The organism is Kitasatospora sp. NPDC091276, assembly GCF_040684355.1.
In the GTDB taxonomy this organism is placed as follows: Bacteria; Actinomycetota; Actinomycetes; order Streptomycetales; family Streptomycetaceae; genus Kitasatospora.
The window spans coordinates 1-113,089 of the sequence record NZ_JBFBFU010000005.1 but is presented as its reverse complement, the minus strand read 5'-3'; the positions used below and the strand labels follow the sequence as shown (position 1 = coordinate 113,089).

Below are 113,089 nucleotides of genomic sequence, written 5' to 3'. Positions count from 1 at the left end.
CGCGTCCCCTCGCCCCCGGACACGGGGGCTGGTCGGGCGGGAGGGGGACTTCCTCGGCACCGAGGAGGAGGCGGCACGCGTGGGCCTTCGTCAGGCATGGCGCAGGGCCGCGAGCACGCGGAGCCGCTCGTAGTGCTCAGCTGTTGTCCACCGGGTGTCCGGTGCGGGCCGCCAGCGCTCGGAACTCGGCCCAGGACTGCGCATCCAGGTCGTCGAGGATGCCGTCGTCGAGTTCGACGACGGGCTCCGGCGACAGGTGGGCGCGCCAGTTGCCGCGCTTCACCATCAGCATGCCGAAGTCGAGGAAGCCGTTGGCGAACGAGAAACCGGCGCCGCCGCGCTCGTAGACCCGGATCAGTGGCTCGAAGGGATCGGGCAGCGGATGCAGCACCGGCCCGGGGGCGTCACCCAGGGCGGCCCACTGGACGGCGGCCGCCGAGCACTCGATCGCGTGCCACGAACCGGAGGCGTCCTCCACGAAATCCTCGATGTCGGAGACCACCGCCGGGTCGGCCCGCACGGACGGCGCCACGATCGCCGCGAGATCGAAGAAAGGCCATTCTTCGGTTTCCCCGTAGGCATCGAGCCAGAGCGCGGCCCGTCGGAAGTACTCCTTCATGAGCGCCGCGCGAGAAAAGGCCTTCCGTTCCCCCTCCCGATAGGCCGTCCACTGGATGGCTTTGAGGCGGTCGACCATCAACTGAACATTTTCCGTGCTCACTTGAGATCATAACCTTTCTCGCGGAGTTGGGATTTAATGGCATCGACTACGATATCAAGGTTCGAGAGGTCTTCGGCTACAGCCCCGGTGGGCGCCTTGAGCCCGTAGAGCTTCCAGTGGTCGAGTGATCCGTCCGCCGACACTTCTCCCTCGTGGTAGCTCCGCGGTGCCAGATTGTGTGCGCCGAAATGCTCGGGGTGGACAATTGGCGCGCCCTCCGAGTTCCATGCGTCCGGATGGCTGGAAAGATAGGGGAGGCCGGCTTCGAGAAGCTTGGCCTCGACATACTCGTGGGCGAGCGTTCCACGCAGCGGTGGAATGCTGCCCGGTTTTATGAATCCGTTGACGGCGGCGTTCCAGGGTGTGGAGACCGCCGGGTCCGGTTCGAAATGGACGTTCTTCAGGACATTGTGTGCGCCTGGTCCCACCGGGACGTCATGCCGGTTGATCATGAGGTTGTCCTTGGCGACCTGGACGATCCGCGGATCGACACCGGTTTCCTTGGCGACCTCGATCACATCGTCCGTCCTGGTGCGGTAGTCCTCGTAGCGTTGCACGGCCCTCTTGTTCGGTGTACCGGTCGGGTCGATCGCGTACGGGGTTCCCGACTCGGAGAGCCAGGGCTCTGGGCGGGCGCCAAGTCCGCCCTCCCAGCCGTTCGCGTCGGCCCCGGTGAAACCGGGGCGGCGCTTCGGGGTGCTGCTCCCGGGAGCCGCCGCGCTGCCGATGGCGCCGAGGATGAGGTCGAGGGGCATGACCGGGCCGGTTTTGAAGGTGGCGTCGTAGCCGTAGGTGAGGCCGGCGCCGGTGAGCATGCGGCCGGGGAGGGTGTCGGCGGCGCCCGCGGCCTTGGCGAGGCCGGCGAGGGCGACGGAGGCGTTCTCGGCGCCCTCGGCGGTGTTGGCGACGACGCGGCCGCCGGCGCCGAGGCCGCCTCCGGCGCCGCCCATCACGCCGCCGGTCTCGGCGGAGTCGACGGCCTCCTGGAGGCTGTAGCCGCCGTCGTCGAAGAACTCGACGCGGATCGGCTGGGCGACGGCGAGGTCGACGGCGATGGCCTCGACGGCGCCGAAGACGACGCCGGTGAGGATGGTGGCGGCGATGGTGGCGATGGCTTCGGAGACGGCGACGCCGAGGCTCGCGGCGGTGGCGATGATGCCCGCGGCGGCGGTGCCGGCGGCGGCTTCGGAGATGCCGGCGGTGAAGATGGCGAGGGCGGTGCCGGCGACCAGGGTCGCGCCGACGATCGCGGCCTCCTCCTTCAGCTTCTTGAGCGCCTTGTCGACCTCGTCGGCGAAGGCGCGCAGGGCCTTGGCGAGGTTGCGGCAGGCGGCGGCGACATCGGGGAGCCAGCCCTTGCCCTTGCCTCCGTAGTACTGGCCCCAGAACTTGCCGAAGGCGTCGATGGCGGGGCCGTGGTTGTTGGCGACGATGGCGGCGGCGGCCTGGTGGGTGGGCGCGGTGACGTTGTCGATGGCGGTGGCCATCGTGTCCCAGGCGGCGGCGACCGTGCGGAGCTGGTCCGGGTCGGCGTCGGGCCACCACAGGCCGGTGACCTTGCGGACGATCTTCTCGGCCGCGGACTCACCCACGCGCCGGCTCCCTCCGCGGTGGGCGGCCGATCACGGCGTCAGGTCCTTGCGGACGTGGTTGTCGGCGTCGGTGTGGTTGTCGGCGTGGGCGTTCAGCCCGTCGTGAATGCTGGTGAGGCCTTTGACCAGGGTGTCCAGCGCGGAGAGCACGTGGTCGTGCGGGCCGTTGTAGGCCTGGGCGAACTCCTTGCCCTGCTTGTCGTCGCCCCACGGGCCGCCGGCGTCGGCGAGGCTGTGCCTGAGCGTGTCGAGGGCGTCCTTGAGTGCCTTGCTCTGAGCCTGGAAGGTCGGCGCGGCCGCCTTCAGGTCCCCCGGCCGGATCTTGAACTCCGGGCCGCCGGCTTTCGCCCCGTCATCCGCCATGGCGTCATCCCCCGTACTGTCCGTGTGTCATGAGCAGCGAGGAGTGAGATGCCCGTTCGGAGCGACAGGGTTGCCGATACTTCGTGTGACGGGCGTCACGCCGTGGCGGGCTGGTCGGCTCGGCCGCGCGTCACCGGACGGTGATCACGTCGCCGGGCTTGAGCCGGGCGGAACTCTGTTCCAGGCCCCCGCCGGGGACCTCGTCGGCCAACTCGGCCCTGTGTGCCCTGGCCGAACCTGGCGGTCATCGTCCGAATGCCTTCCGTGCCGTCCCGACTCCTTCCGCCGGCGCGTGCCGGGTCGTCGGTCAGAGGAACAGGGCGAGCGCGGTGAAGACGAGACCGACCGCGAGGAGGACCAGGCCCTGGGGTTGCTTCCGGTCCTCGTCGCGAACGAGCGAGCCGAAGGCCGCCAACCCGGCGAGGGGATAGGGGATCGCGACCATCAGGGCCAAGCCGAGACGGTTCTGGACGAGCAGGAAGCACAGGAGCCAGGGCACCGAGACCGCCGTCGCCGCCGCGGTGAGCGGCAGCCCGTCGAGTCGGCGCATGCGCTCGCGCCACGGTCCGGCCGGGCGCGGGTCCCGGGGCGGCTTGCTGCTGTCGTAGGCGAACCACAGCAGGAACAGGGCGATGACCGCGTTGATTCCGATCGCGCTCCACAGGGATGCCGGGGAATCGGCCTCCCCGGGCAGCTTGGGGGCGACCCGGCCGGCCGGGTCCATCCGGACGGTGACGTGGTCGCCGGGGTTGAAGCGCCGACTGTCCGGCTCCAGGGGTCCGCCGGGGACCTTCTCGCCCTGCGTGGAGAGGTCGTACGTCCGCTTCGTGCCGTGGATCGACTTGTCGACGTGCTCGGCGATGACCACCGCCTTGACGTCCCGCCCCGAACCCAGCAGCTGGTTGTGCCAGGCGTCGGCGCCCGCACCGGTGGCGATGAGGACGGCGAAGAAGACGAGGACCAGCCCGGCGCTGACGTCCTTGCCATCGGGGTCGTTCCCCGGTCCTCCGAGCTTCGCCAGTCCGACGCCCGTCGCGACCATGTAGAGCGCACCCAGGCCGAAAGCCAGGAGGGTGCCGACGTACACGAACGCGAGGACGGTGCCGACGGACAGGCAGGTCAGGACGGCGACCAGGACGGCGCCACGGCGGAGCCAGCGCGCCTTGCTTCCCGTCTCCGGGGCGGACTGGGCGAGTGTCACCCGAAGGCCTTTCGGATGGTGTCCCGCCGCTCCGGCGACAGGGCGTTCTGTGCTTCGTCGAGTGGAGGGTGGAAGGAGATCCCACTGATGGCGGCGCCCACCAGGACCGACCACCCGTCCCAGTAGTCCAGGTGCTGGGTGGTGAAGACGACGGCGAGCACGTGAGGGCTCCACGGATGAGGGAACAGGGCTTCCAGCTGGCGGACGGTGACGACGCCCGATCCCGGCAGGCCGTAGACCGCCCCGGACACGGGTACGGCCAGGTCGCGGACGGTCACGGTGGCACGGCCGAGCCGGAAGTCGAGGACGTCGACGTCGGCGTCCGGCCAGGCGGCCGCGAGCTCCTCGGCGACGCGCTGGGGGTAGGTGCCCGGGGCGCCTTGCTCCTGCTCGCGGAGGAACAGGCTGAACATGCCCTGGACGATCGTGCCTTCCTCGGTCTGTACCAGGCAGTTGGAGACGTGGACCGCACCCTCGCGCAGCTGCGCCTGGAGGGCGAGCTCGGCGGAGACAGTGATACCGAGCTTCTGTTCCGGACCGGCATCGGTGAGCGCGTCGAGTCCGTCCACGATCCGACTCATGCGGTCGCCCGGATCCTCGGACAGGTCGATGCTCGTGAACCCTTCGGGCAGGGAGAGCCAGAACGACGGGGCGGTCGTGTCAGCCATGGCCGACTCCCCACACACCGGTGACGATCGCACTGCCGCCACCGAGCAGTCCGGCTACGATCCGGCTCTTGCCGCTGCCGCCGATGGCGGATCCGGCACCGTTGAGCGCCGTCCCGCCTCCGGTGGTGTAGTTCACCGCGGCGCTCAGCCCCGGGCTCGGGTTGTCCTGGGTGAGGCCCCAGGCGGTAGGGGCCGTCAGCGCGACGCCACTGGCTGCCTGCACGCCGTCGGAGACGTTCATCGCAGCGGCCTTGGATAGCCCGAGTTTGACGGCGGGCTTCTCGATCGCCGTCGTGAAGATCGGGCTGGCCGGGTCCATCGCCCTGGCGGCGGTGCGGATCTCGGTGGCGCCGGCGCTCACGGCCTTGACCCCGGTGCCGGCCGCGCGGGCACCCCTGAACGCGGTGATTCCGCCTTTGAGGAGGGCTCCTCCGGGGAGCGCCCCGAGGAGATCACCGGCCAGGGTGAGGTCGTTGCCGAGGTTCGCCATGCTGGTCGGCATCAGTCCCTTGATGCCGTACTGCTTCACGTGAGCGCCTGCCGCGGCGGCGCTCAGCAGGAGGGCCGGCAGCGCGAAGGCGGGGAAGAAGATCGCCGCGACGCCGCAGATGCCGGCTGCGACGGTGAGCATGTCGGCGCCGTGGTTCTTGAGCCAGTTGCCGACCTTGCTGAGCCAGCCGGGTTCCGGCGGGGCCTTGCTGTCGGCGGCCTTGCGGATGGCGGCCGCGGTCTTGTGGGCGTCGGACTTGTGGCCCCCGGCGAGTTCGTGGGCCTGCTTCTGGAGCTGGGTGAGGTCGTTGGCGGCGCTGCTGACGAGCGCGGCGGCCGCGTCCAGGTGGTCCTTCGCCTTGGTGTAGCGCTGTTCGGCGGCGGCGAGGCCGGCGTCGTCGGGGAAGGTCTGGCCGGCGAGCTTGAGGTCGGGGGCGGCGGCCGCGGCGGTGTGTGCCTGTTCGGCCTGCTCCTTCTGCTGCTTGGCGGCGACCGCGGAGCGGGCCAACTCGGCTGCCTTGGGCTGGTGTTCGGTCAGCGCCTGGTACCAGACGTCGAGGGCCTGGTAGGCGGCGGTGATCGAGTCGGCGGCGTCCTGGAGGTACGCGGGGAGCTTGCCGAACTGGCCGGCGAAGGCCTTGGCGGCCTCGCCGGTCCACTGGCCCTGGTTGGCGGAGAGCTGCGAGAGCGTGGTGTGGACGTCGGTCAGGTGCTGGCCCACCCGGCGCAGGCTTCCGCTGAGGCCGGTGACGGCGGTGGCGTCGCCGGGGGTCGGGTTGAAGCCGAGGCCGGACCAGTCCGGCGTGGGGGCGGTCATGAGCGCCCCTGGGGGGTGAGGGCCTTGGTGGTGTCCTGTTCGGTGCTGTCGTAGCCCTGCTGCACCTTCTCCAGGCCGTCGTCAAGGATCTTGACGCATTCCCGGACCTTCTTCAGCCCGTACTCCCACGTGCCCTGGAAGTGTCCGCAGGCCTCGTCGAGGAAGTCGTAGCCCAGTCCGCTGCGACTCGCTTCCTTGAGCGCCTTGAGTCCCTGGTCGAGTTCGTCGCCGCAGCCTTTGAGGTCCTTGGCCAGCTTGGCGAGGAACTCGGTGCTGACCGTGAAGTCGGCCACTGCTCCCCCGATGTGTCGATGGCGTGACCGGCCGAGCATAGCCGCAGCCGGTGCGCGGGCGATCCGTTGTGACGGGTGCTTCGCGGTGCGATGACGGGACCTTGACGATGCGTCGGCGCGCGGCCGCGTCGGGGTCAGCGGCGCCAGAAACCGCGCTTCTTCGGGGTGACGAGCTTCGCCACCGCGGCGACGAACAGCTCGGCGACGGGGGAGGGGCCCTCGCCGTGGTTGAGGTGGCCTTCGGACGACCACTCGCCGAGGACGGTGCCGGGGCTGCCGTCGAAGGGGTTGAGCGCGTGCTCCAGGGTCACGTAGCGGACGGTCTTGGTGCCCTGGGGGTGGACGGCGGCGACGAAGTGGGCCTCGGTGGCGCTGGTCGGGGTGGGGAGGGTGACGAGCAGCAGGGGGTGGCCGTCGGCCCGCAGGTGCTGGCAGTCCAGACCGTGGCTGGGCAGCCGGTCCTCGGGCGGGAGGGTCTGGCCGAGGTTGTCCCAGATGCCGGTGAGGACGGGCAGGAGGCTGCCGCCGGCGTCCGGTACGGTCAGCCGCGGGCCGAATTCGAGGACCTGGCGGGCGAGCTCGCGGTGGACGAAGCGGTAGTGGTGGGGTCGTGGGTCGCTCATGGGGCCCACGGTAGCGAACCACTCGGAGCGGGCGGTCGGCACATCCGACTTCCCGCTCCGAAAGGGTAGTTGACCAGCCCCGCAGGCCGGGGGCGGCCCGTCAGTGACTGTTCTTGAGGTTGAGCACGACCACTCCGACGATCACCAGGGCGATCCCCAGCCACTGGAGGCGTCCCAGCGATTCGCCGAAGGCGACCACGCCTATTCCGGCGACCGCCGCCGTCCCGGCCCCGGACCAGACGGCGTAGGCGACCGAGACCGGGATGTGCTTGAGCGCGCGCCCGAGCAGCACGAAGGACAGCACGTAGCCGACCGCCACCCCCACGCTCGGCCAGAGACGGGTGAACCCCTCGGTGAGCTTGAGGCAGCTGGTCGCGCAGACCTCGCTCAGGATGGCGAGGGAGAGCAGGAGATAGGGCATGCCGGTCAAACGGCCCGGGCGGCGCCGAGCTTCCCCAGCAGGGCGAGGTCGGCCTGTTCCAGGCTGGCGAGCAGGGTGATCCGGCCGCCGTCGGGCATCGGCGTCGCGGTGGACGGCACGGCGAGCACGGCGCAGCCGGCCGCGGCGGCGGAGGCGACTCCGGTCGGGGTGTCCTCGACGGCGACGCAGGTGGCCGGGTCCAGGCCGAGCCGTTCGGCGGCGGCGAGGTAAGGGTCCGGTGCGGGCTTGGTGCGCGGGGTGTCCTCGGCGGCCAGGGTGACGGCGAACCAGTCCCGGCCGATGGCGGCGAGGACCAGGTCGACGACCTGGCGCGGGGAGGCGGAGACCAGCGCGGTGGGCACCCGCGCGTCCCGCAGGGAGGCCAGCAGGGCGAGCGCGCCGGGGCGCGGGACGGTCTCGGCGGCGACCTTGGCGGCGAAGGACTCGCCGAGCCGGGCGGCGAGTTCGGCCTCGGTGAGGGTGGTGCCGCTGACCCTGTGCAGGTGGGCGGCGGTGTGCTCGACGGCCTGGCCGAGCACTTCGGGGGCGTCCTGGTCGGTGAGCGCGTGGTGGAGCTCGTCGGCGAGTTCGGCGGCGGCCTGCCACCAGAGCTGCTCGGTGTCGACCAGGGTGCCGTCCATGTCGAACAGGACGGCGGCGGGGCGGGGGGCCTCGGTCGTCGAGGGGCCGGGCGTCGGGGCGCCGGGCGTCAGGGAGGAGGGCGTCGGGGCTTCAGGCATGGCGGTACCTTCGGTGGTTCATCAGATGGTGCTACGCAGATGGGGTTCGAGGCTCTCAGACGGTGCGGCGGTCCACCAGCACCGGACGCTCCGGCAGCAGGAGTTCGGCGCGCGAGCCGGCCGGCAGCGCGGCGGCGGCCTCGGTCGGCAGGTCGGCCTTGACCTCGGTGCCGTCGTCGAGGCGGACGGTGAGCCGGGTGACGGCGCCCAGGAAGGACGCGGTGATCACCAGGGCCGGGCCGGCCTCGGACGGGGTCAGGGTGACGTTCTCCGGGCGGACCAGCACCTGGAGCTCGCCGTCGGCGGGCAGGTCGCCGTCCACCGCGTGCCGGCGGCCGAGCACCTCGACGCCGTCGGACGTGCGGGTGCACGGGATGCGGCTCATGGTGCCGACGAACTCGGCGACGAACGCGGTGGCCGGGCGGCCGTACAGCTCGGACGGGGTGGCGCACTGCTCCAGCCGGCCCGCGCGCAGCACCGCGACCCGGTCGGCCATCGACAGCGCCTCCTCCTGGTCGTGGGTGACGAACAGGGTAGTGATCCCCAGTTCCTGCTGGAGCCGGCGGATCTCCTCGCGCAGCTGGAGGCGGACCTTGGCGTCCAGCGCGGACAGCGGCTCGTCGAGCAGCAGCACGCGCGGCTGCAGGGCGAGCGCCCGGGCGAGCGCGATGCGCTGCTGCTGGCCGCCGGACATCTGGTGCGGGTAGTGCTCGGCGCGGTGCGGCAGGCCGACCAGCTCCAGCAGTTCCTGGGCGCGCTTGCGGCGCTCGGCCTTGCCGGCGCCGCGCATCCGCAGCCCGAAGGCGACGTTGTCCAGCGCGGTCAGGTGCGGGAAGAGGCTGTACGACTGGAACACCATGCCCGCGTCGCGCTTGTGGGCGGGGATCGCGGTGATGTCCTGCCCGTCGACCAGGACCTCGCCGGAGTCGTGCTGCTCGAAGCCGGCCAGGATGCGCAGCGCGGTGGTCTTGCCGCAGCCGGACGGGCCGAGCAGGGCGAGCAGTTCGCCCGGGTGGACGGTCAGGTCCAGGCCGTCGAGGGCGGTGGTGGCGCCGAACGAGCGGCGCAGCGAGCGGAACTCGACGGTGGCGCCGCCGGGGGCGAGCGCGACACCGGTGACGGGGGCGGAAACCGTGGTCATGGCTGGTAACTCCTGGAAAGCGTGGGGTGGTTCAGGACCGTGCGGCCGGAGCGCGGGATGGCCGTGCGGCGGGGCGCCTCAGGCCCGCGCGGCCTTGCGGCCGCGGCCGGCGGCGGACATCAGCAGCAGGACGAGCCAGACGATCAGCAGGCTGAGCATCGAGACGGCGACGGACATCTGGCCGTCGCTCTTGCCGTTGGAGTTGATCCACACCGAGAAGGGGGCGAAGCCGAGGATGGAGGCGGTGGTGAACTCGCCGAGCACCAGGGCGACGGTGAGGACGGCCGCGTTCAGCAGCGCGCTGCGCAGGTTCGGCAGGACGACGGTGAACACCGCGCGCAGCCAGCCGGCCCCGCAGTTGCGGGCGGCCTCGACCAGGGTGGCGACGTCCACGCCGCGCAGCCCGGCGTCCAGCGCCCGGTAGGCGAACGGCAGCGCCATCAGCACGTAGGCGATGACCAGGACGATCGGGAACTTCGGGTCCTGGATGGCCACGATGGTCTGGAACAGCGGGGTGTCCTGGAGGTAGTCCGGGCCCCAGCGCAGCACGCCGATGATGCCGGTGGTGAGCGCGACCACGGGGACGACCAGCGGCATCGAGCACATCACCTCGATCACCGGGCGCAGCTTCGGCGCACCGAGCCGGGCGGCGAGCATCGCCGGGACCAGCAGGAGCAGCAGCACCGCCACCGTGACGCCGGCCAGCTCCAGGCTCAGCACCAGGCTGTCCAGGAAGCCGGGCGCGTTCAGCAGCTCGGTGTAGGCCCGGAAGGTGGTGCCGCCCTTGTTGTCGTCGACGCTGAAGATCACCGAGGAGGCCAGCGGTACGGCGAAGTAGACGCCGCAGAGCAGCAGGACGAGGCCGCGGCCGAAACGGATGCGATTGATCAGGCGAGCCACTTGGCACTCCGGCGCTGAAGGGGCAGGTACACGGCCATCACCAGGCAGGCGACCACGATCATGTCGAGGCCGAGGGCGAGGGCGAGGTTGCCCTGGCCGACCAGGACGTTGCCGGACAGCGCGTCGCCGATCTGCATCGAGATGAGCGGCACCGAACTGCCCACCATGGCCTCGGCGGTGGCGTACGCGGCGAAGGAGGCGCCGAACAGCAGCACGAAGCCGCCGAGCAGCGAGGGCACCAGGACCGGCAGGGCCACGTGCCGCCAGTACTGCACGACGGTGGCGCCGTTGTTGTACGCGGCCTCGCGCCACTGGGTGCGCAGGCCCTCCAGGGCCGGGGTGATGGTGATGACCATCAGCGGCACCAGGAAGTACAGGTAGACCACGGAGAGGCCGGTGAAGGTGTAGAGGTTCCAGCCGTGGCTGGTGAGGCCGAACTTCTTGGTGACCTCGCCGGCGTTGCCGAGGGTGGCGACGAACATGAAGGCGAGCGGCACGCCGCCGAAGTTGGCGAGCACGCCGGAGGCGGAGAGCACCGCCTCGCGGAACACCCGGAACCGGGAGGTGGCCACGGCCTGGGCCAGCGGCAGGCCGACCACGGCGGCGATCAGCGCGGTCAGCAGGGAGAGCTTGACGCTGCCCCACAGGGCGGTCCAGTAGGCGCCCTGCAGCGAGCCGGTGAGGTTGTCGGTGGTGAAGGTGCCGCCGCCGTCGGGGGCGTCGGGCGAGGTGGTGAACGCGCCGATGGCGATCGCGACGGCGGGCAGGCCGAAGCCGACCAGGAAGAACAGGAGCAGGGGAAGGGCGGCCATCCAGGCGCGACCGCGGCCGGCCCGGGGCTTGCCGGGGCGGGGGGCCCTGGCGGTCTCGGTGCTCTTGGCCGCGGCGGTCTCGGCCGCGGTGTCGGTGGCCTCGGCCGTGGTGGCGTCGGCGGTGGCGGGGGTGGTTGCTGCGGGGCCGGGGGCGCCCCCGCCGCTCTGGGCGGCGGAGGCGGGGGCCGGCACCGGGGTGGGAGCCGTGGTCATCGTCAGGTCAGCCCGCGATCGCCTTGGCCCAGTTCTCGGTCACGGTCTTCTTGGCCGTGTCCGTCTGCTCCTGGGTCGGGAAGGTGGTGAAGGGCTTCTCGACCGGGGGGAGCTTCGCGGCGCCCGCGGCGTCCAGGGTGCCGGCCGTCTTCATGGCGTCGAACAGGGCCGGGGTGGCGTAGCCGCCCAGGAAGCCGTTCTGGCCCTCGGCGCTGTACAGGTACTCCTCCCACAGGCGGGCGGCGGCCGGGTGCGGCGCGTCCTTGTTGATCGCCTGGTTGTAGTACTGCGCGTAGGAGCCGTCCGAGGGGATGGCCACCTGCCAGTCGATGCCCTTGCTCCTGAACTTGTCGGCGTAGCCGGCGTTCAGGTACGACCAGTCGATGCTGATCGGGGTCTCGCCCTTCTCGATGGTCGCCGGGGTGACCTCGACCGGGTTGAAGTTGCCGGCCTGCTTGACCTTGGCGAAGAAGTCGATGCCGGGCTGGATGTTGTCCAGCGAGCCGCCGTTGGCGAGCGCCGCCGCGTAGACGGCGCCGAACGCGGCACCGGCCTTGGTCGGGTTGCCGTTCAGGGCGACCATGCCCTTGTACTCGGGCTTCAGCAGGTCGGCGAAGGTCTTCGGGCAGGCGGACACCTTCTTGGCGTCGCACGCGATCGACATGTAGCCGCCGTAGTCGTTGTAGTGCAGGCCGTCGGCGTTCTTCATGGTGGCCGGGATCTTGTCGAAGTCGGTGACCTTGTACGGGGCCAGCAGGCCCTGCTTGGCGGCGCTGAGCGCGAAGGCCGAGCCGAGGTCGACGACGTCGGGGGCGCGGTCCTGGCCCTTGCGGGAGGTGATCGCGTTGATCTCGTCCTGGCTGGCGCCGTCGGGGTTCTCGTCCTCGATCTCGATGCCGTACTTCGCCTTGAAGTCGTCCATCAGCTTGCCGTAGTTCGCCCAGTCGCGAGGCAGCGTGATGACGTGCAGCTTCCCCTCCTTCTTGGCGGCGGCGATCAGGCCGTCCATCCCGCCGAAGTCGGCGACCGAGGTGGCGGTCTTGGCGCTCTTGCCGCCCGCGGCGTCGCCGGACTTCGCGGTGGAGGAGCCGGCGGAGCCGCAGGCGGTGAGGGACAGCGCGGCGGCGGTCAGGACCGCTGCGAAGGCGGCGGAACGGGCGCGGTGCACGGACACGGGTCAGTCTCCTGATCGGGTGTACTGCAAGGGGGTGAGCTGCGGTGGGGTTGTCTGATCGGGGGATCGTGCGAGTGGCCGTTCGGAGCCGTTCTGAGGTGCCCGGTGCCGTTCGGAGCCGCCCGGAGCCGTTCGAGGCCGTCCGAGTTGACTAGCCAACTTCGCTGACGGAGGTAAGTACGCCGGAGTCCGATGACGGGAAGGTGAACGGACGGCCCAGAACCGGGGTCGGCTGCGGGAACGGTCGAATCCGGCCATCGGAGCGTGATCCGTTCGGTGCGATGCTTCAAAGGCGCAGCGGGATAAGGTCGGGCTGTCCGTGCCGGTACGGCTGCGCAGGACACCGCCCCAGGAGGGACATTGACTGACGTGGCACTTGAGCCCGGGCGCCCCGCCGAGCGCGCTCCCGGCGCCCTGTACCGGAAGGTCGCCGCCGACCTGCGCGAGGCCATCACCACCGGCGCGTACGGCGAGGCCGGCCGGCTGCCCGCCGAGGGCGCGCTCGCCGAGCAGTACGGCGTCTCCCGGGGCACCGTCCGCCAGGCGCTCGCCGTCCTCCGCTCCGACGGGCTGGTCACCTCCCGCCGCGGCACCCGGCGCGTCGTGCTCGGGGGCGCCCGGGTGCAGAGCTTCTCCGAACTGCTCAGCTTCACGCACTGGGCGTACTCGATGGGCGAGGAGCCCGGCGGCATCCTGGACTCGCTGGTCCGCCGCCCCGCCGACACCGCCGAACGCGAGCAACTGCGCCTGGAGCCGGGCGCCGAGGTGTACGTGACCGTCCGGCTGCGCACCCTCTCCGGCGCGCCCGTGATGGTCGAGCGGACCGTCTACCCGCCGCGGGTCGGCGAGATCGTCGCCGAGCTGCCGGCGGACGTCGTCTCGCACACCGAAGTCCTGCGCGAGCACGGCATCCTGTTCACCGACGCCGACCACACCATCGACATCGTGGCGGCCAACGCCGAGGACGCCCGGCTCCTCGGCTGCCGCCGCGGCGGCCCGCTGCTGCGCGAACGGCGGCGCACGACGGACCCGACCGGCACTCCGGTGGAGTGGTCCCAGGACCGCTACCTGCCCGGGACGGTGGCGTTCAGCATCCACAACTCGCTGGCCGCGTCGGCGCTTTCGCGGCACGCCCGGGAGGGGGACTGAGCCCGTTCCGCCTCCCGGGCGCCGCCGGTCACTTCATCAGTGCGGTGAGCAGCGGGCGGTAGTGCTCGAAGCCGGGTGTCGGCGCCCCGGCCGTCTTCGCCTGCTCGTCCCAGCGGCGGACGGCCACCGCGTCGGCGGCGCCAGGGAGTTCGGCGAACGCGGCGGCCTGCCGCTCGTCCATCGGGCCGCCCTGGACGGTGAGGGTGTACTCCGAGGCCTCGGACAGTCGCTGCCGGTAGTCCGGCTCCACCGCGCACAGGTAGCGCTTGGCGGCCACGTGCAGCCGGACCGGCTCGGTCACCTCCGGGCCGAACCACCGTGCCAGCCAGTCGGCGCCGGTGTCGCCGTGCCGATTGTCCTGACCCTCCATCAAGTCCCTTCCGTGCAGCGCTCCCTGGAAGTGGCCGACGTCGTGCAGCAGCGCGGCGGCGACGAGGTGGTCCGGCGCCCCGGCCGCCTCGGCGGCAGCGGCGGCCTGGAGCATGTGCTCGGCCATGGTGACCTCCTCGCCCAGGTACTCCCCGGCGCCCTCGCCCGCGAACAGCCCGGCGACCGCGTCCAGCGCGGCGGCGCGCCGGTGCAGCACGGCGAGGGTGCTGCCCAGCGTGTCCAGGTCGGCGTAGCAGCCCTGGAGGTGGCGGTGGCCGTCCTGCTGGAAGGCCGTACGGGCGTGCAGCAGCCGGGTGTTGTCGAAGATCAGGCAGTCGCCGCGGTCGAGGCGGAAGGTGAGCTGCAGCTCGGGGCGCAGGGTGATCGCGGCGAAGCGGCGGTACGCGGCGTAGAAGGCCGTCAGTTCGGCGGAACTCCCGCGCAGGGTGCCGATCGAGCGGTTGTTGAACCGCACCTCGCGGATCCGGCCCAGGGCGTCCACCTCGATCAGCGGGCGGTCGGCGCGCAGTTCGGTGCGGCGGTCGCGGAAGACGAACGGGACGGGCGTGCGGGTGAGCGTCTCGAAGTCCGCCGGCGCCTCCTCCCGGAGGACCGCCGCCGCCCGGAACCCGTCCACCAGGCCGGAGTCGCCGCCGGTCGCGGAGTTCTCCAGGCAGTGCAGGAGCTGGAGCGTCGGCACCGGGTCCCGGTACGGGTTGTCGGTGTGCGGCGCGATCGCGACGCTGGTGAACGCCAGGTTGTTCGGATCCGGCTCGACCCGGACGTCGAACAGCTCCCCGTAGTTGGTGACCCGGACGTAGCCGAAGCTCTCGGCCACCGCGAGGACCTGCCGCTCCACCGCCGGCACCCCGCGCAGCACCGCGAAGCCGCTTCTGCGCACGGCGGTGAGGACGGCGGCCTGCTCGGCGGGGTCGGACAGGTACGCCTCCCACCGTGCCTCGGGGATCCCGCGCGCGAAGTCCGCCGCCACCCAGAGCCGCTTGCCCTCCTCCGTCCGCCCGTCGCCGTCCCGCTCGGCGCCCAGCCACTCCAGCGGGTACCGCGAGCGGTGCCCGTCCGACCAGAGCACCTCCAGGCCCCCGTCGGTCTCGGTGCTCGCGGCGACCGCCAGGTCCTGCGGCAGGTCGTCGATCTGGAACAGTTTCTGCCCGTTCCGGGGGTCCCGGCACTCGGCGCACGGGCAGTTGTCGCGCAGCCAGTACGGCGGCAGCTCGGTCACGGTGGTCTCCTCCTCGGCGGCGTCTCGGGTGAAGTTGTATAGCCAACTTCACCCCTGGCCGGAGCCTGCCGGTCCCCGGTGAGATCGGCGTGCCGCGCAGATGAACGCTGCGGGAACTGTGCCGGGAGCCCGTGGCCGAAACCCGCCGTGCCGTGCGCGGCCAGGCCCTGTCCGGGGGAGGGACGGAGCGGCCCCCGGGACCGAGTGTCCCGGGGGCCGCTCCGCGTGCTCGGGCCTTGACGGCGCCGTGGTGTCAGTCCTGGACAGTGGCCGTCCAGGCGGCTTCGGCGGCGGCCAGGGCCGGGGCCGGGTCCGTGTCCGTCGCGGTGGCGAGGGCGGTGAGGCAGGCGTGGACGGTGGGCAGGGCGGCGGCGGGGCCGTAGTGGTTGACGCGGAGCATCGAGGCGGCGAGGGGGCCGCCGCCGGGCTGGACGGGGAGGGCGGGGTCGAGGCGGGCGGCGAGCTCGGCCGCGTGCACGCCGGCCGGGGTGCGCAGGGTGGTGGCGACCGGGGCGGCGTGGGCGTCCTCGGTGACGAACGGGGCGAGGGTGCCGAGCGCGCGGGCGCCCGCGCGGGTGGCGGCGGAGGCGGCGCGGTGGCGGGCGATGACGGCGGGCAGGCCGTCGGCGCCGATCCGGTCGAGGCAGGCGCCGAGGGCCAGCATCTCCAACTGGGCGGGGGCGTGCGGGAGCACGGTGCGCCCGGCGTCCGTCCAGCGCTCCTTCCAGTCGAGCAGGGACAGGTAGGAGCGGCGCGGGGCGGCCGGGTTGGCGGCGATCCGTTCCCAGGCGCGCTGGGAGACGGAGACGGCGGAGACCCCGGCAGGGCCGCCCATGGCCTTCTGGCCCCCGATGACGCACAGGTCGACGCCCCACTCGTCGGTGAGCAGCGGCTCGGCGGCGACGGAGGCGACCGCGTCGAGCATCAGCAGGGCGCCGTGCTCGCGGACGGCGGCGGCGATCCCGGCGACGGGGTTGGTGTTGCCGGTGGCGGCCTCGGCGTGGACGAGGGAGACGAAGTCGACGGCCGGACGGGCGGCGAGGGCGTCGGCGACCTGCTGCGCGCTGACCGCGCTGTCGAAGGGGACGGCCAGGTCCACGACCTCGACCCCGCAGGATCGCAGCCAGTTGCCGAAGGTCTGCCCGTACGGGCCGGTGACGACGTTGAGCGCGGTGGAGCCGGGGTGCGCGGCGCCGCGGATCGCGGCCTCCAGCGGCAGCAGCGCCTCACCCTGGGTGACGATGACGTCCGCGGTGGTGTGCAGCAGTGCGGCCACCTGGTCCTCGATCGCCGCGAACTCGGCGGCGCTGAGCGGGGGGAGGTCGAGGAAGGGACTCACGGTAGCGGCCTTTCGGGCGTGGGGTGGTGGGTGCCGGAACGAGTCTGCCGCATCTTTGCTGCTTACAGGGAACACCCCCGTCGGTAGAGTGCGGGCCATGAGCGATGGCGCGGTGCTGCACGTCCGGGGTCGGGTGCTGGTCGGTCCGGAGGACGTCCGGGACGAACTCTGGGTCGTGGACGGCCGGGTGAGCTTCACCCGCCCGCCCGGCGCCGAGGACGTCCGGACGGTGACCGGCTGGGTGCTGCCCGGCCTGGTGGACGCGCACTGCCACGTCGGCCTGGACGCGCACGGCGCCGTCGATGCGGAGACCAGCGAGAAGCAGGCGCTCACCGACCGTGACGCCGGCACCCTGCTGATCCGCGACGCCGGCTCGGCCGCCGACACCCGGTGGATCGACGAGCGCGAGGACCTGCCCCGGATCATCCGCGCCGGGCGGCACATCGCCCGCACCCGCCGCTACATCCGCAACTACGCGCACGAGATCGAGCCCGGCGACCTCGCCGCGTACGTCCGCGCGGAGGCCCGGCGCGGCGACGGCTGGGTGAAGCTGGTCGGCGACTGGATCGACCGCGAGCGCGGCGACCTCGCCGCCTGCTGGCCCGGCGACGCGCTGGCCGAGGCGATCGCGGCGGCGCACGAGGAAGGCGCGCGGGTCACCGCGCACTGCTTCGCCGCCGAGTCGCTGCCGGACCTGCTGGCGGCCGGCATCGACTGCATCGAGCACGCCACCGGACTGACCGAGGAACTGATCCCGGCCTTCGCCGAGCGCGGCGTGGCGATCGTCCCGACGCTGGTCAACATCGCCACCTTCCCGGGCCTGGCGGCCGGCGGCGAGGGCAGGTTCCCGGCCTGGGCGGCCCACATGCGGCGGCTGCACGAGCGCCGCTACGCCACCGTCGGCGCCGCGCACGACGCCGGCATCCCGGTGTTCGTCGGCACGGACGCGGGCGGCTCGCTGGCGCACGGGCTGGTCGCGGAGGAGGTGGCGGAGCTGGTGAAGGCGGGGCTGAGCCCGGCGCAGGCGCTGTCGGCGGCCAGTTGGGGCGCGCGGGAGTGGCTGGGGCGGCCGGGGCTGGAGGAGGGGGAGTCGGCCGACTTCGTGGTGTACGGGGAGGACCCGCGGGCGGACGTCCGGGTGCTCGCCGACCCGCGGCTGGTGGTGCTGCGCGGCCGGCCGGTGGGGTGAGCGGGTGACCCGTCGTGGTCGGCCGCCGGGCCGGACGGCTCCGGGCTCGTGTGCATGATCATCCGCTGAACGCACTGTCGGTGTAGGCCGATAGGGTGGCCACCATGGCACCGCGTCCACTGAACGAGATCGTCGAGCCCGGTTGGGCCACCGCCCTGGAGCCCGTCGGCGGGCGGGTCGCCGCCATGGGCGACTTCCTGCGCGCCGAACTGGCCGCCGGCCGTACCTACCTGCCGTCCGGGCCGAACGTGCTGCGGGCCTTCCAGCAGCCCTTCGCCGACGTGCGGGTGCTGATCGTCGGCCAGGACCCGTACCCGACGCCTGGCCACGCCGTCGGGCTCAGCTTCTCGGTGGCGCCGGAGACCCGGCCGATCCCGGCCAGCCTGATCAACATCTTCCAGGAGTACGGCAGCGACCTCGGCCTGCCCCAGCCGTCCAACGGCGACCTCACCCCGTGGACGCGGCAGGGCGTCCTGCTGCTCAACCGCGCGCTGACCACCGCGCCGCGCAAGCCCGCCGCGCACCGGGGCAAGGGCTGGGAGGAGGTCACCGAGCAGGCGATCCGGGCGCTGGTGGCGCGCGGCGGCCCGCTGGTGGCGATCCTGTGGGGGCGCGACGCCCGCAACCTGAGGCCGCTGCTCGGGGACGTCCCGGCGATCGAGTCGGCGCACCCGAGCCCGTACTCGGCGAGCGGCGGCTTCTTCGGCTCGCGGCCGTTCAGCCGGGCGAACGAGCTGCTGGCGCGGCAGGGGGCGCAGCCGGTGGACTGGCGGCTGCCGTAGCAGACCGGGGTCAGTAGCAGACGTCAATCTCACTCCAACGAGTGAAATGACGTTCTGTGTGACTCCTGTGACGGACTGTTCGAGAAGACTGGCGGCTCACCGTTCGGAACGCCGGCCCCTCCCCGCCTGTCGCGGGTGACGTCTGGGCGCGCTCCGGATCAACAGCACCTGTGGGGGTACCGCCATGTCTTCTCGTTCCACCAGTTCCACCAGTTCCACCAGTTCCACCAGTTCCACCGGCTCCGCCCGTTCCGTCCGCCGAACCGCTTCCGCCGCCGCCGTGGTCGCGGCCTGCACGCTGCTCACCGTCCCGCCCGCGTACGCCGCCCCGGCGGCCACCGCGTCGCCCTCTCCGTCGTCCGCCGCCTCGCCCGGCAAGGCGCGCGCCGTCACCGCCGAACTCGCCCTGGACGTCAGCCTGTTGAACAAGGCGGTCGACGTCCCGGTGGACCTCGCGCTCAACAAGGTGGAGACGCCGGCCCAGCGCGAGGGCTCGCTCCTCACCGCCAAGGTCGACGGCGTCGACCAGCAGGGCCCGGTCACCCTGGTCAAGGCCGACATCGGCACGGCCGTGACCCGCATCGACGCCAAGGGCACCGCCGCCTCCGTCAAGCTGGTCAACGCCGACGTGCACGCCCCCGGCCTGCCCGCCACCACGCTGATCGGCCTGGAGGCGATGAGCGCCGAGGCGACCTGCCCCGTCGACGGGCAGCCGACCGCCGACGTCGTCGCGCCCGCCAGGCTGACGGTGCTCGGCAAGCCCGTCACCATCGGCCTGTACGGGCCGACCAAGGTGGACGTGCCGCTGATCGGCAGCGTGTCGGTGGAGCTCTCCAAGAAGAGCACCACCTCGACCACCGCCGCCGCCTCCGCCCTGGAGGTCCAGGTGGAGGTGAACCCGCTGAACCTGAACGTCGCCAAGGTCACCGGCAAGATCACCGTGGCCTCGGTGAGCTGTGAGAAGCCCTCCGCGCCGGCTGCCGTCGCGACCCCGACCCAGGCCCCGACGTCGCCCGCGCCGACCGGCACCGCCGCCACCGCCCAGCCGGTCGCGGACACCACCACCCGCGCCGTCGTCCCGCAGGCCGCCACCGAGAAGCCCGGCCCGTCGGAGAAGCCGGCCGCCGGCCTCGCCGCGACCGGCGGCAGCAGCGCCACCGGCCCGCTGGCCGCCGGGGCCGCCGCCCTCGTCGCCGGCGGGGCCGGCGCCCTGTGGGCCACCCGGCGCCGCCGGGCCGCGCACGCCCGCCGGCACTGAGCCCCGGCCCCTCGCGGTGCGGGAGCGCCACCCGGGGTGCCACCTCGGCACCCCGGGTGCCACCCCGCCACTCCGGGTGTCGCCCTGGCACTCCCGCACCGTCACCGTGCCATCACGGAGGGTTGGTTCACATCCGCGTTACACGAGAGGAACAACCGGGAAACGGCGGCTTGCGACGCTACGCGGGCACCCACCACCCAGCAATGCGAGGTACACCGCCGTGGCAATCAAGGCCGAGTACATCTGGATCGACGGCACCAAGCCGACCGCGAAGCTCCGTTCCAAGACTCGGGTCCTGCCCAACGCGGACAAGATCCCGACCTGGGGTTTCGACGGCTCCTCGACCAACCAGGCGGAGGGCCACGCCTCGGACCGCGTGCTGGACCCGGTGAAGGTCGTGCCGGACCCGATCCGCGGCGGTGACAACATCCTCGTCCTGTGCGAGGTGCTGGAGACCGACGGCACCCCGCACAAGTCCAACACCCGCGCCCTGCTGCGCGAGGTCGACGAGAAGTACGCGGCCCAGGAGTCGATCTTCGGCATCGAGCAGGAGTACACCTTCTTCAAGGGCTCCCGCCCGCTCGGCTTCCCGGAGGGCGGCTTCCCGGCCCCGCAGGGCGGCTACTACTGCGGCATCGGCGCCGAGGAGGTCTTCGGCCGCGAGATCGTCGAGCTGCACCTGGACCGCTGCATCGACGCCGGCCTGGCGATCTGCGGCATCAACGCCGAGGTCATGCCCGGCCAGTGGGAGTTCCAGATCGGCCCGGTCTCCTCGCTGACCGTCTCGGACGACCTGTGGATCGCCCGCTACCTGCTGTACCGCACCGCCGAGGAGTTCGGCATCGACGCCACCCTGGACGCCAAGCCGGTCAGGGGCGACTGGAACGGCGCGGGTGCGCACACCAACTTCTCCACCAAGGCGATGCGCGAGGGCTACGACGCCATCATCACCGCCTGCGAGTCCCTCGGCGCCTCCCAGGACAAGGTGCTGGAGCACGTCAGCCAGTACGGCGACGACATCCAGTCCCGCCTGACCGGCAAGCACGAGACCGCCCCGTGGAACGTCTACAGCTACGGCGTCTCCAACCGCGGCGCCTCGGTCCGCATCCCGTGGCAGGTCGAGGTGGAGCAGAAGGGCTACATCGAGGACCGTCGCCCGAACGCCAACATCGACCCGTACGTCGTCACCCGCCTCATGATCAACACCTGCTGCGAGGCCCTGGAGAAGGCCGGCCAGGTCTGATCCGCCCCCGCTCCGCACCGGCCGCCGGTCCTCCCGTACGAGGGAGGGCCGGCGGCCGTCGTCGTCGGGCATAATCGCTCGCATGACCGCTTCCGCCCGCCGTGTCCTCGTGCGACGTCTGCACGTGGACCTGGTGCGGGTGTGCGCGGCCGCGTGTTGCCGGTGAGTGTCTCCGTCCTCATCCCGCAGGCAACCCGGCGTAGGAGTGTGTCCGTTCATGTCGCTCGTGTTCCACTGGTTCCTTCCCACCAACGGTGACAGCCGGCAGATCGTCGGGGGTGGTCACGGGTCCACGCCGGGGGTGGCGGGGGCGGACCGGCCGCCGAGCCTGGGGTACCTGGGGCAGGTCGCCCGCAGCGCGGAGCAGTTGGGGTTCGAGGGGGTGCTGACGCCGACCGGGGCGTGGTGCGAGGACGCCTGGCTGACGACGGCGATGCTGACGCAGGTGACGGAGCGGCTGAAGTACCTGGTGGCGTTCCGGCCCGGGCAGATCAGCCCGACGCTGGCCGCGCAGATGGCCGCGACGTACCAACGACAGTCCGGCGGAAGGCTGCTGCTGAACGTGGTGACCGGCGGGGAGTCCGCCGAGCAGCGCGCCTACGGGGACTTCCTGGACAAGGACGCCCGGTACGCGCGGACCGGGGAGTTCCTGGACATCGTCCGGCGGCTGTGGGCGGGCGGGACGGTCGACCACCACGGGCCCCATCTGCGGGTCGAGCGGGCCCGGCTGAACCGGCTGCCGGAGCCGGTGCCGACGGTGTACTTCGGCGGCTCGTCCCCGGCGGCCGGCGAGGTCGCGGCGCAGTCCGCGGACGTCTACCTGACCTGGGGCGAACCGCCCGCCCAGGTGCGGGAGAAGGTCCGCTGGATCCGCGAACTCGCCGCCGCCCGCGGGCGGGTGGTGCGGTTCGGGATCCGGCTGCACGTGATCACCCGGGACACCGCCGCGCAGGCCTGGGCGGAGACCGAGCGGCTGCTCGCCGGAATGGATCCGGGGCACGTGCGCCGGACCCAGCGGGCGCTCGCCGAGAGCGAGTCGGAGGGCCAGCGGCGGATGCTCGCGCTGCACGGCGGATCGGCCGAGCGGCTGGAGGTGTACCCGGGGCTGTGGGCCGGGATCGGCCTGCTGCGCGGCGGCGCCGGGACGGCCCTGGTGGGCAGCCACCGGGAGGTCGCGGACCTGATCACCGAGTACCACGAGCTGGGGATCGACGAGTTCGTGCTGTCGGGCATGCCGCACCTGGAGGAGGCGTACTGGTTCGGCGAGGGCGTGCTGCCGCTGCTGGCCGCCCGCAACCTGTGGCACCGGCCGTGAACCCGCAAACCGCTGGTCAATCCGCCGGGGCGGCCGGAGAATTCACGGCATGACGCTGCCCCTGCTCCTCCTCGACGTGGACGGACCGCTCAACCCCTACGCCGCGCCGACGACCCGGCGGCCGGAGGGGTACGACACCCACCGCCTGCTCCCGACCTGGTGGGCGGACCGGCAGGCGCACTACTCCCACGCGCGGGCGAAGCCGCTGCGGGTGTGGCTGAACCCGGCGCACGGGCCGGAACTGCTCGGCCTGCCGTACGAACTGGTGTGGGCCACCGGCTGGATGGGCGAGGCGAACACCCACATCGGCCCGAACCTCGGACTGCCCGAACTCCCCTACATCCAGTGGACGGACCTGTTCGGGGAGGACCCGGACGGCCTGCACTGGAAGACCCGGGACGTGGTCGCCTGGGCGGACGGCCGCCCGTTCGCCTGGGTGGACGACGAACTGGGCCCGCAGGACACCGCCTGGATAGCCGCCCACCACCCCGCCCCGGCACTCACGTTCCACGTCAACCCCCGAATCGGCCTGCTGGCCGCCGACTTCGCGGCCCTGCGCGAATGGGCGGTCGCGGCATGAGGATCGGGACGGTCGAACGGCTGCGGCGCTACCCGGTGAAGTCGCTGCTGGGGGAGGAGCTGGCGGCGGTCGGGGTGGACGGGCGCGGCCTGGAGCGGGACCGCGGCCGCGCGCTGCTCGACCTCGACACCGGGAAGGTCGCCAGCGCCAAGAACCCGCGGCTGTGGGCGGGCCTGCTCGGTTACACGGCGGCGACCACGGCGGGCGGCGTGGTGATCACCGGACCGGACGGGCGGTGCGTGGACGAGGAGGAGCTGTCGGCGGCGCTCGGCCGCAAGGTCGCCCTGATCGCCGAGCGCCCGCCCGGGGCGACGATCGAGCGGGCCGTGCCGGAGGAGGTGCTGGCGCACGGAATCGAGGCCGAAGTCGACGTCACCGTCAACGAGTTGGGCCGGGCCGCGCCGGACGGCGGCTTCTTCGACTTCGCCCCGCTGCACCTGGTCACCACCTCGACGCTGGCCGCGACCGGCGCCGAGGCGGAGCGCTACCGGCCGAACCTGGTGATCCGCACCGAGGGCGAGGGGTACGTCGAGAACGCCTGGGTGGGGCGGGAGTTGGCGATCGGGCCGGTGCTGCGGCTGCGCGTCGTGGTGCCCACGCCGCGCTGCGCCGTCCCGACCCTGCGGCACGGCCCGCTGCCCCGGAGCACGTCCGCCCTGCGCGTCCCGGCCGAGCGGAACCGCCTGGTCCCGTTGGAGGGCATGCCCGCGCTGCCCTGCGCGGGGGTGTACGCGCAGGTGCTGGTGCCCGGCCGGGTCGCGGTGGGGGATGCGATCAGGCTGGACTGAGGAGGGGTCGGGGCGGCGGTCAGGCGGGGTCGGGGCGGTGGCGGGGGTCAGGCTGGGCCGAGGACGGCGGCGAGGGCGTCCAGGAAGCGGTCGGTGGTGGCCTCGTCCCGGACGGCGATCCGCAGCCACTCCTCGCCCAGCCCCGGGAAGGTGTCCCCGCGCCGGACGGCGAAGCCCCGCCCGCGCAGCCGCTCCCGGACGGCCGCCGCCTGCGGCAGCCGTACCAGGACGAAGGACGCGGCCGGCTCGCCGTACACCCGAAGAGTCGGGAAGGCGGCCAGGCCCTTCAACAAGTACGTCCGCCACAAGGCCAGTTCGGCGGCGGCTGCCTCCGCCTCGGCCAGCGCGGCCGGGCCGCTGCACGCCTCGGCGGCGGCCAGCGCGGGGGTGGAGACCGGCCAGAGCGGCTGGGCGGCGCCGAGTGCGGCGATCAGTGGTGCGGGCCCGAGGACGTAGCCGATTCGCAGCCCGGCCAGGCCCCAGGTCTTGGTGAGGCTGCGCAGGACGACGACCTGGCCGGGCAGGTCCCGGACCGGGGCGAGGGACTCGCGTTCGCCGGGCACGGTGTCCATGAACGCCTCGTCGACCACCAGGGTGCGTCCGGGGCGGGCGAGTGCGGCGACGGCGTCGGCGGGGTGCAGGACGGAGGTCGGGTTGGTGGGGTTGCCGAGGACGACCAGGTCGGCCTCCTCCGGGACGGCCCCCAGCCGGAACCCGTCCTCGGGGGACAGCAGCACCCGGTGCACCTGGTGTCCGGCGTCCCGCAGGGCCGCCTCCGGTTCGGTGAACTGTGGGTGCACGACGACGATGTGACGTGCCGTCAGGACGCGGGCCAGCAGGACGAAGGCCTCCGCCGCCCCCGAGGTGAGCAGCACCTCGTCGGCCGGCCGCCGGTGCCGGGCGGCCACCGCGGCGCGGGCGGCGCCCTGGTCGGGGTAGGCGGCGAGGTCGCCGAGGGTGGCCGCGAGCCGGTCGCGCAGCCAGGCCGGGGGTGTGCCGGTGCGGACGTTGACGGCGAGGTCGACCAGGCCGGACCCGTCGGCGCGCACCTCGGCGTCGCCGTGGTGGCGCAGGTCGGGTTCGGGGGCGGTCACGCGGGGTCTCCTTGCGGGTGGGCGGGCACATCGGGGGCGAGCGGATGCAGGGGCAGCCCCGGGACGCGGTGGATGTCGTACGGGCCCGGCGGCACGCTCAGCGCCGCGCCGTCGCCGAGGGCGACCAGTGCGACGGCGTGCCCGTGCGCGGCCAGGTCGACAGCCAGGTCAACGGCCGCGTCGGCGGCCAGGTCAACAGCCGGGTCAACGGCCGCCCCGGCGCCGTCGTCCGTCGCGATCCGCCTGGTCCCGGGCCGCAGCAGCTCGGCGACCGCCTCGACCGCGCCCGGCGCGCCCACGACCGCCGACGCGCGCCGCAGTTCCGCCAGCGCGCGCGGTACCAGCAGGTCGTGCGCGCCGGGCCCGAGCCCGACGACGGCGAGGCGTCCGCGGACCGCCGCCCGGGCGATCGCGACCGTCGCCGCGGCGGACTTCCGTTTGGTGGCGACGAGTTCGCCGCCCGGGGCGCTCGCCAGGGCGGCCGCCTCGGCGACGCTCGCGGTGCCGACGGCGGCGCCGACCAGGTCCGACGGGTTCGGCACCGCCACCGCGGCCAGGGCCGCCGCCGGGTGCTCGTCCACCGGCACCCCGCCGAGGCAGAACGCGGCCCAGCGCACCTCCGGGTGGTCCGCCTTGCCGGCCACCGTCGCCAGCCGGGCGATCGAGGCCCGGGCCAGGCCGTGTTCGGCCAGGGTGTCCGTGATCAGCCGCATCAGCTCGGAGTCCGTGGCGCCGCCGCCCGCGCCGACCCCGACGACCAGGGTGCGCGGGTGCACGAGGAGCACGTCCTCGGCGGGGTGGGTGCGGTCGGTGACCCGCAGGACGGGGGCGTCGGCGGGCGCGTCGGGACGGGCGGAGGGCGGCAGGGCGGGCAGCGGGTACGCCAGGTCGCTCTCCAGCCGGACCGGTCGGCCCTCGGCGAGCGCCTGCGCGGCCGCCGAGCCGCGCGGCCCGCGGGTGGACGTCGACGCGTGCCCGGCCAGGTGCGCGAAGGGCGGGGCGGTGGCCGGGGGAGGGCCGCTGGCCAGGACGGCCCGGACACCGAGCAGGGCGGCGAGTTCCTCGGCCAGCTCGTCGGCGCCGCTGTCGCGCCCGGTCAGCGGGACGGCGTAGCGCAGGTTCAGGTCCAGGCTGACCAGGCCGGGCCCGCCGGGGCGCAGGTGCGAGCCGTCGATCAACAGCCGCACGGTGGCCGCGACCGGCGCGAGGCAGACCACCAGGTCGTCCCGGCCGAGGGCGTAGTCCAGGGCCTCGGTCGGACCGAAGCAGGCACTGACCACCGCGGTGTGGACGCGGGTGGTCTCGGGCCAGGCGGCGTGGATCTCGTCGGCCAGCAGGCGGCCCGTCCCGTTGAGGGCGACCAGTCCGATCACGTCCCGCTCCTTCACCCAAAGCCCCGCGATCCCCGCGCACGAGCATCCGCGATCCCGCCACAAGGGCCCCCGTGATCCCACCACGCCCGGTCGGAACGGGTCAATCGGGGCGGTTGTGACGTGGACCGCCGACGGGCGGCAGCTGTTCGTCTGTTCTTCACTTGTCTTGTGCGGTACACGACACGGCGCGATCCTACTGTTCTCGGCGCTCCAACCAGGCAGCCCCGACGCACGGAGGACCCGATGGCCTTCGCACGACTCCGCACCCCCGGAACCACGTCCCCCCGCCGCCCCTCCCGCCGCCCGCTCCGCCGGCCCCTCACCGCCCTCGCCGCCGGGCTCGGCCTCGTCGGCGGCTCGCTCGGCCTGTGGGCCGCCGGCGGCAGCGCGGCCGCCGACACCGCCGCCGGGCTGCCCTCGCCCGACCACGTGATCGTCGTGATGATGGAGAACCACGCCTACTCGCAGGTCATCGGCAGCAGCTCCAGCGCGCCGTACATCAACAACACGCTGGTCGCCGGCGGTGCCGTGCTCACCCAGTCCTTCGCGCTCACCCACCCCAGCCAGCCCAACTACTACATGCTGTTCTCCGGCAGCGCGCAGGGCGTCACCGACGACAGCTGCGTCGACGTCGGCGCCCTCCAGCAGCCCAACCTGGGCTCCGAACTGCTCGCCGCCGGCCGGACCTGGGCCAGCTACAACGAGGGCCTGCCCGCCCAGGGCGCCACCGACTGCCGCGTCGACAACTACGCGCAGAAGCACAACCCGTGGTTCGGCTTCGGCAACGTGCCCGCCTCCAGCGCCTACGGCATGGACGCCTTCCCGACCGACTACACCACCCTGCCCAAGGTCTCCTTCGTCATCCCGGACCTGTGCAACGACATGCACGACTGTTCCGTCGGCACCGGTGACACCTGGCTGCAGACCAATCTCGCCGCCTACGCGGACTGGGCCAAGAGCCACAACAGCCTGCTCGTGGTCACCTTCGACGAGGACAACCGCCTCGCCGGCAACCGCATCCCGACCGTCGTCTACGGCGCCCACGTCACCCCCGGCAGCAGCACCGGCACCACCTACAACCACTACAACGTGCTGCGCACCCTGGAGGACCTCGCCGGGCTGACCACCCACGCGGGCAACGCCGCCAACGCCACCGACATCACCGGCATCTGGAACTGACGCCCGTGTACGTCGCGGACTCCCGCAGCTCCAAGGCCCCCGCCGCCCCGGCCTCCGCAACGGAGCCGCCGGGGCGGCGGGGCGCCGCCCTGCGCGCCGTACCCGGGACGGTGCTCGCCCTCGGCGCCGTCAGCCTGGTCACCGACATCTCCTCCGAGATGGTCACCGCCGTCCTGCCGCTCTACCTGCTCACCGGCCTCGGCCTCTCCCCGCTCGGGTTCGGGCTGCTGGACGGCATCCAGAACGGGTTCAGCGCGCTCGTGCGCCTCGCCGGGGGCCACCTCGCCGACCGCCGCGGCCGTGACGGCGCCGCCCGCCACAAGGCCGTCGCGGCCGTCGGCTACGGCCTGTCCGCGCTCTGCAAACCGCTGCTGCTGCTCGTCCACACCGTGCCGCTGATCGGCGCCGTGATCGCCGTCGACCGCACCGGCAAGGGCCTGCGCACCGCGCCCCGGGACGCGATGATCTCGCTCTCCACCGAACCCGCCCACCGCGGACGGGCGTTCGGCGTGCACCGGGCGATGGACACCGCCGGGGCCCTGCTCGGCCCGCTCACCGCCTTCCTCGTGCTGCGCCTGGCGGGCGGGCCGATGCTCGCCGACGGGGGAGAACGGCACGGCTACAACGCGGTGTTCACGGTCAGTGCGTGCGTCGCCGCCCTCGGCGTGCTGGTCCTGCTGCTGTTCGTGCCGAACCGGCCGTCGACTGACGAACCGTCAACTACTGCTCCCGCGCTGCGCGACAGCCTCACCCTGCTGCGGCTGCCCGGGCTGCGACGGCTCACGCTCTGCGCCGTCCTGCTCGGACTCACCACCGTCAGCGACTCCTTCCTCTACCTCCTCGTCCAGCGCCGGCTCGGCCTCTCCGTCGACCTGTTCCCGCTGCTGCCGCTGGGCACCGCCGCCGCCTTCCTGCTGCTCGCCGTCCCGCTCGGCGCCCTCGCCGACCGGATCGGCCGCCGCCGGCTCTTCCTCGGCGGGCACGTGCTGCTGCTGCTCGCGTACGGGCTGCTGCTCTCGCCGGCCGGCGGCCCGGCGGTGGCCGTCTGCGTCCTCGTGCTGCACGGCGCCTTCTACGCGGCCACCGACGGCGTGCTCGCCGCCGCCGCCGCCGACGCCGTCCCGGCCGGGCAGCGCGGCGCCGGGCTGGCCCTGGTCGGTACCGGGCAGGCGCTCGCCCGGTTCGCCTGCTCGCTGCTGTTCGGCGCGCTGTGGAGCGCGGTCGGCGGCACCGGCGCGCTGGGCTGGTCGGCGGGGGCGCTCGCGCTGTGCGTGCTCGGCGCGGCCGCCGTCCTGCGTGAAACCGCCACCACCACCGTCGAGGAGAGCCCGTGAACCGACTCCAGAACCGGACCAGGGTGATCATCCTCCTGGTCGCCGTCCTGCTGCTCGGCGCCGTCGGCACCGGGGCCGTCCTCCACGCCGCCGACCGCACCGCCCGGCGCGACCAGGCCCAGCCCGGCGGCCCCGCCGTCACCGAGGGCGCCGTCACCCTGCAGAAGCCCTCCGAGGGGCGGAAGCTGGTCTTCCGCAACATGGCCTGGGGCCCGCACCGCGACGAACTCACCGCCGTCCCCGCCGACCGCCCGGACGGTCCGCGCACCGCCTCCGGCGTCCAGTGCCTGCGCTTCTACGCCGCCGCCGGCACCGGCATCTGCCTCCAGGCCCAGCACGGCGCCCTGGAGGACACCTACCGCGCCGTCGTCCTCGACGACCACCTGCGCGAACGGCGCTCCTACCCGGCGGCCGGCATCCCCACCCGCTCCCGGGTCTCCCCGTCCGGGCACCTCGCCGCCTGGACGGTCTTCGTCAGCGGCGACTCCTACGCGGGCACCGACTTCTCCACCCGCACCTCCATCGTCGACGTCCGCGACTGGAACCTCCGGGACAACCTGGAGACCTTCGACGTGATCAAGGACGGCCACCCCTACCAGGCCCACGACATCAACATCTGGGGCGTGACCTTCGCCGACGACAACACCTTCTACGCGACCCTCGCCACCGGCGGCCACACCCACCTCGTCCGCGGCGACCTCGCCGCCCACACCCTCACCACCCTGCACGAGAACGTCGAGTGCCCCTCGCTCTCCCCGGACGGCACCCGCATCGCGTACAAGAAGCGCGTCCCGGGCCTGTCCCCCGACGCCCCCTGGCGCCTGTACGTCCTCGACCTCGCCACCATGACCGAGACGGCCACCGCCGAACAGCGCAACATCGACGACCAGGCCGTCTGGTCGGACCGCGGTACCCTCCTCTACGCTCTGCCCGGCGACTACGGCGCCGACCTGTGGACCGTCCCCGCCGACGGCGGCGGCGCCCCCCGGCGGGTCACCCAGGCCGCGGTCGCCCCCGCCTACCTGGGCTGAGGAACTCTCGGCTACGGTCCCTCGTCGAGCACAATGACGTCCTGATCGAACGGGGGAACGACAATCGTGGACGGCATCCCGCCCGAGCGCGCGGTCACCGACTCCTGGCCGGCCCTGCACGGCCGACCCGTCCTGCGGCGCACCGTCGCCGTCGGACTGGTCCTCTGCGTGTCCGTCGCGGCCGCCCTCGTGGTGCGCGGCGTCAACTCGCTCACCGCCGGCCGCGTCGGCCGCGAGACCGACCGCGACCGCGCCGAACTCCTCGCCGGCCTCCACCCCTCCCAGCACCCCGGCGTCGGCCGCTCCTACGTCCCCGTCGGCGCCGTCTACACCCGCACCCCCGACGGCGCCCCCATCGCCTACCTGCACTACCGCGTCGCGGGCAAGGACGTCGGCCTCGGCGACTTCCTCCGCGCCTACGACCTCCCGGCCCCCGGCCCCACCGCACCCCTCCCGGCCGACCTCACCGCCGCCCTCGGCGGCGACGGCCCGGCCGAGGCCCCCGAACTCCTCCCGGACCCTGAGCCCACCCCCACCCCGTCACCCACCCCCGACGCCACCACCGCGGACCCGGCGCCCCCGGCACCCGCGGCACCCCCTGGCCTCCAGGCCGCCGACCCCGACGCCGAACCGGACGCCGACGCCGACCCCACCCCGGACCTCGACGACGAAACCCCCGAGCCCACCCCCTCCGTCACCCTCCCCCCGACCCCGACCCCGACCCCCACGCCCACCCCGACCCCGACCCCCTCCCTCACCCCCACCCCGCCCCCCGGCCACCCCCAGACCACCCGCCGCATCTACGTCGCCACCATCCCCGGCGCCGCCCCCGGCGCCGCCGACATCTACATCCGCGCCACCGGCTGAGCGCGCGCCCGGCGTCTGCGCCTGAACCGCCGCGCGGTCCGGCGCTTCGGCGTACGTTGGGGGGCCGGGGCGGCCCCGCGGTGACGGTCGGTACGGACGTGCGCGGGCGGCAGCGGCAGACGGCCGTAGTGGTCGGGCAGTTCGCGTGTCCGTGGCCTCCCCGGTGGCGTTAACCCGGCGGGAACCGCACCGGAGGAGGAGCCCATGAAGGACAAGACCCCCAGGGACATCGCCGTCGACGACCAGCTGCGGGCGGCAGGGGCGGAGGGCGCCCAGTGGCTCAGTGCCGCCGGGTGGGGGCCGCCGGTGACGGTCCCGGTGCAGAAGGCCGCCAGGTGGCAGCAGGAGACCAGGGCCCGGATGCTGGCGGCGCAGGCGGACGAGTCCTGCACGTGGTGCGTCCACCTGCTCAACGGCGGCCCCCAGCCCGTGGTCGTCCACGCCGAGCACCCGACCCACCTGGTCTGCCGCGCCTGCTCCATCGCCGCCCGCCCCCGCCGCGCCTGCCTGGACTGCGGCGGGCCGGCCGCCTCCGCCTCCCCGGCGGACGGCCGCGAGGACGTCTTCATGGGCCCGGTGGCGATCTACACCCGCCTCCGCTGCGCCACCTGCCACCGCGCCGACCGCCCCGACCGCCCCGACCCCCTGACCGGCACCTTCGGCAACGGCCCGTCCTGAGACGGGCAGGGCCCGAGGGGGGTCACGGTGACGCGGGGTTCCCGGGGGTCGCCTGGTAGGTGGCTGCGGCGGAGGTGAAGGAGGTGGCCAGGGACGGGGCTCCGGCCCAGTGCAGGTGCAGGTAGGAGGCGTGGACGTGGCTGCCCGCGAAGCCCTCGGTGCGGGAGCCGGCGGGCAGGCGCCAGCCCCAGGCGGGGTGTTCGCCCGCGCCCGGTTCGCAGACCGTCCGGTGGAACTCGTGGCCGCGCACCCGGGTGCCGGTCCGGGCGAGCGGGGAGTCGTGCAGGGCGACGGCCTCCCGGTAGCCGAGGGTGAGCCGTTCGGTCATCCGGGCGCCGGTGTCCAGCACGCCGCACATCGGCAGGCCGTCCAACTCGCGCCCCAGGTAGAGGAGTCCGGCGCATTCGGCGGCGATCGGGCCGCCGCCGGCGGCGAACGCCGCGATGGCCCCGCGCAGCGCCGTGTTGCCGCTCAGCTCCCGGACGTACAGTTCGGGGAAGCCGCCGCCGATCACCAGGCCGGCCGTGCCGTCGGGCAGCGCCGAGGCGTGCAGCGGGTCGAAGGGGACGACCTCGGCGCCCGCGGCGGTGAGGAGTTCGGCGTTCTCGGCGTACGAGAAGGAGAACGCGGCGCCGCCCGCCACCGCGATCCGCGGTGTGCCGGCCACCGGGTCGACCTCGGCCGACGGGTTCCACGGTTCGGCGGTCAACTCCGGGGCCGTCCGGGCGAGTTCGAGCAGGGCGTCCAAGTCGACCGAGGCGGCGACGAGTTCACCCATGTCGGCGACGGCGCGCAGGGCCTCCGCCGAGCGCTCCACGGCCGGGATCAGCCCGAGGTGGCGGGACGGCGTGGCGACCGCCGTGGAGCGGCGCAGCGCGCCCAGCACAGGCACGCCCGAGCCCTCCTCCAGGGCCTCGCGCAGGAGGTGCTCGTGCCGGTCGGAGGCGACCCGGTTGAGGATCACCCCGGCGAGGCGCACCTCCGGGTCCCAGGAGGCGAAGCCGTGCACCAGCGCGGCCACCGACCGGGACTGCGAGGAGCCGTCCACCACCAGGACCACGGGCGCCCGCAGCAGCTTGGCGACGTGCGCGGTGGAGGCCAGCTCCCCCCGCCCGGAGGCCCCGTCGAACAGGCCCATGACCCCCTCGACCACCGCGACGTCCGCCCCCGCCGCGCCGTGCAGGAAGAGCGGGGCGATCCGCTCCGGGCCGCACAGGAAGGCGTCCAGGTTGCGGCCCGGGCGCCCGGCGGCGAGCGCGTGGTAGCCCGGGTCGATGTAGTCGGGGCCGACCTTGTGCGGGGACACCGCCAGCCCGCGCGCGGTGAGCGCCGCGATCAGGCCGGTGGCGACGGTGGTCTTGCCGGCGCCCGAGGAGGGCGCGGCGATGACGAGGCGGGGGATGGCGGCCAACGGCCTGCCGGCAGTGCTCAACGGTCTACCACTCGATACCGCGCTGGCCCTTGCGGCCGGCGTCCATGGGGTGCTTGACCTTGGTCATCTCGGTGACCAGGTCGGCGAATTCGGTCAGCGGCTCGGGCGCGTACCGGCCGGTGACGACGACGTGCTGGCTGCCCGGGCGGTCCTTGAGCACCGACACGACCTCCTCCGGGTCGACCCAGCCCCAGTGCATCGGGTAGGTGAACTCGTCCAGCACGTAGAAGCGGTAGGTCTCGGCCGCCAGGTCGCGCTTGACCTGTTCCCAGCCCTCCTTGGCGGCGGCCTCGCTGTCCATCTCCATCTCGCTGGAGCGCTGGATCCACGACCAGCCGGAGCCCATCTTGTGCCAGTCGACCGTCCCGCCCTCGCCGGAGGCGCCTAGCACGCGCAGCGCGTTCTCCTCGCCGACCTTCCACTTGGCGGACTTCACGAACTGGAACACCCCGACGGGCCAGCCCTGGTTCCAGGCCCGCAGCGCCATGCCGAACGCGGCCGTGGACTTGCCCTTGCCGGGGCCGGTGTGCACGGCGGTGATCGGCTGCGTGCGGCGCTGACGGGTCGTCAGGCCGTCGTCGGGGACGCTCTCGGGGACACCCTTGGGCATGTCGGCTCAGGCCGCCTTTCGCATGGTGGTGGCACGGTTCTCGCGACGGTTCTCGCGACGGTTCTCGCGCCGGCTGTCCTGCCGGTTCTCGCGGACGAGCGAGGCGACGCCCTCGGGGCGCAGCTCGTCCAGGCTGACGGCGGTGCCGCCGAGCAGCCCGGCCAGGGTGCGGGCGAGGCCGAGCCGGACGGGGCCGGACTCGCAGTCCAGCACCACGCTGGCGGTGCCCTGCGCGGCGAACAGCGCGGCCGCGCGCTGCGACCGGGCGAGCGCGTCCCGCCCGCCGGTGGCCCGGCCGTCGGTCACCACGACCAGCAGCGGGCGGCGGCTCGGGTCGCGCAGCCGCTCCACCCGCAGCACCTCGTGCGCGCGCAGCAGGCCGGCGGCCAGCGGGGTGCGACCGCCGGTGGGCAGCGACTCCAGCCGGGCCGCGCCGACCTCCACGGACGACGTCGGCGGCAGCGCCAGTTCGGCGTCCGCGCCCCGGAAGGTGATCATGCCGATCTTGTCGCGCCGCTGGTAGGCGTCCATCAGCAGGGACAGCACGGCGCCCTTGACGGCGGTCATCCGCTGCCGGGCGGCCATCGAGCCGGAGGCGTCGACGACGAACAGCACCAGGTTGGACTCCCGCCCCTGGCGGACCTGTTCGCGGAAGTCGTCCTTGCGCAGCACCAGCGCCCGGCCGGTCCGCCCGCGTGCCGCCTGGTGCGGTGCGGCGGCCTGCAAGGTGGCGGTCAGGTGCAGCCGGCTGAGCGCACCCTGGGGGCGCCGGGCGCGCACGGTGTGCCCGCCGGTGGTCTCGGCGGGGGAGCGGCGGCCCTGGGCGCCGCGGCCGGTGCCCTGCACGGTGAACAGCTTGGTCCGGTACGGGTCGCCGGCCGCGACCGGCGCCGACTCCCGTGCGGGGGCGGGGTGTTGGGCCGGTACGGGCTGCTGGAGCGGCTCGTCAGGCTCGGCGGCCGATGCCTCCGGACCAGAGGCGGGCTCGGGGGCCCCGCCGCCGTCCGGGCCGCCGCCGGGGCCGCCGTCCGGGCCCGGACCGTCGTCCTCGGGGCCGTCGCCCTCGCCGTCGCCCTCAGCCTCTCCCGAGCCCCCGGGCTCCTCGGGCTCCGATGGCTCCGACGACTCCGAGGTCTCCTGCGGCTGCGCGTGCTCCTCCAGCGTCCGGTCGAGCTGTTCCTCGTCCAGCCCCGGCGCGTCGAAGGGGTTGCGGCGGCGCCGGTGCGGCAGCGCCAGCTGGGCGGCCTTGCGGACGTCCTCCTCCAGCACCTCGGTCCGCCCGTCCCAGGCGGCGAGCGCGACGGCGGTGCGGGCCATCACGATGTCGGCGCGCAGCCCGTCCACCTCGAACGCGGCGCACACGGCGGTGATCTGACGCAGTGCCACATCCGTCAGCTCCACCTTGGGCAGCAACTCCCGCGCGGCGGTAATGCGTTCGGCGAGCGCCTGCTCGTCCGCGGCGAACCGCGCGGCGAAGCCGGCCGGGTCGGCGTCGTAGCCGAGCCGGCGGCGGACCACCTCGGCGCGCTCGGCCGGGTCCCGGGTGGCGGCGATCTCGACGGTCAGGCCGAACCGGTCGAGCAGCTGCGGCCGGAGCTCGCCCTCCTCCGGGTTCATCGTGCCGACCAGCAGGAAGCGGGCGGCGTGCCGCACCGACACGCCCTCGCGCTCGACGTACGAGCGGCCCATCGCGGCGGCGTCCAGCAGCAGGTCCACGACGTGGTCCTGGAGCAGGTTCACCTCGTCGATGTAGAGCACGCCGCGGTGCGCCTTGGCGAGCAGCCCCGGCTCGTACGCCTTGACGCCCTCGGCGAGCGCCCGTTCCAGGTCGAGCGAGCCGACGATCCGGTCCTCGGCCACGCCGACCGGCAACTCGACCAGCTGGGCGGGGCGTTCGGACGCCGAAGGGCGGTCGTGCGGCCCGTCCGGGCACTGCGGGTCCGGAGCGGCCGGGTCGCAGGCGAACCGGCAGCCGTCGACGGCCGCGAGGGTCGGCAGCAGGCCGGCCAGCGCGCGCACCATGGTCGACTTCGCGGTGCCCTTCTCGCCGCGCACCAGCACGCCGCCCACGGCCGGCGAGACCGCGTTGAGCAGTAGTCCGAGCCGCAGGTCGGGCATGCCGACGATCGCGGTGAACGGATAGCGGACGTCACTCATGCATACTCCCCAGGTGCCCCGGGCGCCAGGAACGGCAGCGATCCGGCCGCCGGCACCCCGCCCTCGATCAGCTTCCACAGCGCGTCGGTGTCCGCGTGCTCCTCGATCAGGTCGCCCAGCCGGTCCAGCCGGGCCTCGCGCGCCTCGGCGAACGAGGTGTCCGGCGCCGGCACGAACGCCCGGCCCGCCAGCGCGGCGACCTCGCGCAGGAGTTCACGGCGGAAGCCGTCGTTCTCCAGCGCGCCGTGCCAGGTGGTGCCCCACACCGGGCCGACCCGGCAGCCGTCCAGGCCGTGCCCGTCGTCATCGGAGAAGAACGGCTCGCCCCCCTCCACGGCCACCACCCCGTGGTGGATCTCGTACCCCTCGACCCGCTGCCCGTACGCCGTGCCGACCGGCCGCGCCAGCACCTTCTCGGCGCCGAACCGCACGTGCGTCGGCAGCAGGCCCAGGCCCTCGACCGAGCCGGCCCCGGACTCCACCTCGTCCTCGATCCCGCGCGCCAGCATCTGGTAGCCGCCGCACACCCCGAGGACCGGCAGCCCGGCCGCCGCCCGCGCCTTCAGCGCCGGCTCCAGGCCGCGTTCGCGCAGCCAGGCCAGGTCGGCCACGGTGGCCCGGGTGCCGGGTAGCACCACCAGGTCGGCGTCGGCCAGTTCCTCCGGCCGGGTCACCCAGCGCACCAGCACGCCGGGCTCCTGCGCCAGCGCGTCCAGGTCGGTGAAGTTCGACAGCCGGGGGAAGCGCACCACGGCCACCCGCAGCACGTCCGCCCCGAGCGGGCCGCGGCCGTCCACCCGGTCCACCACCGTGGACAGGTCCAGCGAGTCCTCGGCGTCCAGCCACAGGCCCGGCAGCATCGGCAGGGTGCCCAGCACCGGACGGCCGGTCAGCCCGTGCAGCATGTCCAGGCCGGGCGCCAGCAGCCGCGCGTCGCCGCGGAACTTGTTGACGAACCAGCCCGCCACGTGCCGCTGGTCCTCCGCCGACAGCAGTGCCAGCGTCCCGTACATCGCCGCGAAGACGCCGCCGCGGTCGATGTCCCCGACCACCACCACCGGCAGCCCGGCGGCCGTCGCCAGGCCCATGTTGGCGATGTCCCGGTCCCGCAGGTTGATCTCGGCGGGCGAACCGGCGCCCTCGCAGACCACCACCTCGTAGCGGCGGCGCAGATCCGCCAGGCACTCCAGCGACCGTTCCAGCAGGACGGGCTTGCGTTCGCGGTAGTCCAGCGCGCCCACCTCGGCGACCGGCCGGCCCAGCAGCACCACCTGGCTGCGGCCGTCCGCCCCCGGCTTCAGCAGCACCGGGTTCATCGCCGCCTCCGGCTCCACCCTGGCCGCCTGCGCCTGCATCGCCTGCGCCCGGCCGATCTCGGCGCCGTCGGCGGTGACGAAGGAGTTCAGCGACATGTTCTGCGCCTTGAACGGCGCGACCCGCACCCCCTGCCGGGCCAGCCAGCGGCAGATGCCCGCGGTCACCACGCTCTTGCCCGCGTCCGAGGTCGTCCCGGCGACCAGCAGTGCGTTGCTCATGCCCTTCCCCTCCACCGTGTCGTCAGCAAGCGCAGCGCGACGTGCCCCGCGACCGTCGTACCCAGGGCCAGCGCGCCCACCCGCCGGGAGAGCACGCAGGCCCGCTCGATGTCGTCCACCGTCACCGGCCGCAACTCCGCGCCCAGCACCGGCCGGTGTTCCACCCGCTCCCCGTACTGGAGGGTCCCGCCCAGCCGGACGCCCACCGCGCCGGCGAAGGCCGCCTCCGCCTGGCCCGCGTTCGGGCTCGGGTGCGCCGAACCGTCCCGCCGCCAGACCCGCCAGGCCGTTTTCGGCTGCGGCGCGGCGGCCACCGTGAGCAGAGCCGTCAGCCGGGCGCCCGGCCAGCCCGCCACGTCGTCCAGCCGCGCCGAGGCCCAGCCGAACCGGGCGTACCGCGGCGAGCGGTGGCCGACCATCGCGTCCAGCGTGTTCACCGCGCGGAACGCCAGCAGTCCCGGGGTGCCCGCCAGCGTGCCCCAGACCAGCGCGTTCACCACGGCGTCCGCCGTGTTCTCGGCCACCGACTCGACCACCGCGCGGGCGATCTGAGGCCCGTCCAGCGCGCTCGGGTCCCGCCCGCACAGGTGCGGCAGCCGCTCCCGCGCGGCCGCCAGGTCGCCCGTGGCCAGCGACCGGCCGATGGTGCGCGCCTCCCGGGTCAGCGAGGTGCCGCCCAGCACCGTCCAGGTCGCGGCGGCCGCCAGCGCGGCCCGGCCCAGCGGACGCCGGCCCACCGTACGCTCCAGGGCCACCGCGCCGGCCGCGACCGCGCCCACGCACAGCGCCGTGTATCCGGCGCCGGCCACCCGGTCGTCCTGCCACACCCGCCGCTCCAGCCGGGTCGCCGCACCGCCGAAGACGGCCACCGGGTGGCCGCGCCGGGGGTCGGCGAAGCGGGCGTCCGCGGCGAAGCCCGCGGCGGCGCCGAGCGCGAACGCGGCGGCGCGGGTCAGCGGGCGCACGGCGGGTTCGGCGGAAGGCCGCGTGGGGTCCGGCGGGGCGGGGCAGCCTGCATCGCGTGCGTGTCCTCACTCAGGGTCCGCGCCCTGGATCGACGTACCGGGGGCGAGAGTCTCCTGGCTTCCGGGTCGGACGCACCCCCGGGCCTTCCAGCGGCTTCTGACGGTCCGCCGTGGCAATGTTCCGAGCGTGCTCCCCGGTGACAGTGGCGGGACCGCGCCGGACTCGCACCGGCTTCCTCTGCATGCCTCCGTTTGGCCCCAGGATCCCATCACGCGGCCGAACCGGGAGTCAACCGAGGTCACGGAGGGGTTGGTCACACCTCGGAGCCCCGTCGCCACCTCCGATCCGCCCGCCCCGCCCTGCCTGACGCCCGCCCAGCCCGAGGCCCCGCCGTGCCCCGGACGGCCCAGCCCGGTGGCCGCCCGCGCGGCCCCCCGGTGAACTGGTGCCCGGACACCGCCCGGACACCGTCCGGTCCAAGACCAGCAGAGCGGGGAGCGATATGCGTTGGGGAACCGCGGCCGTCGTGGCGGCCGCCGTCGTCGGCGCCGGGGCCGCCGGGGCCGCCGTCCTGGTGATCGGCCGCCGGGCCTCCGAACGGCTGGTCCACCCGGCGAGCGCCGCCCGGGAGTCCGGCCCCGTCCTGGTGCGGAGCCTCGCCGCGGGCCGGATCACCTTCAACCGCCGCCCCGAGAGCCTGCGCCCCGGCCGCTGGGCCGTGGAATGGGACGACCACGGCCACGCCGTCGTCGAGGACGTCCTGCACAGCGACGAGAACGGCGTCACCCGCCGCCTCGTCCGCGCGGACCGGGGCACCCTCACCCCCGGCACCGAGGTCCGCTTCACCCCCCGCGTCCACCTCGGCGACCCCACCGAGGCGCTCGGCCTCCCCTTCACCGACACCGCCGCCGACGGCGAACTCGGCGCCCTCCCCGCCTGGCGCCTCGACGGCAAACGCGGCACCTGGGTGATCCTCGTCCACGGCCCCGGCGCCGACCGGCAGCAGACCCTCCCGGTCCTCCCCGTCCTCGACCGCCTCGCCCTGCCCGCCCTCGCCGTCACCTACCGCGGTGACCAGGGCGCCCCGGCCTCGCCGGACGGGCTCGGCCACTTCGGCGAGACCGAGTGGCGCGACGTCGAGTCGGCGGTACGGCTCGCCCTCGACAGCGGCGCCGGCCGGGTCATCCTGTACGGCTGGTCCCTCGGAGCCACCATGGCCCTCCAGACGGCCTCCCGCTCCGCCTGGGCCCATGCCATCAGCGGCCTCGTCCTGGACTCGCCGGTCCTCGACCTGCCCGCCACCGCCCGCCGCGGCGCCGCCCGGGCCGGCTACACCGGCGCCGCCGCCGAGCTCGGCGCCCTCGCCGCCGAGGGCCGCACCGGCGTCGACCTCGCCGACTTCAGCCGCATCGCCGAGGGCGCCGACCTGCGCGTCCCCACCCTCGTCCTGCACAGCCCCGACGACCAGGTCGCCCCCTTCCGCGCCGCCGAGCGCCTCGCCGCCGCCCGCCCCGGTGTGGTCAGCCTCCGCCCTTTCCCGGGCGCCGACCACGCCACCCTCTGGAACTCCGCCCCCACCCACTACACCGAACTCCTCCGCCGCTGGCTCACCCCCCTTCTCTGAACCCAGCCCCCCCCGCGCGAGAAGTCACACCCGCGGGGCCTCCGTACGGAACCCGGACCTCACCTGTCGGCCACGGAGTGTGACCGGCCGGGCGGGTAGCGCGACCGCCGCCGCAAGGGTCGAGCCGTGATGGCATGACCCCGCCACCTGTTTCCGGCCAGGCGGTTTGCGTCTGTTGCCCGATTGTTGCCCGATCTTGGGGAGGTGCCGTCGACGGCCGCCCGTCCGTACAGCCAACCGGATGTGACAGAAGGCCGGTACAAGGGGAAGACTGCTCGACGTGACGTCTCGGAATCCGCGCGACCGTGATGCCCCGCTCCCTCCGACGATCGGTACTGGTGCGACGGTGACCCGTCTCCCCGGTACGGCCCACCGGCCCGCCGCCGGCAAGCCGGGCGGGGCCGGGGTACCCCGCCGACGAGGGCCCGCTGCGGCGCCCGGTCGGGGGAGGGTTCCCGTACCGGAGGGCTTCCCCGCGCCGGCCGAGCTGGCGCCGCTGGCCCGCCGGATGCTGGTGGACGCCGTCCGGATCGCCCGCTGGGCGGGGGACCTGGAAGAGGTCGACAAGCGGGGCGAGCTGCTGCCCGATGACGCCCGTGCGGCGGGTCGGGCGCTGGCCATGACGGTCGGCGCCGCCGCCAAGGCGTGGGGGCAGGCGCTGCTGGTCGGCCTGGTGGAGGCCAGGGACGGCGGTGCGGTCCCGGGTTGGCGCCTGCACGCCTGGGAGCACGACGACGAGGCGGTCGTCCGCGGCTGGTCGGCGCTGTTCGACGCCTGGACGCTGCTCGCCCCGGTGCCGCCCGCCGCCCTGCGGGGCGTGTTCGCGGTGCTGGCCGGCCAGGCGGTGGACCAGGCGCCGCAGCTGCTGTCGTTCCTGCACCTGGTGGCCGGTCCGGTGTCGGACGGCGAACTGCTGGAGCTGCTGCGCCGGGGGCTGGACGAGCGCCGGGTGGGTGGCACGGACGGTTCGGGCCTGTCGCCCGTGCCACACGCCGCCTCGGCGGTCTCGGCGGTCCGCGGCACGTGCCGGGAGCCGCAGATCGACACCCCGCCGTCGCCGGCGGACGTGGCCGCGGTCCTGGACTGGATGCTGGACGGCCTGGCGGCCGTCGGGGCCGTGGTCCGCAGGGACGAGGCCGCCGAGCTGTCGCCGCTGGGCCACTGGGCGGTGCGGGCGAAGCTGGAGGAGATCTGCACGGTCGCGCAGACCGCGGCCGGGCACATCGAGCAGAGCGCCTTCGAGCTGCTGAACGCCTGCGCGGACTACTCGCCGGGCCCGGCGCGGGCCGAGTTCCGCGCCTGGGTGGCGGCCCGTCCGGCCGATCGGGCGGTGGCGGAGCTGCTGGACGCGGCGCAGGGGGACGACGCGCTGGTGCGCGGGCTGGCCTTCGAGGCGCTGCGGGTGGCCGGCGGCCCGGCCGAGCAGGCGGTGCGGGCCTCGGTGGACGAGCCGGTGCTGCGCCCGTACGCGCTGTTGTGGCTGGCGGAACGCTCGGACGAGGGCGTTTCGCCGGCGGACGTGCTGGGGGCGGAGGACGCGGCCTGGCTGTGGGTGGACACGGCTGCGGCGGTGCTGGACCACGGCGAGACGGAGCTGCTGGTGGGCCACGTCGAGGGCGCCGCGGCGGGCGACCCGGTGCGGTTGTTCGCCCGGGCCCGGCAGTCGGGGCACCCGCGGGCGGCCTCGGTGCTGACGGCGGTCTCGGGCGTGCACCCGGATCCGGGCGTGGCGCGGGCGGCCCGCCGCTCGGCGTTCAGCGTGCACACCGGCGGCGCGTAGCAGCGCCCGTCGAAGAACGAGCGCGACGAGGAGAAGAGCGGGCACGACGAAGAGGGGCCCGGATCCGACTGGATCCGGGCCCCTCTCGCGTACGGGAACGACTCAGCCGAGGCGGGACTCCGCCCGCCTGGCGCGGACGTCGCCGACCTTCTGTCCGACCTTGCGCCGGATGACCAGCAGCGGGGCCATCGCGGCGAGCGTGATCTGGGCGAAGGCGCCGACGTGCATCAGGGCGTCGCCGCCGGGCAGGCCGGTCGCCCAGGCCGCGAGGCAGCCGATCGAGACGACGATCCAGCACAGCGTGGCGGTGGCCAGCAGCCCCTGGGGCTTGGGGTACTCGATCCGGCTGACCATGAGGTACGCGGCGCCGAAGATGGCGAGCAGACCGGGCAGGAACGGCGGGTCGAGCAGCACGATGGCGATGACCGTCATCGCGCCCATCGGGCAGGGCATGCCCTGGAACACCCCGGGCCGCATCTTGACGGCGGAGAAGCGGGCGAGCCGCAGGACGACCGCGAGCAGGACGGTGATCGCGATGAGCGCCGAGAGCTTGCTGTTGGAGCCCTGCGAGACCATGCCCCAGACGGCGACGAAGTAGGCCGGCGCGATGCCGAAGCTGATCAGGTCGGCCAGGTTGTCCAGTTCCGCTCCGAGGGCGGAGGAGCGGAGCTTGCGCGCCACCAGCCCGTCGAAGAGGTCGCACATGGAGCCGATGAGCAGCAGCGTGACCGCGGTGGCGGCGCTGTGCCGGTCGGGTGCGGCGTCCGGGTTGGTGATGTGCGGGACCAGGACCCCGGTGGTGATCGAGTAGATCGCCAGGAAGCCGCAGACGGCGTTCCCCAGGGTCAGGAAGTCGGCGGTGGACAGGTGCTGGGGAGAGCGCGGGGCGCGCAGCTCGCGGTCGCGGGCCCAGCGGCGACGGCGCAGGGCCGTCTCCTCGTCGTCCAGGCCGACGATTGTCTCAGGATCAGTCACGGTCAAGGCGCGTCACCCCGGCTGTGGTCTTCTGGCCGACCTCGACGCCGACCTCGACGCCGGCCGGCAGGTAGGTGTCGACCCGGGAGCCGAACCGGATCAGACCGATCCGGTCGCCCTGCTCGACCTTGGTACCGGCGGCGACGTACGGCACGATGCGACGGGCCACGGCCCCCGCGATCTGCACCATCTCGATGTCGCCGAGCTCGGTGTCGAAGTGCCAGACGACCCGCTCGTTCTGGTCGCTGTCCTTGTTGAACGCGGGGACGAAGCCGCCCGCGACGTGCTCGACCGACGTCACCGTGCCGGGCAGGGGCGCACGGTTGACGTGGACGTTGAGCGGGCTCATGAAGATCGCGACCCGGGTGCGGCCGTCCGGCCAGGCGTCGATGCTTTGCACCACGCCGTCGGCGGGGGAGATCACTCTGCCCGCGCCGATCTCACGCTCGGGGTCGCGGAAGAACCACAGCATGCCCGCGCCGAGCGCACAGGCGGGTACCGCTGCCAGGGCCCACTTGCCGCTGCGCCGGGTGAGGGCGGTGGTCACGGCGGCCGTGGCGAGGGTGGGGACGAACCAGGGGGTGGCTCCGCGCGCGATGGTCACGCGGGGTCGCCGACCGGCCGTCGTGGCTGCGAGGGCATCGCGGTCCGTGACGGAGGTGTGAGGGGACGGGCTGATGGGCATCGAAGACCTTTGTCGCGGGGGATCATGGCCGCTGGACGGGGGCCACCGCGGGATCGGGTAATAGAGGGACGGCTTGCTGTCCCGGTGGATGCTATCGGGAGCACACGGTGGGTGGGCAACCCGCCTGCTCGTTCACGTGTCCGGTGGAAGCGCGTGTGCGCGTCCCACCTCTACGACCGTAGCTCGCCCCGGTCCGGTTCCCAAGGGACCGGACGGGGCTGGTGACACTTGTCTCAACAGGCCTGTCGGCGGAACCCGGTGGGCGGAACGGGCCGTTCGCGGTCCGCCGGGGTGCGGGACACGGCCCGTCGAGGGTGTGCGGAAGCGGCCGCGGGGCGTGTCGCCGCAGCTGTACGCCCTGCGGCCGCTTCCGGAGGGCCGTGCCGGACCCAGGCGGACCAGGCCGGGGCCGTGATGGCACGGCGGGTGGCCGGGACGGGCCCGCACGCCCGTCGACCGGCGGTTCGGAAGGGGTCGTCCAGCCGGCCCGGAGCGCCCCGGGGGCCGCTCGTCGAGCCGGGGTGACCCGGTGCTCACTCCGCGATCCGGTACTCCTCCAGGAGCCGGCGTCCGACGATCATCTTCTGGATCTCCGCAGTTCCTTCACCGATGAGCAGCATCGGGGCCTCGCGGTAGAGCCGCTCGATCTCGTACTCCTTGGAGAAGCCGTAGCCGCCGTGGATGCGGAACGCGTCCTCGACGACCTCCTTGCAGTACTCGGAGGCGAGGTACTTGGCCATGCCGGCCTCGAGGTCGTTGCGCTCGCCGCCGTCCTTCTTGCGGGCGGCCATGACCATCATCTGGTGGGCGGCCTCGACCTTGGTGGCCATCTCGGCGAGCTTGAACTGGATGGCCTGGTGCTCGGCGATCTTCTTGCCGAAGGTGGAGCGCTGCTGGGCGTAGGAGATGCCGAGTTCGAAGGCGCGGCGGGCGACGCCGCAGCCTCGGGCGGCGACGTTGACGCGGCCGACCTCGACGCCGTCCATCATCTGGTAGAAGCCGCGCCCGGGGACGCCGCCGAGGACGCGGTCGGCCGGGATCCGGACGTCCTGGAGGACCAGTTCGGTGGTGTCGACGCCCTTGTAGCCCATCTTCTCGATCTTCCCGGGCACGGTGAGGCCGGGGACGGTCGGGTTCGGGCCGAATCCGGGGGTCTTCTCGATCAGGAAGGTGGTCATGTTCTTGTACGGGGTGCTGCCGCCCTCGTCGGTCTTGCACAGGACCGCGACGAGGGTGGAGGTGCCGCCGTTGGTGAGCCACATCTTCTGGCCGTTGAGGACGTAGGACTCCCCGTCCTTGACGCCCTTGGTGGAGATGGCCGAAACGTCGGAGCCGAGGCCGGGCTCGGACATCGAGAACGCGCCGCGGATTTCCCCGGCGGCCATCCTCGGCAGGAAGTGGTCCTTCTGCTCCTGGGTGCCGTGGGCGTTGATCATGTGCGCCACGATGAAGTGGGTGTTGACGATGCCGGACACGCTCATCCAGCCGCGGGCGATCTCCTCGACCACCAGGGCGTAGGTGAGCAGCGACTCGCCGAGGCCGCCGTACTCCTCGGGGATGGTGAGGCCGAAGAGGCCGAGCTGCTTCATCCCCTCGACGATGGCGGTCGGGTACTCGTCCTGGTGTTCCAGCTCGGTCGCGACCGGAATGATCTCCTTGTCGACGAAATCCCGCACGGTGGCGAGGATGTCCCGCTGGATCTCGGTGAGGCCGTCGGTCTGTGCCAGGCGTCCCATCGTGCGGCTCCGAAAGGTTTAAGGGGGCGGGGGGGGGGGGATTGCCGGGGCCCTGCCGGCGTGGCTGCGGCGGCAGGGCCCCCGTTCCGGGTGGGGGCCGGCCGATGACGGCGGCCGGCCCCTCCGGGGTCTCAGGGGATTCGGGGCCCCTAGGAGAGGGGAGTCGGGCGGCCGGGCTGCTCGCCGCCGCGCTCCTTGACGTACGTCTCGGTCGGCACCATCACCTTGCGGCGGAAGATGCAGACGACCGTGCCGTCCTGCTTGTACCCCTTGGTCTCGACGTACACGATGCCGCGGTCGTCCCTGGACTTGGACGGCCACTTGTCGAGGACGGTGGTCTCGCCGTAGAGGGTGTCGCCGTGGAAGGTCGGCGCGACGTGCCGCAGCGACTCGATCTCCAGGTTGGCGATGGCCTTGCCGGAGACGTCCGGGACGGACATGCCCAGCAGCAGCGAGTAGACGTAGTTGCCCACCACCACGTTCCTGCCGAAGTCCGTCGTCCGCTCGGCGTAGTTGGTGTCCAGGTGGAGCGGGTGGTGGTTCATGGTGAGCAGGCAGAAGAGGTGGTCGTCGTACTCGGTGACGGTCTTGCCGGGCCAGTGCTTGTAGACCGCGCCGACCTCGAACTCCTCGTAGGTGCGTCCGAACTGCATCGTGTCGGCCTCAGCTTTCCGGGATCTCGAACTTGGCGGTGCGCTCCAGGCCGGCGGCCCGGCCCTTACCGGCGATGACCAGGGCCATCTTGCGGCTGGCCTCGTCGATCATCTCGTCGCCGAGCATCGCGGAGCCCTTGGCGCCGCCCGCCTCGGAGGTGCACCAGTCGTAGGCGTCGAGGATCAGCTCGGCGTGGTCGTAGTCCTCCTGGGAGGGCGAGAAGATCTCGTTCGCGGCGCCGACCTGGTCGGGGTGGAGCACCCACTTGCCGTCGAAGCCGAGGGCTGCGGCGCGCCGGGCGACCTCGCGGTAGCCCTCCTGGTTGCGGATCTGCAGGTACGGGCCGTCGATCGCCTGGAGGTCGTTGGCGCGGGCGGCCATCAGGATGCGCATCAGGATGTAGTGGTAGGCGTCGGCCGGGTAGCCGGCCGGCTGCTCGCCGACCACCAGGGACTTCATGTTGATGGAGGCCATGAAGTCGGCGGGGCCGAAGATGATGGTCTCCAGCCGGGGCGAGGCCTCGGCGATGGCGTCGACGTTGACCAGGCCCTTGGCGTTCTCGATCTGCGCCTCGATGCCGATCCGGCCGACCTCGAAGCCCATGGTCTTCTCGATCTGGGTGAGCAGCAGGTCGAGCGCCTTGACCTGTTCGGCGTCCTGGACCTTGGGCAGCATGATGCAGTCGAGGTTGGGGCCGGCGCCCTCGACGACGGTGATCACGTCGCGGTAGGTCCAGTGGGTGGTCCAGTCGTTGACCCGGACGACGCGGGTCTTGCCGCCCCAGTCGCCGTTGTTGAGCGCGTCGACGATGTGGTGGCGGGCGCTCTCCTTGACGAGGGGGGCGCAGGCGTCCTCCAGGTCGAGGAAGACCTGGTCGGCGGGGAGGCCCTGGGCCTTCTCCAGGAAGCGCGGATTGCTGCCGGGCACGGCGAGGCAGGAGCGGCGCGGGCGCAGACGGTTGAAGGTGGCGGCGGGCGACGGGTGGGCAGACATGAGGGTGGGTCGGTTCCTTCCCAGTGGTCAGCTGGTGGGCGCGGGTGCGGGCGTCCAGGGCTGGAGCTTGTTGGCGAGCCGGATCTCGTCCACGATCCGGCCGATGATGGTGGTGATGCCGAAGTCCTTCGGGGTGAACACGGCGGCGACGCCGGCGGCCTTGAGGGCCTCGCCGTCCGCTGCCGGGATGATGCCACCCACGATCACCGGGACATCCTGCACCCCGGCCCGGCGCAGCCGGCGCAGGACGTCGGGCACCAGCTCGCAGTGGGCGCCGGAGAGGATCGACAGGCCCACGCAGTGCACGTCCTCCGCGACGGCGGCGGAGACGATCTGCTCGGGGGTCAGCCGGATGCCCTGGTAGACCACCTCGAACCCGGCGTCGCGGGCCCGGACGGCGATCTGCTCGGCGCCGTTGGAGTGCCCGTCCAGGCCGGGCTTGCCGACCAGCAGGCGCAGCTTGCCGGAGCCCAGCTCCTCGGCGGTGGCGGCGACGGCGGCGCGCACCGCGGCCAGTTCCCCGCCGGGTTCGGCGGCCACCGCGACCGGGGCGCCGCCGACGCCGGTGGGCGCGCGGTACTCGCCGAAGACCTCGCGCAGGGCGAAGGCCCACTCGCCGGTGGTGACGCCGGCCCGGGCGCAGGCGAGCGTGGCCGGCACCAGGTTGGCGTCGGTGGCCGCGGTGGCCTTGAGCTCGGCCAGCGCGGTCTGGACGGCGGCCTCGTCGCGCTGTCCGCGCCAGGCCTCCAGGGCGGCGAGCACGGACTGCTCGGAGGCCGGGTCGACGACCATGATGGCGGTGTCGAGGTCGGCCGTGAGCGGGCTCTCCTCGGTGGTGTCGAAGCAGTTGACGCCGACGATCCTGTCCTCGCCGGACTCGATCCGGGCCCGCCGGGCGGCGTGCGAGGAGACCAGGTTGGACTTCAGGTAGCCGGACTCCACGGCCGGAATCACCCCGCCCATGGCCAGCACCTTGGCGATCTCCGCCTCGGCGCCGGCCAGCAGGTCGGCGGTCTTGGCCTCGACCACCTCGGAGCCGTTGAAGAGGTCGCCGTACTCCAGCAGGTCCGACTCGTAGGCCAGCACCTGCTGGATCCGCAGCGACCACTGCTGGTCCCAGGGCCGGGGCAGGCCCAGCGCCTCGTTCCAGGCGGGCAGTTGGACGGCGCGGGCGCGGGCGTCCTTGGAGAGGGTGACGGCCAGCATCTCCAGGACGATCCGCTGGACGTTGTTCTCCGGCTGGGCCTCGGTCAGGCCGAGCGAGTTGACCTGGACGCCGTAGCGGAAGCGGCGCTGCTTCGGGTCCTGGACGCCGTAGCGCTCCAGCGTGACCTTCTCCCACAGCTGGGCGAAGGCGCGCATCTTGCACATCTCCTCGACGAAGCGCACGCCGGCGTTGACGAAGAAGGAGATCCGGGCGACCACCTCGCCCATCCGCTCGGCCGGCACCTGGCCGGAGTCGCGGACGGCGTCGAGCACCGAGATGGCGGTGCACATCGCGTAGGCGATCTCCTGGACGGGCGTGGCCCCGGCCTCCTGCAGGTGGTAGCTGCAGATGTTGATCGGGTTCCACTTGGGGATGCGGCCGACGGTGTAGGCGATCATGTCGGTGATCAGGCGCACCGAGGGGCCGGGCGGGAAGACGTGCGTCCCGCGCGAGAGGTACTCCTTGACGATGTCGTTCTGGGTGGTGCCGGTGAGCTTGGCGATGTCGGCGCCCTGCTCCTCGGCGACCACCTGGTAGAGCGCCAGCAGCCACATCGCGGTGGCGTTGATCGTCATGGAGGTGTTGGTCTGTTCGAGCGGGATGCCGTCGAACAGGGTGCGCATGTCGCCGACGTGGCCGACCGGGACGCCGACCCGGCCCACCTCGCCGCGGGCGAGGAGGTGGTCGGAGTCGTAGCCGGTCTGGGTCGGCAGGTCGAAGGCGACGGAGAGGCCCGTCTGGCCCTTCGCCAGGTTCCGCCGGTAGAGCGCGTTGGAGTCGCTCGCGGTGGAGTGCCCGGCGTAGGTGCGCATCAGCCAGGGGCGGTCGCGCTTGTGCTGATCGGTCATCGGGTCGGCCTCAGACGTTCCGGAAGCGGTTGATCGCCGGCAGGTGCTGCTCGCGCAGCGCGTGGTCGCGCACGCCCAGGCCCTCCTCCGGCGCCAGGCAGAGCACGCCGACCTTGCCCTGGTGCTTGTTGTGGTGCACGTCGAGGGCGGCCTGACCGGTCTCCTCCAGGGAGTAGACCTTGGACAGGGTCGGGTGGATCCGGCCCTTGGCGACCAGGCGGTTGGCCTCGAAGGCCTCGCGGTAGTTGGCGAAGTGCGAGCCGACGATGCGCTTGAGCGACATCCACAGGTAGCGGTTGTCGTACTGGTGCATGAAGCCGGAGGTGGAGGCGCAGGTGACGATGGTGCCGCCCTTGCGGGTGACGTACACCGAGGCGCCGAAGGTCTCCCGGCCCGGGTGCTCGAAGACGATGTCGACGTCCTCGCCGCCGGTGAACTCGCGGATCTTCGCGCCCAGGCGCTTCCACTCGCGCGGGTCCTGGGTGTGCTCGTCCTTCCAGAACCGGTAGCCCTCGGCGGAGCGGTCGATGATCGCCTCGGCGCCCATGGCGCGGCAGATGGCGGCCTTCTGGTCGTTGGAGACCACGCAGATCGGGGTGGCGCCGCCGGCCAGCGCGTACTGGGTGGCGTACGAGCCGAGGCCGCCGCTGGCTCCCCAGATCAGCACGTTGTCGCCCTGCTTCATGCCGGCGCCGTTGCGCGAGACCAGCTGGCGGTACGCGGTGGAGTTGACCAGACCGGGGGAGGCGGCCTCCTCCCAGGTGAGGTGCTTGGGCTTGGGCAGCAGCTGGTTGGTCTTCACCAGGGCGATCTGGGCCAGCCCGCCGAAGTTGGTCTCGAAGCCCCAGATGCGCTGCTCCGGGTCCATCATCGTGTCGTTGTGGCCGTCCGGGGACTCCAGCTCGACGGAGAGGCAGTGCGCGACGACCTCGTCGCCGGGCTTCCAGGCGTTGACGCCGGCGCCGGTGCGCAGCACCACGCCCGCGAGGTCGGAGCCGAGGACGTGGTACGGCAGGTCGTGGCGCTTGGTGAGCGGCGACAGCCGGCCGTAGCGCTCCAGGAAGGAGAAGGTGGAGACCGGCTCGAAGATCGAGCTCCAGACGGTGTTGTAGTTCACCGCGCTGGCCATGACGGCGACCAGCGCCTCGCCGGGGCCCAGCTCGGGCAGGGCGACCTCGTCGAGGTGAAGGGACTTGCGGGGGTCCTTGTCGCGGCTGTCGAGGCCCGCGAACAGCTGCTCCTCGTCCTTGTGGAGCGTCACCGCTCGGTAGGACTCGGGAAGCTTGACGGCGGCGAAGTCCTCCGACGTGGCGTCGTTGCTGAGGATCGCGTCGAGGATTTCCTGCATGGCTGCCTCCGAAGGCGTACCTGTGTGAGGGCACAGGGCGTCTGGGGTAGCCGGGAGCGGACACCGGCTTCGCTGAGGTGGGTGGTGGGTGGTCGGGCTGGGCGCCCGGGGTGGACCGGGCCGAACGCGCACTGCTCCCGGGGTGTGGGAACGCCGGACGACGGCGCGCCGAGGTGGGGAGCCGCGGCGCCGCGACTGGTGAGTAACAAGGTAGTGGCACCCTGTGCCACTCGTAAAGACACCGGGTGTCACGAATTCCGGCGCGCTGGAGCGGCCCCTGAACGCGCTGCGGCGGATGTCGAAAGGGCCCGCATCGACTGCTCGACGCGGGCCCTCGATATCGCTCTGACCTGGCTAGATGATGGGCTCAGGACTCCCTGGCGCCACTCAGCGCGGCCCGGATGCTGTCCACCACCACGTCCAGCGGAGCGTCCGTCCGGGCGACTGTGATGAGCACCTCACCTCCAGGACTGGCACTCAGTGCGCTCTCGGCCAGCACGTCACCGGGAGCCCCATTGGCACCCGGTGTCACCAGGGAGCCGCGGCGTCTGGCACCCGGCGTGCTGGAGGCCCAGAAGGTCCGCCGGATCACCTCGAAGGAGTGGTCCAGCTGCGCCTCCACGTCCCCGCGCCCGCCGGCCCGCAGCCAGCGCCGCAGCACGTGGTTGTGCGCCGCGACGACCGCCGCCGCCGACACCTCGGCCAGCATCGAGTCGTCCTCGCCGCCGCGCTGCCAGCCCGACGGGATGGACTCCCCGGTGTCGAAGCGGCCCAGCAGGTACCGGGTGAACAGCCGCTCGTACCGGGCCACCACGGCGATCTCCCGCTCGCGCAGCGCCGGGACCTGACGGATCAGCTGGTACCGCGCGACCGACACCCCCGGCGTCGAGGCGTACATCCGCAGCACCTCCTTGATGCCGCGGCAGACCACGTCCAGCGGGTGCTCCTCCGGCTCGGCGCTGGCCAGCAGGTCGGCCACCCGGACGAGGGTGTCGTCGTGGTCCGGGAAGATCGCCTCCTCCTTCGACCGGAAGTACCGGAAGAAGGTCCGCCGGGCGACCCCGGCGGCGGCCGCGATCTGGTCGACCGTGGTCTCCTCGTAGCCCTGAGAGGAGAACAGCTCCATCGCGGCCGTGGCCAGGTCCTGACGCATCTGCTGGCGCTGCGCCGCCGCCCGGCGGCTGCCCGGCCCCCCTTCCGGCCCGGTGCCCCCGGTGGAGGAGGCCGTCCGGTCGGCGCCGCGCGGTCCGGCGGAGTGCTGCGGGGTGGCTGACTGAACCCGATCCATGTCCGGAACGCTACACGGCCCCGGCGGTTCGGCCGCGGCCCTTCCCCGACGGACCGGTGCGACCGGGCCGGTGACGGCCGGTCTGGGCCAGCGCGCGGACACCGTCCCCGGGCTCCAGCCCGGTCTGGCCGGGCCCGACCCGGTCCCGGGCGGCGCCGCCTCGCGCGCGGCGGCGCCCCCGGCAGCCGGCGTGGTCACCGGCGCGCGTGGTCGCGGAAGCCGCGGCCGGTCTTGCGGCCCAGGCAGCCGGCGGCGACCAGGTGCTCCAGCAGTGGCGCGGCGGCCAGGCCCGGTTCGCGGAACTCCTGGTGCAGCACCTGCTCGATGGTCAGCGAGACGTCCAGGCCGACCACGTCCAACAGCTCGAACGGGCCCATCGGGTAGCCGCAGCCCAGCTTCATCGCGGTGTCGATGTCGTCCACCGTCGCGTAGTGCTCCTGGAGCATCCGCACCGCGTCGTTCAGGTAGGGGAAGAGCAGCGCGTTGACGATGAAGCCGGCCCGGTCGCCGCACTCCACCGGGTGCTTGCGGACCTCGGCGGTCAGCTCCAGCACGGTCGCGGTGACGTCCGGCGCGGTCAGCACGGTGGAGACCACCTCGACCAGCTTCATGGCCGGCGCCGGGTTGAAGAAGTGCATGCCGATCACGTCCTGCGGCCGCGAGGTGGCCGTCGCGCAGCTGATCACCGGCAGCGAGGAGGTGGTGGTGGCGAGCACCGCTCCCGGCCTGACGATCTTGTCCAGGGTGGCGAACAGCTCGCGCTTGACCGCCAGGTCCTCGGCCACCGCCTCGATCACCAGGTCCACCTCGGCCAGCTCGGCGTACTGGCCGACCGGGGTGACCAGCGCCAGCGCGGCGTCCCGCGCCTGCGCGCTCAGCCGGCCCCGGTCGACCGCGCGCGCCAGCGACTTCGCCAGCTGCGCCTTGGCCCGGTCGGCCTTCTCCTGGCTGCGGGCGGCCAGCAGCACCGGGCGGCCGGCCTTGGCGAAGACCTCGGCGATGCCGGTCGCCATGGTGCCCGAGCCGCAGACGCCGACCGTGCGGACCTCCCGGCCCGCCACCGCGGCCCGCGCCGGGCCGGCCGCCGCGTCGACGGCCCTGGACGAGCCGGGCGCCTCGTAGGTGTAGAAGCCGCGGCCGGACTTGCGGCCCAGCAGCCCGGCCGCGACCAGCTGGCCGAGGATCGGGGCGGGTGCGTGCAGGCGGTCCCGGGACTGCTCGTACATCGCCTCCAGGACGGTCCGTGCGGTGTCCACGCCGATCAGGTCGAGCAGCGCCAGCGGGCCCATCGGCAGGCCGCAGCCGAGCCGCATAGCGGCGTCGATGTCCTCCCGGGAGGCGTACTTGGACTCGTACATCGCGGCGGCCTGGTTCAGGTACGCGAACAGCAGGCCGTTGACGACGAAGCCGGCCCGGTCGCCGGCCGCCACCGGCTCCTTGCCGAGGTCCCGGGCGAACGCGGCGGCGTCCTCGGCGACCTGCGGGGAGGTCAGCACCGTGCGGACCACCTCGACCAGCTTCATGCTGTGCACCGGGTTGAAGAAGTGCAGGCCCAGCACCCGCTCCGGGCGGGCGGTCGCGGCGGCGATCCGGGTCACCGAGAGCGCGGTGGTGCCGGTGGCCAGGACCGTCCCCGCCGGGCAGATCCGGTCCAGCTCGGCGAAGAGCTCCCGCTTCAGCTCCAGCTGCTCGGGCACCTCCTCGATCACCAGCTCGGCCCCGGCGGCGGCCGACAGCTCGTGGCCGACCGAGATCAGCGCCAGCAGCGCGGTGCGCTCCCCGGCGGTGATCCGCTCCCGGTCGACCGCGTGCGCGGTCGCCTCCTCGATCCGGGCCAGCGCCCGGGCGGCCGAGTCCTCGGTGGCCTCGATGCCGATCACCCGGCGGCCGCTCCTGGCGACGGCCACCGCGACACCGGCACCCATCGTGCCGAGGCCGACGACGGCGACCGTGGAAAAGGGACGCTCCATCTGTCCTGACTCCTAGTCCTGAAGGGCCCGCGCACGCTCCGGCGGCCGGGCCGCCGCGCCCGCGCGTGCGGCGGGGGCGGCCGCCGCCGGGGGAGGGTCCGCGCGCGGGGCTGGGGAGATGACGGGTTCCGGCACACCGCCGCGGCGGCCGGTCCGCTCCGGCCGAACTGAGGGGTGTGCCGTGGTGCTCAGGCGCTCAGGGGTGAAAGGAAGCGGCTCTGATACGAGGAAGGAGACCCGGCCCGCCGCGGTTCGCGGCGCCGGCCGGTGAATGACGCACCGCGCGCCCGCCGTGGACACGGCGACCGCAGGCCCCCGCCGGTGCGGCTCCCGTAGCCCGGCGGTGGTGCGTCCGGCCACTGTAGCGAAGCTACCCGCGAGTAGGAAGGGGTGCGGGCGTCACAAAAGGCATCGGGACGGCGGGGCGGGGGCCGGCGGCGGCCCGAACGGGTGAACGGACGGACGGACGTCCACGGGGACCACTCGATAGGGGAGTTACCCGGCCGCGACGGGCGGGGCAACATGGGGGCATGACCCTCGGAACCGCCGCCGGCCCCGCCGCGTCCGCCACCGGCTCCACCGGCCCGGCCGGAGGCCTCGGTGGGCACCTCGCCGCCGTCACGCTGCCCCCGTGCGCCGCGCGCGTCGAACAGGCCGAGGCCGCCGTCGACCGGCTGCGCACCGCCGCCGTCGACGCGGTGGCCGTCACCTGGGTGGACAACGCGGGCATCACCCGGGTCAAGGCCGTCCCGCTGGGCGCCCTGGTGCACGCCGCGCAGTGGGGCGTCGGCGCCGCACCCTGCTTCGACGTCTTCCTCGCCGACGACGGCATCACCACCAGCCCGAGCGCCGGCGGCCCCACCGGGGACCTGCGGCTCTACCCCGACCTCGACCGGGTCGTCCCGCTGGCCGCCCAGCCCGGCTGGGCCTGGGCCCCGGGGGACCGGCACACCCAGGCCGGCACCCCGCACCCCGGCTGCCAGCGGCTGTTCGCCCGCCGGATGGAGGCCGCCGCCGCCGAGCGCGGGCTGACCCTGCGGGCCGGCATCGAGGTCGAGTGGGTGGTCGCCCTCGCCGGCGGCCCGCAGGACGAGCCGCAGTACCCGACGCACGGCCCCGCGTACGGGATGCATCGGCTCACCGACCTCACCGACTACCTGCGGGACGTCCTGCGCGCCCTCGGCGAGCAGGGGCTGACCGTCCTGCAGATCCACCCCGAGTACGCCCCGGGCCAGTTCGAGGTCTCGGTGGCCCCCGAGGGCCCGGTCGGCGCCGCCGACACCTCCGTCCTGGTCCGGCACACCGTGCGGGCCGTCTCCGCCCGGCACGGCCTGCGGGTCTCCTTCGCCCCCGTGGTCGAGCCCGGCGCGGTCGGCAACGGCGGGCACCTGCACCTGAGTCTCTGGCGGGACGGCCACAACCTCGGCCACGGCGGCCCCGGCCCGCACGGCCTGACCGCCGAGGCCGAGGGCTTCCTCGCCGGGGTGCTAGGCGCGCTGCCCGAACTCCTGGTGCTGGGCTGCTCCAGCCCGGCCGGCTACCTGCGGCTGGTGCCCTCGCACTGGGCCGGCGCCTACCAGTGCTGGGGCCTGGAGAACCGCGAGGCCGCGCTGCGCCTGGTGACGGGCTCCACGGGGGAGCGGGCCGCCGCCGCCAACGCCGAGGTCAAGTGCTTCGACGCCAGCGCCAATCCGTACCTGGCGGTCGGCGCGGTGCTCGCCGCCGGTCTCGCCGGTCTCGACCGACACCTGTCGCTGCCGCCGGAGTTCACCGGGGACCCGGCCGCCGCCGAGCCCGGCGCGGTGCCCCGGCTGCCGACCGGCCCGGCGGAGGCGCTGGCCGCGTTCGAGCGGTCGGCGGTGCTGCGCGAGGCGCTCGGCGGGCCGCTGTACGAGGCGGTGCTGGCGGTGCGCCGGGCCGAGGGCGAGCAGTACGCCGTCGCCACCCCCGAGCAGCTGGTCGCCGCCACCCGCTGGCGGTACTGACCGGTGCCCGCCGGGGCCCTGGCGGTGCCCGCGCTGGTCGACCACCACTGCCACAGCGTGGTGGCGGCCGACCTCGCCGACGACGCCCTGGCCGGGCTGCTCACCGAGTCCGACCGGCCGCCCGCGCCCGGCTGTTCGCCCTTCGACAGCGCGCTCGGCCTGGCCGTCCGGCGCTGGTGCCCGCCCGCCCTCGGCCTGCCCGCGCACGCCCCGGCCGCCGACTACCTGGCCCGGCGGCGCGAGCTGGGCGGCGCCGAGGCCACCCGCCGGCTGCTGGCCGCCGCCGGGCTGGACACCTGCCTGGTGGACACCGGGCTGACCACCGCCGCAGGCCTTCCGCTGCTGCCGCTCGGCGAACTGGCCGCGGCCGCCGGGGCGGTGGTGCACGAGGTGGTCCGGCTGGAGTCGGTGGCCGAGGCGGTGGCGGGCCCGGCCGAGTCCTGGCCGCAGGCCGTCGGGGAGGCGCTGGCGGCGGCGGCTGCGGGTGCGGTCGCGGTCAAGTCGGTGCTCGCCTACCGGCACGGCCTGGCCGCCCCCGCCGAACGGCCCGCGCGGGCGGCCGTGGTGGCCGCGGCCGGCGCCTGGCTGCGCGGCGGGCGGGGCCGGCTGGCCGACCCGGCGCTGCTGCACCACCTGCTCTGGACGGCCGTGGACGTCTGCGCCGGGCTGGGCCTGCCGCTCCAACTCCACACCGGCTTCGGCGATCCCGACCTCACCCTGCACCGGGCCGATCCGTCGCTGCTGACCGGTTTCGTGCGCGCGGCCGAGCCGAGCGGCGTCCCGCTGGTGCTGCTGCACTGCTACCCGTACCACCGCCAGGCCGGGTGGCTGGCCCAGGCCTTCCCGACGGTGTACACCGACCTCGGGTTGACCGCCTCCTACACCGGCCCGCGGGTGGCGGCGGTGCTGGGCGAGATGCTGGAACTGGCGCCGTTCGGCAAGCTGTTGTTCTCCACCGACGCGTACGGGCTGCCCGAGTTGTACCTGGTGGGCGCCGCCCAGTTCCGGTACGGACTGGGGGCGGTGCTGGCCGACTGGCAGGCGGGTGGAGCCTGTTCGGCGGCGGACGCGCGGCGGCTGGCCCGGCTGGTCGCCGCGGACAACGCCCGCGCGCTGTACTCACTGCCCGGCGCACCGTAGCACGTCGGCGAACCGTCACTTTTTAACACTCTTCAACTCTGTTGACGTGTTGGGCCTCCGGACTCCTCGCTTCCGATGTTGGCCAACATGTGACGATTAGATGACTACCTCTTGCGCTTATCAGCGAATATTCATTAGCGTCCCGATCATTCCAGGCGCACCTGCCACACCGCAGCTGCCGCATGACGACTCGGGAGGGCCAACCCCTATGAGAGTTCCTCGGATCAGCCGGACCCGGTTCGCGGCGGTGGGCCTCGTGCTCGCCACCGCCGGCGCCCTCGCGCTCCCGGCCGGCACCGCCGTCGCGGCCCCTTCGGCGGGCTCGACGACCGGTCCGCTGCTCAGCTACGTCGTCAACACCAAGGCCAACCACGGCCAGGTGCAGAAGGTCGAGAAGGCGATCACCGCCCTCGGCGGCTCGGTGGTGTACTCGTACGAGCAGATCGGCGTCGTCATCGCCCGCTCGGACGACACCGCGTTCGCGCAGAAGCTGCGTCAGGCCAAGGGCGTCGACTCCGTCGGTGCCAGCCGCACCAAGGGCATCACCGCCGCCGACCAGGCCAAGGCCGAGGTCGCCGCCGAGCCCGCCGGCGCGCCCGCCGCCGGTCAGGAGCCGTACGAGGCCAACCAGTGGGACATGCGCCAGATCGGTGTCGACAAGGCGCACAAGCTCTCGCTCGGCAACCGCAACGTCACCGTCGGTGTGCTGGACTCCGGCATCGACGCGACGCACGAGGACCTGGCCGCCAACGTGGACGCCTCGCAGTCGGTCTCCTGCATCGACGGCGGCAAGCCGAACACCGACTGGAAGTCCTGGCAGCCCACCACCAGCGACCACGGCACCCACGTGGCCGGCACGATCGGCGCCGCCAAGAACGGCAAGGGCGTCGTCGGCATCGCCCCGAACGTGAAGCTGGCCGCGGTCAAGGTCGTCGACGACGGCGGGTTCATCTACCCGGAGTACGCGATCTGCGGCTTCGTGTGGGCCGGTGAGCACCAGTTCAAGGTGACCAACAACAGCTACTACGTCGACCCGTGGATGTTCAACTGCCCGAACGACAAGGACCAGGCCGCGATCAGCGCCGCCGTCCGCAAGGCGGTCTCGTTCTCGCAGCGCAAGGGCGTCCTCAACGTCGCCGCGGCGGGCAACGAGAACATCGACCTGGCGCACAAGACCGTTGACGTCGCCAGCCCGGACGACACCACCAAGGTGACCCGTCCGGTCACCAACGACTGCCTGTCGCTGCCGACCGAGCTGCCCGGCGTCATCGCCGTCTCCTCGGTGGGCGTCAAGGGCGACAAGGCGTACTACTCCAGCTACGGCAAGGGCGTCGTGACCGTCGCCGCGCCGGGTGGCGACGCCCGCTACCAGATCCCGGACACCCCGGACAAGAACGGCCGGATCCTCTCCACCATCCCGGGCAACAAGTACGGCTACATGCAGGGCACCTCGATGGCCACCCCGCACGTCGTCGGCGTGGTCGCGCTGCTCGCCAGCACCTTCCCGTGGGCCAACCCGGACGAGCTGACCGAGCTGCTCACCAACCAGGCGGAGTCGCACCCCTGCCCGACCGGCGAGTACAACCCGGGCGGCACCGGCGCGTACAAGGCCACCTGCGAGGGCGGCGCGGACGACAACGGCTTCTACGGCGCGGGCATCATCAACGCCGAGAAGGCGGTCCAGTGGTGGCGCTGACGCGCTGACCACGGCGACACCTGAAGACTGAGCCGGGGAGCGGGCCCATCCGGGTCCGCTCCCCGGTCGTTTCCTGCCCGGGCCCGCCCGGCCGACCTCTCCGGGCGAGCCCCGGCCCGCTCACTCGACGTGCTGGCCCCAGCCGGTCTCCACCGACGGCTTGCCGTGCAGGTCCGGGACTTCCTGGAGCCAGGCGGGCCGGCCGGCCCGGGTCCGGGCCTCCCGGCGGCGTTCGGCCTCGTGCAGCTGCTCGGGGGTGGCGAAGCCCTCCGGGAGCCACTGCGCGGAGAGCACCACCCGGGCGGCCAGGTGGGTCACGTAGGCGTGCCGGACGGCGGCCGCCGAGTCGAAGCCGGGCTCGTCGGCCAGCCACTCGTCCGGGACGAGCGCCAGCACCTCCTCCAGCAGGCCGACGGTGACCAGCGGGCCGAGTTCCTCGTCGGCCAGCCGGACGTCCGGGGCCGAGCCGCCCAGCGCGTGCGCGCTGAGGTCGTATCGCCTGCCGACCGCCGCCTCGGCGGTGGTCCAGCGGTGGTGGAAGATCAGCGCGGCGCCGTTGTCGATCAGCCAGAGCCGTCCGTGCCAGACCACCAGGTTGGGGTTGTGGACGGTGCGGTCGACGTTGCCGGTGAGGGCGTCCAGCCAGACCACCCGCCCGGCCTCGGCGGAGTCCACCGGGATCATGCCCGGCCGGTAGTCCCGCGCGCCGGGCAGCAGGTCCATCCCGAGGTTGAGACCGCCGCTGGCCTTGAGCATGTCCTGGATCTCGGTGTCGGGCTCGTCCGCGGCGACGGCCGGATCGAAGTCCACCAGCCGCAGCTCGGGGACGCGCAGGCCGAGCCGCCGGGCCAGCTCGCCGACGATCACCTCCGCGACCAGCGCCTTGCGGCCCTGCGCGGCGCCGGTGAACTTGACCACGTAGGTTCCCAGGTCGTCGGTCTCCACCACACCGGGGACGGAGCCGCCGGACCGCAGCGGGTCGACGTAGCGCACTGCTGTCACCAGATCGAGCACACCGGCCACCCTATCCCGCCGCCCCGCCACCGCGGCGGGCCGTCCGGTCGGCCTCCGCCCCCGGTGCTGTGATTGGCTTGCCGGTGAGAATCGGAAGACCACCGGACGAGGAGAGCAAGGTCATGGGACAGGTGCAGGCCACCACCGAGCGGGACTACGACGCCGCCCCCGAGCGGGTGTACGAGGCGCTGGCCGACTACCGGGTGACCCGTCCGAAGCTGCTGCCCCCGCAGTACAGCGAGTACGAGGTCCGGGTCGGCGGCACCGGCGCCGGCACCCAGGTGCACTGGAAGCTCCAGGCCACCGAGAAGCGCGTGCGGGACTGCCTGTTCACCGTCTCGGCGCCCTCGCCCGACCAACTGGTGGAGAAGGACGCCAACTCCAGCATGGTGATCACCTGGACCGTCTCGGCGGCCGGTGAGGGCCGGTCGAAGGTCGTCGTCTCGGCCACCTGGCAGGGCGCGAGCGGCATCGGCGGCTTCTTCGAGCGCACCTTCGCCCCGAAGGGCCTGAACCGGATCCACGACCAGGTGCTGGCCAACCTGGCCGCCGAGGTCCGCTGAGTTCGCGAGCTCGCTGAGTTCGCGAGCTCGCTGAGTCCGCCGAGTTCGTCGAGTTCGTCTTTCCCACGGAAATTCGCCCGGGAATTCGAGCGGCCCGCCCACCCGTACGAGCGGAAAGCCGTACGGGTGGACGGCCCGCCACCTCCGGGTGACGAGGGCCGCCCGGCACGGGGGAGCCACCCTAGGCTCGCCGCCGTGCATATGACGATCCTTCACATTTCACAGCCCGTGGACGGCGGAGTCGCCCGCGTCGTCGCCGATCTGGTCCGGGGGCAGCGCGAGGCCGGTCACCGGGTGCTGGTCGCCTGCCCGGGCGGCGGCCGGCTGGCCGAGGAAGCCGCCGCCGTGGGCGCGCTGGTCCATGACTGGCCCGCCGGGCGCTCGCCGGGCCCGGGCACCGCCGCCGAGGCGTGGCGGCTGCGCCGGATCGTCCGGGCGGCCGCGCCCGACGTGGTCCACCTGCACAGCGCCAAGGCCGGGCTGGCCGGCCGGCTGGCGGTGCGCGGCGCGGTGCCGACCGTCTTCCAGCCGCACGCCTGGTCCTTCGCCGCCGTCGAGGGCCCGCTGGCCACCGCCACCCTGCACTGGGAGCGCTTCGCCGGCCGCTGGGCGCACCGCCTGCTCTGCGTCAGCGTCCAGGAGCGGGCCGACGGCGTCGCCGCCGGGGTGAGCGCGGACTGGGCGGTGGTGCCCAACGGCGTGGACGTGCGCCACTACGCACCCGCCGACCGCCGGGCGGCCCGGATCGCGCTGGGCCTGGACCTGGACGCCCCGCTCGCGGTCTGCGTCGGCCGGCTGTGCCGCCAGAAGGGCCAGGACGTGCTGCTGGCGGCCTGGCCGGAGGTGCTGCGGGCGGTGCCGCAGGCCCGGCTGGCGCTGGTCGGCGGCGGCCCCGAGGAGAACCGGCTGGCGGACCTGGTCCGGGAGTCGGCCGAGCCGTCCCGGGTCCGGCTGGTCGGGGACGTGCCGGACCCGAGGCCGTGGCTGGCGGCGGCCGACCTGGTGGTGCTGCCCTCGCGCTGGGAGGGCATGGCGCTGGCCCCGCTGGAGGCGATGGCGGTGGCCCGTCCGGTGCTGCTGACCGACGTGCCGGGCGCCCGGGAGTGCCTGCCCCAGGCCGAGCGGGGGCGGGCGGTGGTGCCGCCCGAGGACGTGACCGCGCTCGCCACCCGAATGGCGGAAGCGCTGTCCGATTCGATCGAGTGTGAGCGACGCGGGGCGAGGCTGCGCGATCACGTGGTCGCCCGGCACGACGTCCGCACGGTGGTCGAACAGGTGGACGCGCTGTACCGCCATCTGCTGGGTGCCGGTCCGGCGGCCGGGCGGCGCCGGGCCCGTGTCCCAGAGCGGATCTGATCGTTTCACATGCCGTGAATGCCCGCCGATCCGGCGCCGTCGTATTCGCACCCTCAACCGGATAGGGACGAGGCGTCAAATCCGAAATACCTATTAATGGGCGGCTGGAATGAAACGGCAAGTCAACTTCCAGCCTACGCAGCCAGGTTATGTATTGTCGGATTTCGCCTGCTTCGTTTCGATTTCACGCCGGGAATTCGCGACTGAGCCCTTCATGGTCGCGCCCCGCGCGGCCGGGCCCGGTGCGAGAGGACCGAAAGCCGCCAGCGGTAGCAGGTGCTGTCAGGACCGCGCCCACCGGGCCGGGACGGCCGCTCCGCGCCATCCGGTGCCGGGGCGCCGTCACCCCGGGCACACAGCAGGGGAGTTCGTGCGCTGATGACTATTGACCACGACAGCGTGCCGCGATCCGGTCGGTCCCTGTCCGGCCCGCGGCGGCCCGGCACCGGGCTGCTCGACCGCCCGGCCGGATCCGCCCAGACCCGGACGGTGCCGCCGCCCCGCCGGCACCGCGGGGCGGTCCGATCCCGGCTCGCCCTGCCGCTCGCGCTGGTCCAGGTCGACGCGATCGCGCTGTGCACCGCCACCGGCCTCGCCAACCGGGCCGTCGACCCGGCCGTCCCGCTCGCGCCGCTGCTCGGTGCTGCCGCCGTCCTGCCCCTGCTGCTCGTGCTCAACCTGGTCGGCGGCCTCTACCGCACCCGGCTCACCCTCTCCGTCCTGGACGAACTGCCCGCGCTGGCCGTCCGGGCCGTCGTCGCCACCGCCTTCGCTGTCACCCTGGCCGGCTGTCTGGACGGCCGCTGGCCCGACTGCGGCCCGGCCACCCCGGCCCGGCTCACCGTCCTGCTCGGCGTCCAGCTGCTGATCGCAGCCGTCGGCCGCGCCGTGCTCTACCACCTGGTCCGGCGGATCCGCCGCAGCCGCCCCAACCCCGTCCTGGTGCTCGGCGCCGGCCGGCTCGGCCGCCGGGTCGCCGCCGCCCTCAGCGAGCGCGGCGAGTACGGGATGCGCCCGGTCGGCTTCCTCGACGCCGACCCGCCGCTGCTCGCCGGCGACACCGACCTGCCCGTCCTCGGCGGCCGCGAGGTGCTGGAGCGCGAGGTCCGCCGGCACCGGATCCACCACGTGGTCGCCACCGCCGGCGCCGCCGACGAGGCCGAGACCGCCGCCGCCCTGCGCGACGCCGCCCGGCTCGGCTGCCAGGTCTGGCTGGTGCCCGCGCTGCGCGAGCACGGCTCGCTGCCCGCCGGCCCGCTGGCCGGAGCCGACCACCTGTGGGGCTTCCCCTGCCTGCGGGTCGGCAGCCCGGCGATGCGCCGCCCCGGCTGGGCCGCCAAGCGCGCCCTGGACGTCACCGCCGCCGGGCTCGGCCTGCTGCTGCTCGCCCCCGTCCTGGTGCTCTGCGCGCTGGCCGTCCGCTTCGACACCGGCCCCGGCGTGCTCTTCCGCCAGCAGCGCACCGGGCTCGACGGCAAGGTCTTCACCGTCCTCAAGTTCCGCACCCTGCGCCCGAGCAACGAACACGAGTCGGCGACCCGCTGGAACATCTCCCAGGACCACCGGATGGGCGCCGTCGGCCGGCTGCTGCGCCGCAGCTCGCTGGACGAGCTGCCGCAGCTGTGGAACGTGCTGTGCGGAGACATGAGCCTGGTCGGCCCGCGCCCGGAACGCCCCTACTTCGTCATGCGGTTCGGCCAGGCCTACCCCGAGTACGCCGACCGCCACCGCGTCCCGGTCGGCCTGACCGGTCTCGCCCAGGTCAACGGCCTGCGCGGGGACACCTCGATCGAGGACCGGGCCCGGTTCGACAACCGCTACATCGAGAGCTGGAGCCTCTGGCAGGACGTCAAGATCCTGTGCCGCACCGCGGTCCTGATGCTCCACCCGGACGGGAGCTGACCCGCGTGGCCCTGACCCTTCCCGCCGTCCCGCGGCTCGCGTTACGCAAGGCGCTGCCCGCGCTCGCGGACCGGCCCAGCCCGCTCGCCGCGGCGACCGTCCTGCTGGTCTGCGTGCCCACCGGCGAGAAGGACGTCGCCGCCGCCGTCCACGTCACCGCCGCCGACGTGGCCTCGCTGGCCCTGGTCGCCCTCACCGCGCTCAACCTGCTGCGCGGGCGGCTGCCCGCCGTCAGCCGCGCCACCTGCGTGCTGTTCGGCGGCATCGTGGTCGCCGCCGCCGTCGCCACCGTCGGCTCGATCGACCCGGCCACCAGCCTCACCGGCTTCGTCCGGCTCACCCAGGTGTTCGTCCTGGTGCCGGCCGGGGTGCTCTGCTCGCTGCGCGACCGCGTCGACCAGCGGCTGGTCCTCGGCTCCTTCGTGCTCGCCGCGCTGATCCAGGGCGTGGTCGGCGCGCACCAGTACCTCACCCGGACCGGCGCCTCCTACACCGGCCAGCCGATCCGGGCCGTCGGCACCTTCGGCGCCCTCGACATCATGGCGATGTCCACGGTCGTCAGCTACGGCCTGCTCGCCGCCCTGGCCCTGGCGCTCGCCGAGCGCCGCCCCGGCGGCGACGTCCGGCTGCGCCGCGCCATGTTCGCGGCCGCCGCCTTCCTGGCCTTCCCGCTCGCCGTCTCGTTCAGCCGCGGCAGCTGGATCGCCACCGCCGCCGCGGCCACCGTGCTGCTGCTGCGCGCCGACGCCCGGCTCGCCGTCCGCGGCGCCGTCCTCGGCCTGGCCGCCGCGGTCGTCCTGGTCGGCGGCCTCGGCCTCGGCGCCTCCGGCGTCACCGAGCGGCTCAGCTCGATCGGCTCCGTCTCCGCCGCCCCCGACCAGTCCGTCTCCGACCGCTACGACCTGTGGTCCACCGCCGGGCGGATCTGGCAGGACCACCCCGTCCACGGCGCCGGCCCCAAGGCCTTCCAGCAACTGCGCGACAGCCACGCCCCGCTGCGGCTCTCCTCCGGCAGCGACGCCGCCGACCCCACCATCGGCTTCCAGCGCGAACCGCTGCTCTCCCCGCACAACATGTACTTCCTGGTGCTCAGCGAGCAGGGTCTGATCGGCATCGTCGCCTACGCCGCGCTCTTCCTCGGCCTGCTGCTCGGCTGCCTGCGCCACTCCCGCGGCCCGGCCCTCGCCGCCCTGGCCCTGCTCACCTGGGTGCTGGTCGACTTCCTGTACGCGGACATCGGTGGCACCACCACCGTGCTGACCTCCGTCGTCCTCGGCCTCGCGGCCCGGGCCTGCGTCGCGGAGGCCGACCCGCGATGACCACCGACCAGCCGGCCCTCGCCTCCGCCGTGCCCGCCCCGCGCGGCGCCGCCGACGGCCCGCCGTCCGGGCCCGACCCGGCCCCCCGGCGCGGCTTCCTCGCCAAGGCCTTCGGCATCACCGCCGTCCTCAGCGCCGCCGGATCCGGCCTCGGCCTGCTGCGCGACCTCCTGCTGGCCCGCTACTTCGGCGCCAACCAGGGCACCGACGCCTTCCTGGTCGCCTGGACCGTCCCGGAGACGGCCGCGCCGCTGCTGATCGAGGACGCCATGTCCTTCCTCATGGTGCCCGCCTTCGCGCTCGCCCTGGTGCTGCGCGAGGAGGATCCGGACGCCCCCGACCCGGTCCGCCAACTGGTCCGTGCCACCCTTCCCTGGCTGCTGCTCGCGCTCAGCGGGCTCGCGCTGGTCGCCGCCCTCGGCGCCCCGCAGCTGGTCGAGCTGCTCGCCCCCGGCCTGGCCAACCCCGGCCTCGCCGTCACCTGCACCCGGATCACCGCGATCACCGTGCTGCCGTTCGGCGTGGCCGGCTACCTCGCCGCCGCGCTGCGCGCCCACCACCGCTTCACCGCGCCGGCCGGCATCTACGTCGCCTACAACGTCGGCATCCTCGCCGTGCTGCTCGGCTGCCAGTCCTTCCTGGGCGTGCGCTCCGCCGCCCTGGGCGTCGCGCTCGGCAGCCTGCTGATGGCCGGGCTGCTGGTCGCCCCGTTCCTGCGCCGGCTGCGCCAGGGCGCGGGCCCGGGATCGCACCCCGGCGCGGGCCGTGCCCGCCGCTCCCGCAAGGCGCTGGTGCTGATGCCGTTCGCCCTGCTGCCGGTGGCCGCGTTCACCCTGACCCGCCAGTCGCAGGTCTTCGTCGAGCGCTACCTCGGCTCGGCGCTGCCGCCCGGTACCATCTCGCACCTCAACTACGCCGCCAAGGTCTCCCAACTGGCCATGACGGCCGGCATCCTGATCTGCACCGTCACCTTCCCGCTGGTCGCCCGGGCGCTGGCGGCCGGGGACCTCGCCGCCGCCCGGGACCGGGTCGAGAAGGACCTCGGCCAGGCCGCGGCGGTCGTCCTGGGCGGCACCGCCTTCCTGATGGCCTGCGCCCCCTCGGTGGTCTCGCTGCTCTTCCAGCGCGGCGCCTTCGGCCCGCAGGACACCGCCGCCACCGCCGCCGTCATCCGGGTCTACAGTTTCGGCCTGCCCGCCCAGGCGCTGATCGGCGTGATGATCCGCCCGTACTTCTCGCTGCGCCCGGTGGTCCGCCGGGCCGACGATCCGGGCACCGAGGACGGCGGCCGTCGGCTGCTGGACTGGTTCCCGGTCGCCGCGATGCTGCTCGGCCTCGGCGTCACCGTCGTGGTCAGCCTGCTCGCCACCCCCCGCTTCGGCGCCCTCGGGCTCGCCGCCGGGAACGCGGCCGGCATCACCGCCACCGCCGCACTGCTGCTGCACGGCCTGGTGCTGCGCGGCATCCCGCTGCGGCTGCGCCGGGTGCTCGGCGGCCACGCCCGGCTGGTGGCCGCCGCCGGCGGCGCCACCGCCCTCGGCGCCGCCGTCGCCGGGCTGGCCGCCGGCCCCCTGCTCTCCACCCTCCTCGGGGGCCTCACCGTGGCGCTGGCCTTCGCCGTCCTCGGCACCGGCCTCGGCGCGCGTGAGGTGCGCGGTCCGGTCCTCGCCGTGGCCCGGGCCCTGAACCCGCCAACCGTCGCCGATGAAGGGAAGCTTCCCCATGGACAATGAACGGGGAACCGTCCGTTCGGCCCAGGCGGGCGTCCGCCGCCAGGCCGTACCGGCCGCAGCCGCACCACGCGGCGACCTCCCGTACACCGACCCCGCCGGGCCGGAGGCGCAGCTGCCCAGGAGCCACCGCCCGCTCGGCGAACCGTCCGGCCCCGGTCCCTCCTCGCCGTGGATCCTGATGTACCACTCGGTGGCGGTCGAGAAGGAGGACCCGTACCAGCTGACCGTCAGCCCCGAGCGGTTCGCCGAGCAGGTCGCCTGGTTGCACCGGCGCGGGCGGCGCGGCGTCTCCGTGCGCGAGCTGATGCGGGCCCGGGCCGTCGGCCGGGACGACGGACTGGTCGGGCTGAGCTTCGACGACGGCTACGCGGACTTCGCGCGCCACGCCGTGCCGATCCTCCAGGCGTACGGCTTCACCGCCACCGCGTACGTGGTCGCCGACCTGCTCGGCCGGGACAACGGCTGGGACACGAAGGGGCCGCGCAAGCAGCTGCTCACCGTCCAGGAGGTCACCGAACTCGCCTCCGCCGGCTGGGAGATCGGCTCGCACGGCCTCGGCCACCAGGCGCTGCCCGGCCTGCCGGCCGATGTCCTGGCGGTGCAGACCCGGGAGAGTCGGCGCCTCCTGGAGGAGGTGGTCGGCGGCCCGGTCACCGGCTTCTGCTACCCGTACGGCGCCGTCGACCTGCCCGCCACCGAGGCCGTGCGCGACGCCGGCTACGACTACGCCTGCGCCATCGCGCACTCCCCGCTCACCGGCCGCTTCGCGCTGCCCCGCTGCTACGTCGGCGACCGCGACGGCGCCTGGCGGCTGCGCGCCAAACGCGGCCGGCAGCGGCTGCGCGACGCCGTCACCGAGCTGCGCCGAAGCCCCCTGGCCGCCCGGCGGGGGGCCCGGCCGTGAGGGTCCTGCACATCGTCACCGGCCTCGCCTCGGGCGGCGCCGAGCGCCAACTCCACCTGCTGCTGAGGCACTTGCCCGCACACCAGCAGTGCGAGGTGGTCGCACTGACCAACCCCGGCACGGTCGCCGCCGCGCTGCGCGCCGACGGGGTGACCGTCCACCACCTCGGCATGCGCGGCAACCGCGACCTGGGCGCGCTGCCCCGGCTGGTCCGGCTGGTCCGCTCCGGCCGCTACGACCTGGTGCACACCCACCTGTACCGGGCGCAGCTGTACGGCCGGCTGGCGGCCCGGCTCGCCGGGGTCCGCGCGGTGGTCTCCACCGAGCACTCGCTGCACGCCGGGGTGATCGAGGGCCGCCCGGTCACCCGCGGCGTCAAGGGCCTCTACCTGGCGGCCGAGCGACTCGGCAGCACCACCGTCGCGGTCTCCCGGCAGGTCGCCCAGACGCTGCACTCCTGGGGCGTCCCACCGGCCCGGGTCGAACTGATCCCCAACGGCATCGACACCGCCCGCTACCGCCGCCCGGCCGCAGACCGGGCCGCCACCCGCCGCCGGCTGCGGGCCGAACTCGGCCTTCCGGAGGGGAGCTGGGCGGTCGGCGGAGTCGGCCGGCTGGTCCCCGGCAAGCGCTTCGAGGTGCTGCTGGAGGCCCTCGCCGCTCTCGACCCGGCCGCCCGGCTGGTGCTGGTCGGCGCGGGCCCGGAGCGCGCCGCGCTGGAGCACCGGGCCGCCGAACTCGGCGTCCGGGAAAGGCTGGTGCTCACCGGCGAGCGCGACGACGTGCCCGACCTGCTGACCGCCCTGGACGTGCTGGCCGCCCCCTCCACCGCGGAGACCTTCGGCCTCGGCATCCTGGAGGGCCTCGCGGCCGGCCTGCCGGTGCGGCACAGCGCCTGCCCGGCGCTCGACGAACTGCCGCCCAGCGCCGCTCCGCAGGCCCGCCGGATCCCGTCCGAGGGCGCCGCGTACGCCGCCGCGCTGCGCGACCTGCGGCACCTGAACGACCACAACTCCGACCCGCTGCCGCACCCCCCGGCGGTCGGCCACTACGACATCGCCCGGGTCGCCGCAGACCTGGGCGCCCTCTACGACCGGCTGGCCCGCGCTTGACCGCCCGCCGCCGCCGGAACCGCCGTCACATACCCAAGGAGTCACACCCATGACCACACCGCGCCGAAGGGCCCGCCACCTGGTCCGCCGCTGGTGGCCGGTGGCGCTCGCGGTGCCGCTGGGCGCCGCGGCCGGCGCCGGGTACGCCGTCGTCTCGCACCCCTCGTACGCCGCCAGCGCCTACGTCCTCGTGGTGCCGCAGAACCCGGGGGAGGCCGCCACCGCGACCAACTTCGCCCAGGCGTACGGGCGGTTGGCGGGCCAGCCGCAGGTGCTCGCGGTGGCGGCCGCCGAGACCGGCCACACCCGTGCCGAGCTGGAGTCCCTGGTGCACGGGACCACCTCCCCGGACGCCCCGATGATCGAGATCACCGGCACCGGGACGCGCCCCCAGGAGGCGGCCCAGACCGCCGACGCGGTGGCCCGCTCGCTGGTCTCCTTCGCGAACACCAGCAGCAGGGACACCAGCGTCCGGCTGGTGACGCTGGCCCCGGCCGCCGAGCCGGACAAGCCGACCACCCCGTCCGCCACGCTGGACGTCGCGGTCGGTGGCGCGGCCGGGTTGCTGGTGGGGGCCCTGGTGATGATGACCCGCCGCCGGGGCGAGGCCGCCCTGCCGGAGGCCGCCGAGCCCGCCGGGGCCCCGGTGGAGCCGACGACGCCGGCCACCCCCCGCCCGCGCGGCGAGGAGCCGCCCGCCGCCGACCAGGCCGGCAAGACCGGCCAGGCGGAGGAGACCGAGAAGGCCGAGAAGGCGGAGAAGGCCGAGAAGGCGGAGAAGGCCGAGAAGGCGGAAGGGAGGCCCGGGAAGGCCGCTGCCGTGAAGAAGAGCGCCGAGGAGCCCCCGGCCAAGGAGAAGGCCGCGGCCGGGAGCGGGCGATGAGCACTGAGATCCGGCACGCCGGCCTCCCCGCCCAGCCGGCTGCGCCGGGCTGGACCACCGAGCTGCGCCGTGAGGACGACGCTCTGGACACCCTCGCCGAGGAGTGGGACGACCTGGCCGCCCGCTGCCGGACCGCCACCTTCTTCCAGGCCGCCGACTGGCAGCGCTCCTGGTGGCGCCACTACGGCAGCCCGGGCCGCCTGCTGGTGGTGCTCGTCCGCCGGGACGGCCTGCTGGTCGGCGCGGGTGCCTTCAGACGCCGCGGCGGCCCGCTCGGTGGGCTGACCGCCCTGGGCGCCGGGCTGGTCGACTACTCCGACGTGCTGCTCGACGACGACTGCGCCGACCGGGCCGCCGCCGAGTTCGCCGCCGCCCTCCCGCTCACCCGCCCGTGGCACTCCCTGGAGCTGCGCGAGGTGCACCCCGAGGCGGCGGTGCAGCGGGTGTACGAGCACTGGCACGGCCGACGCCGCCGCTACCAGGACTCGCTCTGCCAGTACCTGCCGGCCGTCCCGATGGACCGGCTGCTCAAGCGGGTGCCCGGCAAGACCGCGCAGCGCAGCCGGGTGAAGCTGCGCAAGATCGCCGAGGCCGGGGTGCAGGTCAGCTCGACGCCGGCGGCCGAGGTGCCGGCGGCGCTGGAGGGCCTGCTGCGGCTGCACTTCCTGCAGTGGCAGGAGCGCGGCGTCACCCCGGAGCACCGCACCGAGCGCTTCGCCCGCCACCTGACCGAGTCCACCGTCGGCCTGGTCGCCACCGGCAGGGCGGCCGTCCACCAGTTCCGGCTGAACGGCGAACTGGTCGCGGTGAACCTGCTGCTGCTCTGCCCCTCCTTCGGCGGCCTGTACATGTACGGCGCGCACCCGGTGCTGCGCGAGCGGCTGGACATCGCCGGGCTGCTGTTCAGCGCCGCCCTGGACGAGACGGTCGGCGCGGGCGTCCCGCTGCTCGGCCTGCTGCGCGGCCAGGAGCCGTACAAGCAGCGCTGGCGGCCGGACCAGCTGTCCAACCAGCGCCTGCTGTTCGGTCCGCCCGGGCCGGCGCCGGCGGCCGTCGCCCGGTCCGGCGCGGTGCGCGTCCGCCAGCAGGCGGCGCACGTGCTGCGGACCCGCTTCCCGAGGCTCAAGGAGGCCCTGCTGGCCCGCCGCCGCGGCTGACCGCCCCCGCCCGGGCTCAGCGCCGGGCGGGCGTCCGGGCCGCCGAGGGACTCGCGGACGGGCTCGCCGAGGGGCTCGCCGACGTGGTGGCCGAGGGGCCCGGCGACGGGCTCGCGGACGGGCCGGGCACCACGCTCGGGGCCCCGGGCACGGCCGAGGGCGCGGGCGGGCGCGGCGGGACGATCGGCGGGACGGGGGCCTGGGGCGCCGTCGGCACCACCGGCGGCGCCCCCTTCGACCCGGACATCAGCTGCTTGAACCGGGCGGCGGAGCGCGGGTTGCGGTCGCACTCGAAGAAGCCGTGCGGGCAGTAGTCGGTGACGGTCTGGTAGGCGGTGTCGTGGGTGCGCATCCACTCGACCATCCGCTGCACGAACTCCGGGTTGTCGCCGTTGCGGAACAGCCCCCACTCCGGGTAGGAGACCGGCTTGCCGCGCTTGGCGGCGAACTCCACCTGGTCCTGAAGCCCGTACGGCTCGCGCACGTAGTCGTCGAAGGTGCCCCCGGCGGGCTGGTCGTAGTTGTCCATGCCGATGATGTCGACCACGTCGTCGCCGGGGTAGCACTTGGTCCACGGGATGGCGTCCAGGCCCCGGTTCGGGGTGAAGTCGAAGCGGAACCGCTGCCCCGGCACCGAGCGCATCACGCCGACGATCCGTCGCCAGTACGCCTTCCACGCGGACGGGTCGGGCTTGCAGCGGTGCGTGTAGGTGACGCCGTTCATCTCCCAGCCGAGCGTGAGCACGGTGTCCGCGCCGCCGAGGGACACCAGCCGGTGGGCGAGCCGCAGGAAGTGCCGGTCGAAGTCCCCGCGCGCGCCCTGGGCGAGCAGCTTGGCGACCTCGCCGTCCGGCACGTTCGCCTCGTTGGGCACCAGCATCGGCACGCCGAGGACGAGCGTCCGGGACGGGTCGGCCAGCCGCCACTGCGACCACATGCCGAGCACCATCAGCTCGCCCTCGACGTCGGCCCAGCTGTTGCCCGCCAGGTAGGTGTGGCCGACTTGCAGGTTGGCGTCGCCCAGCCACTGCGCGTACCGGCCGATCTGCGGGATGTAGTCGTCCCAGGAACCGACGAAGGCGCCGAACGGCGGCTCGTGCTTGGGCCGCTGGACGGGCGGGCGGGGGGCGGCGCCGCGCGGCTCGAAGGCGTCCGAGGAGAGGGTGTGCCGTTCGGTCTGGCTGAGCGGCGACCCGGCCGGGACGCTGGCCGTGGCCATCAGCAGCAGGGCGGCGGCGGCCAGCGTCAGGCGGCCGATTCGCATGGTCTCTCCTCCGGGCGTCGCGGGGCGGGGGCGCGCTGGACGGACCGTGGCGCTCCGCTCGCCGACAGTAGGCCCGACGGGCGTCGGAAAAGCCGAATGTCACCCTAAAGTGGGCGGTATTCGAACGCCGTCTGCCGCAACGCCCGGCCGGGCCTCGCCGCGTGTATCAGCTCTGTAACGGTCCGGCCGGGCCCCGGCGCCGGGCCCCGGAGCGGGCGGCGGCCCGGCCTCGGCACCGACGGTGCAGGTGGGCGGGCGGGTGCGCGGGGAGGGCGCGCGCGGCCGGACACGCGGTCCGAGGGGTGGGGCGGGGGCGATTCCAGGCTGACTCGCGTGCCCGGTGAAAGGTACGCTCCGGCCGTGTCCTGGAAGCCGCTGCGTGTACTGACCCCCCGCTCGACCCTGCCTGCCCTGGCGGTGATGCTGGTCCTTGCGGCCGGTGCGGCGGCGCACGCCAACAAGCCGGTGCCGTTCGGCGACCGGGTGGCGGGGCCGGGCGAGGCGGAGGCCACGCCGGTCAGCACGCAGTCGCTGAGCACGGCCGACCTGGATCTGAAGGTCGGCCCCGGACTGGAGGCCTTCCACCGGCAGAGCGGCGAGCAGGCCTGGTCCTACCGCCGCGAGGGCGCCACCGCGCTGTACCTGTCGATGGCGGGGGACAACGCCATCGTGGTCTGGGACGACGGCCTGGTCACCTCGGTTCGCCCGGGCGACCACGAGGTGCGCTGGCACCGGGCGGTGCCCGGCCTGGCGGACTGGCTGCGCGGCGACGGCGAGCCCGGCGCCGACAAGCGCACCGACGCGCAGCGCAAGGAGCTGGCCCAGGAGCGGGCCGCGGCGGCCCTGCACACCGTCCCGCAGGGCGGCTCCGCCTGGGTGGCCGTGGTGACCCCGAACCTGACCATGGGCCTGCGCGACGCCGACGGTGACCTGCGCTACAACTCCAAGCCGCCCGGCAGCTGCGTCTACGACCCGCTGCGCACGGTCGGCACCGAGTACGCCGTGCTCGTCCCGCGCAGCTGCACCAACAGCGCCGGGCAGGCCGTCTCCGGCGGCATCAACGGGTACCGGCTGGACAGCACCGGCTGGCAGCTGAACACCGGCCCGAGCGCCTCGGTCAAGGCGCTGGACGGCAGCCGGGTGCTGATCACCGACGGCCCGATCGTTCCGGCCCGGGTGTTCGACACCAAGGCGGCCGCCCCCGAGGCGGCCTGCGGCAGCCCGTCCGCGCCGTTCGCGGCGGTGCGTCCGCAGGGCGGTTGCACCGACCCGGCGGCGAGCCCGGCCCAGGACGCCCCGGTGGGTCAGGACGCCCCGGTGGGTGACCAGCCGCCCATGCAGCCCGAGGCGCAGCAGCCTCAGCAGTCCCAGCAGTCCCAGCAGTAACGCCGGACCGCCGGTACCCCTGGGCGGTAGCCCCGGGGGTTCCCGCGCGGCCCGGTAGACTTGCCGTCATGGCTGACTTCTCCGGGCAATAGCGGGCGCGCGGCACCGCCCCGTGCGCTGTGCCGACCACCGACGACGCCCCTTCCCGCTGCCCGGCCCCGGGCCCCGTCCGGCCGCCCGCCCACGTCCCAGGAGTAGTTTCCGCCATGATTTCCGCCAACGCCCTTGAGCTGCGCGCCGGTGCCCGAATCCTGATCGAGTCCGCGAACTTCAAGGTCGCCGCCGGCGACCGGATCGGCCTGGTCGGGCGCAACGGCGCCGGCAAGACCACGCTGACCAAGGTGCTGGCCGGCGAGGGCATGCCGGCCTCGGGCACGGTGACCCGCTCCGGCGAGGTCGGCTACCTCCCGCAGGACCCGCGCACCGGCGACCTGGACGTCCTCGCCAAGGACCGCATCCTCTCCGCCCGCGGCCTCGACACCGTGCTCAAGAAGATGCGCGAGAACGAGGACCGGATGGCCAACGGCCAGGGCGCCACCCGGGACAACGCGATGAAGAAGTACGCGCGCCTGGAGACCGAGTTCCTCACCAAGGGCGGGTACGCCGCCGAGGCCGAGGCCGCCACCATCGCGGCCGCCCTGGGCCTGCCGGACCGCATCCTGAACCAGGAGCTGCACACCCTCTCCGGTGGTCAGCGCCGCCGCGTCGAGCTGGCCCGGATCCTGTTCTCCGACTCCGACGTGCTGCTGCTCGACGAGCCCACCAACCACCTCGACGCCGACTCGATCGTCTGGCTGCGGGACTTCCTGAAGACCTACAAGGGTGGCTTCATCGTCATCTCGCACGACGTCGAGCTGGTCGAGACGGTCGTCAACAAGGTCTTCTACCTGGACGCCAACCGCTCCGCCATCGACGTCTACAACATGGGCTGGAAGCAGTACCAGCAGCAGCGTGAGGACGACGAGAAGCGCCGCAAGCGCGAGCGGGCCAACGCCGAGAAGAAGGCCGCGACCCTCAACTCCCAGGCCGACAAGATGCGGGCCAAGGCGACCAAGACGGTGGCCGCGCAGAACATGGCCCGCCGTGCCGAGAAGCTGCTCTCCGGCCTGGAGCAGGTGCGCCAGAACGACAAGGTCGCCAAGCTGCGCTTCCCGGACCCGGCTCCCTGCGGCAAGACCCCGCTGATGGCCAGCGGGCTCTCCAAGTCCTACGGTTCGCTGGAGATCTTCACCGACGTCGGCCTGGCCATCGACCGCGGTTCGCGGGTCGTCATCCTCGGCTTCAACGGCGCGGGCAAGACCACCCTGCTGCGGATGCTCGCCGGGGTGGAGCAGCCGGACACCGGCGAGGTGATCCCGGGCCACGGCCTGAAGATCGGCTACTACGCCCAGGAGCACGAGACCCTGGACCCGGACCGCACGGTGCTGGAGAACATGCGTTCCTCCGCGCCGGACACCGACCTGGTGCAGATCCGCAAGATCCTCGGTTCCTTCCTGTTCTCCGGCGACGACGTCGACAAGCCGGCCGGGGTGCTCTCCGGCGGTGAGAAGACCCGGCTCGCGCTGGCCTCGCTGGTGGTCTCCAGCGCCAACGTGCTGCTGCTCGACGAGCCCACCAACAACCTCGACCCGGCCAGCCGCGAGGAGATCCTCGGCGCGCTGCGGGAGTTCTCCGGCGCGGTCGTGCTGGTCACCCACGACGAGGGCGCCGTCGAGGCGCTCCAGCCGGAGCGGATCATCCTGCTGCCGGACGGGGTCGAGGACCTCTGGAGCCCGGCCTACGCCGATCTGGTCTCACTGGCCTGACCGGGTGTAGACGCGATCTCCGCTTTCAGGACCAGAAAAACTAGTACTTACGGCGTGTCCGGGAATGAAGAAAGCCTGGATTCCGTTTAAGGACTTCCTGTCGGCCCGCCACTCGATCGTGGTCGGGCCGACGCTGCTGATCAGCCCTTTCTCGGCGGATGGCGGAATCCGCCCGGGGGCGCGCACTCTACGTGAGCGCCCTGCTGCGCTCGGATCACCACCGCAGGACCACGCATTCCCGACATCGACCTTGCCGAATGGGTGGCCAGGAAGCGGTGGATGGGTGATCATGGGAATCTGACCGAGCAACGCTACGAGGAGGCACGGGTGGCCGAGACTCTGAAAAAGGGCAGCCGGGTGACCGGTGCCGCGCGTGAGAAGCTCGCGGCCGATCTCAAGAAGAAGTACGACTCCGGGGCGAGCATTCGCGCTCTCGCGGAGGAGACCGGTCGTTCGTACGGCTTTGTGCACCGGATGCTGAGCGAGTCCGGAGTCATTCTCCGGGGCCGCGGTGGTGCCACGCGTGGCAAGAACAAGGCGACCGCCGGGGCCGGTTCCTGACGGTCCGTCAGCTCATGGCTGGATGGCGCGGCGGCAGGGCGCCGGCCGGGGAGACGAGAACCGATCGTCCGCCCTCGGGTCGAGTGGACCGGCCGCCGATCGTCATGTCCGGGGTGTCGTCCGCCCCCCGGTGCTCCCCTTCCGCTGATCTTTCCGGGCCGGCGCCCTGCCGGCGCGCGCCCAGGTTTGTTACTCTCCGGTAGCCAAGCCCCTCGCCACCGGAGGTCCCGCATGACCGCCCCCGTCACCGACCCGCAGGCCCCGAGCTGGGAGCAGGACGGCGTCCGCCTGGAGATCGACGGCGAGCTCGCCGTCGTCACCCTGTGTCAGCCCAAGCGGCGCAACGCCCAGTCGCCCGCCCTGTGGCGCGCCCTCGCCGCCGCGGGCCGTGACCTGCCCGGTGGCGTCCGGGTGGTCCTGCTGCGTGCGGAGGGCGTCTCCTTCTCGGCGGGCCTGGACCGGGCCATGTTCACCCCCGAGGGCATCCCCGGCGAGCCCACCTTCCTCCAGCTCGCCGGCGCCCCCGACCAGGAGCTCGACGACACCATCGCCTCCTACCAGCAGGCCTTCACCTGGTGGCGCCGCCCCGACCTGGTCTCCATCGCCGCCGTCCAGGGCCATGCCGTCGGCGCCGGCTTCCAGCTCGCCCTCGGCTGCGACCTGCGCGTCGTCGCCGACGACGTCCAGTTCGCCATGAAGGAGACCTCGCTCGGCCTCGTCCCCGACCTGGCCGGCACCAAGCCGCTCACCGAACTCGTCGGCTACGCCCGGGCGCTGGAGATCTGCGCCACCGGCCGCTGGGTCGGCGCCGAGGAGGCCGCCGCCATCGGGCTGGCCAACCTGGCCGTCCCCGGTGCGGAACTGGACGCCGCCGCCCGCGACCTCGCCGCCGCCCTGCTGGCCGCGCCGCGCAACGCCGTCATCGAGACCAAGGCCCTGCTCCAGGGCGCCGCCGGCCGCTCCTTCGACGAGCAGCGCTCGGCCGAACGGGCGGCGCAGGCCCGCCGCCTGCGGGACCTCGCCGGGATCGGCGACTAGCCAGGCTGCGTCGTGTGAACGGGCCCGGCCCGGGGTGTGCTCCCCGGGCCGGGCCCTCGGCGTTCCGGAGGCATCCCGGTGGCCCTCCCGGCGGGCGCGGAACGTGGCGAAATGCCAGAGTTATGGGGATTTGCGATATAGCTGGAGCCGTACGACGGGAGATGCGCCCCCATGCCTGACACTCCGACCCCCGCCACCATGCACAAGAACCCCGGCCACGCCGCGGCCGCCGGCTCCGCCGCCCACGCGCCGTCCTCGCCGCCCTCGGCCTCCGCCGCGACCGACGCCGGCAAGCCGACCGGCGAGCGCGGCCGCACGGCGCTGGCCGTCGGCGTGGTCGAGAAGATCGCCGGGATGGCCGCCCGCGAGGTCAACGGCATCCACGCCCTCGGCTCGGGCCTCGCCCGCACCTTCGGCGCGATGCGCGACCGGGTGCCGGGCGGCAAGTCCGGCGTCGGGCGCGGCATCAAGGCCGAGGTCGGCGAGAAGCAGACCGCCATCGACATCGCCCTGGTCGTCGAGTACGGCGTGGTCATCCCCGAACTCGCCCGGCAGGTACGGGAGAACATCATCGACGCCGTCGAGCGGATGACCGGCCTGGAAGTCGTCGAGGTCAACATCGCGGTCAACGACGTCCACCTCCCCGACGAGCCGGACGTCGAGGAGGAGGAAGAGGAGACGGTCGTCGCGGGGCAGCGGCCCAAACTCAAGTAGCGAGCCCACGAAGCGCCCGGCGGCGGGCGGCAGCGAGGACGAGGAGTAGCGGATGAACCTGGCCATCGTCGGCCTGGTGGTGGGCATGGCCCTCGGCTTCGCCGGGTACTTCGGCGGTTTCGCGGCGTTCCTGCTGGTCGCCGCACTCGGGCTGGTCGGCTTCGTGGCCGGCCGCCTGCTGGAGGGCGACATCGAGCTGGGCGACCTCGGCGACCTGCTCCGCGGCCGCGACCGGCGCCGTTGATGGCGGCTCCCACCACCAGTGCCCGCCGCGAACCCGCGGCCCGGGGCCGACTCCGGATCGCCGACCGCGTCTACGCCCGCATCGCCGCCCGGGCCGCCCGCGAGGCCCTCGCCGACGCCTGGACCGGCCGCACCGCCAAGGGCGCACCGCCCACTGTCTCGGTGGCCGTGCCCGGCAGCACCGTGACCGTCCGGGTCGCCGTCGCACTGCCCTTCCCCGCCGACCTCGCGGCGCTCGCCCGGGCCGTCCGCGAACGCGTCGCCGCGCAGGTCGCCGGGTTCACCGGGACCAGGGTGTCCGAGGTGGTCGTCGTCGTGGAGCGGCTGGTGACCGGGGGAGTGTCATGAGTGTGGGGGGCGAACCGGTGCCCGGCGAGGAGGCGACGGCGGTCGGGGACGGGCCCCCGCCGGAGAAGGTGCGGCGGCCGCGGGCGCCGCGGGCCGTCGTCGCGGCGCTCGTCGCCACCGTGCTGCTGGTGCTCGCGGGCGCGCTGCTGTACGACGTGGTCGCCGTCCGCGCCGGGTACCCGACCCGCCGGTGGCGCGCCCGGATCGCCGACGAACTGGCCACCCGTCACCTCGACGACCTGTGGGTGCTGGTGGGTGCCGGCGCCGCCGTCCTCCTCGGCGGGGTGCTGCTCTGGCTGGCCCTCGCCCCCGGTCTCGGCCGCTGGCTCCCGCTGCGCCCGCACGGCGACACCGGCGCCGCCATCGACCGGGCCGGCATCGGGCACCTGCTCGCCGACCGCGCCGCCGGACTCCAGGGCATCGACGAGCTGCGGATCCGGATCAGCCGCCGGCGCGTCCGGGTCACCCTCATCGGGGCGGCGGACCCGGTGTCGGTCCAGTGCCAACTGCGGGACGAGCTGGCACGGGTGACGCTGGCCCGGCCGCTGCGCCTCGACGTGCGGGCGGTGCCCGGGGTGGGGGCGGCGGGATGAGGCGGACGGGCGTCAACCGGCTGCTGCTGGGGGTGGTCGGGGCGGTGCTGCTGGCCGTCGGCGTGCTGGTGCTGGCCGGCGGGCTCGACCTGTACCGGCGGCTCGGCGCCGACCCGCCGGGCTGGTGGCCGCTCACCTCCCCGGACCAGCCGGTGCTCAGTGCCCGCTCGCGCACCCGCTGGGCGGATTCGACCTGGTGGTGGCCCACCGTCATCGGCGGGCTGGCCGTGGTGATCGCGGGCACCGCCTGGTGGCTGGTGGCGCAGCTGCGGCGCAGCGGCCCGGCCGGCCTCGTCGTGCCGACGCCAGGTGCCACCGGACTCCGGCTGCGGGTCCGCACCCGGGCGCTGGAAGAGGCGCTGGAGAACGGGACGGCCACGCTCCCCGAAGTCGAGCGCGCGGGCGTACGCCTGGTGCGCGCACCCGGGCATCCGCGGCTGCGGGGCGCTGTCCGGCTCACCCCCGGTGGCGATCCGGCGGCCCTGGTGGAGCACTTCGACACCGGCCCGCGAACCGACGCCCGGACCAGTCTGGGCCTCCCGGAACTCCCCGCCGACCTGCGGATCCGGGTCCTCCAGGCCGCCCAGCCCGGGTCGCGGCGGCGCCGAGGGCGGCGCAGGCCCCCGCGGGTGGAGTGAACCGGGGGCGGGCGGAGTCGGACGCCCGCCCCCGTGTGCGTCCTAGAGGGGGCGCAGGGCGCCGCCGTCGACGGGGATCATCACACCGGTCAGGTAGGAGGCGGCGGGGGAGAGCAGGAAGGCCGCGACCTTGCCGAACTCCTCGGGGGTGCCGTAGCGGCCGAGCGGGATGGTCGCGGCGGCCTGGGCGCGGGCGCCGTCCGGGTCGCCGCCCAGGGAGTCCAGCTCGCGCACCCGGTCGGTGTCGATCCGGGCCGGGAGCAGGCCCACCACCCGGATGCCGCGCGGGCCGAGTTCGTCGGCGAGGGACTTGGCGGCCATCGCCAGCCCCGGGCGCAGGCCGTTGGAGATGCCCAGGCCGGGGATCGGCTGGCGCACCGAGCCGGAGAGCACGAAGCCGATCACGCCGCCCTCGCCGAGGGCTGCGGCGGCGGCGCGGGCGAGCCGCAGCGCGCCGAGGAAGACCGACTCGAACGCGTCGCGCCAGGCCTCCTCGGGGGCGGTGGCCACCGGGCCGGCCTGGGGGCCGCCGACGCTGATCAGCACGCCGTCGAGCCGGCCGAAGTGCCCGGTCGCCTCGGCGATCAGCCGTTCGGCGGTCGCCGGGTCGGCGTTGTCGGCGGCCAGGCCGTGGGCCGTCCCGGCGCCGCCGATGGCGTCCAGCTCGGCGACGGCGGCGGCCACGGACTCCTTGCCGCGCCCGCTGACCAGCACCCGGGCTCCGTCGGCGGCCAGCTCCCGGGCGGCGGCGAAGCCGAGGCCCCGGGTGGCGCCGGTGGCCACGTACACCTTGTCCTTCAGTCCAAGATCCATGGGGCCATCCTGCCGGGTGGCGGGCGCGAGGGGGAGGGCTGGGGGCGGGGTGGCGGGGTGGCGTGGCGCCGGGGGCGGTGGAGGGGGCCGGGGTGAGGTGGGACCGCGGTGAGGTGGGGCCGGGGGCGGGCTGGCGTTGACGTCCGGGTCAAGGTCTACCGTCGGTCCCGGCGGCGTGCGGAGGCGGGCCGGGAGAGCGGGTGCGGGGATGCGGATCGGGGAGCTGGCGGAGCGGGCGGGGACGACCACCCGGGCGCTGCGGTACTACGAGCAGCTCGGCCTGCTGCCGGCCCGCCGGGCGGGCAACGGCTACCGGGCGTACGACGAGGAGGACCTGCGGCTGCTGCGGCAGATCCGGACGCTGCAGGACTTCGGGTTCGGCCTGGAGGAGACCCGCCCGTTCGTGGAGTGCCTCCAGGCGGGCCACCCCGAGGGCGACTCCTGCCCGGCCTCGCTGGAGGTGTACCGGCGCAAGCTCGCCGAACTGGACGAGTGCATCGCCCGGCTGCAGGACGTCCGGGCCCGGGTGGCCGGGCAGTTCGACCGGGCGGTACGGGCCCGGGACGGGCTGGCGGCCGAGCCCTCCGGACAGCCGCCGCGCTGTGAACTGGCGAACGAATGGGCGAAGGAGTAGACGATGGTGCAGATCCCAGGGGTGCCCGCGGTGACGGACGACACGTTCGCCGCGGAGGTGCTGGCGGCCGAAGGTCCGGTGCTGGTGGACTTCACGGCGGACTGGTGCCCGCCGTGCCGGATGATGGCGCCGGTGCTGGCGGACGTCGCCCGCGAGGAGGCGCACCGGCTGCGGGTGGTCAGCGTGGACGTGGACCGCAATCCGCGCACCCAGGCCGCGTACGGGGTGCTGTCGATGCCGACGCTGATGGTGTTCCGCGGCGGCGAGCCGGTGCGCTCGGTGGTCGGAGCCCGGGCCAAGGCGCGGCTGCTGCGCGAGCTGGAGGACGTGCTGTAGGCGGTTCTCCGGGGCGTTTGCGGGGCCGTCCTTCCGCGCCGGGGCCTCAGGCCGCCGGTACGGCCTCGACCGGCACCTCGGCCTCGGCGGCCTGCTTGGCCCGGTCCTTGGCCTCGCGGCGGGCCAGCACCCCGACCCCGACCGGGATCATCGCGGTGAACAGCCACCACTGGATCGCGTACGCCATGTGCGGGCCGATGTCGGAGTGGTTGGGCTCGGGGATCAGCTCGGGCTGGTCGGCGGGGGCCGGGGTGGTGGCGGTGAGCTCCAGGTAGCCGCCGAGCACGGTGGTGACGCCGGTCTCCTTGGCCTGCTGCTCGGTGTTGATCAGGTTGAACTGCCGGTCGGGCAGGCCGGCGCGGTCCTTGATGCCGCTGCTGCCCGTGGTCTCGTCGGCGCGCATCCGACCGGTGAGGGAGACCTCGCCGGTCGGGGCGGCCGGGACCGTCGGGTAGGCGGTGGCGCCGCCGTCGCCGGCCACCCAGCCGCGGTTGACCAGGACGCTGCCCCTGCCGTCGGAGAGCTTGAGCGGGGTGATGACGAAGTAGCCGATCGTGTCCCCGCTGGAGTCGGTCCGCTTGCGGACGACGAACTCGTGCGCCGTGTCGTACTGCCCGGTGGCCGTCACCGGGTGCCAGATGAGGTCCTTGGGCACCGCGAAGCCGGGGGCCGACGACACCGTGTCGAACGGCACCGGGGCGACGGTGAGGGCCTTGCCGATCAGGTCGTTCCGGGCCACCCGCGCCTCGTGGCGGTGCAGCTGCCAGAAGCCCAGCTCGATCGTCGCGGGGATCAGCAGCAGCGCGATCAGCATGGTGATCAGCCACTGGCGGGTCAGCAGAAAACGGTACACATGGGCACGGTACGCCGACCTCACATCCGGCTCACGCACCGGGGTGCGGCGCGACTTCGCGGAGCAGTTGGAGGAAGGCGTCCTCGCCGACCACCGGCGTGCCGACCTCGCGGGCCCGGCGGGCCTTGCCGCTCCAGCTGTTCGGCTCGTTGGTGACCAGCAGGCTGGTGAGCCGGCTCACCGAGGTGGCGATGTGCAGGCCGGCCTCGGCGGCGCGGTCCTCCAGCAGCTCCCGGTCGGTGGCGGTGTCGCCGGTGAAGGCCACCCGCATGCCCTGCACCAGCGGCTTGCCGTCCTCCCAGCGTCCGGGGTTGGGGTACGGGCAGGGCGGGCGCTTCTTGGCCTGGCGGTAGGCGGCGCCGGTCCAGGAAGCGCGGCCGGGGGTGGCGGGCTCGTCCTCGCCGAGGTCGGTGACCGCCACGCAGGCCTGCACCGGCAGCGGGACGCCGCCCTGGCGGGCCAGGTGCAGGCTGGGGCGGAACGCCTCGGCGAGTACCCGGGCGTCGTCCAGGGCGTTGTGCGCGTGCTGCTGGCGGACGCCGAAGTGGGCGGCGAGCGAGGACAGCTTGCCGTTGGGCAGCGGCAGCCGCAGGTCGCGGGAGAGCACCATGGTGCAGATCCGCTGCTCGACCGGGGCGCGCAGGCCGGCCCGGGAGAACTCGCGCGAGATCATGTTCCAGTCGAAGAGCGCGTTGTGGGCGACCAGGACCCGGCCGTTCAGCCGGTCGGCGAACTCGTCGGCGATCTGCGGGAAGGTCGGGGCGCCCGAGAGCAGCTCCGCCGTGAGGCCGTGGATCCAGACCGGGCCCGGGTCCCGCTGGGGGTTGACCAGGGTGTACCAGTGGTCGGTGACCTCGCCGTCCGGGTCCAGCTGGTAGACGCCCGCCGAGATGACGCGGTCCGAGCGGCCGAGGCCGGTGGTCTCGACGTCGACCACCGCGAAGCCCTCGGCGGGGGCGGCGGTGCGCTGGGCGGGGACCGGGACGGTCCGCGGCGCGCCGTACGTCTCGGGCTGGATCGGTTGCATGGTCCAACAGGATAAGCGCCGCCGGGCCCGTGTCCGGTCGAAATGTTCCGGCCGAGCGACCGGAATAGAGTATTCCGCAGAGGCGTCGCCTATCCGGTCGACGCCATCCACCGGCTGTCGACACCCCCCGACGGCCGACTCCGTAAGGACGAACTCCCATGCGCGCCACCGTGATCCACGGCCCCAATGACATCCGGATCGAAGAGGTCCCGGACCCGGTGATCCAGCACCCGACGGACGTCGTGGTGCGGGTGGTGAACGCCTGCATCTGCGGCAGCGACCTGTGGGCGTACCGCGGGGTGGCCCAGCGGGTGGCCGGGCAGCGGATCGGGCACGAGTTCCTGGGCGTGGTCGAGGAGGCGGGCGCCGAGGTGCGCGGCTTCGCGCCGGGCGACCTGGTGGTGGCGCCGTTCGTCTGGTCGGACGGCAGCTGCGACTTCTGCCGGGAGGGCCTGCAGACCTCCTGCCCGCACGGCGGGTTCTGGGGCCAGGTCGGCTCCGACGGCGGCCAGGGCGAGGCGGTGCGGGTGCCGTTCGCGGACGGCACGCTGGTGAAGCTGCCGAAGGAGGCCGCGGGCGACGAGAAGCTGCTGCCGGGGCTGCTGGCGCTGTCCGACGTGATGGCCACCGGGCACCACGCCGCCGTGTCGGCCCGGGTGCGCCCGGGCGTGACGGTCGCCGTGGTCGGCGACGGCGCGGTGGGCCTGTGCGGCGTGCTGGCGGCGCACCGGCTGGGCGCGGACCGCATCATCGCGCTGGGCCGGCACACCGCCCGCACCGACCTGGCCCGGCGCTTCGGCGCGACCGACGTGGTGGCCGAGCGCGGCGAGGCCGCGATCGAGGCGGTCAAGGAGCTGACCGGCGGCCAGGGCGCGCACGCCGTCCTGGAGGCCGTCGGGACCGAGGAGTCGATGCGCACGGCCGTCTCGATCGCCCGGGACGGCGGCGCGGTGGGCTACGTCGGCGTTCCGCACGGCGGCAGTGCGGGCGTCGACATCGGTCAGATGTTCGGCCGAAACGTTTCGCTCAATGGCGGCGTCGCCCCGGCCCGCGCCTACATCCCCGACCTGCTGCCGGACGTCCTCTCCGGGGCCATCGAGCCGGGTCTGGTGTTCGACCGCACGGTGGGCCTGGACGGTGTCCCGGACGGCTACCGGGCGATGGACGACCGCTCGGCGCTGAAGGTCCGGATCTCTTTCTGACAATGCGTCAGAAGGGGCGGCACTGCTGGACGGTGCCGCCCCTTCGGCATGTGGCGGCGGTGTTGTGAAGTGGCGCGAGTGGTGGTTTTCGGCCAATTGGATAGCGCGAGAGGGTGAACGACTGGCTGATCGCGGTCAACCCCTTTCGGGGCAGGCGCGGCGCTCCTAGCATTGCGCGGCGCGCACACGGATTGTGACGCCCCTCACGTCCGATCGTTCCCCGTGTGCGACCGCTACGCCGAAGGAGTGAGGAGAGACAGAGTGGATTCGCCGCCGATCACCACTACCCCTACGGAAGTCCAACTCATCGATGAGAGCGAGGAGTTCCGTACCCTGAGGCGCTCGTTCCGGAGCTTCGCCTTCCCGGTCACCATCGGCTTCGTGCTCTGGTACCTGCTCTACGTGCTGCTCTCCTGCTACGCGCCCGGCCTGATGGGTGCCAAGGTCGTCGGGCACATCAACGTGGCCCTGGTGCTGGGGCTGCTGCAGTTCGTCACCACCTTCGCCATCGCCGCCTGGTACGCCCGCTACGCCGACCGGCGGATCGACCCGACCGCCGCCGCGATCCGCGAGGCCCACGGCGCCGTCGTCCACGCTCCCCGGGAGTCCGCCGAATGAGCCTGCTCGCCAGCTCCGCCACGGAGCACCGCGGCATCACGATGACCCTCTTCGGGCTGTTCGTGCTGGCCACCCTCGCGATCACCGTCTGGGCCGGGCGGCAGACCAAGGACGCGGCCGACTTCTACGCCGGCGGCCGCGGCTTCACCGGATTCCAGAACGGCCTGGCCATCTCCGGCGACTACATGTCCGCCGCGTCCTTCCTCGGCATCGCCGGCGCCATCGCGCTGTCCGGCTACGACGGCTTCCTCTACTCGATCGGCTTCCTGGTCGCCTGGCTGGTCGCGCTGCTGCTGATCGCCGAACCGCTGCGCAACTCCGGCCGCTTCACCATGGCGGACGTCCTCGCGTTCCGGATGCGCCAGCGCCCGGTGCGCACCGCGGCGGGCGTCTCCACCATCGTGGTGTCGATCTTCTACCTGCTCGCCCAGATGGTCGGCGCCGGGACGCTGGTCGCCCTGCTGCTGGGGGTCAACGGGGACGCCGCCAAGCGCTGGACCATCGTCGCGGTCGGCGCGCTGATGGTCGTCTACGTGGTGATAGGGGGCATGAAGGGCACCACCTGGGTGCAGATCGTCAAGGCCGTGCTGCTGATCGCCGGCACCGCGCTGATGACCGTCCTGGTGCTCGCCAAGTACCACTTCAACCCCTCGGAACTGCTCGGCGCCGCCGCCAGCGCGAGCGGCAAGGGCGCGGCCTTCCTCGAACCGGGGCTGAAGTACGGGGCCAGCGACACCAGCAAACTCGACTTCATCAGCCTCGGGATCGCGCTGGTGCTCGGCACCGCCGGCCTGCCGCACATCCTGGTCCGCTTCTACACCGTGCCCACCGCCAAGGCGGCCCGGAAGTCGGTGCTCTGGGCGATCGGCATCATCGGCGTCTTCTACCTGATGACCCTGGCGCTCGGCTTCGGCGCGGCGGCGCTGGTCGGCCCCAAGGCGATCAAGGCGGCCAACGCCTCCGGCAACACGGCGGCCCCGCAGCTGGCCGAGGTGCTCGGCGGAGGCTCCGGCACCACCGGCGGCGCGATCCTGCTCGCGGTGATCTCCGCCGTCGCCTTCGCCACCATCCTGGCCGTGGTCGCCGGACTCACCCTGGCGTCCTCCGCCTCCTTCGCGCACGACCTGTACGCCAACGTGATCCGGCGCGGCAAGGCCACCGAGAAGCAGGAGGTGCTCTCGGCGAAGTGGGCCGCCGTCGCGATCGGCGCGGTGGCCATCGTGCTCAGCCTCTTCGCGGGCAAGCTCAACACCGCCGCCCTGGTCGCCCTGGCCTTCGCGGTGGCCGCCTCGGCGAACCTGCCCACCCTGCTCTACTCGCTGTTCTGGAAGCGCTTCACCACCTCCGGCGCGGTCAGCTCGGTCTACGCCGGCCTGATCAGCTCGGTCGTGCTGGTGGTCTTCTCCCCGGTGGTCTCCGGCGCGAAGACCTCGCTGTTCCCGGACACCGACTTCCACTGGTTCCCGCTGGAGAACCCGGGCCTGGTCTCCATCCCGATCGGCTTCCTGGCCGGGTGGATCGCCACCCTGCTCTCCAAGGACCGACCCGACCCGGCGAAGTACGCTGAACTGGAGGTCCGGGCGCTGACCGGGCTGGGCGCCCACTGACCGGGCGCCCACTCACCGACTGGCGATGACTATGCTGGCCCGGCCCGCCTTGACGGTGGCCGGGCCGGCCGCATTCTCGGGAAGGGACGCACGTGCTGCTCGACACCTTCGGACGCCAGGCCGTCGACCTGCGGGTATCTCTGACCGACCGGTGCAACCTCCGTTGCACCTACTGCATGCCGGAAGAGGGCCTGCGCTGGCTGGCCAAGCCCGAGCTGCTGACCGACGAGGAGATCGTCCGGCTGGTCACCCTCGCGGTGCGCGACCTGGGCGTCCGGGAGGTCCGCTTCACCGGCGGCGAGCCGCTGCTGCGCCCCGGCCTGGTCGCCATCGTCGCCGCCTGCTCGGAGCTGGAGCCGCGCCCCGAGCTGTCCCTCACCACCAACGGCATCGGGCTGGCCCGTACCGCGACGGCGCTGCGCGAGGCCGGGCTCGACCGGGTCAACGTCTCGCTGGACACCCTCGACCCCGAGGTGTTCCACACCCTCACCCGCCGCCACCGCCACCAGGACGTGCTGGCCGGGCTGGCCGCCGCCGAGGCCGCCGGACTGACGCCGGTCAAGCTGAACGCGGTGCTGATGCGCGGGGTCAACGGCCACGAGGCTCCCGACCTGCTGGCCTGGTGCCTGGAGCACGGCTACGAGCTGCGCTTCATCGAGCAGATGCCGCTGGACGCCCAGCACGGCTGGGACCGCTCCGCGATGGTCACCGCCGAGGAGATCCTCGACCTGCTCGGTGCGCGGTTCACGCTCACCCCGGAGCCGTCCGCCCGCCGGGGCGCGGCGCCCGCCGAACGCTGGCTGGTGGACGGCGGCCCGGCCCGGGTCGGCGTGATCGCCTCCGTCACCCGCCCGTTCTGCCGGGCCTGCGACCGGACCCGGCTGACCGCCGACGGGCAGGTGCGCAACTGCCTGTTCGCGACCGGGGAGACCGACCTGCGCACCGCCCTGCGCTCGGGCGCGGACGACGCCGAGCTGGGCGCGCTGTGGCGGGCGGCGATGTGGGGCAAGAAGGCCGGGGCCGGGATCGACGACCCGGAGTTCCACCAGCCCGAGCGGCCGATGTCGGCGATCGGCGGCTAGCGGGTCCCGCGAGGTCAGGGCGACTCGGACGACCCGGACGGCTAGGACGCCTCCGGGGTCCAGTCGGCGAAGGCGACGACCTCCTTGAGGAAGCCGCGCACGCCGAGGAACTGGGACAGGTGCTCGCGGTGCTCGTCGCAGGCGAGCCAGGTCTTGCGGCGGTCCGGGGTGTGCAGCTTGGGGTTGTTCCACACCAGCACCCAACGGGCGTCCGCCCGGCAGCCCTTGGCGGAGCAGATCGGCGTCTGCGGGGTGTCCATCGGGTCGTCCTCAGCGCTAGGCGGGTGGTCTGCACCGCCAGTGTTTCACGCGCTCCGCGCGGCCCGGAGGGAGCCCGCCCGGATCCGGGCATGGCGACGCCGGGCAGCCACGGGGGGAGCCGCCCGGCGTCGGTCCGTCGCTCCGACGGGGGATGCGGAGCGCGTACGCAGTATGTCACGCCAGGGGCCTCGGTTGGGGAGGTCTTGCATGATTAATCTGAGCTTCTTCTGAGCTTTCTTCGAGCCGGATTTTCTCGAAACGTCTCGAAACGGACGGTCAGTTCGGGCCCTGTGAAGGATCGGTGGCAGCGGTCTTTGCCCCGCCTGTACCGGGGGCCCCGTCCGCCCCACCCCTCCCACCCGTCCCACCGGGACCGAGCATCAGCGGGGTGTCCAGCGGGATGTCGAAGGTGCTCGGCAGCCCCGGCGCCCGCTCCCGGCCCGCGTTGGCGATCAGGACGGCGAAGTACGGCAGCAGTACGGCGCCGGCCAGCGCCGCGAACGCCAGCCACCGCTGGACGTCCCACAGCACCACGGCGAGCAGCACGCAGACCGTCCGGAGCAGCATCGAGACCACGTAGCGGCGCTGCCGCCCGCGGACGTCCTCGGTGAGGCTGCTCCGCGCTCCCGTGATCCGGTGGACCTGCCCACCGTCAGCGCTCTTGCCCATGTCCTACCGCCCTCGTCCACGCTCCCGCGCGACTCGCCGCGCGGCCTCCTCACGGTACGCCTGGGCAGCGGGGACGACGAGACCGGGTGGGGCGGACCCACCCGGTCGGGTGTGCGAGGGGACTGTCCGGCCGATCGGGACGGCCGATCGGGACGGCCGATCGGGAGGGCCGATCGGGAGGGGTAGTCGGAACGGGTAGTCGGAACGGCGGGGCGAGGGGCCTCACGACCGCCGGGAGAGGAACTGCGGCGGGACGGCGTCGGTGAGCCAGACTCCGTTGTCGCTGATCCGGAACTCGTGGCCGGCCGCCGCCATCGCGGCCGCGTTCACGGTGAGCACCACCGGGCGGCCGTGCCGGGCGCCGACCCGCACCGCGGTCTCGGTGTCCGCGGACAGGTGGACGTCCTGCCTGGCCATCGGGCGCAGGCCCTCCCGGAAGATCGACGCCAGGTGGCGGTCGGCGGTGCCGTGGTAGAGCACCGGGGGAGGCGCGGTGGCGGCCAGACCGAGGTCGACCGCCACCGTGTGGCCCTGGTTGGCGCGGATCGAGAGACCGTCCGCGGAGTAGCCGAAGCGGCGCTTGTTGTTGGTCGCCACCACGTGGTCCAGATCGGCCCTGGTCAGCCGGTTGCCCTTGGCCGCGAGGGCGGTGAGGAGCACGTCGATCCGGATCCAGCCGGACTCGTCCAGCGTGACGCCCACCCGTTCCGGCTCGTGCCGCAGGATGCGCGACAGCATCTTGCTCGTCTTGACCAGCCGCTTCTCGTCCATCATGTCTCTCGTATCCCCCCGTTGGTCAGTGGCTATGAGGCCTGGCTGACCGAACTCATGTTGAAGTCCGCGACACGCACGGGTGGCATCGCGGTGCGGGTGAAGTAGTCGCTCCACTCGCGGGGCAGGCAGCGCTCGGTGCGGCCCGCCTCGGTGATCCGGTCCAGCAGGTCCACCGGGGACTCGTTGAACCGGAAGTTGTTGACCGCGCCGACGACTTCGCCGTTCTCGACCAGGTAGACGCCGTCCCGGGTCAGGCCGGTGAGCAGCATCGTCGCCGGGTCCACCTCGCGGATGTACCAGAGGCAGGTGAGCAGCAGGCCGCGCTCGGTGCGGGCGATCATCTCGTCCAAGGTCGGCGCGCTGTCCTGGTCGGCCGTCTCCAGCACCAGGTTGTCGCCGAACGGGCGCAGCGGCAGGCCGGTGAGGCCGGCGGAGTGGCGGCTGGTGACCAGGTCGGTCAACACGCCCTCGCGGATCCACTCGGTGGCGTCGATCGGCAGGCCGTTGTCGAAGACCGAGATGTCCCCGCCGGTCGAGTGCGCGAGGACGAACGGCGCCGACTCCAGACCGGGTTCGGCCGGGTCCGTGCGCAGCGTGAGCGGCAGCCCGGCGAGCTTGTCGCCGATCCGGGTGCCGCCGCCGGGCTTGGAGAAGACGGTGCGGCCCTCGTGGGCGTCGCGGCCGACGGCGGACCAGGCGAGGCAGAGCATCAGGTCGGCGACGGCCGAGGGCGGCAGCAGCGTCTCGTACCGGCCGGCGGGCAGGTCCACCTTGCGGGCGCCCCAGCCGAGGCGCTTGGTCAGCTCGGTGTGCAGGGCGGTGACGTCCACGTCGGAGAAGTCCCGGGTGGCGGCGCCGGCCCAGGCGGAGCCGGACAGGTCGGTGGTCTTGGCGTTGATCTCGACCATGCCGGTCGGCTGGTCGTGGCGCAGCCGCAGGCCGGTGGAGGTGCCCAGGTAGCTGCTGACCACCTCGTGCCGGGCGAAGCCGTACAGCAGTTCGCCCTGCGCGGCGGCCCGGGCGAAGGCCTCGCCGAGGGCCGGGCCGAAGGAGTCGAACACCGCGATCGAGGTCTCGGCGGGTGGCCGGGTGAAGTCCGGGGAGGACGGCCGGTCGGCCACCAGCGGCTGGGCGTCCTCGGCCGGGCCGGCCGCGCGGGCGGCCTCCTCGGCGGCGCGGACCAGGCCCTCCACCTCGTCCGGGGTGACGGCCTCGCGGGAGACCACGCCGGAGGCGGTGCCCTCGGCCCCGGCCACGGTGGCGATCACGGTGAGGCGGCGGCCGCGGGTGACGCCGTTGGTGGTCAGCGAGTTGCCGGCCCAGCGCAGGTTGGCGGTGGACTCCTCGTCGGCGATCACCACGCAGCCGTCGGCGCGGGCGAGGCCGAGTGCCAGCTCGACCAGTTCGTGGGGCTGCATCGCGGTCATCAGTGACCCGCCTCCTGCTGGGTGTTGAGCACGTTGACGTTGCGGAACAGCGCCGACGGGCAGCCGTGGCTGACCGCCGCGATCTGGCCGGGCTGCGCCTTGCCGCAGTTGAAGGCGCCGCCGAGGACGTAGGTCTGCGGGCCGCCGACCGCCGTCATCGAGCCCCAGAAGTCGGTGGTGGTCGCCTGGTAGGCGAAGTCCTTGACCTGGCCGGCGAGTTCGCCGTTCCTGATGGCGTAGGCGCGCTGGCCGGTGAACTGGAAGTTGTAGCGCTGCATGTCGATCGACCAGGAGCGGTCGCCGACGATGTACAGGCCGTTCTCCACCCCGGCGAACAGGCCCTCGGTGTCCGGGCCGTCGGCGGCGGGCTGGAGCGAGACGTTGGCCATCCGCTGCACCGGCACGTGCGCCGGGGAGTCCGCGAAGGCACAGCCGTTGGAACGCTCGAAGCCCTTCAGCTCGGCCATGCCGCGGTCGAGTTGGTACCCGACCAGGGTGCCGTCCTTGACCAGGTCCCAGGACTGGGTGGCGACGCCCTCGTCGTCGTAGCCGATCGTGGACAGGCCGTGCTCGGCGGTGCGGTCGCCGGTGACGTGCATCAGCTCGGAGCCGTACCTGAGCGAGCCGAGCTGGTCGAAGGTGGCGAAGGAGGTGCCGGCGTAGGCGGCCTCGTAGCCGAGGGCGCGGTCCAGCTCGGTGGCGTGGCCGATCGACTCGTGGATGGTCAGCCAGAGGTTGGACGGGTCGATGACCAGGTCGTAGCGGCCGGCCCGGACGCTCGGCGCCTTCATCTTCTCGGCCAGCAGGGTGGGCAGTTCGGCGAGTTCGGCGTCCCAGTCCCAGCCCGTTGCGGGCAGGCCCCGGCCGTCGGGGGACGGCCCCCGGACCCCCGTGAGGTACTCGAAGCCGCGCCCGACCGGCGGGGCCAGCGTGCGCATCGAGTCGAAGGCCCCGGTGCGCTCGTCCACCGAGGTGGCCTCCAGCGTGGGGTGCAGCCGGATCCGCTGCTGGGTGGTGACGGTGCCCGCGGTGTCCGCGTAGAACTTGTTCTCCTGGACGGTCAGCAGGCTCGCCTGGACGTGCGAGACGCCCTCGGCGGCCAGCAGCCGCGAACTCCACTCGGCGAGCAGCGCGGTCTTCTCCGCGTCCGGCACCTCGAAGGGGTTCACCTCGTACGAGGAGACCCAGGTGACGTCCCGGTACACCGGCTCGTCGGCCAGCTCGACCCGCTCGGCGGAGCCGGCGGCCCGGCTGATCCCGCCGGACAGGCGGGCCACCGCGACGGCCTGCTCGGCGACCCGCGCCGCCGCGTCGGTGGTGAGGTCCACCCCGGCGGCGAAGCCCCAGGCGCCGTCCAGCAGCACCCGGACGGCGAAGCCGAGTTGCACGCTGTCGGAGGTGCCGGCCGGGCGGGCGTCGCGCAGCCGCCAGGAGGCGCTGCGGACCCGCTCCAGACGGAAGTCGGCGTGGGTGGCGCCGAGTTCGCGCGCCCGGGTGAGGGCGGCGTCGGCGAGGGTGCGCAGCGGGAAGGCGAGGAACAGCGGGTCGACGGCGCGCCCGTGCGGGGCGCCGACGCTGTCGGCCGGAGGGATCGGAGGCAATCGTGCTCCCTGGTCGCGGAGGGTGGCGGTGCGGCGCCGCACAGGGGCGCCCGCACCGCATCATGGCCGGTCCAGGGGGTTTCGGCCAGCGCATTTCGGCCGGTGCGCCGCCGTGGTGGCCGGTCGGTCAGCCGACGATCTCCCACCAGCCGTCCAGCTCCGGCGGGTTGTCCACGTCGACCCGCTCGCCGGGGCGCGGCACGGCCAGCGGGACGGCCTGCGCCTTGGCCTCGACCAGCAGCCGCTCGATCGGCTCGGCCCACGGGTGCAGGCCCAGGTTGAAGGTGCACCAGTGCACCGGCACCAGCAGGCCCGCCTGGAGGTCGCGGTGGGCGCGCACGGCGTCCTCGGGGGTCATGTGGATGTCGGCCCAGGCGGCGTCGTAGGCGCCGATCTGCACCAGCGCGGCGTCGAAGGGGCCGTGCCGGTCGCCGATCCGGGCGTAGCCCTCGAAGTAGCCGGAGTCACCGGTGTAGAAGACCTTGCGGTCGGGGCCGGCGATCACCCAGGAGCCCCACAGGGTGGTGTTGCGGGTCAGGCCGCGGCCGGAGAAGTGGTGCGCCGAGGTGAGGGTGAGCACCAGGTCGCCGAGGGTGCAGGTCTCGTCCCAGTCCAGCTCGATGATGCGGTGCTCCGGGACGCCCCAGCGGCGCAGGTGGCCGCCGATGCCCAGCGGCACCGCGAACGGCGCGGACTGGCTGCGCACCAGGCGCTTGACCGTCGCCATGTCCAGGTGGTCGTAGTGGTCGTGCGAGATCAGCACGGCGTCGACCTGCGGCAGCTCCTCCAGTTCCACCGGCACCGGGTGCAACCGCTTGGGGCCGACGTGCGCGGCGGGGGAGCAGCGCTCGCTCCAGATCGGGTCGAGCAGCACCCGGGAGCCCTCGATCTCCACCAGCGCGGAGGCGTGCCCGTACCAGGTGATCGCCACGCCCTCGGCGGCCGGGCCGGGGCCGCCGGCGGGGCGGACGGTCGGCACGGGGTGGGCGGGGACGCGGCCCTCGCGGTCGAACAGCATCCGGCGGATGGTGCCGCGGTCGATGTCCGGGGCGGTGGTGGCCCGGGCCAGGGTGGAGGGGGCGTTGTGGAAGACGCCGTCGCGGTACTGCGGCGAGTCGCGCACCCGCTCCTCGTGCTCGCCGTCCGGCCGTCGGCCGAACGCCGCCGGCAGGTCGCGCAGCGACCAGGCGGCCGCTCCCAGGCCGGCCGCGAGGGCGGTCAGGGCCAGCAGCCGTCCGTTTCGGTGGGTGCTCCTGGGCCGTGCCTTGGTCATGCGCCCTGCCTTCGTTCCTCGCGGGACCCTTCGGGGATCGGTACGGCCGGTCCCGGGTCGGCCCGCACCACGGGGGCAACGGGTGCGCGGGGCCGTGTTGTTCCCGTACGGCGGCGCCGGCTCGGCTCCGGCGGTGGTTCGGTCAGGGCGGCTGAGCAGGTGCGGGGCGCTGCGGGTACGGATTGTCGGATTGCGACAGTTCCTCCGGTGCGGCGCTGTGGGAGCCCGATGCGCCGACACCGCCGACCGCCCGATAGCGTCACACTGCGTACGCGTTCCGACGTACGTCCGCACACACGGAGAGAGGTGGATCGTTGAGCCGCTCGGTTCTCGTCACCGGAGGAAACCGGGGCATCGGCCTCGCGATCGCCCAGGCCTTCGCCGAGGCGGGTGACAAGGTCGCCATCACCAGCCGCTCGGGCGAGGTGCCCGAGGCCCTGGAGAAGTACGACGTCCTCGCGGTGCGCTGCGACATCACGGACGCCGCGCAGGTCGACGCCGCCTTCACCGAGATCGAGGAGAAGCACGGCGCGGTCCAGGTGCTGGTCGCCAACGCGGGCATCACCAACGACACCCTGCTGCTGCGCATGTCCGAGGAGGACTTCACCTCCGTCCTGGACACCAACCTGACCGGCGCCTTCCGGGTGGTCAAGCGCGCCTCGAAGCTGATGATGCGGGCCCGCAAGGGCCGCGTCGTGCTGATCTCTTCCGTGGTGGGCCTGTCCGGTTCGCCGGGCCAGTCGAACTACGCCGCGTCCAAGGCGGGCCTGGTCGGCTTCGCCCGGTCGCTGGCGCGTGAGCTGGGCCCGCGCAACATCACCGTCAACGTGGTCGCCCCCGGCTTCGTCGACACCGACATGACCGCTGTGCTCAGCGACGAGCGCCGCGCGGAGATCGTCTCGGGCGTGCCGCTGGGCCGCTACGCGTCGCCCGCCGAGGTCGCGTCCACCGTGCGGTTCCTCGGTTCGGACGAGGCCGCGTACATCACCGGAGCCGTCATTCCCGTCGACGGCGGATTGGGCATGGGTCACTGAGCATGACTGGAATCCTTGAGGGCAAGCGCATCCTGATCACGGGTGTGCTGATGGAGTCCTCCATCGCCTTCCACGCCGCCAAGCTCGCCCAGGAGCAGGGTGCGGAGATCATCCTCACCGCGTTCCCGCGCCCGAGCCTGACCGAGCGGATCGCCAAGAAGCTGCCGAAGCCGGTCACCGTGCTGCCGCTGGACGTCTCCAGCGAGGAGGAGCTGGCGGGCATCGCCGACACGGTCCGCGAGCACCTGCCGACCCTGGACGGCATCGTCCACTCGATCGGCTTCGCCCCGCAGGACGCCCTGGGCGGCAACTTCCTGGACACCCCGTGGGAGTCCGTGGCCACCGCGATGAACGTCTCGGCCTTCTCGCTGAAGTCGCTGACCATGGCGCTGCTGCCGCTGATGCAGGACGGCGGCTCGGTCGTCGGCCTCACCTTCGACGCGCAGTTCGCCTGGCCGCAGTACGACTGGATGGGCCCGGCCAAGGCCGCCCTGGAGTCGACCAACCGCTACCTGGCGCGCTACCTGGGCGAGCGGGACATCCGCTGCAACCTGATCTCGGCCGGCCCGCTCGGCTCGATGGCCGCCAAGTCCATCCCGGGCTTCGGCGACCTCGCGGACACCTGGAACCACCGCTCCCCGCTGAAGTGGGACCTGACCGACCCGGAGCCGGCCGGCCGCGGCATCGTCGCGCTGCTCTCGGACTGGTTCCCGAAGACCACCGGCGAGATCATCCACGTCGACGGTGGGCTGCACGCCATCGGCGCCTGACCGCTTCGCCGCACGCCGCTGCCCGGCACCCTCTCGTGGGGGTGCCGGGCAGCGGCGTTCCAGGACGTTCTAGGGCGCCTCAGGCGTCGGCGGGGGTGCACGCGCCGATGGCGCGGCCGGCCTCGACGGAGGCGCGCTGGGCGTCGCCGGCCCGGATGGCGTCGAGGATGGTGGCGTGGCCGATGTAGCGCTCGGGGATCAGCTCGGGGCCGACGTCGTGCCGCAGGTGGGCGCGGGTGACCTCGCCGAGGTCGGCGTAGACGGCGGCCAGCACGTCGTTGTGGGCGGCGGCGACGACGGCCTGGTGGAACGCGGCATCGGCCTGGATGAAGTCCTCGGCGTCGCCGGAGTGCCAGGCGCTCTCGCGGCGGCCCAGCGCGGCGTCCAGCAGGCCGAGGTCGCGGTCGGTGCGGCGGGCCGCGGCGAGGCCGGCCGCGGAGGTCTCCAGGGCGGCCCGCAGCTCGGCGACCTGCGCCTGGTCGGCGTCGGCGAAGCGGCGGTGCATGACCCCGGCCAGCTCGCTGGTGGCGAGCACGTAGGTGCCGGAGCCCTGGCGGATGTCGAGCAGCCCGTTGTGGGCGAGGGCACGGACGGCCTCGCGGACGGTGTTGCGGGCGACGCCGAGCTGTTCGACGAGTGCGGCCTCGGTGGGGATGCGTGAGCCGACGGGCCACTCCCCGGAGGTGATCTGGGCGCGCAGCTGCGCGATCACCTGGTCGGACAGCGGGGTGCGCCTCGGCGAGGACAGCGCCACGGGTACTCCTTGCGGCTACGGTTCGATGGACGGGGCCGGCGGGTGGGAGGGCCGGCGTCCGGTGGGGGAGCGGGTCGGCACATCATGCCAATTCGAAGGTGCGCCGATTCATCCCATCATTCTATGATGGTGCCCATGCCTCCCGCAGCAGACACCACCGCCTCCCCACGAACCGAGGCCCGGCCGCAGACCGAGCGGCCCTCCACGCCCTCCTCCGGCAAGTACCTGGGCTGGCTGTTCGCCGTCGCGATCGCCGCCGCCGCCTTCAACCTGCGCCCCGTGGTCACCAGCCTCGGGCCGCTGCTCGACCAGGTCCGCGCCGACCTCGGGATGAACCCGACGCTCGCCGGGCTGCTCACCGCCGTCCCGTCGCTCTGCTTCGGCCTGTTCGGCTTCGCCGCGCCCTCGATGGCCCGGCGGATCGGCCCGATCGCCGTGATCACCGCCGGCATGGGCGCGATCACCCTGGGCGTGCTCTCCCGCTCCTTCGCCGGCGGCACCGCGGTGTTCCTGCTGCTGACGGCGCTCGCGCTGGCCGGTGTGGCGGTCTCCAACGTGCTGATCCCGGTGGTGATCAAGCGCTACTTCCCGGACAAGGTCGGTCCGATGATCGGCCTGTACTCGATGGCGCTGTCGGCCGGCACCGCGCTGGCCGCCGCCGTCACCGTGCCGATGACCAGCGCGCTCGGCGGCGACTGGCGCTACGGCCTGGGTGTCTGGGCCGGTCTCGCCGCGCTGGCCCTGCTGCTCTGGCTCCCGGTGCTGCTGACCAAGCGCGAGCGCGGCGAGCGCGCGGGCGGGGCGGCCGCCGCCGTCAGGCTGCCGATCACCCGCAGCCGGACGGCCTGGGCGATGGCCTGCTTCTTCGGCCTCCAGGCCACCGGCGCCTACGTGGTGATGGGCTGGCTGCCGAAGATCTTCCAGGACGCCGGCGTCGACAAGGGCACCTCCGGGGTGCTGCTCGCGGTGACCATGGTGATCGGCGTGCCGGTCTCCTTCGTGCTGCCCAACCTGGCCGCCCGCCGCGGCGACCAGCGGCTGTTCGTCGTCGTGCTGGCCGCCTGCGGCATCGCCGGGTACGCCGGGCTGGCGCTGGCCCCGGCCGGCGCGTCGTGGCTCTGGGCGGTCCTGGTGGGCCTGTCCAACTGCGCCTTCCCGCTGGTGCTGACGATGATCGGGCTGCGCGCCCGCACCGCCGGCGGGGTCGCCCAGCTCTCCGCCTTCGCCCAGGGCGTCGGCTACCTGATCTCCATCCCCGGCCCGATCCTGATCGGCCGGATCTACCAGATGACCGGCGAGTGGTACGGCCCGCTGGGCTTCCTGGCGCTGCTGCTGGTGCCGCAGATGCTGTTCGGCCTGCGGGCCGCGATGGCCCGGCACATCGAGGACGAGGCGGTCCACCCCGTGGCGCAGGTCAAGGCCTGACCAAGGGACGGCCAACCCCGAGGGGTCGGTGACCGACGGGCGTGTTCGGGGTGGAAGAATCCCGGACATGCCCGTTCTCGATCCCAACCCGACCGACGGCCGCAAGCAGCTCGGCCAGATCGCCCTGGCGATCGCCGGCATCGTGGTGCTGGTGGCGATCATCGCCTCCGTCGCCGCCGCCATAGGCTGATCCGGTCCATCCCCCCCCCCGCGTAGCATCGCCGTTCACCGGCCACCCCCGTTTATCGGAAGGCCGGACGAACGGCGGATGATGACACCCGCCACCCCTGCGAGTGGCGGCATCCGGGAGCACCGCGCCCCGGAGCGGCTTTTCTGCCAAGCTTGCTGGGTATGAGCGCCGACACGTCCCGCAGGATCATCGTTCTCCGCCATGCCAAGGCCGACTGGCCCAACGGCGTGGACGACCACGAGCGGCCGCTGGCCGACCGGGGCCGTCACCAGGCCCCGGACGCCGGCCGCTGGCTGGTCGACTCCGGCATCAACCCCGAGTACGTGCTCTGCTCCACCGCGCTGCGCACCCGCGAGACGTGGAAGCTGGCGGCGCACGAGCTGCCGAAGCGGGCCCGCAGGACCGTGTACGAGGACCGCATCTACGAGGCCAGCCCCGGCGAGATCATCGCCGTCCTCCAGGAGACCCCGGAGGAGTACGCGGACGTGGTGCTGGTCGGGCACAACCCCGGCGTGCTGGGCCTGACCCAGGTGCTGGCCGGGGACGCGGGCGACCGGGACGCGCTGGAGCGGCTGCGGCTCGGCGGCTTCCCGACGGCGGCGATCGCGGTGCTCAGCTTCAGCGGCTCGTGGAAGGGCGTCGAGCCGGGCGCCGCCGCGCTGGTCTCGTACTACACGCCGCAGGACTGACCCGGTACGGAGCTCCGAGTTCCGTACGGGCTCCGGGGCTCCGGGCTTCGATGACGACGAGGGGCGGGGGGGGCCCGGGGGCGCCCCCCCCCCCCGGGGGGGGGGGGGGGGCGGGGGGGGGGGGGGGGGGGCCCCCGGGGGGGGCGCCCCCCCCGCCCCCCCCCCGCCCCTCGTGTGCGTCTTCGGGCTCTACTCGGTCAGGCTGCCGTCCACCGCGTCGGCCGCCTCGACCTCCTCCCGGGTGATGCCCAGCAGGTACAGCACGGTGTCCAGGAACGGCACGTTGACGGCGGTGTCGGCGGCCTCGCGCACCACCGGCTTGGCGTTGAACGCCACGCCCAGCCCGGCCGCGTTCAGCATGTCCAGGTCGTTGGCGCCGTCGCCGATCGCCACCGTCTGCGACAGCGGCACCTTCGCCTGCTCGGCGAACCTGGCCAGCCAGCGGGCCTTGCCCGCGCGGTCCACGATCTCGCCGACCACCCGGCCGGTGAACTTGCCGTCCACCACCTCCAGGGTGTTGGCGGCCGCGAAGTCCAGCCCCAGCTCCTCGACCAGGTGGTCGGTGACCTGGGTGAACCCGCCCGACACCACCGCGACCTGGAAGCCCAGCCGCTGGAGGGTGCGGATCAGGGTGCGCGCCCCCGGCGTGAAACGGACCTCCGCGCGCACCTTCTCGGTCACCGAGGCGTCCAGCCCGGCCAGCAGCGAGACCCGGGCCCGCAGCGACTCGGCGAAGTCCAGCTCGCCGCGCATCGCCTGCGCCGTCACCTCGGCGACCTCCTCCTCGCAGCCCGCGTGGGCCGCGAACAGCTCGATCACCTCGTCCTGGATGAGCGTGGAGTCGACGTCCATCACCACCAGGCGCTTGGCCCGGCGCTCCAGCCCGGCCGCGACCACCGCGACGTCCACCCGCTGGGTGGCCGCCTCCTGGGCCAGCTCGGCCCGCAGCTCGTCGGTGGCCACACCGGACACGGCCAGCTCGACCGCCGTCACCGGGTACTTGGCGAGCCGGAACACGCGGTCGATGTTGCCGCCCGCCGCGGTGATCCGGGAGGTGAGCGCGGAGACGGCGGCGGAGGTCAGCGGATTGCCGAGCACGGTGACGTGCGAACGGCCCTCGCGGCGCGGCCGGTTGTCGCCGATGCCGGAGAGGATCTCGGCCTGGAGCTTCTGCTCCTCCGCCCAGCGGTGCACGGTGGCCCGCAGTCCGCCCTCGGCGCCGGGAGCGGTGGGCGGGGTGACCAGTGCGCAGAGCGTGATGCGGCCACGGGTCACGACCTGTTCGATGTCGATCACGTCGACGGCGAAGCCTGCCAGGGTGGCGAAGAGGCCGGCGGTGATGCCGGGGCGGTCCTTGCCGAACACCTTGACGAGCAGGGTGCGCTCGTCCGCGGTCCGGGGCTGGGCGGCGGGGAGGGGCTCAGCGGCCAGGGGCGATGCGTTCATGGTGCCTCCCACGCTACCCGCCGGCCGGCGGGCCCAGAGCACCCGTCCCACGTCGCGGACGGGTGCCGGGTAGCAGCCTGGTCACAGTCACCCGGGGCGGCTTTTATCGGCGGTCAGCAGGCTGGAATGATTCCCCCCGTCAGTTTCGGAAACATCGCACCCCTGGTCGGGGGCACAATTCGGGGGAACCGAGAGAGCGGGGCAGGCGCGCAGTGCCGCAACTCGTCATCGATATCAACGGACAGCAGCGGACTCTGGAGCCCGGGCGGTCCTACACCATCGGGCGCAACCCGCAGTCGGACTTCCCGTTCGACGACGCCAGGGTCTCCTGGAACCACGGGACCATCACCTTCAACGGCAGCGGCTGGCAGCTGGACGACCACGGCAGCACCAACGGCACCTACACGGCCGGCGCCCGGACGACGCAGGCCCAGCTGTTCCCCGGCGCCGTCGTCAACCTCGGCAACCCGGAGAACGGACCCCGGCTCGGCTTCTCCGCGCCCGCCCACGCTGCCCCGCACGCGGCCGCCCCGCAGGCTCCCGCCTGGCACGAGGCCGCCACCAGCCGCAGCGCCGCGCCGGCGCCCCAGCCGCCGGCCCCGCAGCAGGGCTGGTCGCCGCAGGCCCCCTACCCGCCGCAGCCCGAGCAGGCCTGGGCGGGTCGGCCCCAGCCGCCGTTCCCGCAGCAGCAGCACCCGTACCAGCCCCAGCCCCAGCCCCAGCTGGGCGGCTTCCCGCAGCAGCAGGCCTTCCCGCCCGGCCCGCAGGACGGCGACGGCCCGCAGCCGACGATCATCCGCAACCTGACCGCCGCCATGCGCACCGTCCGGATCGGCCGCGCGCTCGACAACGACGTCGTGGTCTCCGACCTCCAGGTCTCCCGCCACCACGCCGAGCTGCGCCAGCTCCAGGACGGCCGCTACGAGATCGTCGACCTCGGCAGCCACAACGGGATCTTCCTCAACGGCCAGCGGGTGCAGCGCCAGCTGATGGGCCCGCAGGACCGGCTGACCGTCGGCCACTCCAGCTTCGTCCTGGTCGGCGACCAGTTGCAGGAGTTCGTCGACACCGGCGCGGTCTCCTTCTCCGCCCGCCACCTGACCGTCGAGGTCGAGCACAAGGGCGCCAAGAAGATCCTGCTCGACGACGTCAGCTTCGGCGTCCCGGAGAAGTCCCTGGTCGCCGTCATCGGCCCGTCCGGCTCCGGTAAGTCGACCCTGCTGCGCGCCCTCACCGGCTACCGCCCGGCCGACCGCGGCGAGGTCCTGTACGACGGCCGCAACCTCTACAAGCAGTTCGCCGAACTGCGCTCGCGCATCGGCCTGGTGCCGCAGTCCGAGATCCTGCACAAGGAACTCACCGTCCGCACCGGCCTCAAGTACGCGGCCCAGCTGCGCTTCCCCGGCGACACCGAGGCGCGCGAGCGCGCGGCCCGGATCGACGAGGTGCTGTACGAGCTGCGCCTGGACAAGCGCGCCGACAACAAGATCACCGCGCTCTCCGGCGGCCAGCAGAAGCGCGTCTCGGTCGCCCTGGAACTGCTCACCAAGCCGTCGCTGATCTTCCTGGACGAGCCCACCTCGGGCCTCGACCCGGGCATGGACCGCGAGGTCATGCAGATGCTGCGCGGTCTCGCCGACGACGGCCGCACCATCCTGGTCGTCACCCACTCGGTGGCCGAACTCGCGCTCTGCGACCGGCTGCTGGTGATGGCGCCGGGCGGCGCGGTGGCCTACTTCGGCCCGCCGGACGAGGCGCTGCACTTCTTCGGGTACGAGACCTGGGCGGACGTCTTCCAGGCCTTCGAGAACTACCCGGACCACGACTGGGCCGGCCGCTACCGCGGCTCGGTGCACTACCAGCAGTACTCCGCCCCCGACGTGGAGTCGGGCGAGGTGCAGCACGCCCAGGTCGCCCAGGAGGCCGTCCGGCCGCCGAAGCCGCAGAGCTGGGGCTCCCAGCTGTGGACGCTGATGCGCCGCTACATGTCGGTCCTCGCCTCGGACCGCGGCTTCCTGGCGCTGTCGGTGCTGCTGCCCGCCGTCATCGGCGCGGTCAGCGTGCTGGTCCCCAACGGGGCGGGCCTCGCGCCCAATCCGAACACGCAGCTCCACCTCAACAGCGGGGCCGCGACGATCATCATGATCCTGGCGATCGGAGCCTGCTTCTCCGGAGCGGCCAACTCGGTCCGCGAACTGATCAAGGAACGGGCCATCTACGAACGGGAACGGGCCACCGGGCTCTCCCGCTCGGCGTACATGATGTCCAAGATCATCGTGCTGGGCTTCTTCAGCGTGATCCAGGGCGCCATCGTCGCCGCGGTCGGCTTCCTGCCGCGCAAGCTCCCCGAGCACGGTCTGATCGTCAAGGACCTGCCGATCATCGAGATGACCATCGGCATGATCCTGCTCAGCTTCACCGCGATGATGTTCGGCCTGATGATCTCGGCCCTGGTCAAGACCGCCGAGAAGACCATGCCGCTGCTGGTCATGTTCGCCATCATCCAGGTCGTCTTCACCGGCTGCCTGTTCCAGCTCTTCGGCAAGCCCGGCCTGGAGCAGGCCGCCTGGCTGATGCCGGCCCGCTGGGGCACCGGCATCGTGGCCACCACACTGGACCTGTCCAAGCTCATGGGCCCCTGGAACAAGGACTTCCAGAACCCCCAGTACGACCCGCTGTGGACCGCCAGCGTCGCCCAGTGGGCGATCGACGCGGGCGCGCTGATCGCGATCTCGATCGTCATCGGCGTCATCGTCACCCGGCTCCAGCGCCGCCACGAGCCCGAGGTCATGCAGAAGGGCTGACCCCCTTCGCCCCGCCCGACGAGGGGCGGCTCTCCCATCACCCGGAGAGCCGCCCCTCCTCCATTGCGCGGGCCCCGAGACCTAGGTCCCCGGACCTGCGCCCACCCCGGCCGCGGACCGACGCGGCGGCGCCCGCGGCGGCGGTAGTTTGGCGGTATGCCCAGCACGCCCAGCGACCACCGGAGCCCGGCCGGTCCGCACCTCGACCTGCGCGGCCCGGCCCGCCCGATGCCCGGCTGCGACCCCTGCCTGGCCGGCATCGAGGCGGTCAGCCAGGCGCTGCTCGCGATGAGCCGGCACCTGGAGGTCCGCGAGGTGCTGCGCCGCATCACCGCCTCCGCCCGCGACCTGCTCGGCGCCGAGTACGCGGCTCTGGGCGTGCCCGACGACCACGGCGGCTTCGCCCAGTTCGTCGTCGACGGCGTCACCGACGAGCAGTGGCGGGCGATCGGCCCGCTGCCCCGCCAGCACGGCGTCCTCGCCAAGATGCTGCACGAGACCGGCCCCACCCGGCTCGCCGACGTCCGCAGGGCCCCGGCCTTCGGCGGCTGGCCGGCCGCCCACCCCGAGATGGACGCCTTCCTCGGCATGCCCATCCTGGACGCCGAGGCCGCCGAGGACGAACCGCAGGTCACCGGCGTCATCTTCCTCGCCAACAAGCGCGGCGGCGGCCTGTTCACCGACCACGACGAGGAACTGCTGCGGATACTCGCCGCGCACGCCGCCCTCGCCCTCTCCAACGCCCGCCTGTACGAGCGCAGCCGCGAGCTCACCCTGGCCGGCGAACGCGCCCGCATCGCCCACGACCTGCACGACGCCGTCGCGCAGAAGCTCTTCTCGCTGCGGCTCACCGCCAAGGCCGCCGCCACGCTCGTCGACCGCGACCCGGCCCGGGCCCGCGCCGAACTCGCCGAGGTCGCCCGGCTCGCCGCCGAGGCCGCCGACGAACTGCGCGCCGTCGTCGTCGAACTGCGCCCCGCCGCCCTGGAGGAGGACGGGCTGAGCGCCACCCTCGCCTCCCAGGTGCAGGTCCTCGACCGGGCCCACACCGCGGACGTCGCCTTCGCCGCCGACGGCGTCCGCGCCCTGCCGCCCGCGCAGGAGGCCGCGCTGCTGCGGGTCGCCCAGGAGGCGCTGCACAACGCGCTGCGCCACTCCGGAGCCGGCCGCGTCACCGTCACCCTGGCCGGCACGCCCGCGCGCGGCGCCGTGCTGCGGGTGCGCGACGACGGGCACGGCTTCGACCCCGAGTCCGTCCGCCGGGCCGGGCGCCACCTCGGCCTGGCCTCGATGCGCGACCGCGCGGCCGCCGTCGGCGGCACGCTCACCCTGGAGTCCGCCCCCGGCCGGGGGACGCTCGTCGAGATGGAGGTCCCCGGTGCCTGACAACCCGCCTGACAGCACGCCGTCGATCCGCGTCCTGCTGGTCGACGACCACCAGGTGGTCCGCCGCGGGCTGCGCACGTTCCTGGAGGTCCAGGACGACATCGAGGTGGTCGGGGAGGCCGCCGACGGGGCGGAGGGCGTCGAGCGCGCCCGCGAACTCGACCCCGACGTCGTCCTGATGGACCTCAAGATGCCCGGTGTCGACGGCATCGAGGCGCTGCGCACGCTCAAGGGCGAGGGCAGCCGGGCCCGGATCCTGATCGTCACCAGCTTCACCGAGCACCGCACGATGGTCCCCGCGCTGCGGGCCGGCGCCGCCGGGTACGTCTACAAGGACGTCGACCCGGAGGCGCTGGCCGGCGCGATCCGCTCGGTGCACGCCGGCCACGTCCTGCTCCAGCCCGAACTGGCCGAGGCGCTGCTCGCCGACGACGGCCCCCGCGCCCCGCAGGGCCGCGGCGGCACCCTCACCGAACGCGAGCGCGAGGTCCTCGGCCACATCGCCGACGGCCGCTCCAACCGGGAGATCGCCCGCAGCCTGCACCTGTCGGAGAAGACGGTGAAGACCCACGTCTCCAACATCCTGATGAAGCTGGACCTGGCGGACCGCACCCAGGCGGCCCTGTGGGCCGTCCGCAACGGCGAGGCGCGGGACGGCGGCCCGTCCTAGCGGTCCGCGTCCTGAGCGGGCCCCGTGTTCGGCGGGCCCCGTGCTGAGCGGGCCCCGTGTTCAGCGGTCCTCGTGCTGAGCGGCTCCCGTGCTCAGCGGTCCTCGCGCTCGTCGACCAGCGCGTTGTACGCCGCCACCTGCGCCCGCCGGGCGGTGCGCCGCAGCGGCGCCAGCACCGCCTGCCGCGCCGCCATCTCGGAGGCGCTGACCGCCGCGCCGTGCCCGCCCGAGGCGATCGCCAGCAGCGCCGACACCTGCCGGGCCGACTCCAGCACCCGCACCGCACGCGGCGGGTACCCGGGCGCCAGGAGTTCGGCGTGCCCGCGCCGGCGGTACGCCTCCAGCGCCCGCAGCGCCTCCGGTCCGGCGCCCGCCACGTCCAGTCGGGTCAGCAGGAGCGTCGCCTCGCGCAGCCCGTCGGCCAGCTCCCGTTCGGCCTCGTGCAGCGACGGGACGTCGGCCGGCGGTGTGTCGTTGGTCTCAAGGCAGCGCCACAGCACCGTCGCCGAACGGTCCCCGGCCGGGCCGAACACCTCCACCTCCGGCACCAGTCCGAGCGGGACGCCCACCGCCAGCACCGCCTCCCCGACGCCCATCGCCGCTTCGTTGAACGGTGCCGGACCGGTCAGCCCCAGCGGGTGCCCGGCGGACGGCAGAGCCAGTCGCAGGCCCTTGACCCCGAGCACCCGGAGCCGTCCCAGCGCCCAGGTGAGGCCGTGCCGTTCGCCCGGCCCGTCCCCGGGCAGCCCGGTCACCCGGTGGCTCTCGTCGTCGCCCAGCACGGCCGCCGCGGCGTTGTCCGGCGGCACCAGACCGGCCAGCAGGGCGTTGCCCCACGCGGTCAGCCGCCCCGAACGGGGTTCTTCGTACGGATTGTCGGGAGGAGTCGCGAGCATCCGGCCAGCCTACGGAATCGGCGGTCATCCGCGTGGCGTAGGTTTGCCCATGCGTGTGCGGCGCACCCACCCCGTGCCCACCGGCTGCCGGAGTAGGCTCGCCGCCCGCACCGACGGCCGAAATTCTTGTATTGGGGAAGGCGTAGGCATGAGCGACGTGCTGGAGCTGGTGGACGTATCCGTGGTCCGGGAGGGACGCGCGCTGGTCGACCAGGTCTCGTGGTCCATCTCCGAGGGGGAGCGCTGGGTCATCCTGGGCCCCAACGGCGCCGGGAAGACCACCCTGCTGCAGATCGCCGCCACCTACCTGTTCCCGACCGCGGGCAAGGTGTCGGTGCTGGGCGAGAAGCTGGGCGAGGTCGACGTCTTCGAGCTGCGCTCCCGGATCGGCCTGGCCGGCGCCGCCATGTTCGACAAGCTGCCGGCCGAGCAGACGGTGCTGCAGACCGTGCTGACCGCCGCCTACGGCATGACGGTCAGCTGGCAGGAGACCTACGAGCAGTTCGACGAGTCCCGCGCGCTCGCGCTGCTCGACCGGATGGGCATGTCCAACCTCACCGGCCGCAAGTTCGGCACCCTCTCCGAGGGCGAGCGCAAGCGCACCCTGATCGCCCGCGCCCTGATGACCGACCCCGAGCTGCTGCTGCTCGACGAGCCCGCGGCCGGCCTGGACCTCGGCGGACGCGAGGACCTCGTCCGCCGGCTCGGCGCGCTCGCCCAGGACGAGTTCGCCCCGGCCATGGCGATGGTCACCCACCACGTCGAGGAGATCGCGCCGGGCTTCACCCACGTCCTGATGATCCGCCAGGGCAAGGTGCTCACCGCCGGTCCGATCGACACCGAGCTGACCGCCCGCAACCTCTCCAAGTGCTTCGGCCTGCCGCTCACCCTGGAGCGCCACGGGGACCGCTGGTCCGCGCAGGGCCTGCCGCTGGGCTGAGCCCCCGTCCGCGCCTCGCACGCTCCGATGTCGTCGGGTTTCCGGGGACCGGTCGTACGCGCGACCGGTTTCCGCCCCTCGACCTGCGGGAACTGTCCGCCTCGAAGGCCCTTCGCTCCCTAGGATGGACACGTGGACAGCTGGATCTGGTGGCTCCTGGCCGCCGTCGGGCTCGGCATACCGCTGGTGCTGACCGCGATGCCGGAGTTCGCCATGTTCGCGGTCGGTGCGCTGGCGGCCGCCGGCGTGGCCGGGCTGGGCGGAGACGCGGTCTGGCAGACCCTGGTCTTCATCGCGGTCTCGGTCTCGCTGCTGGTCTTCGTCCGCCCGATCGCCTACCGGCAACTGCGGCAGGGCCCGCACATCAAGATGGGCATCGAGGCGCTCCAGGGCGCCACCGCGGTCGTCGCGGAAACCGTCGACGGGGAGGGCGGACGGATCAAGCTGAACGGCGAGATCTGGTCGGCCCGCGCGCTCCACCCGGACAGCGTGTACCAACCGGGGCAGCAGGTCGACGTCGTCGAAATCCAGGGCGCGACCGCCCTGGTCATCTAGGGGAGAGTCCGTGGAACCCGTCCTTATCGTTTTGGTCGTCCTGGTCGTGGTGGCCTTCATCGCGCTGATCAAGACGATCCAGGTCATCCCGCAGGCCAGCGCCGCGATCGTGGAGCGCTTCGGCCGCTACACCCGGACGCTCAACGCAGGCCTGAACATCGTCGTCCCGTTCATCGACCGGGTCCGCAACCGGATCGACCTGCGCGAGCAGGTCGTGCCGTTCCCGCCGCAGCCGGTGATCACCCAGGACAACCTGGTGGTCAACATCGACACGGTGATCTACTACCAGGTCACCGACCCGCGCGCGGCCACCTACGAGGTCGCCAGCTACATCCAGGCCATCGAGCAGCTGACCGTCACCACGCTGCGCAACATCATCGGCTCGATGGACCTCGAATCCACCCTGACCTCGCGCGAGGTCATCAACGCCGGTCTGCGCGGCGTCCTGGACGAGGCCACCGGCAAGTGGGGCATCCGGGTCAACCGCGTCGAGCTGAAGGCGATCGAGCCGCCCACCTCCATCCAGGACTCGATGGAGAAGCAGATGCGCGCCGACCGTGACAAGCGCGCCGCGATCCTCACCGCCGAGGGCCAGCGGCAGGCCCAGATCCTCAAGGCCGAGGGTGAGAAGCAGGCCGACGTGCTCCGGGCCGAAGGTGAGGCGCAGGCCGCGGTGCTGCGCGCCGACGGTGAGGCGGCCGCGATCCGGACGGTCTTCGAGGCCATCCACGACGGCGACGCCGACCAGAAGCTGCTCGCCTACCAGTACCTGCAGACCCTGCCCGAGCTGGCCAAGGGCGACTCCAACAAGCTGTGGATCATCCCCAGCGAGGTCGGCGACGCCCTCAAGGGCCTCGGCGGCGCCTTCGGCGGGCTGACCGGCAACCCCGGCGTCAACGGCGGCGCGGTCGCCGCCCCGAGCGTCCCGCAGGCGGCCCCCGCGGCCACCCAGGTGCCGCTCGACCCGGCGGCCGGCCCGCGCCCGGTGGACACCGAGAAGGGTGCCGCCCGCCCCCGGGTGGACCCGGCCCGCGAGTACCGCAAGATCGACCCGGAGTGACCGGCTGAACCGTCCGGCCCGGGGGCCCGCCACCGCACGGTGGCGGGCCCCCGGCGTGTGGCGGTCGTGGCGGTCGTGGCGTGTGGCGGTCGTGGCGTGTGGCGGTCGTGGTGGTGCGTGTCCCGAATCGTGGGCGGCCCTGGTCCGACCGGTGGGCCGTCCGGCATGATCCCCCCGGACAGGACCGAGAGGAGAGGTGACCCATGACGCTCTGGGAGGGCATCGCCGTCCTGGTGGCGGGCGTCGGTGCCGGGATGATCAACGTGATCGTCGGCTCCGGCACGCTGATCACGTTCCCGGTGCTGCTCGCCATCGGGATTCCGCCGGTCACCGCCAACGTCTCCAACACCTTCGGCCTGGTGCCCGGTTCGCTCAGCGGCGTGATCGGCTACCGCCGCGAGCTGGCCGGCCAGGGCCACCGGCTGCTGCGCCTGGGCACCGCCTCGCTGCTCGGCGGGCTGGTCGGCGCGCTGCTGCTGATCAGACTGCCGAACGGCGCCTTCGACGCGATCGTCCCGGTACTGATCCTGCTCGCCCTCGTCCTGGTGGTGATCCAGCCCAAGGTCGCCAAGGCGGTCGCCGCCCGCCGCCGCCCCGACGGGGACCCGGACGGCGGCCTGCTGCTGTTCGTCGGCGTCTTCCTCACCGGCATCTACGGCGGCTACTTCGGCGCCGCGCAGGGCGTCCTGCTGCTGGCGCTGATGGGCATGCTGCTCCAGGAGGACCTGCAGCGGATCAACGCCGTGAAGAACGCGCTGGCGATGGTCGTCAACGGCGTCGCCGCGCTGTTCTTCCTGTTCACCTCCACCGTCAACTGGGCGGCCGCCGGCCTGATCGCGGCGGGCTCGCTGGTCGGCGGCCTGCTCGGCGCCAAGGTCGGCCGCCGCCTGCCGCCGGCCGCGCTGCGCGGGATCATCGTGGTGGTCGGCCTCGCCGCGGTCACCAAACTGCTGCTGAGCTGATGAGCTGAGCATCCGTCGGGGGACGCCCGCCGGGGGGCTGCCCGTCAGCGGCTGTGTCGTCCGGTGCGGAGGGCCCCGGCTCGGTATGTTCCTCGCAGTGCACGCCTGACCGGACGACGAGACGACGAACGGAAGAGCTTCGATGAGCAGCAGGGCACGGCTGAGCGAGGACGAGATCACGGCGGCCCTGGCCGCACTGCCGCGGTGGACCAGGGAGGGTGACAGCGTCGTCCGCGTGGCCGACGCCCCCGACTTCCCGGCGGCGATCCGGGTGGTCGTCGCCGTCGCCGAACAGGCCGAGGCGCTCGGCCACCACCCCGACGTCGACATCCGCTGGCGCACCCTGCGCTTCGTCCTCTCCACCCACAGCGCGGGCGGGCTGACCGGCCTGGACTTCACCCTGGCCGCCCGCATCGACGAGGCGCTGAAGGCCGAGTCCGCGGGCTGACCTCCCCGACCCCCCGAGGCCGGGGCGGCGCGCTCGAACGGGCGTGAGATGCTGACTGCCGCATCGGCAGGCGGCTCGGGAGGGACGGGAACGGATGGCGCAGGAGCCCTTCGGAGACGCCCAGCAGCAGCCGTGGTACCCCCCGGGCCAGCAGGCCTGGCTGGGCGGCGGGCACCAGGAGCCGCAGCCGCAGGACCACCCGCAGCAGGAGTACTGGCAGACGGCGGCGGGCTACGGGCAGGGCGGGTACGGGCAGGGCTCGCCGTACGGACAGGACCCGCAGCAGGACGGGCAGGGCTCGCCGTACGGACAGGACCCGCAGTACGTCCAGACCGGCTACGTCCAGACCGGGTACGCCGAGACCGGGTACGCCGAGGGCGGCTACGTCCAGGGCGGCTACGCCGAGGGGCAGTACCAGCAGTACCAGCCGTACCCGGACCACGGGCAGCAGCAGTACGCGCCGTACGCCGTCCCGGAGCAGCCTGCGGGGGAGGGGCTGTACGTCCCGGTGGGGGCGGAGTACTCGGCCGACGGGTACGTGCACATCGAGGACGCCGAGCCCGTTCCGGTGGAGCCGTCCACGGCGCCGGAGCCCGAGCCGGACACGACGCCCGAGGCCGCGCCCGTCGCGCCGTCGCGGGCTGTCGCCCGTCGGGGCAGGTCCCCGAAGGCAGGCTCCTCGACGGCGGGCTCTTCGCTCTCGGCCAGGGCCCGCGCCGCCGCCGGGGCGGTGCTCACCGGCGAGCACGTGCCCAGCCGGCGGACCCTGCTGGTGCGCACCGGAGCCGGGGTGGCCGCGCTGGGCGTGCTGGTCGCGGCCGGTCTGATGGTCGGGGCCGAGGGCGGCGGCAGCGCGGCCGCGAGCAGCGGCGGGGAGCCCGGTTTCGCCGTCGCGCACACCAAGGTGTGGTCCGCCCAGCCCGCCGCGTCCGGGTCGTCGGGTGACGACACGCTGGTCGGCAGCTGGCTGCTGGCCGATGCGGTGGTCCGCGCCGACGCCGCCGGTGTGCGGGCCTACGACCTCGCGGCCGGCAAGCCCGTCTGGTCGGTCGAGCCACCGGCCGCCGGGGCCGTCCCGTGCGGGCTGTCGGCGGGGGTCAACCAGGCGGGGCTGGGCGCGGTGCTGTTCCGGGCCCAGGCCGACCCGAAGAGCCCGTGCACGCTGGTCGCCGCCGTGGACACCAAGACCGGCAAGACCGCGTGGACGAAGACCGTCTCGGACGCCAAGGGCGCGTACGGCGCGCGGATCGGCGTCACCGAGGACAAGGTGATCGCGGTCGGCGACGACCGGGCGGTCGCCTGGGAGTCCGCGGACGGCAAGGACGTCTGGCAGTACACCGGGCAGGGCAAGTTCTGCACCCTGTCCGGCGGCGTGACCGGCAAGACCGTGCTGGTCGCCTCCTCCTGCGCCGACTCGACCCCCGCCGACCAGGCCGTCGCGCTGAACACGGCGGACGGCAAGGTCAGTTGGTGGCGCGGCCTGAACAACCGCCCGAAGACGGTGACCGTGTTGTCCGCCGAGCCGTCCGTCGTCCTCACCACGGGCGAGAAGCCGGAGGACGACCGGGTGTTCTCCTGGGGCGCGGGCGGCGACCCGGCCGCCGAGATCCCGGTGGTCGGCGACGGCGGCCGGCTGGACGTCGGCCACGGCACGTTCTCGGCCACGCCCGAGGTGTTCTTCCAGAACCGCACGATGGTCACCACGCTCGTCCCGGCGAACGGCGGCGGACCGGCCGCGGCGGTCGGTTACGACCTCGACACCGGCAAGCAGCGCTGGAAGGCGCCGACCGCCGCCAAGGGCACCGTCCGGGCGGTCGGCGTCGACGGCGGCGCGCTCGTGCTCGCCGCCGACGAACGCCGCGACCAGCCCGCCCGCCTCAGCCGGTTCCCGCTGGCCGGCGGCCAGGAGGCGACCGGCGGCAACTTCCCGCAGGGCACCGGTTCGCTGCTGGTCTCCGGGCGGGTGCTGATCGGCGGCGGGCGGGTGGTCGTGATGCCGGAGCACTCGGCCAACTACGGCACGGCGGCGGGCTACCAGGCGAAGGGTTAGCCCGGGCCCCGTAGGGCGCGGCTCGCGGCGGCGCTCACGCGGCCGGGACGGCTGTCGGAGCGGGCTGGCCCGGCACGGCCGGCAGCCAGTCGGCCAGCTCCCGGGCCTCCGAGCCGCGCAGGCCGAGCGCCAGCATGAGGGTGGCCTGCGGGGTCGGCACGAACGGCCGGCGCAGCAGCCTCATCCCGGCCTGTTCGGGTGTCCGGTCCGCCTTGCGCTGGTTGTCCTCCGGGCACGCGGCCACGGTGTTCAACCAGCTGTCCTCCCCGCCGCGCGACCTGGGCTGCAGGTGGTCCACCGTGGTGGCCCGCCGCCCGCAGTACGCGCACAGGTGCTGGTCCCGGGCCAGGACACCCCGCCGCGACCACGGCGCCTGTTGTCGGAACGGCACTCTCACGTAGCGCTGAAGCCTGATCACCCGGGGCACCGGGATGCTGACGCCCGTCCCCCGGACCGTGCGCAGCGGATGCGCCTGCTCCACCACCGCCTTGTCCTGGAGCACCAGGACGACGGCGCGCTGGAGCGACACCGTCGTCAGGGGCTCGTAGCTCGCGTTCAGAACCAGCGTGTTGCGCACTCGGCACACCCTTCCCGCGGGCGTGCCACGGCGGCACGACCGTCTCCACACACGTCACTGCCGCCGCACGGCGGTGACACCACTCTGAACGGGCCCACAGCCGACGAACAACGGAATTTCCGGTATCGGGCAGGCGCCGGAGCGGCCGGGGGAGGAGTGCGGCACGACGCTCGGGGAAAACCCGCTGGCCCCGACCGCGTAGGCTCTACCACGCTGGAGTCGCACCGACCCGGGGTCCGAGAGAACGGGCCGCCACCGGGCGGGCGCCCGATCGAAGGAGAAGCGTGACCGTGACGGACATCGTCGACGAGCTGCGGTGGCGGGGGCTGATCGCCCTGTCCACCGACGAGGACGCACTGCGCAAGGCGTTCGCGGACGGCCCGGTCACGTTCTATTGCGGCTTCGACCCGACGGCCCCCAGCCTGCACCTCGGCAACCTCGTGCAGATCCTCACCATGCGCCGCATCCAGCAGGCGGGAAACCTCCCGCTCGGCCTGGTCGGCGGCGCCACGGGCCTCATCGGTGACCCGAAGCCCACCGCCGAGCGCGTCCTCAACGACCCCGAGACGGTGGCCGGCTGGGTCGAGCGGCTGCGGGGCCAGATCTCGCGCTTCCTCGATTTCGAGGGCCCCTACGCGGCGCGCATGGTCAACAACCTGGACTGGACGTCCGGGATGTCGGCCATCAGCCTGCTGCGCGACGTGGGCAAGTACTTCCGCGTCAACAACATGATCGCCAAGGAGGCCGTCGCCCGACGGCTCAACTCCGACGCGGGTATCAGCTACACCGAGTTCAGCTACCAGATCCTGCAAGGCATGGACTACCTGGAGCTGAACCGCCGCTACGGCTGCACCCTGCAGACCGGTGGCAGTGACCAGTGGGGCAACCTGACCGCCGGCACGGACCTGATCCGCAAGGCCGACGCCAAGTCCGTGCACGCGCTGGCCACGCCGCTGATCGTCAAGGCCGACGGCACCAAGTTCGGCAAGACCGAGTCCGGCACGGTCTGGCTCGACCCCGAGCTGACCACCCCGTACGCCTTCTACCAGTTCTGGCTGAACGCGGACGACCGGGACGTCCCCAACTTCCTGCGGATCTTCAGCTTCCGCTCGAAGGAGGAGATCGAGGAGCTGGAGCGCGAGACCACCGAGCGCCCCGCCGCCCGCCTCGCCCAGCGAGCCCTCGCCGAGGAGCTCACCACCCTCGTCCACGGCGCCGAGCAGTACGAGCGCGCGGTCGCCGCGTCCAAGGCGCTGTTCGGCCAGGGCGACCTCGCCGACCTGGAGGCGCCGACCCTGGCCGCCGCCCTGGCCGAGGTCCCGAAGGCCGAGGTGGCCGAACTCCAGTCGGTGGTCGACCTGTTGGTCGCCGTCGGCCTCGCACCGAGCCGTTCGGCCGCCCGCCGCACGGTCAAGGAGGGCGGCGCCTACCTCAACAACGTCAAGGTGACGGACGAGGAAGCGGTGCCGGCCGAGGCCGACCTGCTGCACGGTCGCTGGCTCGTGCTGCGCCGCGGCAAGCGCAACCTGGCGGCGGCGGAGCTGGTTCCGGCTACGGCGTGACCGAAACACGACGCCGCTGAGCTGCGGCTTCGACATACGAGGGCGGGATCCAGCCGGATCCCGCCCTCGGTGTTTGACGATGTCGTCCGGGTGGCCTAGTGTTGAACGAGTCGCTGATGCGGCCATCCCACTCTGCAGGACCCACCCTCACCTCGATACCCATTCACATGGGTTTGTTGGCGTTCCCGTCAACCGTGGTGAGTGTGAATTTCGGGTGACAACCGAAATGCGCTAATGTGGAGGCCGTCGCGGAAAGCGGCCCGGCCAGTTCGGGAAATCGGATGAATGAAACTCCGGAAAACGGAGCGGAAAACATCTGGTAAGCTGGAAACACGAAAGAACGAAGCGCCCGGAGGGCCCGCTGGAAGGCGGTCCGAAGGAAGTGTCCGTTCCTTGAGAACTCAACAGCGTGCCAAAAGTCAACGCCAGATATGTTGACATCCCCGGCCTCAGAATCTTCTGGGGTTGGAGATTCCTTTTGAAGTAAAACACTAGCGAGGACGCAGTGCGCGGGACCGCCCTATTCCGGTGGTTGCCGTGCCGCTCAACGCGAGTG

Annotated in this window: 104 protein-coding genes and 1 riboswitch; of the genes, 57 read left to right on the top strand and 47 right to left on the bottom strand. The window is 73.6% G+C overall.

What is annotated here, in order from left to right:
* Window positions 1-136: 136 nt before the first annotated feature.
* From AB0O19_RS08150 to AB0O19_RS08085, 14 genes are all read right to left on the bottom strand, one after another.
* Window positions 137-697: a hypothetical protein gene (locus AB0O19_RS08150; protein WP_363618642.1), complete on the bottom strand. Its 561-nt coding sequence runs from the start codon at window positions 695-697 to the stop codon at window positions 137-139.
* Window positions 698-717: 20 nt separating this feature from the next.
* Window positions 718-2,313 carry a hypothetical protein gene (locus AB0O19_RS08145; protein ID WP_363618640.1) on the bottom strand — a complete coding sequence of 532 codons (1,596 nt, stop codon included), beginning with the start codon at window positions 2,311-2,313 and terminating at the stop codon, window positions 718-720.
* 30 nt (window positions 2,314-2,343) lie between these two features.
* The gene (locus AB0O19_RS08140; RefSeq protein WP_363618638.1) at window positions 2,344-2,676 is read right to left on the bottom strand and encodes a WXG100 family type VII secretion target; all 333 of its coding nucleotides are present in this window, start codon (window positions 2,674-2,676) and stop codon (window positions 2,344-2,346) included.
* A 307-nt stretch (window positions 2,677-2,983) separates the two neighbouring features.
* Window positions 2,984-3,877 (bottom strand): hypothetical protein, encoded by an 894-nt coding sequence (locus tag AB0O19_RS08135; protein WP_363618636.1) that lies wholly within the window; start codon window positions 3,875-3,877, stop codon window positions 2,984-2,986.
* Entirely contained in the window at window positions 3,874-4,545 is a 672-nt protein-coding gene (locus tag AB0O19_RS08130) for a hypothetical protein (RefSeq protein ID WP_363618634.1), read from the bottom strand. Before AB0O19_RS08130 ends, AB0O19_RS08135 begins: the two co-directional genes overlap by 4 nt.
* Window positions 4,538-5,851, bottom strand: coding sequence for a putative T7SS-secreted protein (locus AB0O19_RS08125; RefSeq protein WP_363618632.1), 1,314 nt, complete (start codon window positions 5,849-5,851; stop codon window positions 4,538-4,540). Before AB0O19_RS08125 ends, AB0O19_RS08130 begins: the two co-directional genes overlap by 8 nt.
* Window positions 5,848-6,144, bottom strand: a complete 297-nt coding sequence (locus AB0O19_RS08120) for a hypothetical protein (RefSeq protein WP_363580523.1) — start codon at window positions 6,142-6,144, stop codon at window positions 5,848-5,850. Before AB0O19_RS08120 ends, AB0O19_RS08125 begins: the two co-directional genes overlap by 4 nt.
* A 134-nt stretch (window positions 6,145-6,278) precedes the next feature.
* Window positions 6,279-6,767 (bottom strand): hypothetical protein, encoded by a 489-nt coding sequence (locus AB0O19_RS08115; RefSeq protein ID WP_363618630.1) that lies wholly within the window; start codon window positions 6,765-6,767, stop codon window positions 6,279-6,281.
* Window positions 6,768-6,867: 100 nt separating this feature from the next.
* Window positions 6,868-7,188 carry a multidrug efflux SMR transporter gene (locus AB0O19_RS08110; RefSeq protein ID WP_363618628.1) on the bottom strand — a complete coding sequence of 107 codons (321 nt, stop codon included), beginning with the start codon at window positions 7,186-7,188 and terminating at the stop codon, window positions 6,868-6,870.
* A 5-nt stretch (window positions 7,189-7,193) separates the two neighbouring features.
* Entirely contained in the window at window positions 7,194-7,928 is a 735-nt protein-coding gene (locus tag AB0O19_RS08105) for an HAD family phosphatase (protein ID WP_363618626.1), read from the bottom strand.
* Between the two features lie 55 nt (window positions 7,929-7,983).
* Complete coding sequence (locus tag AB0O19_RS08100; RefSeq protein ID WP_363580531.1) at window positions 7,984-9,069, bottom strand: ABC transporter ATP-binding protein; 1,086 nt, start codon at window positions 9,067-9,069, stop codon at window positions 7,984-7,986.
* A 78-nt stretch (window positions 9,070-9,147) separates the two neighbouring features.
* Window positions 9,148-9,969: an ABC transporter permease subunit gene (locus tag AB0O19_RS08095; RefSeq protein WP_363618624.1), complete on the bottom strand. Its 822-nt coding sequence runs from the start codon at window positions 9,967-9,969 to the stop codon at window positions 9,148-9,150.
* Window positions 9,957-10,781 carry an ABC transporter permease subunit gene (locus AB0O19_RS08090; protein ID WP_350880479.1) on the bottom strand — a complete coding sequence of 275 codons (825 nt, stop codon included), beginning with the start codon at window positions 10,779-10,781 and terminating at the stop codon, window positions 9,957-9,959. The genes AB0O19_RS08095 and AB0O19_RS08090 overlap by 13 nt, the downstream gene beginning before the upstream one ends.
* A gap of 220 nt (window positions 10,782-11,001) precedes the next feature.
* Entirely contained in the window at window positions 11,002-12,168 is a 1,167-nt protein-coding gene (locus AB0O19_RS08085; protein WP_363618622.1) for an ABC transporter substrate-binding protein, read from the bottom strand.
* 369 nt (window positions 12,169-12,537) lie between these two features.
* On the opposite strand from AB0O19_RS08085, the gene AB0O19_RS08080 reads away from it, so the two are divergent.
* On the top strand, window positions 12,538-13,317 hold the full coding sequence (locus AB0O19_RS08080) for a GntR family transcriptional regulator (RefSeq protein WP_363580537.1): 780 nt from the start codon (window positions 12,538-12,540) through the stop codon (window positions 13,315-13,317).
* Between the two features lie 28 nt (window positions 13,318-13,345).
* Here AB0O19_RS08080 and AB0O19_RS08075 read toward each other — a convergent pair whose 3' ends face one another.
* Both AB0O19_RS08075 and AB0O19_RS08070 read right to left on the bottom strand, forming a co-directional pair.
* Window positions 13,346-14,926 carry a phosphonate degradation HD-domain oxygenase gene (locus AB0O19_RS08075; protein WP_363618620.1) on the bottom strand — a complete coding sequence of 527 codons (1,581 nt, stop codon included), beginning with the start codon at window positions 14,924-14,926 and terminating at the stop codon, window positions 13,346-13,348.
* A 253-nt stretch (window positions 14,927-15,179) separates the two neighbouring features.
* The gene (locus AB0O19_RS08070; protein WP_363618618.1) at window positions 15,180-16,265 is read right to left on the bottom strand and encodes an aminotransferase class V-fold PLP-dependent enzyme; all 1,086 of its coding nucleotides are present in this window, start codon (window positions 16,263-16,265) and stop codon (window positions 15,180-15,182) included.
* A gap of 97 nt (window positions 16,266-16,362) precedes the next feature.
* Here AB0O19_RS08070 and AB0O19_RS08065 point away from each other — a divergent pair, with 97 nt between their 5' ends.
* The 7 genes from AB0O19_RS08065 to AB0O19_RS08035 all read left to right on the top strand — a co-directional run bounded on the left by AB0O19_RS08065 (window position 16,363) and on the right by AB0O19_RS08035 (window position 23,420).
* Window positions 16,363-17,454 (top strand): amidohydrolase family protein, encoded by a 1,092-nt coding sequence (locus AB0O19_RS08065; protein ID WP_063349565.1) that lies wholly within the window; start codon window positions 16,363-16,365, stop codon window positions 17,452-17,454.
* Window positions 17,455-17,558: 104 nt separating this feature from the next.
* On the top strand, window positions 17,559-18,236 hold the full coding sequence (locus AB0O19_RS08060) for a uracil-DNA glycosylase (protein WP_363580545.1): 678 nt from the start codon (window positions 17,559-17,561) through the stop codon (window positions 18,234-18,236).
* 184 nt (window positions 18,237-18,420) lie between these two features.
* Window positions 18,421-19,494 (top strand): SCO1860 family LAETG-anchored protein, encoded by a 1,074-nt coding sequence (locus AB0O19_RS08055; RefSeq protein WP_363618615.1) that lies wholly within the window; start codon window positions 18,421-18,423, stop codon window positions 19,492-19,494.
* Between the two features lie 220 nt (window positions 19,495-19,714).
* Entirely contained in the window at window positions 19,715-20,737 is a 1,023-nt protein-coding gene (glnII, locus tag AB0O19_RS08050; protein WP_363618613.1) for a glutamine synthetase, read from the top strand.
* Between the two features lie 217 nt (window positions 20,738-20,954).
* On the top strand, window positions 20,955-22,052 hold the full coding sequence (locus AB0O19_RS08045; RefSeq protein ID WP_363618611.1) for an LLM class flavin-dependent oxidoreductase: 1,098 nt from the start codon (window positions 20,955-20,957) through the stop codon (window positions 22,050-22,052).
* Window positions 22,053-22,101: 49 nt separating this feature from the next.
* Window positions 22,102-22,632, top strand: coding sequence for a hypothetical protein (locus AB0O19_RS08040; RefSeq protein WP_363618609.1), 531 nt, complete (start codon window positions 22,102-22,104; stop codon window positions 22,630-22,632).
* Window positions 22,629-23,420, top strand: a complete 792-nt coding sequence (locus AB0O19_RS08035) for an MOSC N-terminal beta barrel domain-containing protein (RefSeq protein WP_363618607.1) — start codon at window positions 22,629-22,631, stop codon at window positions 23,418-23,420. Before AB0O19_RS08040 ends, AB0O19_RS08035 begins: the two co-directional genes overlap by 4 nt.
* Before the next feature lie 47 nt (window positions 23,421-23,467).
* Here the strand turns inward: AB0O19_RS08035 and cobC are convergent, their stop codons facing one another.
* Together cobC and AB0O19_RS08025 are read right to left on the bottom strand one after the other, a co-directional pair.
* Window positions 23,468-24,514, bottom strand: coding sequence for an Rv2231c family pyridoxal phosphate-dependent protein CobC (gene cobC, locus AB0O19_RS08030; RefSeq protein WP_363618605.1), 1,047 nt, complete (start codon window positions 24,512-24,514; stop codon window positions 23,468-23,470).
* Entirely contained in the window at window positions 24,511-25,887 is a 1,377-nt protein-coding gene (locus tag AB0O19_RS08025; RefSeq protein ID WP_363618603.1) for a cobalamin biosynthesis protein, read from the bottom strand. The genes cobC and AB0O19_RS08025 overlap by 4 nt, the downstream gene beginning before the upstream one ends.
* A gap of 243 nt (window positions 25,888-26,130) precedes the next feature.
* Here AB0O19_RS08025 and AB0O19_RS08020 point away from each other — a divergent pair, with 243 nt between their 5' ends.
* The 5 genes from AB0O19_RS08020 to AB0O19_RS08000 all read left to right on the top strand — a co-directional run bounded on the left by AB0O19_RS08020 (window position 26,131) and on the right by AB0O19_RS08000 (window position 30,976).
* Entirely contained in the window at window positions 26,131-27,066 is a 936-nt protein-coding gene (locus AB0O19_RS08020; RefSeq protein ID WP_363618601.1) for an alkaline phosphatase family protein, read from the top strand.
* Between the two features lie 5 nt (window positions 27,067-27,071).
* The gene (locus AB0O19_RS08015; protein WP_363618599.1) at window positions 27,072-28,400 is read left to right on the top strand and encodes an MFS transporter; all 1,329 of its coding nucleotides are present in this window, start codon (window positions 27,072-27,074) and stop codon (window positions 28,398-28,400) included.
* Window positions 28,397-29,431, top strand: a complete 1,035-nt coding sequence (locus AB0O19_RS08010; RefSeq protein ID WP_363618597.1) for a TolB-like translocation protein — start codon at window positions 28,397-28,399, stop codon at window positions 29,429-29,431. The genes AB0O19_RS08015 and AB0O19_RS08010 overlap by 4 nt, the downstream gene beginning before the upstream one ends.
* Before the next feature lie 66 nt (window positions 29,432-29,497).
* A complete protein-coding gene (locus AB0O19_RS08005; RefSeq protein ID WP_363618595.1) occupies window positions 29,498-30,298 on the top strand; it encodes a hypothetical protein in 801 nt (266 codons plus the stop codon).
* A 204-nt stretch (window positions 30,299-30,502) separates the two neighbouring features.
* The gene (locus AB0O19_RS08000) at window positions 30,503-30,976 is read left to right on the top strand and encodes a hypothetical protein (protein ID WP_363618593.1); all 474 of its coding nucleotides are present in this window, start codon (window positions 30,503-30,505) and stop codon (window positions 30,974-30,976) included.
* Between the two features lie 22 nt (window positions 30,977-30,998).
* Here AB0O19_RS08000 and AB0O19_RS07995 read toward each other — a convergent pair whose 3' ends face one another.
* Genes AB0O19_RS07995 through AB0O19_RS07975 form a run of 5 tightly spaced genes read right to left on the bottom strand, consistent with a single transcriptional unit; the run spans window position 30,999 to window position 37,675 of the window.
* On the bottom strand, window positions 30,999-32,408 hold the full coding sequence (locus tag AB0O19_RS07995) for a cobyrinate a,c-diamide synthase (RefSeq protein ID WP_363618591.1): 1,410 nt from the start codon (window positions 32,406-32,408) through the stop codon (window positions 30,999-31,001).
* 4 nt (window positions 32,409-32,412) lie between these two features.
* On the bottom strand, window positions 32,413-33,018 hold the full coding sequence (gene cobO, locus AB0O19_RS07990; RefSeq protein WP_363580571.1) for a cob(I)yrinic acid a,c-diamide adenosyltransferase: 606 nt from the start codon (window positions 33,016-33,018) through the stop codon (window positions 32,413-32,415).
* Between the two features lie 6 nt (window positions 33,019-33,024).
* Window positions 33,025-35,175 (bottom strand): putative cobaltochelatase, encoded by a 2,151-nt coding sequence (locus AB0O19_RS07985; protein ID WP_363618589.1) that lies wholly within the window; start codon window positions 35,173-35,175, stop codon window positions 33,025-33,027.
* Complete coding sequence (locus AB0O19_RS07980; protein WP_363618587.1) at window positions 35,172-36,710, bottom strand: cobyric acid synthase; 1,539 nt, start codon at window positions 36,708-36,710, stop codon at window positions 35,172-35,174. The genes AB0O19_RS07985 and AB0O19_RS07980 overlap by 4 nt, the downstream gene beginning before the upstream one ends.
* Entirely contained in the window at window positions 36,707-37,675 is a 969-nt protein-coding gene (locus AB0O19_RS07975) for a cobalamin biosynthesis protein (RefSeq protein ID WP_363618585.1), read from the bottom strand. Before AB0O19_RS07975 ends, AB0O19_RS07980 begins: the two co-directional genes overlap by 4 nt.
* 107 nt (window positions 37,676-37,782) lie before the next feature.
* Window positions 37,783-37,915, bottom strand: a riboswitch (cobalamin riboswitch).
* Between the two features lie 263 nt (window positions 37,916-38,178).
* On the opposite strand from AB0O19_RS07975, the gene AB0O19_RS07970 reads away from it, so the two are divergent.
* Both AB0O19_RS07970 and AB0O19_RS07965 read left to right on the top strand, forming a co-directional pair.
* Window positions 38,179-39,300 carry an alpha/beta hydrolase gene (locus AB0O19_RS07970; RefSeq protein WP_363618583.1) on the top strand — a complete coding sequence of 374 codons (1,122 nt, stop codon included), beginning with the start codon at window positions 38,179-38,181 and terminating at the stop codon, window positions 39,298-39,300.
* Between the two features lie 346 nt (window positions 39,301-39,646).
* Window positions 39,647-41,080 carry a hypothetical protein gene (locus AB0O19_RS07965; RefSeq protein WP_363580581.1) on the top strand — a complete coding sequence of 478 codons (1,434 nt, stop codon included), beginning with the start codon at window positions 39,647-39,649 and terminating at the stop codon, window positions 41,078-41,080.
* A gap of 102 nt (window positions 41,081-41,182) precedes the next feature.
* On the opposite strand, the gene AB0O19_RS07960 is transcribed toward AB0O19_RS07965, so the two are convergent.
* The 9 genes from AB0O19_RS07960 to AB0O19_RS07920 form a co-directional block, all read right to left on the bottom strand.
* A complete protein-coding gene (locus AB0O19_RS07960) occupies window positions 41,183-42,007 on the bottom strand; it encodes a CDP-alcohol phosphatidyltransferase family protein (protein ID WP_051710986.1) in 825 nt (274 codons plus the stop codon).
* A gap of 40 nt (window positions 42,008-42,047) precedes the next feature.
* Complete coding sequence (locus tag AB0O19_RS07955; RefSeq protein WP_363580583.1) at window positions 42,048-42,740, bottom strand: phosphatidylserine decarboxylase; 693 nt, start codon at window positions 42,738-42,740, stop codon at window positions 42,048-42,050.
* 533 nt (window positions 42,741-43,273) lie between these two features.
* Window positions 43,274-44,476, bottom strand: coding sequence for an acyl-CoA dehydrogenase family protein (locus AB0O19_RS07950; protein ID WP_363580585.1), 1,203 nt, complete (start codon window positions 44,474-44,476; stop codon window positions 43,274-43,276).
* Window positions 44,477-44,625: 149 nt separating this feature from the next.
* A complete protein-coding gene (locus tag AB0O19_RS07945) occupies window positions 44,626-45,129 on the bottom strand; it encodes a MaoC family dehydratase (RefSeq protein ID WP_363618581.1) in 504 nt (167 codons plus the stop codon).
* Window positions 45,130-45,139: 10 nt separating this feature from the next.
* Window positions 45,140-46,123, bottom strand: a complete 984-nt coding sequence (locus tag AB0O19_RS07940; RefSeq protein WP_363618579.1) for a CoA ester lyase — start codon at window positions 46,121-46,123, stop codon at window positions 45,140-45,142.
* Window positions 46,124-46,150: 27 nt separating this feature from the next.
* Window positions 46,151-48,178, bottom strand: coding sequence for a protein meaA (locus AB0O19_RS07935; RefSeq protein WP_363618577.1), 2,028 nt, complete (start codon window positions 48,176-48,178; stop codon window positions 46,151-46,153).
* Between the two features lie 10 nt (window positions 48,179-48,188).
* A complete protein-coding gene (gene ccrA, locus AB0O19_RS07930; RefSeq protein WP_363618575.1) occupies window positions 48,189-49,526 on the bottom strand; it encodes a crotonyl-CoA carboxylase/reductase in 1,338 nt (445 codons plus the stop codon).
* A 367-nt stretch (window positions 49,527-49,893) separates the two neighbouring features.
* The gene (locus AB0O19_RS07925) at window positions 49,894-50,814 is read right to left on the bottom strand and encodes a TetR family transcriptional regulator (protein ID WP_363618573.1); all 921 of its coding nucleotides are present in this window, start codon (window positions 50,812-50,814) and stop codon (window positions 49,894-49,896) included.
* 194 nt (window positions 50,815-51,008) lie between these two features.
* Window positions 51,009-52,784, bottom strand: a complete 1,776-nt coding sequence (locus AB0O19_RS07920; RefSeq protein ID WP_363618571.1) for a 3-hydroxybutyryl-CoA dehydrogenase — start codon at window positions 52,782-52,784, stop codon at window positions 51,009-51,011.
* A gap of 530 nt (window positions 52,785-53,314) precedes the next feature.
* Between AB0O19_RS07920 and AB0O19_RS07915 the strand changes: the two genes are divergently transcribed.
* The 3 genes from AB0O19_RS07915 to AB0O19_RS07905 all read left to right on the top strand — a co-directional run bounded on the left by AB0O19_RS07915 (window position 53,315) and on the right by AB0O19_RS07905 (window position 57,605).
* Complete coding sequence (locus AB0O19_RS07915; protein ID WP_363618569.1) at window positions 53,315-54,769, top strand: glutamine synthetase family protein; 1,455 nt, start codon at window positions 53,315-53,317, stop codon at window positions 54,767-54,769.
* A gap of 3 nt (window positions 54,770-54,772) precedes the next feature.
* Window positions 54,773-55,909, top strand: coding sequence for an amidohydrolase family protein (locus AB0O19_RS07910; protein ID WP_363618567.1), 1,137 nt, complete (start codon window positions 54,773-54,775; stop codon window positions 55,907-55,909).
* Window positions 55,910-56,117: 208 nt separating this feature from the next.
* A complete protein-coding gene (locus AB0O19_RS07905; RefSeq protein WP_363580603.1) occupies window positions 56,118-57,605 on the top strand; it encodes a S8 family serine peptidase in 1,488 nt (495 codons plus the stop codon).
* Window positions 57,606-57,725: 120 nt separating this feature from the next.
* Here the strand turns inward: AB0O19_RS07905 and AB0O19_RS07900 are convergent, their stop codons facing one another.
* Complete coding sequence (locus AB0O19_RS07900; protein WP_363618565.1) at window positions 57,726-58,619, bottom strand: HipA family kinase; 894 nt, start codon at window positions 58,617-58,619, stop codon at window positions 57,726-57,728.
* A gap of 122 nt (window positions 58,620-58,741) precedes the next feature.
* Here AB0O19_RS07900 and AB0O19_RS07895 point away from each other — a divergent pair, with 122 nt between their 5' ends.
* From AB0O19_RS07895 to AB0O19_RS07855, 9 genes are all read left to right on the top strand, one after another.
* Window positions 58,742-59,182, top strand: coding sequence for an SRPBCC family protein (locus AB0O19_RS07895; protein ID WP_363580607.1), 441 nt, complete (start codon window positions 58,742-58,744; stop codon window positions 59,180-59,182).
* Between the two features lie 201 nt (window positions 59,183-59,383).
* Window positions 59,384-60,538 carry a glycosyltransferase gene (locus tag AB0O19_RS07890; protein WP_363618563.1) on the top strand — a complete coding sequence of 385 codons (1,155 nt, stop codon included), beginning with the start codon at window positions 59,384-59,386 and terminating at the stop codon, window positions 60,536-60,538.
* A gap of 378 nt (window positions 60,539-60,916) precedes the next feature.
* Complete coding sequence (locus AB0O19_RS07885; RefSeq protein WP_363618561.1) at window positions 60,917-62,440, top strand: sugar transferase; 1,524 nt, start codon at window positions 60,917-60,919, stop codon at window positions 62,438-62,440.
* Window positions 62,441-62,445: 5 nt separating this feature from the next.
* Complete coding sequence (locus AB0O19_RS07880) at window positions 62,446-63,759, top strand: O-antigen ligase family protein (RefSeq protein WP_363580613.1); 1,314 nt, start codon at window positions 62,446-62,448, stop codon at window positions 63,757-63,759.
* Complete coding sequence (locus tag AB0O19_RS07875) at window positions 63,756-65,492, top strand: lipid II flippase MurJ (protein ID WP_363618559.1); 1,737 nt, start codon at window positions 63,756-63,758, stop codon at window positions 65,490-65,492. Before AB0O19_RS07880 ends, AB0O19_RS07875 begins: the two co-directional genes overlap by 4 nt.
* The gene (locus AB0O19_RS07870; RefSeq protein ID WP_363618557.1) at window positions 65,482-66,396 is read left to right on the top strand and encodes a polysaccharide deacetylase family protein; all 915 of its coding nucleotides are present in this window, start codon (window positions 65,482-65,484) and stop codon (window positions 66,394-66,396) included. Before AB0O19_RS07875 ends, AB0O19_RS07870 begins: the two co-directional genes overlap by 11 nt.
* A complete protein-coding gene (locus tag AB0O19_RS07865; protein WP_363618555.1) occupies window positions 66,393-67,508 on the top strand; it encodes a glycosyltransferase in 1,116 nt (371 codons plus the stop codon). The genes AB0O19_RS07870 and AB0O19_RS07865 overlap by 4 nt, the downstream gene beginning before the upstream one ends.
* A 49-nt stretch (window positions 67,509-67,557) precedes the next feature.
* Window positions 67,558-68,391 (top strand): Wzz/FepE/Etk N-terminal domain-containing protein, encoded by an 834-nt coding sequence (locus tag AB0O19_RS07860; RefSeq protein WP_363618553.1) that lies wholly within the window; start codon window positions 67,558-67,560, stop codon window positions 68,389-68,391.
* Window positions 68,388-69,548: a GNAT family N-acetyltransferase gene (locus tag AB0O19_RS07855; protein ID WP_363618551.1), complete on the top strand. Its 1,161-nt coding sequence runs from the start codon at window positions 68,388-68,390 to the stop codon at window positions 69,546-69,548. Before AB0O19_RS07860 ends, AB0O19_RS07855 begins: the two co-directional genes overlap by 4 nt.
* A gap of 16 nt (window positions 69,549-69,564) precedes the next feature.
* Here AB0O19_RS07855 and AB0O19_RS07850 read toward each other — a convergent pair whose 3' ends face one another.
* The gene (locus AB0O19_RS07850) at window positions 69,565-70,812 is read right to left on the bottom strand and encodes a glycosyl hydrolase (protein ID WP_363618549.1); all 1,248 of its coding nucleotides are present in this window, start codon (window positions 70,810-70,812) and stop codon (window positions 69,565-69,567) included.
* 360 nt (window positions 70,813-71,172) lie between these two features.
* Here AB0O19_RS07850 and AB0O19_RS07845 point away from each other — a divergent pair, with 360 nt between their 5' ends.
* The 9 genes from AB0O19_RS07845 (at window position 71,173) to AB0O19_RS07805 (ending at window position 78,138) form a co-directional block, all read left to right on the top strand.
* A complete protein-coding gene (locus AB0O19_RS07845) occupies window positions 71,173-72,198 on the top strand; it encodes a hypothetical protein (protein WP_363618547.1) in 1,026 nt (341 codons plus the stop codon).
* A 206-nt stretch (window positions 72,199-72,404) separates the two neighbouring features.
* A complete protein-coding gene (abc-f, locus tag AB0O19_RS07840; protein WP_363618545.1) occupies window positions 72,405-74,003 on the top strand; it encodes a ribosomal protection-like ABC-F family protein in 1,599 nt (532 codons plus the stop codon).
* Window positions 74,004-74,330: 327 nt separating this feature from the next.
* On the top strand, window positions 74,331-74,564 hold the full coding sequence (locus tag AB0O19_RS07835) for a helix-turn-helix domain-containing protein (protein WP_030059940.1): 234 nt from the start codon (window positions 74,331-74,333) through the stop codon (window positions 74,562-74,564).
* Window positions 74,565-74,795: 231 nt separating this feature from the next.
* Window positions 74,796-75,602 carry an enoyl-CoA hydratase/isomerase family protein gene (locus AB0O19_RS07830; protein ID WP_363580631.1) on the top strand — a complete coding sequence of 269 codons (807 nt, stop codon included), beginning with the start codon at window positions 74,796-74,798 and terminating at the stop codon, window positions 75,600-75,602.
* A gap of 171 nt (window positions 75,603-75,773) precedes the next feature.
* Window positions 75,774-76,316, top strand: coding sequence for an Asp23/Gls24 family envelope stress response protein (locus AB0O19_RS07825; protein ID WP_363618543.1), 543 nt, complete (start codon window positions 75,774-75,776; stop codon window positions 76,314-76,316).
* Window positions 76,317-76,368: 52 nt separating this feature from the next.
* Complete coding sequence (locus tag AB0O19_RS07820; RefSeq protein ID WP_063349611.1) at window positions 76,369-76,560, top strand: hypothetical protein; 192 nt, start codon at window positions 76,369-76,371, stop codon at window positions 76,558-76,560.
* A complete protein-coding gene (locus tag AB0O19_RS07815) occupies window positions 76,560-76,907 on the top strand; it encodes an Asp23/Gls24 family envelope stress response protein (protein ID WP_363580635.1) in 348 nt (115 codons plus the stop codon). Before AB0O19_RS07820 ends, AB0O19_RS07815 begins: the two co-directional genes overlap by 1 nt.
* A complete protein-coding gene (locus AB0O19_RS07810; protein ID WP_363618541.1) occupies window positions 76,904-77,500 on the top strand; it encodes a DUF6286 domain-containing protein in 597 nt (198 codons plus the stop codon). The genes AB0O19_RS07815 and AB0O19_RS07810 overlap by 4 nt, the downstream gene beginning before the upstream one ends.
* Window positions 77,497-78,138 carry an alkaline shock response membrane anchor protein AmaP gene (locus AB0O19_RS07805; protein ID WP_363618539.1) on the top strand — a complete coding sequence of 214 codons (642 nt, stop codon included), beginning with the start codon at window positions 77,497-77,499 and terminating at the stop codon, window positions 78,136-78,138. Before AB0O19_RS07810 ends, AB0O19_RS07805 begins: the two co-directional genes overlap by 4 nt.
* 42 nt (window positions 78,139-78,180) lie before the next feature.
* On the opposite strand, the gene AB0O19_RS07800 is transcribed toward AB0O19_RS07805, so the two are convergent.
* A complete protein-coding gene (locus AB0O19_RS07800; protein WP_363618537.1) occupies window positions 78,181-78,951 on the bottom strand; it encodes an SDR family oxidoreductase in 771 nt (256 codons plus the stop codon).
* A gap of 208 nt (window positions 78,952-79,159) precedes the next feature.
* Between AB0O19_RS07800 and AB0O19_RS07795 the strand changes: the two genes are divergently transcribed.
* Both AB0O19_RS07795 and trxA read left to right on the top strand, forming a co-directional pair.
* A complete protein-coding gene (locus AB0O19_RS07795) occupies window positions 79,160-79,585 on the top strand; it encodes a MerR family transcriptional regulator (protein ID WP_350880255.1) in 426 nt (141 codons plus the stop codon).
* Window positions 79,586-79,588: 3 nt separating this feature from the next.
* Window positions 79,589-79,921 (top strand): thioredoxin, encoded by a 333-nt coding sequence (trxA, locus tag AB0O19_RS07790; protein WP_063349617.1) that lies wholly within the window; start codon window positions 79,589-79,591, stop codon window positions 79,919-79,921.
* Between the two features lie 46 nt (window positions 79,922-79,967).
* Here trxA and AB0O19_RS07785 read toward each other — a convergent pair whose 3' ends face one another.
* Window positions 79,968-80,774 (bottom strand): SURF1 family cytochrome oxidase biogenesis protein, encoded by an 807-nt coding sequence (locus tag AB0O19_RS07785; protein ID WP_363618535.1) that lies wholly within the window; start codon window positions 80,772-80,774, stop codon window positions 79,968-79,970.
* 31 nt (window positions 80,775-80,805) lie between these two features.
* Entirely contained in the window at window positions 80,806-81,801 is a 996-nt protein-coding gene (locus AB0O19_RS07780) for a DEDDh family exonuclease (protein ID WP_363580645.1), read from the bottom strand.
* Window positions 81,802-81,959: 158 nt separating this feature from the next.
* Here AB0O19_RS07780 and AB0O19_RS07775 point away from each other — a divergent pair, with 158 nt between their 5' ends.
* From AB0O19_RS07775 to moaA, 4 genes are all read left to right on the top strand, one after another.
* On the top strand, window positions 81,960-83,003 hold the full coding sequence (locus AB0O19_RS07775; RefSeq protein ID WP_363618533.1) for a zinc-dependent alcohol dehydrogenase family protein: 1,044 nt from the start codon (window positions 81,960-81,962) through the stop codon (window positions 83,001-83,003).
* Window positions 83,004-83,264: 261 nt separating this feature from the next.
* A complete protein-coding gene (locus AB0O19_RS07770) occupies window positions 83,265-83,621 on the top strand; it encodes a DUF485 domain-containing protein (RefSeq protein WP_063349620.1) in 357 nt (118 codons plus the stop codon).
* Window positions 83,618-85,228 (top strand): cation acetate symporter, encoded by a 1,611-nt coding sequence (locus tag AB0O19_RS07765; RefSeq protein ID WP_350880245.1) that lies wholly within the window; start codon window positions 83,618-83,620, stop codon window positions 85,226-85,228. Before AB0O19_RS07770 ends, AB0O19_RS07765 begins: the two co-directional genes overlap by 4 nt.
* A gap of 92 nt (window positions 85,229-85,320) precedes the next feature.
* Window positions 85,321-86,310, top strand: a complete 990-nt coding sequence (gene moaA, locus AB0O19_RS07760; protein ID WP_363580649.1) for a GTP 3',8-cyclase MoaA — start codon at window positions 85,321-85,323, stop codon at window positions 86,308-86,310.
* Window positions 86,311-86,351: 41 nt separating this feature from the next.
* Here the strand turns inward: moaA and AB0O19_RS07755 are convergent, their stop codons facing one another.
* From AB0O19_RS07755 to AB0O19_RS07730, 6 genes are all read right to left on the bottom strand, one after another.
* Window positions 86,352-86,570 carry a hypothetical protein gene (locus AB0O19_RS07755; protein ID WP_363618531.1) on the bottom strand — a complete coding sequence of 73 codons (219 nt, stop codon included), beginning with the start codon at window positions 86,568-86,570 and terminating at the stop codon, window positions 86,352-86,354.
* Between the two features lie 277 nt (window positions 86,571-86,847).
* Window positions 86,848-87,240, bottom strand: a complete 393-nt coding sequence (locus tag AB0O19_RS07750; protein ID WP_363618529.1) for a DUF3099 domain-containing protein — start codon at window positions 87,238-87,240, stop codon at window positions 86,848-86,850.
* Between the two features lie 222 nt (window positions 87,241-87,462).
* Entirely contained in the window at window positions 87,463-88,011 is a 549-nt protein-coding gene (locus AB0O19_RS07745) for an RNA 2'-phosphotransferase (RefSeq protein ID WP_363618838.1), read from the bottom strand.
* A gap of 32 nt (window positions 88,012-88,043) precedes the next feature.
* Window positions 88,044-89,441 (bottom strand): metallopeptidase TldD-related protein, encoded by a 1,398-nt coding sequence (locus AB0O19_RS07740; protein WP_363618527.1) that lies wholly within the window; start codon window positions 89,439-89,441, stop codon window positions 88,044-88,046.
* Window positions 89,441-91,042: a TldD/PmbA family protein gene (locus AB0O19_RS07735; RefSeq protein ID WP_363618525.1), complete on the bottom strand. Its 1,602-nt coding sequence runs from the start codon at window positions 91,040-91,042 to the stop codon at window positions 89,441-89,443. Before AB0O19_RS07735 ends, AB0O19_RS07740 begins: the two co-directional genes overlap by 1 nt.
* A 127-nt stretch (window positions 91,043-91,169) precedes the next feature.
* Entirely contained in the window at window positions 91,170-92,315 is a 1,146-nt protein-coding gene (locus tag AB0O19_RS07730) for an MBL fold metallo-hydrolase (protein ID WP_363580659.1), read from the bottom strand.
* A 314-nt stretch (window positions 92,316-92,629) separates the two neighbouring features.
* On the opposite strand from AB0O19_RS07730, the gene fabG reads away from it, so the two are divergent.
* Window positions 92,630-93,349, top strand: a complete 720-nt coding sequence (gene fabG / locus AB0O19_RS07725) for a 3-oxoacyl-[acyl-carrier-protein] reductase (RefSeq protein WP_350887665.1) — start codon at window positions 92,630-92,632, stop codon at window positions 93,347-93,349.
* A 2-nt stretch (window positions 93,350-93,351) separates the two neighbouring features.
* Entirely contained in the window at window positions 93,352-94,119 is a 768-nt protein-coding gene (gene fabI, locus AB0O19_RS07720) for an enoyl-ACP reductase FabI (RefSeq protein ID WP_063349628.1), read from the top strand.
* Window positions 94,120-94,198: 79 nt separating this feature from the next.
* On the opposite strand, the gene AB0O19_RS07715 is transcribed toward fabI, so the two are convergent.
* On the bottom strand, window positions 94,199-94,873 hold the full coding sequence (locus AB0O19_RS07715; RefSeq protein WP_363618523.1) for a FadR/GntR family transcriptional regulator: 675 nt from the start codon (window positions 94,871-94,873) through the stop codon (window positions 94,199-94,201).
* 135 nt (window positions 94,874-95,008) lie between these two features.
* On the opposite strand from AB0O19_RS07715, the gene AB0O19_RS07710 reads away from it, so the two are divergent.
* From AB0O19_RS07710 to AB0O19_RS07700, 3 genes are all read left to right on the top strand, one after another.
* Window positions 95,009-96,298, top strand: coding sequence for an MFS transporter (locus tag AB0O19_RS07710; RefSeq protein ID WP_363618521.1), 1,290 nt, complete (start codon window positions 95,009-95,011; stop codon window positions 96,296-96,298).
* A 67-nt stretch (window positions 96,299-96,365) separates the two neighbouring features.
* Window positions 96,366-96,488 (top strand): SGM_5486 family transporter-associated protein, encoded by a 123-nt coding sequence (locus AB0O19_RS07705; RefSeq protein ID WP_279634939.1) that lies wholly within the window; start codon window positions 96,366-96,368, stop codon window positions 96,486-96,488.
* A gap of 161 nt (window positions 96,489-96,649) precedes the next feature.
* Complete coding sequence (locus AB0O19_RS07700) at window positions 96,650-97,177, top strand: histidine phosphatase family protein (protein ID WP_363618519.1); 528 nt, start codon at window positions 96,650-96,652, stop codon at window positions 97,175-97,177.
* A gap of 189 nt (window positions 97,178-97,366) precedes the next feature.
* Here the strand turns inward: AB0O19_RS07700 and serB are convergent, their stop codons facing one another.
* On the bottom strand, window positions 97,367-98,623 hold the full coding sequence (gene serB / locus AB0O19_RS07695) for a phosphoserine phosphatase SerB (RefSeq protein WP_363589438.1): 1,257 nt from the start codon (window positions 98,621-98,623) through the stop codon (window positions 97,367-97,369).
* 212 nt (window positions 98,624-98,835) lie between these two features.
* Between serB and AB0O19_RS07690 the strand changes: the two genes are divergently transcribed.
* The 3 genes from AB0O19_RS07690 to AB0O19_RS07680 all read left to right on the top strand — a co-directional run bounded on the left by AB0O19_RS07690 (window position 98,836) and on the right by AB0O19_RS07680 (window position 103,483).
* Entirely contained in the window at window positions 98,836-101,427 is a 2,592-nt protein-coding gene (locus tag AB0O19_RS07690) for an FHA domain-containing protein (RefSeq protein ID WP_363618517.1), read from the top strand.
* Window positions 101,428-101,655: 228 nt separating this feature from the next.
* A complete protein-coding gene (locus tag AB0O19_RS07685) occupies window positions 101,656-102,813 on the top strand; it encodes a GAF domain-containing sensor histidine kinase (RefSeq protein ID WP_363589454.1) in 1,158 nt (385 codons plus the stop codon).
* Window positions 102,806-103,483 carry a response regulator transcription factor gene (locus AB0O19_RS07680; RefSeq protein ID WP_363589442.1) on the top strand — a complete coding sequence of 226 codons (678 nt, stop codon included), beginning with the start codon at window positions 102,806-102,808 and terminating at the stop codon, window positions 103,481-103,483. The genes AB0O19_RS07685 and AB0O19_RS07680 overlap by 8 nt, the downstream gene beginning before the upstream one ends.
* A gap of 92 nt (window positions 103,484-103,575) precedes the next feature.
* Here AB0O19_RS07680 and AB0O19_RS07675 read toward each other — a convergent pair whose 3' ends face one another.
* Window positions 103,576-104,379: a hypothetical protein gene (locus tag AB0O19_RS07675; protein ID WP_363618515.1), complete on the bottom strand. Its 804-nt coding sequence runs from the start codon at window positions 104,377-104,379 to the stop codon at window positions 103,576-103,578.
* A gap of 148 nt (window positions 104,380-104,527) precedes the next feature.
* Between AB0O19_RS07675 and AB0O19_RS07670 the strand changes: the two genes are divergently transcribed.
* The 6 genes from AB0O19_RS07670 to AB0O19_RS07645 all read left to right on the top strand — a co-directional run bounded on the left by AB0O19_RS07670 (window position 104,528) and on the right by AB0O19_RS07645 (window position 110,394).
* A complete protein-coding gene (locus AB0O19_RS07670; RefSeq protein ID WP_063349636.1) occupies window positions 104,528-105,319 on the top strand; it encodes an ABC transporter ATP-binding protein in 792 nt (263 codons plus the stop codon).
* A gap of 144 nt (window positions 105,320-105,463) precedes the next feature.
* Window positions 105,464-105,874, top strand: coding sequence for an NfeD family protein (locus AB0O19_RS07665; protein ID WP_363589456.1), 411 nt, complete (start codon window positions 105,464-105,466; stop codon window positions 105,872-105,874).
* Between the two features lie 10 nt (window positions 105,875-105,884).
* A complete protein-coding gene (locus AB0O19_RS07660; RefSeq protein ID WP_363589446.1) occupies window positions 105,885-106,934 on the top strand; it encodes an SPFH domain-containing protein in 1,050 nt (349 codons plus the stop codon).
* A gap of 203 nt (window positions 106,935-107,137) precedes the next feature.
* Entirely contained in the window at window positions 107,138-107,896 is a 759-nt protein-coding gene (locus tag AB0O19_RS07655) for a sulfite exporter TauE/SafE family protein (RefSeq protein ID WP_363618513.1), read from the top strand.
* Between the two features lie 142 nt (window positions 107,897-108,038).
* Window positions 108,039-108,344 (top strand): 4a-hydroxytetrahydrobiopterin dehydratase, encoded by a 306-nt coding sequence (locus tag AB0O19_RS07650; protein WP_363589450.1) that lies wholly within the window; start codon window positions 108,039-108,041, stop codon window positions 108,342-108,344.
* Between the two features lie 94 nt (window positions 108,345-108,438).
* Complete coding sequence (locus AB0O19_RS07645; RefSeq protein WP_363618511.1) at window positions 108,439-110,394, top strand: PQQ-binding-like beta-propeller repeat protein; 1,956 nt, start codon at window positions 108,439-108,441, stop codon at window positions 110,392-110,394.
* Window positions 110,395-110,428: 34 nt separating this feature from the next.
* On the opposite strand, the gene AB0O19_RS07640 is transcribed toward AB0O19_RS07645, so the two are convergent.
* Entirely contained in the window at window positions 110,429-110,971 is a 543-nt protein-coding gene (locus AB0O19_RS07640; protein WP_063349641.1) for an HNH endonuclease, read from the bottom strand.
* A 290-nt stretch (window positions 110,972-111,261) separates the two neighbouring features.
* On the opposite strand from AB0O19_RS07640, the gene tyrS reads away from it, so the two are divergent.
* Complete coding sequence (gene tyrS, locus AB0O19_RS07635) at window positions 111,262-112,533, top strand: tyrosine--tRNA ligase (protein ID WP_063351463.1); 1,272 nt, start codon at window positions 111,262-111,264, stop codon at window positions 112,531-112,533.
* The last annotated feature ends 556 nt before the right edge of the window (window positions 112,534-113,089 follow it).

Coding starts and splice junctions, on each gene's coding strand:
- AB0O19_RS07740 (WP_363618527.1), bottom strand. CDS start 89,441: ATGACCGCGATGCAGCCCCACGAACTGGTCGAGCTGGCACTCGGCCTC.
- cobO (WP_363580571.1), bottom strand. CDS start 33,018: ATGCCCAAGGGTGTCCCCGAGAGCGTCCCCGACGACGGCCTGACGACC.
- AB0O19_RS08055 (WP_363618615.1), top strand. CDS start 18,421: ATGTCTTCTCGTTCCACCAGTTCCACCAGTTCCACCAGTTCCACCAGT.
- AB0O19_RS08035 (WP_363618607.1), top strand. CDS start 22,629: ATGAGGATCGGGACGGTCGAACGGCTGCGGCGCTACCCGGTGAAGTCG.
- AB0O19_RS07935 (WP_363618577.1), bottom strand. CDS start 48,178: ATGACCGATCAGCACAAGCGCGACCGCCCCTGGCTGATGCGCACCTAC.
- AB0O19_RS08115 (WP_363618630.1), bottom strand. CDS start 6,767: ATGAGCGACCCACGACCCCACCACTACCGCTTCGTCCACCGCGAGCTC.
- AB0O19_RS07980 (WP_363618587.1), bottom strand. CDS start 36,710: ATGAGCAACGCACTGCTGGTCGCCGGGACGACCTCGGACGCGGGCAAG.
- AB0O19_RS07830 (WP_363580631.1), top strand. CDS start 74,796: ATGACCGCCCCCGTCACCGACCCGCAGGCCCCGAGCTGGGAGCAGGAC.
- AB0O19_RS07950 (WP_363580585.1), bottom strand. CDS start 44,476: ATGGGACGCCTGGCACAGACCGACGGCCTCACCGAGATCCAGCGGGAC.
- AB0O19_RS07775 (WP_363618533.1), top strand. CDS start 81,960: ATGCGCGCCACCGTGATCCACGGCCCCAATGACATCCGGATCGAAGAG.
- AB0O19_RS08100 (WP_363580531.1), bottom strand. CDS start 9,069: ATGACCACGGTTTCCGCCCCCGTCACCGGTGTCGCGCTCGCCCCCGGC.
- AB0O19_RS07940 (WP_363618579.1), bottom strand. CDS start 46,123: ATGTCTGCCCACCCGTCGCCCGCCGCCACCTTCAACCGTCTGCGCCCG.
- AB0O19_RS07870 (WP_363618557.1), top strand. CDS start 65,482: ATGGACAATGAACGGGGAACCGTCCGTTCGGCCCAGGCGGGCGTCCGC.
- AB0O19_RS07915 (WP_363618569.1), top strand. CDS start 53,315: ATGACCCTCGGAACCGCCGCCGGCCCCGCCGCGTCCGCCACCGGCTCC.
- AB0O19_RS07890 (WP_363618563.1), top strand. CDS start 59,384: ATGACGATCCTTCACATTTCACAGCCCGTGGACGGCGGAGTCGCCCGC.
- AB0O19_RS07800 (WP_363618537.1), bottom strand. CDS start 78,951: ATGGATCTTGGACTGAAGGACAAGGTGTACGTGGCCACCGGCGCCACC.
- fabI (WP_063349628.1), top strand. CDS start 93,352: ATGACTGGAATCCTTGAGGGCAAGCGCATCCTGATCACGGGTGTGCTG.
- AB0O19_RS07985 (WP_363618589.1), bottom strand. CDS start 35,175: ATGAGTGACGTCCGCTATCCGTTCACCGCGATCGTCGGCATGCCCGAC.
- AB0O19_RS07745 (WP_363618838.1), bottom strand. CDS start 88,011: ATGGACGAGAAGCGGCTGGTCAAGACGAGCAAGATGCTGTCGCGCATC.
- AB0O19_RS07765 (WP_350880245.1), top strand. CDS start 83,618: ATGAGCCTGCTCGCCAGCTCCGCCACGGAGCACCGCGGCATCACGATG.
- AB0O19_RS07850 (WP_363618549.1), bottom strand. CDS start 70,812: ATGCGAATCGGCCGCCTGACGCTGGCCGCCGCCGCCCTGCTGCTGATG.
- AB0O19_RS07885 (WP_363618561.1), top strand. CDS start 60,917: ATGACTATTGACCACGACAGCGTGCCGCGATCCGGTCGGTCCCTGTCC.
- AB0O19_RS07860 (WP_363618553.1), top strand. CDS start 67,558: ATGACCACACCGCGCCGAAGGGCCCGCCACCTGGTCCGCCGCTGGTGG.
- AB0O19_RS08110 (WP_363618628.1), bottom strand. CDS start 7,188: ATGCCCTATCTCCTGCTCTCCCTCGCCATCCTGAGCGAGGTCTGCGCG.
- AB0O19_RS07810 (WP_363618541.1), top strand. CDS start 76,904: ATGAGTGTGGGGGGCGAACCGGTGCCCGGCGAGGAGGCGACGGCGGTC.
- AB0O19_RS07650 (WP_363589450.1), top strand. CDS start 108,039: ATGAGCAGCAGGGCACGGCTGAGCGAGGACGAGATCACGGCGGCCCTG.
- AB0O19_RS08065 (WP_063349565.1), top strand. CDS start 16,363: ATGAGCGATGGCGCGGTGCTGCACGTCCGGGGTCGGGTGCTGGTCGGT.
- AB0O19_RS07670 (WP_063349636.1), top strand. CDS start 104,528: ATGAGCGACGTGCTGGAGCTGGTGGACGTATCCGTGGTCCGGGAGGGA.
- AB0O19_RS08105 (WP_363618626.1), bottom strand. CDS start 7,928: ATGCCTGAAGCCCCGACGCCCTCCTCCCTGACGCCCGGCGCCCCGACG.
- AB0O19_RS07795 (WP_350880255.1), top strand. CDS start 79,160: ATGCGGATCGGGGAGCTGGCGGAGCGGGCGGGGACGACCACCCGGGCG.
- AB0O19_RS08140 (WP_363618638.1), bottom strand. CDS start 2,676: ATGGCGGATGACGGGGCGAAAGCCGGCGGCCCGGAGTTCAAGATCCGG.
- AB0O19_RS07730 (WP_363580659.1), bottom strand. CDS start 92,315: ATGACCAAGGCACGGCCCAGGAGCACCCACCGAAACGGACGGCTGCTG.
- AB0O19_RS08130 (WP_363618634.1), bottom strand. CDS start 4,545: ATGGCTGACACGACCGCCCCGTCGTTCTGGCTCTCCCTGCCCGAAGGG.
- AB0O19_RS07895 (WP_363580607.1), top strand. CDS start 58,742: ATGGGACAGGTGCAGGCCACCACCGAGCGGGACTACGACGCCGCCCCC.
- AB0O19_RS07685 (WP_363589454.1), top strand. CDS start 101,656: ATGCCCGGCTGCGACCCCTGCCTGGCCGGCATCGAGGCGGTCAGCCAG.
- AB0O19_RS07945 (WP_363618581.1), bottom strand. CDS start 45,129: ATGCAGTTCGGACGCACCTACGAGGAGTTCGAGGTCGGCGCGGTCTAC.
- trxA (WP_063349617.1), top strand. CDS start 79,589: ATGGTGCAGATCCCAGGGGTGCCCGCGGTGACGGACGACACGTTCGCC.
- AB0O19_RS08125 (WP_363618632.1), bottom strand. CDS start 5,851: ATGACCGCCCCCACGCCGGACTGGTCCGGCCTCGGCTTCAACCCGACC.
- AB0O19_RS08040 (WP_363618609.1), top strand. CDS start 22,102: ATGACGCTGCCCCTGCTCCTCCTCGACGTGGACGGACCGCTCAACCCC.
- AB0O19_RS08045 (WP_363618611.1), top strand. CDS start 20,955: ATGTCGCTCGTGTTCCACTGGTTCCTTCCCACCAACGGTGACAGCCGG.
- AB0O19_RS07905 (WP_363580603.1), top strand. CDS start 56,118: ATGAGAGTTCCTCGGATCAGCCGGACCCGGTTCGCGGCGGTGGGCCTC.
- AB0O19_RS07920 (WP_363618571.1), bottom strand. CDS start 52,784: ATGGAGCGTCCCTTTTCCACGGTCGCCGTCGTCGGCCTCGGCACGATG.
- AB0O19_RS07705 (WP_279634939.1), top strand. CDS start 96,366: ATGCCCGTTCTCGATCCCAACCCGACCGACGGCCGCAAGCAGCTCGGC.
- AB0O19_RS07700 (WP_363618519.1), top strand. CDS start 96,650: ATGAGCGCCGACACGTCCCGCAGGATCATCGTTCTCCGCCATGCCAAG.
- AB0O19_RS07815 (WP_363580635.1), top strand. CDS start 76,560: ATGGCGGCTCCCACCACCAGTGCCCGCCGCGAACCCGCGGCCCGGGGC.
- AB0O19_RS07925 (WP_363618573.1), bottom strand. CDS start 50,814: ATGGATCGGGTTCAGTCAGCCACCCCGCAGCACTCCGCCGGACCGCGC.
- AB0O19_RS07750 (WP_363618529.1), bottom strand. CDS start 87,240: ATGGGCAAGAGCGCTGACGGTGGGCAGGTCCACCGGATCACGGGAGCG.
- AB0O19_RS07710 (WP_363618521.1), top strand. CDS start 95,009: ATGCCTCCCGCAGCAGACACCACCGCCTCCCCACGAACCGAGGCCCGG.
- AB0O19_RS07955 (WP_363580583.1), bottom strand. CDS start 42,740: ATGCCCATCAGCCCGTCCCCTCACACCTCCGTCACGGACCGCGATGCC.
- abc-f (WP_363618545.1), top strand. CDS start 72,405: ATGATTTCCGCCAACGCCCTTGAGCTGCGCGCCGGTGCCCGAATCCTG.
- AB0O19_RS07875 (WP_363618559.1), top strand. CDS start 63,756: ATGACCACCGACCAGCCGGCCCTCGCCTCCGCCGTGCCCGCCCCGCGC.
- AB0O19_RS07805 (WP_363618539.1), top strand. CDS start 77,497: ATGAGGCGGACGGGCGTCAACCGGCTGCTGCTGGGGGTGGTCGGGGCG.
- ccrA (WP_363618575.1), bottom strand. CDS start 49,526: ATGCAGGAAATCCTCGACGCGATCCTCAGCAACGACGCCACGTCGGAG.
- AB0O19_RS07780 (WP_363580645.1), bottom strand. CDS start 81,801: ATGCAACCGATCCAGCCCGAGACGTACGGCGCGCCGCGGACCGTCCCG.
- serB (WP_363589438.1), bottom strand. CDS start 98,623: ATGAACGCATCGCCCCTGGCCGCTGAGCCCCTCCCCGCCGCCCAGCCC.
- AB0O19_RS08000 (WP_363618593.1), top strand. CDS start 30,503: ATGAAGGACAAGACCCCCAGGGACATCGCCGTCGACGACCAGCTGCGG.
- AB0O19_RS08020 (WP_363618601.1), top strand. CDS start 26,131: ATGGCCTTCGCACGACTCCGCACCCCCGGAACCACGTCCCCCCGCCGC.
- AB0O19_RS07645 (WP_363618511.1), top strand. CDS start 108,439: ATGGCGCAGGAGCCCTTCGGAGACGCCCAGCAGCAGCCGTGGTACCCC.
- AB0O19_RS07675 (WP_363618515.1), bottom strand. CDS start 104,379: ATGCTCGCGACTCCTCCCGACAATCCGTACGAAGAACCCCGTTCGGGG.
- AB0O19_RS08090 (WP_350880479.1), bottom strand. CDS start 10,781: ATGGCCGCCCTTCCCCTGCTCCTGTTCTTCCTGGTCGGCTTCGGCCTG.
- AB0O19_RS08060 (WP_363580545.1), top strand. CDS start 17,559: ATGGCACCGCGTCCACTGAACGAGATCGTCGAGCCCGGTTGGGCCACC.
- AB0O19_RS07825 (WP_363618543.1), top strand. CDS start 75,774: ATGCCTGACACTCCGACCCCCGCCACCATGCACAAGAACCCCGGCCAC.
- AB0O19_RS07970 (WP_363618583.1), top strand. CDS start 38,179: ATGCGTTGGGGAACCGCGGCCGTCGTGGCGGCCGCCGTCGTCGGCGCC.
- AB0O19_RS07655 (WP_363618513.1), top strand. CDS start 107,138: ATGACGCTCTGGGAGGGCATCGCCGTCCTGGTGGCGGGCGTCGGTGCC.
- AB0O19_RS08150 (WP_363618642.1), bottom strand. CDS start 697: ATGGTCGACCGCCTCAAAGCCATCCAGTGGACGGCCTATCGGGAGGGG.
- AB0O19_RS07820 (WP_063349611.1), top strand. CDS start 76,369: ATGAACCTGGCCATCGTCGGCCTGGTGGTGGGCATGGCCCTCGGCTTC.
- AB0O19_RS07855 (WP_363618551.1), top strand. CDS start 68,388: ATGAGCACTGAGATCCGGCACGCCGGCCTCCCCGCCCAGCCGGCTGCG.
- AB0O19_RS07755 (WP_363618531.1), bottom strand. CDS start 86,570: ATGGACACCCCGCAGACGCCGATCTGCTCCGCCAAGGGCTGCCGGGCG.